At 48.0% G+C, this 115343-nt stretch carries 96 protein-coding genes and 3 pseudogenes (2 of these 99 running past the window's edge); 43 read left to right on the top strand and 56 right to left on the bottom strand.

Features of this window, described 5'->3' with window-relative positions:
- Together JOY44_RS15000 and JOY44_RS14995 are read right to left on the bottom strand one after the other, a co-directional pair.
- Positions 1-1672 carry the 5' portion of a right-handed parallel beta-helix repeat-containing protein gene (locus JOY44_RS15000; protein WP_171574461.1) on the bottom strand. Its footprint begins 1382 nt before the window's first position, so 1672 of the gene's 3054 nt are visible here — the first part of the coding sequence; it begins with the start codon at positions 1670-1672; its stop codon lies off the left edge, out of view.
- A 130-nt stretch (positions 1673-1802) separates the two neighbouring features.
- The gene (locus JOY44_RS14995) at positions 1803-2501 is read right to left on the bottom strand and encodes a dienelactone hydrolase family protein (protein ID WP_171574460.1); all 699 of its coding nucleotides are present in this window, start codon (positions 2499-2501) and stop codon (positions 1803-1805) included.
- A gap of 206 nt (positions 2502-2707) precedes the next feature.
- On the opposite strand from JOY44_RS14995, the gene JOY44_RS14990 reads away from it, so the two are divergent.
- The gene (locus JOY44_RS14990) at positions 2708-3667 is read left to right on the top strand and encodes an aldo/keto reductase (protein WP_171574459.1); all 960 of its coding nucleotides are present in this window, start codon (positions 2708-2710) and stop codon (positions 3665-3667) included.
- A 6-nt stretch (positions 3668-3673) separates the two neighbouring features.
- Complete coding sequence (locus tag JOY44_RS14985; RefSeq protein WP_171574458.1) at positions 3674-4570, top strand: DMT family transporter; 897 nt, start codon at positions 3674-3676, stop codon at positions 4568-4570.
- A 67-nt stretch (positions 4571-4637) separates the two neighbouring features.
- Here the strand turns inward: JOY44_RS14985 and JOY44_RS14980 are convergent, their stop codons facing one another.
- Positions 4638-4961, bottom strand: coding sequence for a YnfA family protein (locus JOY44_RS14980; RefSeq protein ID WP_171574457.1), 324 nt, complete (start codon positions 4959-4961; stop codon positions 4638-4640).
- A gap of 136 nt (positions 4962-5097) precedes the next feature.
- On the opposite strand from JOY44_RS14980, the gene JOY44_RS14975 reads away from it, so the two are divergent.
- Positions 5098-7401, top strand: a complete 2304-nt coding sequence (locus tag JOY44_RS14975; RefSeq protein ID WP_171574456.1) for a glycosyltransferase — start codon at positions 5098-5100, stop codon at positions 7399-7401.
- Between the two features lie 191 nt (positions 7402-7592).
- Positions 7593-9494 (top strand): ABC transporter ATP-binding protein, encoded by a 1902-nt coding sequence (locus JOY44_RS14970; protein ID WP_171574455.1) that lies wholly within the window; start codon positions 7593-7595, stop codon positions 9492-9494.
- Between the two features lie 245 nt (positions 9495-9739).
- Here the strand turns inward: JOY44_RS14970 and JOY44_RS32855 are convergent, their stop codons facing one another.
- The 3 genes from JOY44_RS32855 to JOY44_RS14955 form a co-directional block, all read right to left on the bottom strand.
- The gene (locus JOY44_RS32855) at positions 9740-10024 is read right to left on the bottom strand and encodes a PIN domain-containing protein (RefSeq protein WP_197985422.1); all 285 of its coding nucleotides are present in this window, start codon (positions 10022-10024) and stop codon (positions 9740-9742) included.
- A protein-coding gene (locus tag JOY44_RS14960; protein ID WP_415881100.1) for an IS5 family transposase occupies positions 10002-10831 on the bottom strand; the annotation gives its coding sequence in 2 pieces (ribosomal slippage) (positions 10002-10441 and positions 10441-10831; 831 coding nt in all). The genes JOY44_RS32855 and JOY44_RS14960 overlap by 23 nt, the downstream gene beginning before the upstream one ends.
- 130 nt (positions 10832-10961) lie before the next feature.
- Entirely contained in the window at positions 10962-11186 is a 225-nt protein-coding gene (locus tag JOY44_RS14955; RefSeq protein WP_171574453.1) for a hypothetical protein, read from the bottom strand.
- A 188-nt stretch (positions 11187-11374) separates the two neighbouring features.
- Between JOY44_RS14955 and JOY44_RS14950 the strand changes: the two genes are divergently transcribed.
- Complete coding sequence (locus tag JOY44_RS14950) at positions 11375-12310, top strand: YihY/virulence factor BrkB family protein (protein ID WP_197985415.1); 936 nt, start codon at positions 11375-11377, stop codon at positions 12308-12310.
- On the opposite strand, the gene JOY44_RS14945 is transcribed toward JOY44_RS14950, so the two are convergent.
- The 12 genes from JOY44_RS14945 to JOY44_RS14890 all read right to left on the bottom strand — a co-directional run bounded on the left by JOY44_RS14945 (position 12305) and on the right by JOY44_RS14890 (position 34020).
- On the bottom strand, positions 12305-13843 hold the full coding sequence (locus tag JOY44_RS14945) for a trehalase family glycosidase (RefSeq protein ID WP_171574452.1): 1539 nt from the start codon (positions 13841-13843) through the stop codon (positions 12305-12307). The two genes, JOY44_RS14950 and JOY44_RS14945, sit on opposite strands and share 6 nt — an antisense overlap.
- Before the next feature lie 11 nt (positions 13844-13854).
- Complete coding sequence (gene treY, locus JOY44_RS14940) at positions 13855-16650, bottom strand: malto-oligosyltrehalose synthase (protein WP_171574451.1); 2796 nt, start codon at positions 16648-16650, stop codon at positions 13855-13857.
- Between the two features lie 26 nt (positions 16651-16676).
- Positions 16677-18521, bottom strand: coding sequence for a malto-oligosyltrehalose trehalohydrolase (gene treZ, locus JOY44_RS14935; protein ID WP_171574450.1), 1845 nt, complete (start codon positions 18519-18521; stop codon positions 16677-16679).
- 237 nt (positions 18522-18758) lie between these two features.
- Positions 18759-19307: a hypothetical protein gene (locus JOY44_RS14930; protein ID WP_171574449.1), complete on the bottom strand. Its 549-nt coding sequence runs from the start codon at positions 19305-19307 to the stop codon at positions 18759-18761.
- Positions 19308-19594: 287 nt separating this feature from the next.
- The gene (locus JOY44_RS14925) at positions 19595-21817 is read right to left on the bottom strand and encodes a CHASE2 domain-containing protein (protein WP_171574448.1); all 2223 of its coding nucleotides are present in this window, start codon (positions 21815-21817) and stop codon (positions 19595-19597) included.
- 99 nt (positions 21818-21916) lie between these two features.
- Positions 21917-22693 (bottom strand): DUF928 domain-containing protein, encoded by a 777-nt coding sequence (locus JOY44_RS14920; RefSeq protein ID WP_197985413.1) that lies wholly within the window; start codon positions 22691-22693, stop codon positions 21917-21919.
- A 242-nt stretch (positions 22694-22935) separates the two neighbouring features.
- Complete coding sequence (locus tag JOY44_RS14915; protein ID WP_171574446.1) at positions 22936-25041, bottom strand: FAD-dependent oxidoreductase; 2106 nt, start codon at positions 25039-25041, stop codon at positions 22936-22938.
- Positions 25042-25167: 126 nt separating this feature from the next.
- Positions 25168-26253 (bottom strand): phosphotransacetylase family protein, encoded by a 1086-nt coding sequence (locus tag JOY44_RS14910; RefSeq protein WP_171574445.1) that lies wholly within the window; start codon positions 26251-26253, stop codon positions 25168-25170.
- 216 nt (positions 26254-26469) lie between these two features.
- Complete coding sequence (locus JOY44_RS14905) at positions 26470-27933, bottom strand: iron uptake porin (RefSeq protein WP_242541787.1); 1464 nt, start codon at positions 27931-27933, stop codon at positions 26470-26472.
- 137 nt (positions 27934-28070) lie between these two features.
- Positions 28071-28715 carry a COP23 domain-containing protein gene (locus tag JOY44_RS14900; RefSeq protein ID WP_242541786.1) on the bottom strand — a complete coding sequence of 215 codons (645 nt, stop codon included), beginning with the start codon at positions 28713-28715 and terminating at the stop codon, positions 28071-28073.
- Positions 28712-30856 carry a hypothetical protein gene (locus JOY44_RS14895; RefSeq protein ID WP_171574442.1) on the bottom strand — a complete coding sequence of 715 codons (2145 nt, stop codon included), beginning with the start codon at positions 30854-30856 and terminating at the stop codon, positions 28712-28714. The genes JOY44_RS14900 and JOY44_RS14895 overlap by 4 nt, the downstream gene beginning before the upstream one ends.
- 86 nt (positions 30857-30942) lie before the next feature.
- Positions 30943-34020: a caspase family protein gene (locus JOY44_RS14890; protein WP_171574441.1), complete on the bottom strand. Its 3078-nt coding sequence runs from the start codon at positions 34018-34020 to the stop codon at positions 30943-30945.
- Between the two features lie 211 nt (positions 34021-34231).
- Here JOY44_RS14890 and JOY44_RS14885 point away from each other — a divergent pair, with 211 nt between their 5' ends.
- Entirely contained in the window at positions 34232-34582 is a 351-nt protein-coding gene (locus tag JOY44_RS14885; protein ID WP_171574440.1) for a CU044_2847 family protein, read from the top strand.
- Positions 34583-34735: 153 nt separating this feature from the next.
- On the opposite strand, the gene JOY44_RS14880 is transcribed toward JOY44_RS14885, so the two are convergent.
- The 4 genes from JOY44_RS14880 to JOY44_RS14865 all read right to left on the bottom strand — a co-directional run bounded on the left by JOY44_RS14880 (position 34736) and on the right by JOY44_RS14865 (position 38654).
- Entirely contained in the window at positions 34736-35725 is a 990-nt protein-coding gene (locus tag JOY44_RS14880; RefSeq protein ID WP_171574439.1) for a glycosyltransferase family 2 protein, read from the bottom strand.
- Positions 35726-35988: 263 nt separating this feature from the next.
- Positions 35989-37317 (bottom strand): pentapeptide repeat-containing protein, encoded by a 1329-nt coding sequence (locus tag JOY44_RS14875; RefSeq protein WP_171574438.1) that lies wholly within the window; start codon positions 37315-37317, stop codon positions 35989-35991.
- A 56-nt stretch (positions 37318-37373) separates the two neighbouring features.
- Entirely contained in the window at positions 37374-38330 is a 957-nt protein-coding gene (locus tag JOY44_RS14870) for a ribose-phosphate pyrophosphokinase (protein WP_197985748.1), read from the bottom strand.
- Positions 38331-38402: 72 nt separating this feature from the next.
- Positions 38403-38654, bottom strand: a complete 252-nt coding sequence (locus JOY44_RS14865) for a hypothetical protein (protein WP_171574436.1) — start codon at positions 38652-38654, stop codon at positions 38403-38405.
- Here JOY44_RS14865 and JOY44_RS14860 point away from each other — a divergent pair.
- The 3 genes from JOY44_RS14860 to bioD all read left to right on the top strand — a co-directional run bounded on the left by JOY44_RS14860 (position 38653) and on the right by bioD (position 42010).
- Entirely contained in the window at positions 38653-39111 is a 459-nt protein-coding gene (locus tag JOY44_RS14860; protein WP_171574435.1) for a GatB/YqeY domain-containing protein, read from the top strand. The genes JOY44_RS14865 and JOY44_RS14860 overlap by 2 nt on opposite strands.
- Positions 39112-39299: 188 nt before the next feature.
- Entirely contained in the window at positions 39300-41291 is a 1992-nt protein-coding gene (locus JOY44_RS14855; protein WP_171574434.1) for a serine/threonine-protein kinase, read from the top strand.
- Positions 41292-41302: 11 nt separating this feature from the next.
- Positions 41303-42010, top strand: coding sequence for a dethiobiotin synthase (bioD, locus tag JOY44_RS14850; protein ID WP_171574433.1), 708 nt, complete (start codon positions 41303-41305; stop codon positions 42008-42010).
- Between the two features lie 3 nt (positions 42011-42013).
- Here bioD and JOY44_RS14845 read toward each other — a convergent pair whose 3' ends face one another.
- Positions 42014-42565, bottom strand: a complete 552-nt coding sequence (locus JOY44_RS14845) for a phycobiliprotein lyase (protein WP_171574432.1) — start codon at positions 42563-42565, stop codon at positions 42014-42016.
- A gap of 222 nt (positions 42566-42787) precedes the next feature.
- Here JOY44_RS14845 and JOY44_RS14840 point away from each other — a divergent pair, with 222 nt between their 5' ends.
- The 3 genes from JOY44_RS14840 to ruvC all read left to right on the top strand — a co-directional run bounded on the left by JOY44_RS14840 (position 42788) and on the right by ruvC (position 46435).
- Entirely contained in the window at positions 42788-45160 is a 2373-nt protein-coding gene (locus JOY44_RS14840; protein ID WP_171574431.1) for a PAS domain S-box protein, read from the top strand.
- A gap of 197 nt (positions 45161-45357) precedes the next feature.
- Entirely contained in the window at positions 45358-45936 is a 579-nt protein-coding gene (locus JOY44_RS14835) for a TIGR02281 family clan AA aspartic protease (protein ID WP_197985411.1), read from the top strand.
- 1 nt (position 45937) lies between these two features.
- A complete protein-coding gene (gene ruvC, locus JOY44_RS14830; protein WP_171574430.1) occupies positions 45938-46435 on the top strand; it encodes a crossover junction endodeoxyribonuclease RuvC in 498 nt (165 codons plus the stop codon).
- Between the two features lie 12 nt (positions 46436-46447).
- On the opposite strand, the gene JOY44_RS14825 is transcribed toward ruvC, so the two are convergent.
- From JOY44_RS14825 to hisF, 3 genes are all read right to left on the bottom strand, one after another.
- Complete coding sequence (locus JOY44_RS14825; protein ID WP_171574429.1) at positions 46448-47395, bottom strand: response regulator; 948 nt, start codon at positions 47393-47395, stop codon at positions 46448-46450.
- A gap of 145 nt (positions 47396-47540) precedes the next feature.
- Positions 47541-47810, bottom strand: a complete 270-nt coding sequence (locus tag JOY44_RS14820; protein WP_197985410.1) for a hypothetical protein — start codon at positions 47808-47810, stop codon at positions 47541-47543.
- A 79-nt stretch (positions 47811-47889) separates the two neighbouring features.
- Complete coding sequence (gene hisF, locus JOY44_RS14815; RefSeq protein ID WP_171574428.1) at positions 47890-48660, bottom strand: imidazole glycerol phosphate synthase subunit HisF; 771 nt, start codon at positions 48658-48660, stop codon at positions 47890-47892.
- 89 nt (positions 48661-48749) lie between these two features.
- Between hisF and JOY44_RS14810 the strand changes: the two genes are divergently transcribed.
- From JOY44_RS14810 to JOY44_RS14795, 4 genes are all read left to right on the top strand, one after another.
- On the top strand, positions 48750-48974 hold the full coding sequence (locus JOY44_RS14810) for a DUF2862 domain-containing protein (protein ID WP_197985409.1): 225 nt from the start codon (positions 48750-48752) through the stop codon (positions 48972-48974).
- Between the two features lie 33 nt (positions 48975-49007).
- Positions 49008-50105 carry an ArsA family ATPase gene (locus JOY44_RS14805; RefSeq protein WP_171574427.1) on the top strand — a complete coding sequence of 366 codons (1098 nt, stop codon included), beginning with the start codon at positions 49008-49010 and terminating at the stop codon, positions 50103-50105.
- A 55-nt stretch (positions 50106-50160) separates the two neighbouring features.
- Positions 50161-51216, top strand: a complete 1056-nt coding sequence (chlG, locus tag JOY44_RS14800; RefSeq protein WP_197985408.1) for a chlorophyll synthase ChlG — start codon at positions 50161-50163, stop codon at positions 51214-51216.
- A gap of 76 nt (positions 51217-51292) precedes the next feature.
- Positions 51293-53695 (top strand): transglycosylase domain-containing protein, encoded by a 2403-nt coding sequence (locus JOY44_RS14795; RefSeq protein ID WP_171574426.1) that lies wholly within the window; start codon positions 51293-51295, stop codon positions 53693-53695.
- Positions 53696-53701: 6 nt separating this feature from the next.
- Here the strand turns inward: JOY44_RS14795 and JOY44_RS14790 are convergent, their stop codons facing one another.
- The 3 genes from JOY44_RS14790 to JOY44_RS14780 all read right to left on the bottom strand — a co-directional run bounded on the left by JOY44_RS14790 (position 53702) and on the right by JOY44_RS14780 (position 58903).
- Positions 53702-56224, bottom strand: a complete 2523-nt coding sequence (locus JOY44_RS14790) for an endonuclease MutS2 (protein ID WP_171574425.1) — start codon at positions 56222-56224, stop codon at positions 53702-53704.
- 307 nt (positions 56225-56531) lie between these two features.
- Complete coding sequence (locus JOY44_RS14785; protein ID WP_171574424.1) at positions 56532-57029, bottom strand: SRPBCC family protein; 498 nt, start codon at positions 57027-57029, stop codon at positions 56532-56534.
- Between the two features lie 281 nt (positions 57030-57310).
- Positions 57311-58903, bottom strand: a complete 1593-nt coding sequence (locus JOY44_RS14780; protein WP_171574423.1) for a DEAD/DEAH box helicase — start codon at positions 58901-58903, stop codon at positions 57311-57313.
- 294 nt (positions 58904-59197) lie between these two features.
- Here JOY44_RS14780 and JOY44_RS14775 point away from each other — a divergent pair, with 294 nt between their 5' ends.
- From JOY44_RS14775 to JOY44_RS14755, 5 genes are all read left to right on the top strand, one after another.
- Positions 59198-59968, top strand: coding sequence for a cysteine hydrolase family protein (locus JOY44_RS14775; RefSeq protein ID WP_171574422.1), 771 nt, complete (start codon positions 59198-59200; stop codon positions 59966-59968).
- A gap of 52 nt (positions 59969-60020) precedes the next feature.
- Complete coding sequence (locus tag JOY44_RS14770) at positions 60021-60476, top strand: cupin domain-containing protein (RefSeq protein ID WP_171574421.1); 456 nt, start codon at positions 60021-60023, stop codon at positions 60474-60476.
- 107 nt (positions 60477-60583) lie between these two features.
- The gene (locus tag JOY44_RS14765) at positions 60584-61093 is read left to right on the top strand and encodes a GNAT family N-acetyltransferase (protein WP_171574420.1); all 510 of its coding nucleotides are present in this window, start codon (positions 60584-60586) and stop codon (positions 61091-61093) included.
- Positions 61094-61144: 51 nt separating this feature from the next.
- On the top strand, positions 61145-62722 hold the full coding sequence (locus JOY44_RS14760; protein WP_171574419.1) for an AAA family ATPase: 1578 nt from the start codon (positions 61145-61147) through the stop codon (positions 62720-62722).
- Positions 62723-62810: 88 nt separating this feature from the next.
- Positions 62811-63155, top strand: coding sequence for a hypothetical protein (locus JOY44_RS14755; RefSeq protein ID WP_171574418.1), 345 nt, complete (start codon positions 62811-62813; stop codon positions 63153-63155).
- Between the two features lie 15 nt (positions 63156-63170).
- Here the strand turns inward: JOY44_RS14755 and JOY44_RS14750 are convergent, their stop codons facing one another.
- Positions 63171-63314 (bottom strand): hypothetical protein, encoded by a 144-nt coding sequence (locus JOY44_RS14750; protein ID WP_171574417.1) that lies wholly within the window; start codon positions 63312-63314, stop codon positions 63171-63173.
- 6 nt (positions 63315-63320) lie between these two features.
- The gene (locus JOY44_RS14745) at positions 63321-63809 is read right to left on the bottom strand and encodes an IS630 family transposase (RefSeq protein ID WP_171574416.1); all 489 of its coding nucleotides are present in this window, start codon (positions 63807-63809) and stop codon (positions 63321-63323) included.
- Between the two features lie 21 nt (positions 63810-63830).
- Here JOY44_RS14745 and JOY44_RS14740 point away from each other — a divergent pair, with 21 nt between their 5' ends.
- On the top strand, positions 63831-64904 hold the full coding sequence (locus JOY44_RS14740; protein WP_171574415.1) for an IS630 family transposase: 1074 nt from the start codon (positions 63831-63833) through the stop codon (positions 64902-64904).
- Positions 64905-65058: 154 nt separating this feature from the next.
- Here JOY44_RS14740 and JOY44_RS14735 read toward each other — a convergent pair whose 3' ends face one another.
- From JOY44_RS14735 to JOY44_RS14715, 5 genes and pseudogenes are all read right to left on the bottom strand, one after another.
- The gene (locus tag JOY44_RS14735; RefSeq protein WP_171573907.1) at positions 65059-65562 is read right to left on the bottom strand and encodes a helix-turn-helix domain-containing protein; all 504 of its coding nucleotides are present in this window, start codon (positions 65560-65562) and stop codon (positions 65059-65061) included.
- A gap of 54 nt (positions 65563-65616) precedes the next feature.
- Positions 65617-66204, bottom strand: a complete 588-nt coding sequence (locus JOY44_RS14730) for a hypothetical protein (protein WP_171574414.1) — start codon at positions 66202-66204, stop codon at positions 65617-65619.
- A 62-nt stretch (positions 66205-66266) separates the two neighbouring features.
- Entirely contained in the window at positions 66267-66836 is a 570-nt protein-coding gene (locus JOY44_RS14725; RefSeq protein ID WP_171572047.1) for an IS630 family transposase, read from the bottom strand.
- Positions 66830-67162 carry a winged helix-turn-helix domain-containing protein gene (locus JOY44_RS14720; protein WP_197985405.1) on the bottom strand — a complete coding sequence of 111 codons (333 nt, stop codon included), beginning with the start codon at positions 67160-67162 and terminating at the stop codon, positions 66830-66832. Before JOY44_RS14720 ends, JOY44_RS14725 begins: the two co-directional genes overlap by 7 nt.
- A gap of 45 nt (positions 67163-67207) precedes the next feature.
- Positions 67208-67366 (bottom strand): annotated as a pseudogene (locus JOY44_RS14715) (transposase); the annotation flags it as partial.
- Positions 67367-67433: 67 nt separating this feature from the next.
- On the opposite strand from JOY44_RS14715, the gene JOY44_RS14710 reads away from it, so the two are divergent.
- Together JOY44_RS14710 and JOY44_RS14705 are read left to right on the top strand one after the other, a co-directional pair.
- Positions 67434-67949 carry a helix-turn-helix domain-containing protein gene (locus tag JOY44_RS14710; RefSeq protein WP_171573477.1) on the top strand — a complete coding sequence of 172 codons (516 nt, stop codon included), beginning with the start codon at positions 67434-67436 and terminating at the stop codon, positions 67947-67949.
- On the top strand, positions 67946-68512 hold the full coding sequence (locus tag JOY44_RS14705; RefSeq protein WP_171571904.1) for an IS630 family transposase: 567 nt from the start codon (positions 67946-67948) through the stop codon (positions 68510-68512). The genes JOY44_RS14710 and JOY44_RS14705 overlap by 4 nt, the downstream gene beginning before the upstream one ends.
- Before the next feature lie 156 nt (positions 68513-68668).
- Here JOY44_RS14705 and JOY44_RS14700 read toward each other — a convergent pair whose 3' ends face one another.
- The 7 genes from JOY44_RS14700 to clpB form a co-directional block, all read right to left on the bottom strand.
- On the bottom strand, positions 68669-70273 hold the full coding sequence (locus tag JOY44_RS14700; RefSeq protein WP_171574413.1) for a right-handed parallel beta-helix repeat-containing protein: 1605 nt from the start codon (positions 70271-70273) through the stop codon (positions 68669-68671).
- 94 nt (positions 70274-70367) lie between these two features.
- Entirely contained in the window at positions 70368-71663 is a 1296-nt protein-coding gene (ltrA, locus tag JOY44_RS14695) for a group II intron reverse transcriptase/maturase (protein ID WP_171574412.1), read from the bottom strand.
- 520 nt (positions 71664-72183) lie between these two features.
- Positions 72184-72934 (bottom strand): IS1 family transposase gene (locus tag JOY44_RS32850; RefSeq protein ID WP_415881111.1). Its coding sequence is split into 2 segments (ribosomal slippage): positions 72184-72675 and positions 72677-72934, totalling 750 coding nucleotides; the frame shifts between segments, so codons are not numbered across the junction.
- Positions 72935-72985: 51 nt separating this feature from the next.
- Positions 72986-73282 carry a hypothetical protein gene (locus JOY44_RS14680; RefSeq protein ID WP_171574411.1) on the bottom strand — a complete coding sequence of 99 codons (297 nt, stop codon included), beginning with the start codon at positions 73280-73282 and terminating at the stop codon, positions 72986-72988.
- Positions 73283-73456: 174 nt separating this feature from the next.
- Positions 73457-74340 (bottom strand): IS630 family transposase gene (locus tag JOY44_RS14675; protein WP_197985024.1). Its coding sequence is split into 2 segments (ribosomal slippage): positions 73457-74011 and positions 74014-74340, totalling 882 coding nucleotides; the frame shifts between segments, so codons are not numbered across the junction.
- Between the two features lie 58 nt (positions 74341-74398).
- Positions 74399-74623 (bottom strand): hypothetical protein, encoded by a 225-nt coding sequence (locus tag JOY44_RS14670; protein ID WP_171574410.1) that lies wholly within the window; start codon positions 74621-74623, stop codon positions 74399-74401.
- Positions 74624-74772: 149 nt separating this feature from the next.
- Positions 74773-77427 (bottom strand): ATP-dependent chaperone ClpB, encoded by a 2655-nt coding sequence (clpB, locus tag JOY44_RS14665; protein ID WP_171574409.1) that lies wholly within the window; start codon positions 77425-77427, stop codon positions 74773-74775.
- 391 nt (positions 77428-77818) lie between these two features.
- On the opposite strand from clpB, the pseudogene JOY44_RS14660 reads away from it, so the two are divergent.
- Positions 77819-78879: pseudogene (locus JOY44_RS14660) on the top strand (IS630 family transposase).
- 10 nt (positions 78880-78889) lie between these two features.
- Here the strand turns inward: JOY44_RS14660 and JOY44_RS14655 are convergent.
- From JOY44_RS14655 to aroA, 3 genes are all read right to left on the bottom strand, one after another.
- Positions 78890-79357, bottom strand: a complete 468-nt coding sequence (locus JOY44_RS14655) for a hypothetical protein (protein WP_171574408.1) — start codon at positions 79355-79357, stop codon at positions 78890-78892.
- A 206-nt stretch (positions 79358-79563) separates the two neighbouring features.
- Positions 79564-79935, bottom strand: coding sequence for a hypothetical protein (locus JOY44_RS14650; RefSeq protein ID WP_171574407.1), 372 nt, complete (start codon positions 79933-79935; stop codon positions 79564-79566).
- A 183-nt stretch (positions 79936-80118) separates the two neighbouring features.
- Complete coding sequence (gene aroA, locus JOY44_RS14645) at positions 80119-81486, bottom strand: 3-phosphoshikimate 1-carboxyvinyltransferase (RefSeq protein ID WP_171574406.1); 1368 nt, start codon at positions 81484-81486, stop codon at positions 80119-80121.
- Between the two features lie 56 nt (positions 81487-81542).
- On the opposite strand from aroA, the gene JOY44_RS14640 reads away from it, so the two are divergent.
- The 3 genes from JOY44_RS14640 to JOY44_RS14630 all read left to right on the top strand — a co-directional run bounded on the left by JOY44_RS14640 (position 81543) and on the right by JOY44_RS14630 (position 83175).
- A complete protein-coding gene (locus JOY44_RS14640; protein ID WP_171574405.1) occupies positions 81543-82049 on the top strand; it encodes a hypothetical protein in 507 nt (168 codons plus the stop codon).
- A gap of 155 nt (positions 82050-82204) precedes the next feature.
- Positions 82205-82621 carry a helix-turn-helix domain-containing protein gene (locus tag JOY44_RS14635; protein WP_171571820.1) on the top strand — a complete coding sequence of 139 codons (417 nt, stop codon included), beginning with the start codon at positions 82205-82207 and terminating at the stop codon, positions 82619-82621.
- Positions 82534-83175, top strand: a complete 642-nt coding sequence (locus JOY44_RS14630; protein WP_171571819.1) for an IS630 family transposase — start codon at positions 82534-82536, stop codon at positions 83173-83175. The genes JOY44_RS14635 and JOY44_RS14630 overlap by 88 nt, the downstream gene beginning before the upstream one ends.
- A 17-nt stretch (positions 83176-83192) precedes the next feature.
- Here the strand turns inward: JOY44_RS14630 and JOY44_RS14625 are convergent, their stop codons facing one another.
- The 6 genes from JOY44_RS14625 to ltrA (JOY44_RS14600) form a co-directional block, all read right to left on the bottom strand.
- Positions 83193-83882, bottom strand: a complete 690-nt coding sequence (locus JOY44_RS14625) for a hypothetical protein (RefSeq protein ID WP_171574404.1) — start codon at positions 83880-83882, stop codon at positions 83193-83195.
- A 356-nt stretch (positions 83883-84238) separates the two neighbouring features.
- On the bottom strand, positions 84239-85411 hold the full coding sequence (locus JOY44_RS14620; protein ID WP_171574403.1) for a low temperature requirement protein A: 1173 nt from the start codon (positions 85409-85411) through the stop codon (positions 84239-84241).
- A gap of 270 nt (positions 85412-85681) precedes the next feature.
- Positions 85682-86536 (bottom strand): class I SAM-dependent methyltransferase, encoded by an 855-nt coding sequence (locus tag JOY44_RS14615; protein ID WP_197985403.1) that lies wholly within the window; start codon positions 86534-86536, stop codon positions 85682-85684.
- Positions 86537-86643: 107 nt separating this feature from the next.
- Positions 86644-87129, bottom strand: coding sequence for an EVE domain-containing protein (locus JOY44_RS14610; RefSeq protein WP_197985400.1), 486 nt, complete (start codon positions 87127-87129; stop codon positions 86644-86646).
- Between the two features lie 17 nt (positions 87130-87146).
- The gene (locus JOY44_RS14605) at positions 87147-88124 is read right to left on the bottom strand and encodes a cation diffusion facilitator family transporter (protein WP_171574402.1); all 978 of its coding nucleotides are present in this window, start codon (positions 88122-88124) and stop codon (positions 87147-87149) included.
- A gap of 336 nt (positions 88125-88460) precedes the next feature.
- Positions 88461-89756 (bottom strand): group II intron reverse transcriptase/maturase, encoded by a 1296-nt coding sequence (ltrA, locus tag JOY44_RS14600; protein ID WP_171574401.1) that lies wholly within the window; start codon positions 89754-89756, stop codon positions 88461-88463.
- Between the two features lie 557 nt (positions 89757-90313).
- Between ltrA (JOY44_RS14600) and JOY44_RS32845 the strand changes: the two genes are divergently transcribed.
- The 5 genes from JOY44_RS32845 (at position 90314) to JOY44_RS14570 (ending at position 95440) form a co-directional block, all read left to right on the top strand.
- A protein-coding gene (locus JOY44_RS32845) for an IS1 family transposase (RefSeq protein ID WP_415881111.1) occupies positions 90314-91064 on the top strand; the annotation gives its coding sequence in 2 pieces (ribosomal slippage) (positions 90314-90571 and positions 90573-91064; 750 coding nt in all).
- Between the two features lie 133 nt (positions 91065-91197).
- Positions 91198-92706, top strand: coding sequence for a cryptochrome/photolyase family protein (locus JOY44_RS14585; RefSeq protein WP_171574400.1), 1509 nt, complete (start codon positions 91198-91200; stop codon positions 92704-92706).
- A gap of 560 nt (positions 92707-93266) precedes the next feature.
- Positions 93267-93488, top strand: coding sequence for a DUF2811 domain-containing protein (locus JOY44_RS14580; RefSeq protein WP_171574399.1), 222 nt, complete (start codon positions 93267-93269; stop codon positions 93486-93488).
- Between the two features lie 168 nt (positions 93489-93656).
- Complete coding sequence (gene hemJ, locus JOY44_RS14575; RefSeq protein ID WP_171574398.1) at positions 93657-94244, top strand: protoporphyrinogen oxidase HemJ; 588 nt, start codon at positions 93657-93659, stop codon at positions 94242-94244.
- Positions 94245-94372: 128 nt separating this feature from the next.
- Positions 94373-95440 carry a TIGR03790 family protein gene (locus JOY44_RS14570; RefSeq protein ID WP_171574397.1) on the top strand — a complete coding sequence of 356 codons (1068 nt, stop codon included), beginning with the start codon at positions 94373-94375 and terminating at the stop codon, positions 95438-95440.
- A 96-nt stretch (positions 95441-95536) separates the two neighbouring features.
- Here the strand turns inward: JOY44_RS14570 and tatC are convergent, their stop codons facing one another.
- Positions 95537-96370 (bottom strand): twin-arginine translocase subunit TatC, encoded by an 834-nt coding sequence (gene tatC, locus JOY44_RS14565; RefSeq protein ID WP_171574396.1) that lies wholly within the window; start codon positions 96368-96370, stop codon positions 95537-95539.
- A 123-nt stretch (positions 96371-96493) separates the two neighbouring features.
- Here tatC and JOY44_RS14560 point away from each other — a divergent pair, with 123 nt between their 5' ends.
- The 5 genes from JOY44_RS14560 (at position 96494) to JOY44_RS14540 (ending at position 104891) form a co-directional block, all read left to right on the top strand.
- On the top strand, positions 96494-96973 hold the full coding sequence (locus tag JOY44_RS14560; protein ID WP_171574395.1) for a hypothetical protein: 480 nt from the start codon (positions 96494-96496) through the stop codon (positions 96971-96973).
- 80 nt (positions 96974-97053) lie between these two features.
- Entirely contained in the window at positions 97054-99957 is a 2904-nt protein-coding gene (locus JOY44_RS14555) for a PAS domain S-box protein (protein ID WP_171574394.1), read from the top strand.
- Positions 99958-101454, top strand: a complete 1497-nt coding sequence (locus JOY44_RS14550) for an ATP-binding protein (RefSeq protein ID WP_171574393.1) — start codon at positions 99958-99960, stop codon at positions 101452-101454. It abuts the gene before it with no gap.
- 118 nt (positions 101455-101572) lie between these two features.
- Positions 101573-103648 (top strand): biosynthetic arginine decarboxylase, encoded by a 2076-nt coding sequence (speA, locus tag JOY44_RS14545; RefSeq protein ID WP_197985391.1) that lies wholly within the window; start codon positions 101573-101575, stop codon positions 103646-103648.
- A gap of 553 nt (positions 103649-104201) precedes the next feature.
- Complete coding sequence (locus JOY44_RS14540; protein WP_171574392.1) at positions 104202-104891, top strand: FHA domain-containing protein; 690 nt, start codon at positions 104202-104204, stop codon at positions 104889-104891.
- 61 nt (positions 104892-104952) lie between these two features.
- Here JOY44_RS14540 and JOY44_RS14535 read toward each other — a convergent pair whose 3' ends face one another.
- Positions 104953-105792, bottom strand: coding sequence for a Tab2/Atab2 family RNA-binding protein (locus JOY44_RS14535; protein ID WP_171574391.1), 840 nt, complete (start codon positions 105790-105792; stop codon positions 104953-104955).
- A 165-nt stretch (positions 105793-105957) separates the two neighbouring features.
- Between JOY44_RS14535 and rimM the strand changes: the two genes are divergently transcribed.
- The 3 genes from rimM to JOY44_RS14520 all read left to right on the top strand — a co-directional run bounded on the left by rimM (position 105958) and on the right by JOY44_RS14520 (position 110771).
- A complete protein-coding gene (rimM, locus tag JOY44_RS14530) occupies positions 105958-106557 on the top strand; it encodes a ribosome maturation factor RimM (protein ID WP_171574390.1) in 600 nt (199 codons plus the stop codon).
- 274 nt (positions 106558-106831) lie between these two features.
- Complete coding sequence (locus JOY44_RS14525; protein ID WP_171574389.1) at positions 106832-109075, top strand: RelA/SpoT family protein; 2244 nt, start codon at positions 106832-106834, stop codon at positions 109073-109075.
- Between the two features lie 406 nt (positions 109076-109481).
- A complete protein-coding gene (locus JOY44_RS14520; protein ID WP_171574388.1) occupies positions 109482-110771 on the top strand; it encodes a hypothetical protein in 1290 nt (429 codons plus the stop codon).
- A gap of 244 nt (positions 110772-111015) precedes the next feature.
- Here the strand turns inward: JOY44_RS14520 and ltrA (JOY44_RS14515) are convergent, their stop codons facing one another.
- Positions 111016-112311, bottom strand: coding sequence for a group II intron reverse transcriptase/maturase (gene ltrA / locus JOY44_RS14515; protein ID WP_171574387.1), 1296 nt, complete (start codon positions 112309-112311; stop codon positions 111016-111018).
- Positions 112312-112700: 389 nt separating this feature from the next.
- Here ltrA (JOY44_RS14515) and JOY44_RS14510 point away from each other — a divergent pair.
- Positions 112701-113530 (top strand): IS1 family transposase gene (locus JOY44_RS14510; RefSeq protein WP_171572708.1). Its coding sequence is split into 2 segments (ribosomal slippage): positions 112701-113042 and positions 113045-113530, totalling 828 coding nucleotides; the frame shifts between segments, so codons are not numbered across the junction.
- Positions 113531-113539: 9 nt separating this feature from the next.
- Here the strand turns inward: JOY44_RS14510 and JOY44_RS32840 are convergent.
- Positions 113540-114047, bottom strand: a pseudogene (locus tag JOY44_RS32840) (IS1 family transposase); the annotation flags it as partial.
- Between the two features lie 1120 nt (positions 114048-115167).
- Here JOY44_RS32840 and JOY44_RS14500 point away from each other — a divergent pair.
- Positions 115168-115343, top strand: partial view of a CHAD domain-containing protein gene (locus JOY44_RS14500; protein ID WP_171574385.1) — the beginning only. 874 nt of this gene lie beyond the right edge of the window; only the first 176 of its 1050 coding nucleotides appear in the window; its start codon is at positions 115168-115170; its stop codon lies beyond the right edge, outside the window.

Genomic DNA, 115343 nt, shown 5'->3' with positions numbered 1-115343 from the left:
TGCCCTGACCGCTGGGGAGGGGAATAATGCTACCAGGATTGGGAATGGTAATCCCCCCGATCGCAATATCGCCAGTAATCGGATTGGCGATGGTCGTAGTGCCTGCAAGAGTATTGGCAACAGTGTTGTCCGTTATATTGGCGATGCCAACATTTTGCAGATAAATGCCCTGGTTCCGAGCCGATGTGATCTGGTTGCGAAAAATATTGGCGATCGCCACGCCATTGCCCAAAATTCCAGCATCGGCGGTGTTCTGAATGACATTATCTCGAATTTCAACACGGTTGATGTTGTTAAAGGTAACTCCCGCGCCAGTGGTGCTAGTGATATTGAAGCCAGACAGCACTGTATCGCTGCCCATCGTAATTGTGCCGTTCACAGTGGGACGAATGGCACCAATTCCCGATAAATCCAAGCGCACATCAGGAATTCGTTGTCCTTGAAAGGCGGCAGGAATGATTTGGGTTGGGAAAGTAGAAAGTACTTGGACGCGATCGCGAACAGTAAATGCGGGAATACCAGAATTGGTGCCTGCTTGTACATACACAATGGAATTGCCATCCGATCGCGTCGCTGCTAGAGCAGAATCGATCACACCAAACGGATTTTCAATGGTGCCATCGCCGCCGCTTCGCCCTACAATCACATGCTGAAAGAAATAGGGCTGTCCAGTCGTCGGATTATCTATTGTCAAATCGCTGACGGGGACAGTGATGCTGGTGGTTTCACGCTGATGATCGATCGCGATCGTACCAATGCGTGTCGGAGATTCTGCCATGCGTGCCAGCAGCGATTTAGGAGCCGCTCCTTTGGGGCGAACTCCCGGCAACGTCAGGGCGATCGTCCCAAAAACATTGGTGCCAAACAAACCATCATGCTGCACAGCAACGCCCAGCAGCAGATTATCAGTGACCCGTGCTTCCAACCTGCCGCGCACACCCACCACACTGGGGCTACCCGCTGCACTCAGGTAATATAAACCGCCATAGCCCCGCAGATCGCCGCCATCATCAGGAAACTTGACCAGTCTGCCGCCCACTTCGGCATCAAACCCCGCCATTGCCGCTTCTAAATCGCGGATAGTCAACTGTTGCCGGGTGCCAGATACCACCAACTGATTGGCTTGAAAGCGCGTACTGTCAACCAAGTAAGAATTGGATGCGATCGTGTTTTCTCGTACGGTTTGACGAGTGTTGCCAGCGGGAATATAGCCATTCACCCGCGCATCCCAACCTTCGCCCAGGGTTTCCAACCCCAGCCCCACCTGAGAAAATACGTTGGAGCCAGTGTCGCGGTTATCGTAGGCAAGATATGCGCCATAAATTCGATTCGCGGCTGTTTGATAGGCGCGATAGCCCAAAACCAAGCTGCCACCGGGATTCGCATCATTATCCAGCAGAAACCGCCCTTCTAAAAACAGCAAGTTTTTGCCGGGAGTTTGCTTGAGGGGAATGAATCCCTGAATGTTGGCAAAACCGTCGTAGCCACCGCCAGGAGTGGTATAGCCGACTCCAACACGAGGCGTAATCACCAGATCAGAGGCTTTAACACTGGGTGTGGTACTAGGAGGTGCTTGGTTATTCGATTGTCCAATGATCTGGGCAGCAGCCGGATGAGAGATCGCGATCGTTAGCAGCAAAACACCCCAGACGTATGGCAATCGTCCCTTCATTCCTAATCCTCACAAAACACACTTCCCGCAGTTTTATCCGAAACAGGCTGGCAGTGTCAATGTCAATTTATTTAGAGGGTGCGGTCAAGTAGGAATGGCTCCTGAGAATGCGGCTTCGATTTTCTTGTCTCTAGCTCAAGTGCTGCTGCAAAAATGCCAGGGTGCGATCGCTTGCCAGTTCTGCGGCTTCTGCCCGATAAGCCGCACTGTCTACCCGACCAAAGGCATGGCTGACCCCGGCATAACTGTAAATCGTGATGAGTGAATTCTCCTTCAGGGTTTGCTGAATCGTTGCCTGCGCTTCGGTTGAAGAAAATTCGTCATTTTCGGCAAGATGCAAAATCAGCGGCCTTTGAATGGTTGTGGCTTCTGCCAAACTGCTTTCGATCGCCACGCCGTAATAGCTGACGTTGCAGTCGGCATCGGTGCGAGTTGCCATCAGATATGCCAGTTTGCCGCCCAAACAAAACCCGATGCTGCCAACCTTCCCGTTACAGCCGGGATAGTGCCGCAGGAAGTTGAGGGATGCCTGTAGATCTTCCATGCCTTTATCCACATCAAAGCGCTGATACAAATCAAAGGCTTTAGCGAGTTGATCTTCATATTGCGGATCAAGCTCTATGTTGGGTTCCAGCCGCCAAAACAAATCGGGCACCAAAGCAAAATAACCTGCTTCCGCGTAAGAATCAGCGATTTGCCGCATGACTGAGTTTACCCCGAAAATCTCTTGGATTAGCAGAATCCCTGCACCTGTGGGGGAGTCTGGAGTCGCTAAATATCCGCTAAAACTACCAGCGATCACGGAAATCACTACATTTTGAGCCGTCATAAAAATCTTTCTGCTAAATAAATGAACCTGTGTAGCCTACGCAAGGACGACTACAAGACAGCCACAGCAAATTTAGCGTAAAACAAAACATCAGACTCTATCTCAAGAGATATTTTTTTAGAAATTGTTTCTTCCCCTGCGGCTTACCACTACAGTAAAAGGGGCTTTCGACCCTTCCACCAAAGGATTCCTAAAGGACGAGCGGCATGGAGACAAGAGAATTAGGACTATCTGGAATTCGGATTACGCCCATTATCACAGGCACCTGGCAAGCAGGTAAAAATATGTGGGTTGGCGTGGAAGATGCTGAAACGATTCAGGCAATTCGGGCGGCATTTGATGCTGGCATTACCACGGTTGATACTGCTGAAGTTTATGGGAAGGGGCACTCCGAGCAAATCGTGGCGGAAGCCTTGGCTGAGGTGCGTTCCCAGGCGGTTTACATGACCAAGGTGTTCGCCAATCATTTGAAATATGAGCAAGTGCTTGCTGCCTGTGACAGTTCTCTCAAAAATTTGAAAACCGATCATATTGATCTCTATCAAATTCATTGGCCTGCGGGAGCGTTTGGCAGCGAAATAGTGCCGATCTCAGAAACCATGCGCGCCTTAAATGATTTGAAACAGCAGGGCAAAATTCGGGCAATTGGCGTGTCTAATTTTTCGCGGGTTCAGCTAGAAGAGGCTGCCCAATATGGACGAATTGATAGCTTACAGCCTGCCTATTCTTTGTTTTGGCGATCAGTGGAAAAAGACGCAATGCCCTACTGCATCGCCAATCAAATTTCTATCCTTGCCTACTCACCCATGGCACAAGGATTGCTGACCGGAAAATTTTCAGCCAATCACCAGTTTGATCCCGCCGATAATCGGGCGAAGAATAAACTGTTTCAAGGCGACAATTTTGTTCGGGCACAGGAGGCACTGGCGAAACTACGACCCATCGCCGATCGCTACCAAACCAGTCTTGCCAATTTGTCCTTAGCATGGCTGATTGCCCAACCCCAAACCCAGGCAATTACAGGAGTTCGTCATGCTGACCAGGCGATCGCCAATGCCACTGCTGCCGATGTGAAATTGTCTCCAGACGATTTGGCAGAAATCAGCGCGATCGGGCAAATTGTTACTGATCATCTGGATGACAATCCCGTGATGTGGAACTGGTGATCGTGGATGCTAGCTGATTTCCGGGGAGAAATAGCGGCGCTTAGTGCCGCGTTTATTTGGGCGGCTGCGTCTGTCGTTTATACCGGAGTGGGACGGCAACTACCGCCATTAGTGCTGAATCTCGTCAAGGGGCTGATTGCGATCGCGCTGTTGCTCTTAACTCTGCTATTTTTCGGCAAGCTTCTACCCAGCGTGAGCTTAGTACCATTACTGCTGCTCCTCCTCAGCGGCGTAATTGGCATTGGCATCGGCGATACAGCCTATTTTGCAGCCCTAAATTCCTTGGGAGCAAGCCGAGCCTTAGTGCTGGAATCGCTGTCACCCCCTTTGGGTGCCTTGCTAGCGCTGATTTTTTTGCAGGAACAACTGGCACCCTTGGCATGGCTGGGAATTGGGCTAACGATCGCCGGGGTGACTTGGGTCGTGCTAGAGCGATCTCCCCACTCGAATGGAACGCTGGCTCATCCACCCTTGCGAGGCATCGTTGCAGGTCTGGTAGCAGCCGTAGGACAGGCGCTCGGTGCAGTCTTGTCAAGAGCCGCCTTAGCTGAAACCGATATCGATCCGTTGTGGAGTACCTTAATTCGGCTGCTGGCGGGAATCTTAATGTTATTGATAGGGTTTGTAATCCAGAAGCATCCGATTCAAAAACTGGCACCGCTGCGATCGCGCCGACTCTGGGGAATCGTCATCATGGCGGCGTTTGCTAGCACTTACTTAGGCATTTGGTTGCAGCAAATTGCTTTGAAGTATGCACCCACCGGGATCGCCCAATCTCTGAGCGCCACTAGCCCTCTATTTGTTATCCCTTTTGCGATCGCTACGGGTGAAGAAGTTAGCATCAGGGCCGTTTTTGGTGTCTTGATCACCTTGTCTGGTGTTTGGCTCCTATTTATTCGGTGATGCGATCGTGAGTGATCCAATGGTAGACGAGCAACGTATATCTCAATAAGCCCAAGAAATAACGGCTCTACTGTCTAGGAACATACATGATAATGAAAACGCCTATCAGCGCGATTCCGCCTCCCAGCACATCAAACTTATCGGGAATGATGCGATCGACCATCCATCCCCAGAGAATAGCAAGCACAACAAAAACTCCACCGTAAGCGGCGTAAACTCTGCCAAAATTGGCAGCTTGCAGTGTGGGAAGAACTGCGTATAGGCCCAACAGTATTATGCCCATGGCAGCAAACCAGAGACTTTTTCCATCACGTAACCAGAGCCAAACCAAGTATCCGCCGCTGATTTCACACAGGCCAGCGAGAATAAACAGCATCAGAGATTGAATCATTTAGATCACATTGGTATTAAATGTTCAGTAATTTTTAGAACACCTGGAGTAGACTCAGCAAGCGACCCTGATCACGTTGAGTTTTTAAAGAATAGTTCACAATCAACTCAGTTCTCGATCAGATGGAGAAGCATTGATGGCGATTTCTCAGGCTGTACGTCGAAGATTGAAAAATCGGGGACGACGGATAGTGCGTCCTCAAGCGGCTACCCTCGTTTTGGTGAGCGTTGTTGGCTTGTCAGCGGCGATTTGTGCCGCCTGGTTTGCCGGAGAAGGATTGATTCCTCGGCTTTTTGAACAACTCAATACGCTGCAAAAAGTTCCACCCTGGTGGTTGCAAGTTCCAATGATGGCAGGGAACTACATTTTCGTTCCAACAGTGTTGCTGCTAATCATCGCATTAGGGGTGATGTGGATTTCTCCTCAACCGCGAGGATGGGCGCGAATCGTGGTTGTGAGCGTTCTTTTAGCGTTGACGGTGCGCTACATTTTGTGGCGATCGATCTCTACCTTGAACCTTGCCGATCCCACCAACGGCGTTTTTAGCCTGGGATTATTTTTTCTAGAAATGTTGATGATGGGAAGTAGCACGATTCAGCTTTTGTTGATGCTGCGAGTGCGCGATCGCCAAGAGGAAGCAGACCAAAACGCGATCGCTGTGATAAGCGGGCAGTTTACGCCGTCCGTCGATGTCTTCATTCCCACCTACAACGAGCCAGAATTTGTGCTGCGCCGCACCATCATCGGCTGTCAGGCAATGGACTACGACAACAAACAGATTTATCTGCTGGATGACACTCACCGTCCAGAAATTCGCAGCCTTGCCGCCGAATTAGGCTGCGAATACATGACCCGCCCCGATAACCGTCATGCTAAAGCGGGCAACCTCAACTATGCCTTTGCCCAAACCCACAGCGATTTGATTGTCGTATTTGATGCTGATTTCATTCCCACCCGCAATTTTTTGACCCGCACCATTGGCTTCTTCCAAGCCGAACAGGTGGCACTGGTACAAACACCGCAAAGCTTTTATAACCCTGACCCGATCGCTCGTAACCTGGGGCTAGAAAATGTACTCACTTCCGAAGAAGAAGTGTTTTATCGCCAAATTCAGCCCATTCGCGATGCAGCAGGCAGCGTCATTTGTTCGGGCACCTCTTTTGTCGTGCGCCGTACTGCCTTGGAAGCCACGGGCGGCTTTGTCACCGAATCCCTTAGCGAAGATTACTTTACTGGAATTCGCCTATCCGCCCAAGGCTATCAACTGGTCTACCTGGATGAGAAGCTGAGCGCCGGGTTGGCGGCAGATAATATGGCTGCCCATGCCACTCAACGATTGCGCTGGGCACGGGGAACGTTGCAAGCCTTTTTTATTGAATCCAATCCCCTGACTATTCGGGGACTCACGCCCTTGCAGCGGTTGGCGCACCTGGAAGGCTTACTCCACTGGTTTACGAGCCTATCGCGCGTGGGCTTTCTGGTGATGCCCCTTGCGTATTCGTTTCTCAGCGTGATTCCAGTACGAGCCACAGAAGAGCAACTGCTGTATTTCTTTTTGCCCTACTACGTGGTGCAGTTGTCGGTGTTTTCGTGGCTGAACTACCGTTCTCGTTCAGCGCTTCTGTCCGATATTTACTCGCTGGTGTTGGCAGTACCGCTTGCGTGGACGGTGATTCAAGTGATGCTAAACCCGTTTTCCAGAGGGTTCAACGTCACGCCCAAGGGCACCTCTAGCGATCGCTATTCCTATAACTGGAACCTGGCCATTCCCCTGCTTGCGTTTTTCATCATCACTGCCATCAGCCTGTGGCGAAACTTAGGTATGTGCATGATCAAAGGAGGATGGGCTGCCGCTCCGATTGACCCCATAGAAGCCCTAGCTCGCTCTGAATCGATTAAGGGTCTAGGCATTGGTTGGCTTTGGAGCAGCTATAACCTGATGATGCTGAGCATTGCCCTGCTGATTTTGATGGATGTGCCACGTCCCGATCCCTATGACTGGTTTGATCTGCGGCGCACGGTGCAAATCACCCCTCACACTTCACACCTGCCACATCCTACCTTTTGGGGCGTGACCACGATGGTTTCGGAAGGAGGCGTAGAAGTTGCCTTGACTCAAACCGGGTTTCCATTGTTGGATTCAAATGAAATTCCTGTAACAGTCAACATTTTAGAGGAAGCGCTACAACTCACGGGCACCGCAATTCGGACGGACATACAGGATGAATTTGTTACCGTCCGCATCCAATTTGATGCCATCCCTGGAACTGACCACCGAAGATTAGTGGAAATGCTGTTTTGTCGCCCAGGGCAATGGAAACGGCGCAATAGTCCTGGAGAATTTCGATCGCTGCTGCTCTTGTTAGGTATTGTATTGAAACCCCGAATTTTGTTTGACCAAGGAGTGGATGTCCGGGCGATCGCCGTTGCTAAAGGATAAGTGGTTATACAAAAATAAGTGGTTATACAAAATTGCCATCGGGTTTCCAACTACGCTCAACTCTCACCAGTCTCTGCGTTTGCCTGAACGCTCATGTTGAAGGCTTAACTGGAAACCCGTAACCTAAAACCTAGCGCCCCACAACGTTAAGAGACTGTTAAAATCCAAGAAACTTTTTGTTCCTGTCCCCAATGAATGACACCGTTTTGCAAGTGAATAACCTGGAAGTGCAGTTCCAGAGCGATGGAAAAACTGTTGAAGCCGTAAGGGGAATTTCCTTTGAGGTGAAAAGAGGGCAAACCTTGGGAATTGTGGGCGAATCAGGTTCGGGCAAGTCGGTCACTTCGCTGGCAGTGATGGGATTGGTGCCTACGCCAGGAAAAGTGACGAATGGGGAGATTTTGTTTTGGGGCAGAGGCGACCAAACACAACCCGTCGATTTAGCAAAACTATCCGATCGCCGATTAGAAGACTATCGCGGCAGCGAAATTTCCATGATTTTTCAGGAGCCGATGACTTCTTTGAATCCGGTTTATACGATTGGGTTTCAATTAGTGGAAGCGATTCGACTACACAAGCGGCTTTCTAAGGAAGAAGCGGCCCAAGAAGCGATCGCCCGGTTGCAAGAAGTTCGCCTGCTGCCCAGCAATGAGCAACTGGATCAGCAGTTTAATGGCAACCGCCGAGAGCGCGATCGCTTGACTTCTGCCTTTCTTAACCGCTACCCCCATGAGCTATCCGGCGGACAAATGCAGCGGGTCATGATCGCGATGGCAATTTCCTGCGATCCAGCGTTGCTAATTGCCGACGAACCCACTACCGCCCTAGATGTGACGGTTCAAGCAACAATTCTGGATTTATTGCGCGATCTGCGAGATGCTCAAGCAGAACAGATCGGCGATCGACGCGGCATGTCGATCATGTTCATTACCCATGATTTGGGCATCATTGCCGAAATTGCTGACCAAGTTGCCGTCATGTATCAAGGCAAAATTGTTGAAGCGGGACCCGTCTGGCAGATCTTTTCTAATCCGCAGCATCCTTATACAAGAGGCTTGCTTGCCTGTCGTCCCCAACTCGATCGCCGCCTGCGAAAACTCCCCACCGTCTCCGATTTCATGCAGGTCAGCACTGGCAAAGATGGCAACATGATCATTGAAGAGCGCGAAACCGACATTAATCGGGCGTTTCAGATGGCACAGGAAGTTAGTCCCGAGGAAATGACCCAACGGCTTGCCGATTTAGAGAAAAAAACGCCGCTGCTTTCCGTCAAAAATCTGCGGGTTGGCTTTCCGATTCGCAGTATTTTTGGGCAAACCAAACGCTACTTTATGGCGGTGAATGATGTCAGTTTCGATGTGTATCCCGGCGAAACCTTGGGATTAGTTGGCGAATCGGGCTGCGGCAAATCCACCTTGGCGCGCAGTATTTTACAACTGATCAAGCCAATGGAAGGGCAAATTATCTTCGACGGGCAAGACATTACTCAGTTACCGCCTAAAGCACTCCGCCGCGTACGACAAGATCTGCAAATTGTGTTTCAAAATCCGTTTAGCTCTCTTGACTCCCGCATGACGGTAGGGGCAGCGATCATGGAACCGATGCAGATCCACAGCAAGCCAAAAGATCGGGAGCAACAGCGCCGCCGTGCCCAAGAACTGTTAGAACGGGTTGGACTGACTGCCGATGCCTTAAATCGCTATCCACACGAGTTTTCTGGAGGACAACGTCAGCGGGTTTGCATTGCCCGTGCATTGGCGTTGAACCCCAAGTTCATTATTTGCGATGAGTCGGTATCTGCACTGGATGTATCGGTGCAGGCGCAAGTACTCAATTTGCTAAAGGAATTACAAAATCAGCCCGACCTTGACCTAACCTATATTTTCATTTCCCACGATTTGAGCGTAGTGAAGTTCATGAGCGATCGCATCATGGTGATGAACAAAGGCGCGATCGAAGAAATTGGTTCCTCTGAAACCGTCTATCGTCAGCCTCAGCAAGACTATACTCGCCAACTCATTTCTGCCATTCCCCTGGGTAGCCTAGAGCGCATTCAAGCCCGTCAAATGCAGCGCGGTATTTCAGCCAGTTGATTCAAACGATAATCTTTGCGATGAATGTATTAGTCACTAAAATTCAGAAGGCGAGTAAGCTCTTCAAAAAATTCTTGACAGAATACTAGGGTTCAAATGGGTTCAAAATTGTTAAATCCGCAATGCGCTGAAAATCTTGAACATTTCGCGTCACTATAGCGTTTTCGGTTCCCGTAAGGTACAAACTAGAGGCTTAAACCCTTACCCTGTGTCGTCTTATCTGTACCTCATCCGACGAAGAACCACTATAATATACCGTCAACTTCCATTGAACATGCTGCAATCAAAGCATCTGGTACAGCGATTCGGTAGTCTCGCCGGATTTTAGCTGTGTGATCAAGAACTCTTTCAGTGATTGGAACCCAAGTGAGCGATCGTAGAAAGTCCCGAATTTGATTAGCTTCTGATTCTGTCAGTGCAGGGTAACACAGCAACTCTGACCAGCTAATTGGACAATAGAACCCACTGGCATCGCCTGCCAAAATTTCAGTAGAACTCTTGCGTGAATCAAGAAGAGAGCGAAAGTTCACAGTTGATGATCGCCGCAATCAGGTTGAAGCGCAACCCGAAGCGCTTGCGTCGATTTCGATACCGTTCAGCCAGAATCCGAAAAATCTTGAGCTTGCGGTTGACATGCTCAGCGACTACTCGCAATCGGGCTAGATTTCGGTTGTGCTGCCGCTCAGCTTTGCTCAATTTGCCTTTACGGGGCTTTTTGGTTGGAGTGCAACTACAGGGATGTAGCTTTGCCATACCCTGATAGCCTCTGTCCGCTAAACACAACTGCTCCGGCAGCATCGGCAGGCGATGGAGCTTGAACAAGCGAAAGTCATGGACTCGCCCTTTGCCAAAGGCTGTGCAGATAATCTGTCCAGTCGCTTGATTGACTACCACTTGAGCTTTTAGGGTATGCCGCTTTTTCTTGCCGCTGTAGTAGCCTCGCTGTTTTTTTGGGGACGCTCAATGGGGCTTTCAGTCACATCCACTGCCACTACGCTCCAAGTACTGGCATTCTGGTAGAGTTGCTTTTTGCCGGGTAGCCGAAACTGGTCTGAATTGGTCAATAATCCTTCCACCTTTTGAATCAATCGACATACGGCTGACTCGCTCATCCCCCACGTGGTGGCGATATGAAACTGTGTCCGGTATTCTCGCCAGTATTCAAGTACGACCAACAATTGGTCTTCTACGCTTAATTTGCACTGTCCACCCCGTTTTCCCCTGCGGTCAAGATCGGGACGCAATATTGCTACCATCTGCTCAAACGTTTCAAGGTGAACCCCACATCGACGTTTGAAAGCTCCGGGTTTAAGTTGGCTAAGTTGCTCGTAGGTCATAATATCCTCCTCCTTGACCTAGTTCTAGCTGCTTACATACATTCACGCAAGAGGTCTAGTAAACAGGGGTTGAACCATTGGTTCGCCATTGAAGTAGTAAATGAAGATGTTGGTATCGAGCAGATACCGACTATCTGTTCCATTCATTTCTTAATGCCTGTTGGAACTGGAGCGGATCGATGCGAAGTGGCAAGAAACCAAACAGATTTGAGATTTGAATCGGAGTAGGCGGAAGCTGCTGCAAGGGTTGAAGCACAACAACAATCTCAACCAATCCGGGTTGAATATCATCTGGTAGGGTGAGTTCCAATTTGCGATCGCCTTTGACTTGAACAATTTGCCGAATGGTTTCCATTGTGGTGAAGGCAATAAAATACCTTCAATAGTACGTGATCTCTATTTTCTATCAGGCATTATCGCCAAATTCAATTGTCTGACATTGAGGCGATTTGGCAAGGACAGTAGCGTTGCCTTGGCAGAGAAGTGTCTTACTTCTGAAGTCAGCCTTGCGATAGATGCACAATGGGCAAAGTGTTATCAATTATGGTGCTTAGAAGTGTTGGGTTAAAAAACATGCGGTTTAAGGATGGTGCGCGATTAATCAAAGGAACGATCGCAGAATGGAAAGAAGACAATGTGCCTGTATTAGCCGCTGCACTGGCATATTACACCGTGTTTTCCCTGGCTCCACTGTTGCTGATTGCGATCGCGATCGCGGGTGCGGTATTTGGGGAAGAAGCGGCACGTGGAGAGCTGGTTCGCCAAATCCAGGGATTAGTTGGCAAAGACGGGGCAGAAGCCATTCAAGCAATGATTCAGAATGCGGATAAACCGGGGTCTGGAGGCGCGATCGCCACCATTATTGGCGTTGTCTTGCTGATGTTTGGAGCATCAGGAGTCTTTGGTCAACTTCAAGCAGCGCTCAACACCATCTGGGAAGTCAAACCAAAACCAGGGCAAGGAATTCGTGGCTTTTTAGTCTCTCGATTTTTGTCCTTTGCCATGGTTTTGGTCATTGGTTTTTTGCTGTTAGTTTCTTTATTACTGTCTACCGTTCTAGCAACGGTTAGTTACTTTTTTAACAATTTAATGCCGGGTATTCCCATCTTGGGCCAAGTGATTAACTTTGCAATTTCGTTTGGCGTAATCACTGTTTTGTTTGCCTCCATTTACAAGTTTTTGCCGGATGTCGAAATTCCTTGGAAGAACCTCTGGGTAGGTGCAGCCGTCACTGCCATACTGTTTAATATTGGCAAGTTAGCCATTGGGTTATATCTCGGAAACAGCAGCGTTGGCTCAGCCTATGGAGCCGCTGGTTCACTGGTGGTACTGCTAATTTGGGTGTTCTATTCTGCTCAAATTTTGTTGATTGGTGCAGAGTTTACTCAGGTATATTCCAAATATCGCGGAACACCTTTAAGACCGTCTAAACATGCAGTTCCTATTGATGAAAAAATGAGCGATCGCTCAAAATCATGAGTTACTTTTATCTAGTAAATGTAAGAACTCTAGCACCGTGGCATTCGTCCAACCAAAGCCTATCTCATTGGAACTGTAACCAAAAAGAATCTCATCGGAAACATTGGCGGAGCATCGGCAAACATCATACTTTTCAACAATTGTTCCAGTTTTCTCAAACTCTTGAGCAACCATGGAAACAAACTTTTTAGCAATCCGCTCCGCATCTTGTTTATAGCCATAACTCAACAACCCTTGCACGGCAATCAAATTCAACGGTGCCCAACCAAAAGGGGCATCCCATTGATTGCCGCTGACATGGGTGCTAGTGAGCAACCCGCCCGCAGCCTCAAACTTTTCGAGCGATCGCGCCACAGCGGCAGCCTGGGACTCCGAAGCAATGCCTGCCCACAGGGGATAGAACGTGGTGGCAAACTCATAGCGACACTGAGCGTTAGTTTGGAAGTTGTAGTCGTAATACAATCCATCCGCTTCGTTCCAGAGGAATTGGTCGATCCGCTGATGGCGATCGCTGGCGCGATGATGCCATTGTTGAGCCATATCAGCATGGTCTAAAAGCGTGTAGATTTGAGCAATATCTTGTTCCATTTTGTAGAGCAAAACATTCAGGCAAACTGGCGCATAGTGAATAACATCAACACTAAACGGACCGAAGCGGTTAGAGATATCAAAGCCGGATTCGCGCATAGAGCGATCGCCTTTGTAAAATAAATCGGTCAAAATATCCTGTTCGCGATCGTAGTAGAGGTTCACATCATAGGCATCAACATCAAATTGGCAGTAGTATTCCCGCACGCGATCGTAGTGCGTCTTACCCTCCTCATCTATTTCCGATGCCAGCACTTCTGGCGCAGGACCCTCTCCCAGTGCAAAGTAGCGAGACAATCCAGTTGCTTGATTAAGATGCGGTGGCACCGTCCAGTAATAGTAATAACGCTCGACAACGGATAGCACCTGTCGCAGCCACTCGTAATCCTGAGTGTGCTGAAATAAGGCGAGAACCATCGGGGTTAATATCGGCGGCTGCGATCGCGACAGCATGTAGGTACGATTAGCATTCAAAATGGTGCCATAATGCTCAATTTCATAGAGCAATTGCTCAACCATATATTTTGCCAGCTCCAGTTCTCCATCTCGCAGTAAACCAAGCTGAATGAAGTAACTATCCCAGCCATACATTTCGTTGAAACGCCCGCCTGGAACGACATAGGGATGTGGCAAATAGAGCAACCCATGCTCTTTGATTTGGTCTACTTCCGATGGCAGAACGCGTAATTCAATCTGGTTCCATTCACTTTCAGAAACCGCCTTTTGCAATGCTTGTTCAATTTCGGCTTGGTTTTCTTGAGGCGAAATATAAACAATCCAGGGAGTGCCAGGGATATGATCAAGTTTAGAATCACGAGCAGCTTCCAAGATATGCTCATGCGATCGATAAAGGGTTTTCCAAGATTGCTTAATATAGGTTCTTAGACGGTGAATTTGCGCATCCGACGGGAAGTCTAACGATGTTTCGATAAGTTGATTGACCACCGTTAGTCCTCCTAATTTTGGCTAATGAATAAAGCAACCGGAAAATGTTTCAACGCTTCGCCTAATTGAATTTCAGTCTTACCGGATAAAGATTGCTGAGTGATTGCGTTGATCCAATTTTTCGGCATTGGTGATGGCAGATCAATCTGAGTATTTTGCCAAATCGCGTGATCTAAGGGGAGTTGATTAAGCTGAATAACCTGAGTGAGAAATCGGGGAGCTAGGGCGATCGCCACCTGATCTTCAAAAGTTCTTGCAAAGGCAACCACATGATCAGCAAATATGCCTGAAACCTCCAAAGGTTGATAGTTACCCTGCTGAAAAAGCGACTGATATTTTTGTCTAGCTTGCAATACTTGATAGGTCAAAAACAGCTTGACTCGACCATCTTCTTTGGTTGCTAGCAAATCTTTCATCAAGTTTAAACAATCCGACGCGATGCCTGCTTGAATCTCTTGCAAGTAGGTTTGTCGTTGGGCATAATCCACCGGACGGCGGTTATCTGGATCGACCAAGCTGAAATCCCACAATTCACAGCCCTGATATAGATCAGGGACTCCCGGAGTCGTGTTTTTTAGCAGCACTTGAGACAGCGAGTTGAAAATACCGTAGTTAGCGATTTGCTGTTGAAAGGGGCGAAAAGCCTGCAAAAACTCATTCTCAGCTTGAAAGTCCAAAAGTTTATCAATAAAGTCTAGATAGCCGTTTTCATAGGTTTCATCGGGTCGTATCCACGTCGTATGGACTTTTGCTTCTCGAATAGCTTTGATGATGTAATCTTTGATGCGATCGCGAAACTCTGAACAGTCAGCCTCAGCAAAAGGAAAAGACCCTACTAGAGTTTGATACAAGAAATACTCATCGTTGCGATCGGGAGTCGATTTACCTTTGGTATGCGACTTCTTATCGCGGTTGATCTTAGCCCAGTGTTGCACCTGTTCTTCCCAGTCTGCCGGCAGTTCTGACAGCACATTTAACCGAGCACGCACATCTTCCCCACGCTTTGTGTCATGGGTGGCAGAGGCGTTCATGGCATACATCCAGCGGTCGCACTTTTTGCGATTAAAGTCATGAAACTGCTCTAGGGCGATGCCGAAATGACTGGGATTGCCGCCGACTTCGTTCAACGACAGCAAACGGTTGTAAATATACAGCGTGGTATCTTCAACCCCTTTTGCCATTAACGGTCCAGTCAACTGTTGAAACTTCATGACAAAATGCAGTCGCTCTTCTTTTTGTGACTCCGTTAGTAGATCTTCATCTTGCCGCAACAGAATCTTTTCGATGTAGTCGAGTTCGTTGACGAGCCGTGGAATCTGCTCTTTCGCTTGGGCGATCGCGGTTTGAATGTAACCTCGATCTGCATCCGTGACCTGAGCCGAATCAATATAGGTGCGATAGACCGGAAATGACGCCAAAACTTCACTCAGCGATCGCTTCAAACCATAAGCAGTAAAGTCAGCTCCTTGACGAGTTTGACCAGATAGGGATTTTAGCCGTTGCGCCAAATTATCCACATCGCCACCCAAATTCTTATCGATAATCAGGTGTTTATTTTTAGTAACCAATTGCTCGTAAGAAGCATAGGTTCCGGTAAAGCGGGTGTAAACATTTTGGAACTCCGACTCGTGCTCAGACTGACAAAAAACTCCATTCAGATAGTTGAGAAACTCGTAACCGCTAGTCCCTTGAGTTTTCCAGTCATGCGGCATTTCTTCTTGTAACTCAAGAATCTTTTCAACCGTAACGTAAACGTCGCCAACTTTCTCTTGCAATCGTTCTAGATATTCAGCCGGATGATACAGTCCATCAATATGATCGACTCGTAAGCCCGTCACTTTTCCATCTTTGATCCATTGCTCTATCAATGCATGAGTTTTGTGAAAAACCTTGATTGTTTCAACCTTGACTGAAATCAGTTCATTCACCGTAAAAAATCGTCTGTAGTTGATTTCTTCGACACCCACCTTCCAGGAAGAAAGCCGATAAAACTGCTCTGACAACAAATTATCCAACAGATTAAAACTTTCCGGATCATTGGGTATGCCATTAAAACTAACCACATTGGCATCAAAAAAGTTTTTAATTTCAGCGTTCTGACTATATAACTCCCACAGTAATCCTTTAACAAACCCAATCTGGTCAGATCGCTCTCTGCCTTTCGTTTCAGCGGGAATACTTTTAATCAAATACAAACTGCCTAGCAGCTTAATAAAATCAGGATGTTGCCGACCTAACGCTTTTGTTAATTGCCCAAGATAAGTGGTAATAAAACGCGCATAGGATTCAATTCGCACGGGCAATTTAAGACTGTTGTAGTTAACACTCAATCCAGTTGCATCGTAGGTGAGTTGAATTTCGCCCTTCTCTAAACAGTTCCCATACAAATCGCCCAGCAAGGGAGCCAGAACTCTGCCTTTAAAGCTTTCGTAGGCATGATTCCATTCAATATCAAAGAACTCGATCGCCTCAGAATCGGGTCCATTCTCCAAAATATCCATTAAGTAATGATTCTCGCTGTCGTATGCCATGTGGTTAGGCACGATATCTTGCAGCCAGCCGATTTGATGCTGCTGAAGCGTGTTGACTAAAGCATCAAACTGCTTTGGAGTGCCAATCTCTGGGTTAATCTGATTTGGATCAACCACATCATATCCATGAGAGCTACCTACTTTAGCTTTAAAGATAGGGGAGGCGTAGAGATCAGAAATTCCTAACGCTGCTAGATAGTTGGAGATCGCGTGAGCGGCCTCAAAGTTAAACCCGGCATGAAACTGAAGCCGATAAGTGGCAATAGGAATTTTCATAAGATATAGATTTAAGCTGAATGAATTTAGGTTTGATAAAGAGTAAAGCTTTTCGCCGGAGCCATCAGCGGTTGATCAGCAAGTAATTTTTCAGGCAGAGTTGCACCCGATCCATGCCACTTTCTGTCTGCGGTGTCGAGTATTTTCTGCCAACTGCCATCGGGTATTTCACCATTCAGCTCGACTGGGCGATCGCTAAAATTCATCACTGCTAACACTTGCTCTTGATCACTCCAGCGGCGCATGACTAACAGGCGATCCGCTTCATTTACCTTCACCTCTAAGCTTTGTTTATCCAGTTTCTTTAATGCTGGGTGCGATCGCCGAAGCTGAATCAGCAGTTGATAAAACTGCCAAAGCACTTGATGTTTTCCTTCGTGCTGCAATTTCCAATTGAGCTTACACCGCTCAAATATCTCAGGTGAGTGCGAATCCAACGACTTGCCCTCGTATCCTACTTGCTTAAATTCTTTATCTTTTGATTGCTGAATTGCAGCCACCAGTTCGCGATCCGAATGACTAATAAAGTACAAAAACGGTGCGGGTTCCCCATATTCTTCGCCCATAAATAGCAATGGAATGTAGGGAGACAATAACACCGCACTGGCAGCTAATTTCAGTCCTTCAAAGCTGGTCAGTTGAGTTAACCGTTCGCCTAAAATTCGATTTCCAATTTGGTCATGATTTTGAGAACATACGAGGAATTGCTGAGCGGGTTCGGCGATCGATGAGTTGCCATGACATCGATGGCGATCGAGGGAATATTGTCCTGAGTAAATAAAGCCTTCTCGTAACGATTTTGCGAGATCTTCAACCCGCCCAAAGTCTTGGTAGTAGCCGTTTTTCTCACCCGTGATTAGGGTATGTAAAGCATGATGAAAATCATCGCACCATTGAGTATCAACCCCATAGCCACCCATCGATTGAGGACGAAGCACTCGCACATCGTTTAGATCGCTTTCTGCCATCAGATAACGCTTCCTACCTCCCTGTTGAGAGTCAGCGACTTTCTCGGCAAGCTCTTCCAAAAAATGTTTTGCACTGAGATCATAAATGCCCTGAATAGCATCCAGTCTCAAGGCATCAATGTGAAAGGTTTCCAACCAATAAAGCGCATTTCTCAAAAAATAATTGCGAACCCCATCGCAATAGGCATCGTCAAAATTAATTGCCTCACCCCAAACAGGGCGAAACTTAGACGTAAAGTAGGGCGCAAACTCTCCTAGGTAATTGCCTTCAGGACCAAGATGGTTGTAAACCACATCTAGCACTACCGCAATGCCCTGCTGGTGACAGGCATTCACCAGTTGCTTTAGACCCTGCACTCCACCATAAGAGTTCTGCACGGCATAAGGATACGCGCCATCGTACCCCCAGTTACGATAATTTTCTTCAGATTTGCCATCTTTTTCGCCTGGAACCTGAGCAACGGGCATGATTTCAACGGCTGTGATTCCTAATTCCTTCAGACGAGGCAACCGAGAAATAATCGCTTCAAACGTGCCTTGCGGTGTAAACGTGCCGACATGAACTTCGTAGAGAATCATGTCTTCTAGGGCAAATCCAGACCAGTCATTATCCGACCAGTGAAAGGCTTGCTCAACAACTTGAGAGGGTCCATGCACTCCTTGGGGCTGCGATCGCGATGCTGGATCAGGACGATTTATCTCTCCATTAAGTTGATAGAAATAGCAAGCTCCGGGTTGCACCGCCTCAGCGATAACGCTCCAGTAGCCCTGCCCATCCTGCTGCATGGATATAATTCGCGGTTCAGAATCAACAATTTTGACTGAGACCTGTTTAAGCAAAGGTGCCCAAACCACAAATTTACAGCGGCTGTTTCCCAGGTAAAAAGCACCAACCTCAGGCATACATATTAAGTAATGTCTACGCCCTCAAAATACTGCTTGCAAAGGAAATCAGAAACCTATCATAGGGATGATTCTTGTTCTCCGTATCTGTGAAAACGCAGATAAACACTCCTACAAGCTATTTACAAACCAAAGGGGAAACAAATGTAATTGTTTTCCCCTTCGCTTGAAACACCCAAATTGTCTGGTCAGCTTACTATGAACGCGATCGCACTCCGCGTGACGAAGTTGTTCGTGCTACAGTCTCCGGGTGTTGCCATCTGTAGTTGAATTATTGCGGTTTCCATCTGGAGCCGCGTTCTCAACCCGATGCCAAGCATCCTTTGCCGCATACTTTGCTTTTTCCCAATCTAAGCCAGTACCGCCTCTGCTCTTTTCATATTCGCTTCTGAGATCTGGCTCGGCATCTTCATAGGTTCTGCCAGTAGTGCCATACCGACCATATCCTTCGTATCCAGCCCGGTATGCAGGCTGATAAGCATTGTAATCGTGCTGCTTATCAAAGTAGGGCTGAGAAGCATGATTGTTCCGCCAATACTCATCTTCCACGGTTGGATTGACGTTTTCGGCAGCATTCTTACCAGCCAAACCGCCTACCACTGAACCTACTACTGCACCGACAGCCGCTCCGATAGGTCCACCAACGGCACCGCCGACTGCGGTGCCAACTGCGCCAGCACTGGCGGCACCAATACCTGTACCGACTGGATGCGCACCCGGTTCACCAGTAATCGGGTCTAAGTTTGCATCATTGTCATTATCAAATTTCTTATTATCGTTACTCATGAAGGTATCTCCTTTCTGATTAACTCAACATCAATATCTTTTTAATTTAATTGAAACTCTGTTTCTAAACCTCTGTTGAAAGAGTGAAACTTCGAGTGATAAGTTTACTCACAATTATGTTTACTAGATGACATTCTCTATGCCTTTAGATATATCTAAAACAGATTTTGTGTGCTTGCTGTGGGCCAAAACTGCTAAAGCAATCCAAAATTTAATACATTATGCAAGCTTTGCAAAAGCAGTTTGCGCCATACTAATGAACCAACTTCAAAAAATAAGTCGAGGCGTTATGCGGGTTGGCGTAGAGATGCCAAGACTGCGGCAATTTCCGGTGGGATAGAAGTAAAGCGAATCAGAAAATGATCCTCTTGATCAGCAACTTTTTTCAGCACTTTGGCATACAAATCACCCGGCACGGGAGCGCGATCGCGTCCAGTATGTATATGAAGTTTCAGATTACTCAGTAAATCTAATGGATGTTCTGTTTGCAGTTCAGCACTCGAATCAGATAAGCGGATCAAACTGCCCTGAAACAAATTGCCGACAGCATGTTTTCCTTCTAGAACGGTGTAATCCAAAGATATGGCTTGCTTGAGGGATAACAAAACATCGGTTGCTTGAGGAAGCTCAAGTTCATAGGGGACACCGATGCCACCTACTTCATACAGCGTGATTGGAACGCGAATACCTTTTGGTTCAACTTGAAGTTGTCCATCAATCCGCACCTCACAGTTGGCATCCTTAAGCGTGTCCTCAGAAATCAAAATTTGCCCACCAACGGTGTAAGACTCAATCCGGGCGGCTAAGTTTACGTGGTTGCCAATAACGGTATATTTGGCACGTTTTTGAGAGCCAACGTTGCCAACAACCACCTCTCCGGTGTGGATGCCAATACCCATTTCGATCGCGGGTAGTCCAACCTGTTGGTTTTGCTCATTCACTGTTGCCATTGCACACTGCATTGCCACGGCACAAGCGATCGCCCGTTGAGCATCATCCGCACGACTCACGGGCGCACCAAACATGACAAAAATACCATCTCCAATAAATTCATTAATAGTACCTTTATACTTATCTACCACCTCTGCCATCGCACCAAAGTACAGGTTGAGCAGCATCACTACTTTTTCGGGCGGCAACCATTCCGAGACGGCAGAAAATCCCCGCAGGTCAGACATTAGCACCGTCACCTTACGCCTTTCACCGCCCAACTGCAAGCCAGAAGGAGTTTCAAGCAAGTTAGATACGACTTCATCGGTGAGATAGCGCCCAAAGGTTTTCCGCATTTCTCCGGCACTGTGAGCAAGGTAACCTGTGACAGAAACCGCCGACCCTACTAGCCCCATCAAAGCAGGTACCAGGGGTATCCACCAGCCCAACAAAAAGGCACCATAAACACTGAGTAGTAGCACTCCGCCAGCGATCACTAGCCGGAAGCGCTTGAAAAATAGGAGTTGTGTACTGCCGCTATTCAGGCGTTGCTGCCAGCAAAGCACTCCACCGATCGCTGTCCACACCACAATCCACGAATATTCTGCCCAATCTGGCAACGTTTGAATTGGGCGACGCTGATCCAATGCTGCATCCAAAATATGGCTAATTAAATTGGCATGGATCGCTACTCCTGGTGTGCGTTCAGGAGTACCCAGCCGACCGCTAAAGGGAGTATAAAACAGGTCTTTATGGCTTTCAGCAATGTTGCCAATCAGCACAATGCGATCGCGCACCAACTCAGGTGCAACGCGATTTTCTAGCACATCCATAACCCCGACTCGTTGAAAGCGATCAATGCCGCCGCGATAATTGATCAACACTTGATATCCCCCCGCCCCCGCCCGAACATAGCCGCCATCATTTTCTTCAAACGGTTGGAAAATAGCCGATCCGGCATAGATGCGACCATCGGGGGTCAGGTCACTCGCCACGCCCTTGCGCTCCAAATATTGATAGGCCAGTTTGTAGCCAAAGCTAAAGATAGAATCGCCTGCTTCAGTGTCGGCATATAAAAGCCCGCGGCGCACCTTGCCATCAGCATCCAATGGCAGATCGTTTAATCCTGTCTGACCGCGCTGCTGTAAGGCGGGAGGCGGCGGAACGGGTGAACTATCTGAGGTAAGATCAATTTTTTGCAGTCCAATTAGGTTGGGGGTAGTGCTAAAAATCTTGAGAAGTTCTTGATGTCCTGGTGGCTGGGGCAGATTGCGGTAAATATCGAGCCCGATCGCCGTGGGAGTATGCCGCTTCAAATTGTTCAATAGTCGCGCTAATACCGCATCCGATATAGGATACTGCTGAAATTTTTGGATATCGGCTTCATCAACGGTGACAATTAGAATCCGTGAGTCAATCGCTTCCTGTGGACGCAGAAGAAATAACTGATCCAAGGATGCTAGTTCTAGCATTTGCAGGAATCCAGCAATCCGCAGCAGCATAATCACACCTGCAACCGTGGGTACTGCAATCAGTACCGCTCGCCACCGCCAAAGATTTTGTTTAAACGCTGGTAACATGCATAAGGCTATTTTTGAGCTGTTAGTGTTAAATCTTGAGGATTGCTCATTCAATATTTAACACTCGCCACTTTTCTGGCTTTCCTAGAGCAATCCGGATTACTTTTTCATCGGGTTTTGGCTGACGGTTAGATCCAACAGAGGTTCTGTGGCGATCGCGCTCAAACCCACCGATTTCAGCAATTCGTTCCAGCCTTCGCTCGCGCTTACATCTTGGGGATTGGTGCGTCGAAGTGCACCGAGAGTGGTAACAGACTCATGCCAGATCCCATTGCCAGCATAAAGAGATGCACGCGTTTTTAAGTCAGCCTTTTCTAACTGCCTCAAAAAAACAACATCTGGGGCAACACGTTCTGTCCAGCCTTCTGTGATCGGGTTGCCTCCCGGGTCTGCGGGATTACAGTCTAATGTCAAAAACCAGTGGTACCGTTTGCCGATTTCCAGGGGCGGGGCGTTTTTGGGCAGAGTATAGCTAATAATTCCTGATTTTGCAGGCAGCGGAATGCTGGCTTCGTATACCACGTCTACATCATCGCCTGTCAGGATCAAAAATTTAGCCTCTTTCGCAGGGGACGAAGGGATATGCCAATAAAAAGTAGGTTTGGCGCTGTAGGTCAGCCCTAAGCGATCTTTGGGAACTAGGGAAATGGGTTGTTTATTATTAGGAACGCAAGAATTGCCGCGAGTTGCGCCCCCTGCCGATGGCGGCGGAGTGCCTCGACTGGGTGGTTTGAAGCTTTGACTAAGCTGGAAAGTGCCCCGATTTTGTAAAATTGAGGCTGGTTGCGACTGGGGGGCAGGGGTCGCACTAGCAGAAAAGGGGGCTAGTGCTAGCGCGATCGCGGCACTAGAACACACTACCCAGTGTTGTGTCATATTCCTGGTCATACCGCTATATCTCTCGGTTGGATTGCGTAAATAACAAAATTTGATCGCCGTTGACTTGTTGATGCACCGAGATAACTACAGGAATAAAATCCTTATTCCAGTTTTCTACCCTTTAGTATTCCCTTGGATGCAACAAGACAGTGTGATCTGACGCAAAAATTTGTGTGTGCGATCGCATATCGTTCACGGCTTCATCAATTCTTCATCAACCTATCTCCAGCCCATCTCCATCATTTCCATTCCTCCCAGTTCAAATTAAAAATAGAGGTATTTGGAAAAGCAGTTGGATTACTATTTGCCTCAAGCCGCGATCGCAGTTTTTCCAGCAGTGGCTCTCGTCGAGGCAAATCATCAACCAGTTGGTAGGGCAGTATGCTTTCCCTTAAGGCAAAATCTGCTGTGACAGCAGCAGCAGCTCCCACCGACCACTCAAACGGATGCACTCGATAAGCGGCAGCGGCGATCGTGCTGTTAGCAATACTTTTTCCGCCAATAATTAAATTATCGATTTTTTGAGGAATCATAGCGCGCAGGGCAATTTGTCCCGGATAAGCCGGTCCGTGAGCTTGGCGAACACCGGGACGCTCCTCATTGCCCAGCTTTTCGGGCGGTGCCTCTGCCATGCAAGGGTGAAAATCCATCGCATACTGAGCGATACCGACGGAATCGGGATAAATCGTTGATCGTGTGCGCCGAGGAATTTGATCAGGATCAACATCAGCGGGCAGTTTCAAAAATTCCAGACCCGCCAAAGATTTACGCAGTTTGCGATACATTTCTGGCGGGAGAGTTTGCTTGTAATGCGCCTCGTCGCCATAGTTCGTTTGCGACACATCAATTTCGTGCATCGCAAACCCATTTGGATAGGTGAAAGTAGGGCGACCAATGATGCGACGGGCTTCGCGGATATAAGGATATTTGGACAGTCCGTGGGCGGTGCCAATGGGCGATGCCAATCCCATGACATAACGATGATTTGGAGCGGATTGCTTCACTCCATCCCCCAATTGCGAGTCGGTGGTGCCTGCCACGAGCCAATAGTAATAGGCGATCGCATTTTCCTCGCCTCGCCGCAGGGTTTCTGTCCTTAATCCACCCATCCAGCGACCCGGACTCAGTTCTCCGCGCTGCTGCAACTGTTCGCGGCTGTAAATTAAATTGTCTTGCTCCGTTCCCGGACGATAATCGTTACCCCAAGTCCAATTCTGCATAGAAAGATCCCCTGGCAAAACTGCTGCTACTCCAAACCGGGTTGCCTTGGGGCGCTTTTGAAAATCGGGACTCCAAATGCGCCGATAGGTAAAGACCGCATCAATGCCAACGTTGTTCGAGTTTTCGTAGCTGAAGTAAGGCGCATATTGTGGGTAGAAGGGTGGCTCTGACTGGGTTTGCGGAGTCGCTGTCCGCTCCATCACAAAGGTATAGGTGAAGCCCTGCGTGCAATAGGCATCATTGTTTTTGACAGGAGAAGATGGGTCGATGTGAGACACCGGATCTAGCCCAAGGCGATAGGGCACATCAGCAAGGGCAATGATTTCACCCGTTTCGGTGGCTTCCATGATGTACCAGCGTGCAGGAGGTGGGCTGATGCCAGGAGTGAGATCGGTGACCTTAGCGGAGCCGTCAGCCGCAAGAGTGCGGGATATAGAAGGTGGAGTAAAGCGAATTTGCTGCTTCTTTAGGCGATCTGAGTCTTCAGGGCGGTAGATGTCTTCGAGGAGTTGAGACAACGGCTCGGTGTTGAGGGGCGGAGTGTTGGGGGCAGGGGTATGTTGTAGGGCGATCGCGCTGCTGATCTGCCGTCCATCGGGGCTATATTCCAACTCTTTAATAACGGTGTTTGGAAACCACTTGAGTGTACCTTTGCCTTTTTTAGCGGCATCTTGCAGCATTGTCCATAAAATTTGATGTCCATCGCTGGGCAAAAAACAGGAGACGCTGACCCAGCAGTTGCCAGAACTGAGACTGCCGTATTTTTTGACAATGCGATCGCGAAATTCATTGTAGCCGCGTGGAAAAAAGCGCTGTTCTCGCATCCGTTTTGCTTCATCCAACGCCGAAGTGCCCTGAGACGAAACTTGCCCACCCACCCAATCCGTAATGTCGGTTAGACAAACTGTGCGTCCAGCCAATAGCCCTTCATGGGCAGCAGCAGTGCCAGCAAAGCCAGCTCCTACAATTAACAGTTCACAATCAGCCGTTGGTTCTGACGTTTGCTGAAGCGATCGCGGCTGAGCATTTACTAAATCTGGTGTTCCAATTACAAAGAGGGTAGCAAGGGCATTGAGCAACAAAGCACGATGCCAAAATTGGCATGAGACGGCGAAATTCAGCATAGCTTCAGTCAAACGGTTCCCGTAACACAGCCGCGATCGCTTCGATTATAGGAGGCGATCGCGGCTGGTGTGTTGGTGCTTACCTGACAACTGTGCTAGTTGAGAGCAATCGCTTTAAGCGATCGCTCAGCCGACCAGGGTTGGCAACCCTAACTCTAGATCTGCCATTAGGCGATCGAAGTCAAAGCATTCAGACATCATTTGGTAAAGGCATTTGATTTTAATCGGGTCGTGAATCCGCACTTGTCCAATTGCCCGATCAACGATTTCCACAGTGGCTAGCGTATCTAAATCTACAGACAGTATTGGAATTTCTAAATCTTCAGCGCGGCTGAGAACATCCGCATGGGGACGCATTTGTCCGGTTAAGACCAAACATTGAGTTGAGGTTTCTAGGGCGGCAAGCTGAATATCCGTGCGATCGCCCCCCGTAATCACTGCCATATTGCGCCCTTTGCGAAGATAGCGCAGCGCCGAGTTGACATTCATTGCGCCGATCGCCAGACTTTCTACCATTAAATCTAAGCGATCGCTGCGACAAAGCACCTCTGCCTGCAATTGTTCTACCAAATCGCCAACGCTTACACTCCGCAATAAATCATTTCGCGGCATTAATCCAAATACCTGAATATTGTGATTTTCTAAGTAGGGCTTAACGGTTGCCTGCACTTCTTCAATGCGGTCGGGGGGAATATCGTTGATGAATACTCCTAGCAAGCGATCGCCTAATCGACGCTTTGCAGATATCAACGCCCCTACAATCAGCAGCGAATTAAACCGCGCTACTAGCAGCACCCCCGCATCCACAATTTCAGCCACTTGCTGCAAGGACACATCAAATAAGCTGCCTTCTTCCAAATTAGAAGGACCTTCTAGCACAATCAAATCAGCCCCCTGCATCTGTAAATATTGGGTCAGCAGCTTGGGGTAATTGGTTGTATTCTCACCTCGAATCCGCTTTTGAATCGTGGAGTCGGTTAGAGGTAATATGGTAGGTAACACATGGCTAGAGGGCAACTCAAGGGTTTGTGCCACAAACTGAACATCTTCCTCAAGGGGTTCGCCCGACGAAGTATAAAACGTGCCAAGAGGCTTGCCATAGGCAATATCTAGACCTCGTTCTTTCAACTGATGAGCAATGCCCAAAGCAGTCGCTGATTTGCCGCTATAGGCTTCGGTTGAACCGATCAATAGATACTTAGACTTTGACACGCCTCTACTCCTGGTTTCAGACTCTAACGAACAATGCAAAACTTCCGTCAGTCCATTGTACGGTACCCATTTGTCTGGCACATTCCTTAACAAGGTTCCCTGACGAGAAGAGATAAGGGTGGCTAAGCTGAATATTACGTTTGCCAACCCTGTGCAGTGCAGGTTCTAAATGGCGTTCGTAATTTGTGTAGCTCAATCTAAAAAATCCTAGAAATATTAGAACCTGAAGGTAACCCGGACAGTTCCAAGTACGATGTCATCATTGCGATCGCTTTGATTCGGAGCCGTGATCCAAATCAATCCAGGTGTGATTGAAATATAGTCATTCACTTGATATCGATAAAAAGCTTCAATATGCCAGGAGCGATCGCTGGGTATGGAACGGCTACTGCTGCCTAAATAAGGTTCTGCACCAAACACCAGCCCACCCAAATTCCCTTTTTTGAATAAATCAGGAAATGCCAGATTCCCCCCGTAATACCAAACGTCTTGTTTTTTTCTGCGTAGATTGACAATGCTACCGCCTTCAGGAATCACGCCTGTATAGCCGAAAAAGCCACTGATAGCAAAGCCGGGAGTGATTTTCAAAGATGCTTGAGCGCCGTAGGAATTGGTTGAGATCGCTCGATTCCCAAAGAAACGATTGGCTAAGGCAGTGCCAGTGAATGCTTGCGTTGTTCCTAAATTAAAAAGTGGTGTTTCTCCAGAGTTATAGCTATGCACATAGGTCAGCCCAAGTTGAAATTGGTCGGATGGAGAAATGGTGAGTTGCCCCAAAGCGGCATAATTCCCATCAAATATCCCATTTTTTTGAGCTGGGGAAAACGCATCTGGACCGGCTAAATACCCTGCGCTGATTGCCAGCGTTTTACCGAGTTGATAGGTTAACCCACCGCCTGCACCTCCGCCAATTCGATAAATCGGGCTTTCTTGACCAAAGGCAGACAGCGCCCCATTGCCACCGTCATAATCTTCCAGGTAAGGATTGAAAGTACTCCAAACATAATCACTGTGGATTCCACCTGTGGCGGCGACATAACCATGCAGACGATCGCCCACAGGAAACAGGTACGACAACCAGTCCACTTGAACGCTGTTTCTAGTATTCCCGCGAATATTAAACTGCTGTGTGCCTTCAGCAGTATTGTCTGGAGTGACGAACCGTTGAGTATTTGCAGCCGCCAGTCGCACATGCAAGACATCTTTACCTACAAAGCTGGTTTCTAAATTCAGCCGCACCCGATTTTGAAACACAGGCTGATTACGACTGTTCTGTCTAAATTCATCAGTAAGGGCAAAGATTACTTCTCCAAACAGTTTGGTCGTAGTTGAAAACTGTTGTTTTTCCAAAGTCGCTGTACGAACTTCTAAGGCTTCTACGGTGCCTCGAAGCAGCGCTAATTCAGGTGTAAACTCTTCAATTAAACGTTTAATCGGCTCTAGATCTTCTCGTTTTGCAAGATCAACAGTGCTAGCTGCAAGGAGTTCCTGAATTTTGTCGAGGCAGGCATTGAAGCCCGCTGCAAATTCGTAGCGAGTGAGTGCGCGATTTCCTTTAAAGGGGAGATCGGGATACCCAACGATACAACCGTATCGCTCTACCAAGGATTGCAATGCCCCGTATGCCCAATCGGTTGGTTGAACATCCGAGAGTTGGGATACTGAGGTAATTTGCTGCATTGGGTGTCTAGAATCTTCTGCTATTGCAACAAGGGTAGAAGCATGGATCAATGCACCCAAACAAAACATCCTAGACAGTAGGCAATTCCAACTGTTTGTTGTCATCCTTAGCATTCCTCATACCTTGTGAATGTTTGTTATTGGTTATCCGACAATGGCTCCGGAAAATTGCCTAGCCGCAGATCATTCAGCTTTTCCTCAATCTGACCTGCTTCAATGCCGGGTTCAAACATTAATAGCAGTAGTTTTCCATTTGTCGGCTTTAACGCAGTGCACAAATCCTGCGTTGCTAATTGATCTCCCGATGCCAATTTCACCTCTGCAAAAATAGCCGGATAGGTTTTGCCAGTTCGAGCATCCGTAGCATCGCCTTTCAAAAGATTGTCAAGAATTCCACAGTTATGGAAGTGCTGAAATCGAGTAGCAATCTTTTGGCACCGCTTCTGAGGAGTGTAGCCTGATTGCCTAAAATAGTTGGAAGTAAGCCGCATCAGAGGAATGCGACATCGGTTATGAGCGTTAGGAGCTTTAGTAGCAACCGATAGTATTTCTACCCCATTTTCATTAGTGCCCGAGCTGCATTCAAATACAACTGCACTCGTTCTTCCAACTCGGTTAGTCCAATTAATTCGTTCGTCGTCATTGATAGCTAGACAGCTATTCTCAGGAGTGGATTGATTACTGATATTTGTTTGGCTAAGCGCTGGCAATTTAAACAAAAGCAGACTACAAAAGGCAAAAGTTAGACCTTTCACTATCGGCTTTAGCAATGTAAGGATCATGTTCCACTTCCTCCAACTTGATAAGGTTTCACAATGCGGAAAGATTCAAGGACTTTGGTATATACGCTGTTACTCGTGAAGAGTTTGTCTCGTTCCTGAGTGGTAATGAAATCCAGCTTAAATAGTTGGTTTTGCCGATTAATGAAGTAGGAGGTTTGAATTAAGGTAACGGGTTTCCCATCCGTTCCCTCAACGAATACCGTACGTCCGGCACCGATTGCAGGCTCCTTTTTGTATCCTCTTTTGGGCGCACCATAAGAACCTTGCAAATTGACCTGCACTTTTACTTCCCAAATCTTGAAGTTTCCAACAGCAAATGATTTATCTGAGACATATCTAACAAGGCTACTTCGGGTCCTTCTCAGATTTTTCACATAGTTTTTGGTAACAGTTTCAAACGAAATGGAGTCACTGAGGGATTTCTGCTCTGCCTGGACACTTGCAACACTCTGAACATCAACAGCAAGCAGGCGACGGTCTATTTTAGGGTTGAGGTAGCTGGTGATCTCTCCCCGAAAAGTAGATGCCAACTCAGGATCTCTGCGTTCAAGTCGTGTAAGCGCACCATCCACATAACTCAACGCCAAGGGCGGTTCTTTCTGCTGAATGTAGCCAAGAACGGTTTTCAACTCATCGGGTTCAGTAACAGCTTTCCACTCAGATGGGAAATCTAAACCAGACGGAAAATTTAGATAAAATCCTAAGTCTTTCCAGGGATTAATCCGTTTTCCGCTAATGGTCAGAATGCCGATCGTATCTTCCGGACTAAATATTGTCGGGTCTCGTGGTAGTAAATTGACTGGCTCTTGGCTTTTGATCTGGTCTATTTCAGATGCTGAAACAGGCTTAAAGACATATTCATCATGTTCATCTTTCTCACACTCTCTATCATTTTCTTCGCAGAAAAAGTACTTGTTGTGATGAGGCACGATCTCTGGTGTTGCGCGTCCTTCCGTCTTGACAAGTTTCTCAATAGGAATAACTCCAGCAGACCCATTAACTGTCACGAATTCCACTTTTTTCCCTGATCCATCAGCTTCAATCTTCACAGATCCTTCCTTGGGTTGTGCAGGACTGACAAGTAATGAACCAGAAACGTTGGGGTAAATATTAAAAATGCATGATCGCGCACCATCATCACGAGCCTTTTTCTTGAAGTTTTTGATTAACGCTTCGTCGATTTTGGCTGCCTGAGTTTCATATGGAATAACCCTTCTAGAAAATGGCTTTTCCTTATCTCCACTACAGTCGAGTGTCAGGATTACATCTGAATCATCTAATGGCTGCAAACCAATACCATCAGAGGAAATAGAACAAGTTGTACCTAGTTTGGGGTTCTTTACATTCCTCAAGTTTTGATTGGCTGTTTCACACTCCTGAAGTGCCTTTCCGCAAGGATCATTCTGCGAAAACAGATCCCATCCTCGATCTGAAATTCCAATTCCCCAAGCCTTGCCGTATTCTGACTCGTAGGGTGGTTTTTCTCGCATCGGGGTCTTTGGAATGACGCTAAAGTCTGAAATAGCACTGCAATAACGAAGTTCACCTGCACTTTTTTGACCTGGAATTGAGATTTGCGGCAAATCGGTAGTTGCTTGAGCCACAAGATTAGTAGGAAAGTTGGAGCTACCAGATCTTTGTGGACTTTTCTTCGGAGTTACAGGCATTATCAGGATTGAATTCTTATCACCCGCTACATTAAATAGACCTGTTTGTGCAGCTTTCCATGAGCCGACAAATTTTTCAGCCTGAGCAATTTTCGGAAACCAATACTTACTGGGCTTCTGATTGCCACCGAGAGACGCTTCAAAGTTCCATTGTGGAAAACTGAGAACCACCCAACATTTGAAGGTCTGGAGTAGATCGTTGTTAGGTTGCATCTTCTGGTTGACGATATTTGTAATTCTGCGCCCATCTCTCATTGAAGCGCTGGGCTTCCGTAACTCAGGCAATATTCTGCAAGATGGAGTGCTTTTATCTTCATAAATTTTTGTGATAGTGGCACTAGGAAATACTGTTTTGGGTGCAGGTTGACTATAGCTATATAAGGTTGTAGAAAGAAGATAAATGATGATTAAAGTCGCTGAAATAATGAGAAGAAAACGGTTAGAAAACCAGTGAAAAGGTCGTTTTTTCTTCATGGATTTTTCTATTGATTAGAAAGACAACTGTGAAACTACAGAAAAGTACTCGATATGAGATAGCTATTTTTTTAGGCGCTTCTGAATTAAGACTTACATTGATTTTGATACCGATACAGTAAATACTGAAAACTTACTGGATCGAAAAGTGCTGTACCCAATGAGACTCCCTTTAATTCTGCTTCTTGACAATCAGGAGCCGCTCCATAATCAGTATTACTGCCAACCCAACCACAGGTTTGTTTTGTATGATTCCGCCACAGCTTTTCAATTGCTAAAAGGATGTCACAAGGCATTTTCTCAACTTCCTTTTCATCAATCTCTCCATTAGTAGGATTTAAATCTGTACCCGTATAAATCATGACAATCTTGTAAGTTTCTCTTAGAGCGCCCTCTGTAAATCTTTTGTCTGGATCTGATTTAGTTTCATCGATGATTTTTTCTCCTATTTTAGAATCTTTTAGATATTTCTCAAGAACTGGCATTTTGTATGTCTTGACTAAATCAACTATTTCATTTTTAGCAGCACCATCAAAAAACTCAAACTCTGTTTCATTCCCTATAGATTTTCTGATTTCACCATATAATTCCAAAGCGGAATCAATGTTTCCTCTTTGTGCATTTTCTTTCGCTATTTTAAGAGTGTCTTGCAAATTTTTTGGAGTTAAGTCTTTCGCTTTAATAAGCCCCAACATTGCCCTTGAAACAGTCAATTCATTTTCCCAGAGTTGCTGCTGGAAGAACCCAAAACTTACAAGAGCAGCGATCGCCAATCCAGCGGCAATTTTTGCATTTCGAGTTTTCTTTTTCTCTTCTTCTTTTGCTATCCTCTCCGCTTTTTCTCTAGCTTCCGCTTCCACTTGTGCCTTATTAGAAGCTTTTCGTGCTTCTGCTTCTGCGGATGCTTTCTCTTCTTGTTCTTGGAGTAATCGATTTAGAGTATCTTTCTCGCGCTGGTGACGTTCTTTTTCTTGCTGTTCAAGGCGATCGCCTTCTGCTTGGCTCACCCGAACAAACTCTTGTGCCAATACTTGCAACGGTAAGTCATCACCGTAAGTGTCAATAAATTCTTCTGCCTCCGCCAGTTTGGTACCTTGAAGTAGATAAGCCAACTCAAGCGGCTTGCCACTCTCCTTCCATTCCTGCGCTCGTTTCTCGATTCTTAAGCGTGTGCGAAGTGCATCCTGGTTGTCATACAACCACTGACGCAGTTTCGACCAGTAACGAATTAAGGCTTCATGGGCAACTTCAACCGTTGGGATCTGTTCAGATTCAGATTCAGCCCCTTTTGTCGATAATGCACTGGTAACAATTAGTTTTTCATCAACTAACTTTTGAAGGACTCGATCCACAATCGCTGCTGACTCTGGTGAGGTTATCAAACTTTGTTTATTAACCTGACGGCGAGTCGGCTCTGTGTCTTCTCCAGGCTGAGTCAGTTGCAGAAAAATCCGTTGAGCGATCTGCTGTTCATTAGAGGTGAGAGCATCGTAAACCTGATTGGCTCGTTTCTCCAATGCTTGCTGAATGCCGCCTAAGTCCAGATAGTCAGCAAATGTTAGACGGTTGTCTCCCTGATTCTGAGATCGATACCATAACTCCGTTAGGGTATATTGCACCAGTGGCAGACTCGCTGCCGAATCTGCCACGTCTATTTTCATCTGCTTAATGAGCCTGGGTTCAACGTCTACCCCCATCTGTTTAGCTGGCTCAACAATTGCTTCTTGCAACTCTTCCTCTGTCATCGGAGCCACCGTTTCCAGAGAGGCACCCTCCATTCTGATGGCAAGCCCAGTATAGTCTTGCTCCATACAGGAACTGATAAAGTCTGACCGCATCACTAATACCAGACAAAGCTTAGCCGAATTATTAATTGCCTCTAGCAAACAACTAATGAAGCTTCGCCGTTCGGTTTCATCAATCAGTGAACTAAAAATTTCCTCAAATTGATCGACAACTAGTAGGACTCGCGAAACACTTGACTCATCTACTAATCGTCCCAGCCCTTTTCCGCCATGCTCCTCAAGCAGTTTTTCTATGCTGCCCCGTTCCTCGGCACGCTTAACTTTGGACAGATTGTCATTGACGAAAGCCCTTGCCAGGTTCTTCAACGGAGATTCACTACGCCGTGGGGAAGTACCTGGTCTAAGGATATGAATCTTCCACTGATTTGTCCCCGATCGCCGTAAACCCTGATTCAGTTGATAGATTAGCCCTGCTCTCACAACGGAGGATTTGCCACTACCGGACGCCCCAGTCACGACGAGAAAGTTGCCTTCAGATACTCGTTGTAGGAGTTTGTCAGTCAGGGCTGTTCGTCCAAAGAAATATTTAGGATCGTCTCCTTCATAGTCAAAAAAATTAAGTCCTTTGTAGGGGCAGATTGACTCTGTACTGCCAGAATGAGGCAGATTTGGATTGGGCTGGTTACGTAGCGGAATTAAATCAATAGAACCGCCCAAATTGGCAAAGATGGGGCGTTGAGGAGTATTTCTTAGTTTTGGATTGGTTTGCAGTTCTTGATCCAAAAACTCAGCAAGAAATAAGTTAGTAATGCGCCCACCTAGATAAGAACTGGGGGTAAGGGCTTTTAGTAAAATGGATGTGAGAAAACTATGGGTATCATCACTCGCTAAATAGGCTTCTTGATACGCAGCAGCAATAAAGCAAAGATCACGCCCTCTTCCTCTATAACCAGGGTCAGCTTCACTGAGGTCAAGCAGGCTTCCACTATGACAGCAATCTAGCCAAATAATCTTTTGTTTTACAGGGCTGCCTTCTAGGAGTTGCCGCAGGTCTTGTAGTGCATAGCCATTTTCCACATCTGGATCAGTCTCGCTAGTGACCAGTTGGCTTTCCTGCCAACTCCCCTTGTTTATCTGAATGCCGTGCCCACTAAAGTAAAAAAGAGCCGTATCGGGGATTTCCTTTTCATTGGCAGGGTTAAACAGTTGTTGGAGTTCTTTCCTCAACTCTTTCCTAAATACAGGGGTTGTCTGTCCAATCTTGATTGCCTCCGAGGGTTGAACATCAGGCAATCGTTTCACTGTGAAATTACCACTTTGCTCAAGGCGATGGGCGATCGCCTCAGCATCGTTAGCTGGCGTTGATAAATGCCCTAGGTTGGAGTAAGTATTAACACCGACAACTAGGGCACGCCTCACTGTTGCGACCTCTTAAAGGATTTGCTTAGAATGTTTTAACGACAAAATTACGAAGATTCTACCAGCTTTACGTAATTTGTTGGGTATAAAGGTAAACAAATATGTTTCTCTTGAGTGCAATTACTGGGAAGCCATTAGCTCAAGATTCTACACCTCATGTAGGATTACAGAATCGGATTTACATTAATTTCTATAGAGGAATTTCAATAAAATGACTCAGTTAACCCCCATTCATCTAGACAATGGAAGAGTTATCTACATTGAAGCAACAGAAAATGTAGATGCTCCTGAGCTTGAAACAGGTTTGGAGCGAAGACCCATTACGAAAGATGGGAAAAAACTGGTTCAAGCGTTTGACACAGTTAAAGAAACCATTGGTGCATATACAACCTACACACTTGATGCATTTAAGGAGGTCGCAAATGCAAATATAAACAAAGTGACATTGGAGTTTGGCATCAAAATTACTGGAGAGGCAGGAATTCCCTACGTTACAAAGGGAACGGCGGAAAGCAATCTCAAAATTACTGTTGAATGTACTTTTCCAAACAAAACAGAGTAAAAGCAAGGTTCGTTGCCATACGGTGAAGCTACACCAAGTGTTGGATAGTTCCAGTACTGGTAATGTTTCACAGTATTGGTGCTTTTGGTCAAGTGGTTCACCTTAAAGCTTTTCTAAATTTAAACCAACCTGTCTAAAATACGACTGCCCCTTTTATCTTTCCTGAGTCACTTCTTGCCGACTTAAATAAGTTTGTGTAGGTTGCAACGCTTTGAAGCCTGCAACTTCTGACAGAGTATAAAGCGGACGATTTTTCACTTCTTCGTAAATCCGCCCAATGTATTCGCCGAGGATGCCAATGCTGAAAAGCTGTACAGCTCCTAGAAAAAATACGGCAGCAGCGACGATTGCGTGTCCGGTGATGGGTGACTCTGGATGAGCTAATCGCCAATAAAGAACTAAAAATGCCATCGCCAGCGCCATTATGGCTGAGAAGAAACCCAGGTAGGTAGAGAGGCGTAGGGGCACTGTGGAGAAGGATACAAGCCCATTAATAGCTAAAGCTAGCGATTTACGAAAGGTGTATTTCACTGTTCCGGCATAGCGGGGGTCGCGTTCAAATAACACAGCAGTCTGACGAAATCCAATCCACGATCGCAGCCCTCGAATGTAACGATTGCGCTCTGGCATGGCGTTTAGCACATCTACCACTTGGCGATCGAGCAGGCAAAAATCACCGGTATCAGTTGGAATATCGACATCTGCCAGTTGTTTAAGAATGCGATAAAACCCGTAAGCAGTAAGTCGCTTAAACCAGCTTTCACGGTGGCGTTGGGTACGTTGAGCGTAAACCACATCGAAGCCTTGCTTCCACTGTTCAATCATGCTGGGAATCAGTTCGGGGGGGTCTTGCAAATCTGCATCTAAGATGACAACGACCTGTCCACGGGAAAAATTCAATCCAGCAGTAACGGCAGTTTGATGCCCAAAGTTACGGGCAAGGCTAATGTAGCAAACGTGCGGGTCTTGGTCGTGTAGCTCGCGCATTATGGCTAAAGAGCGATCGCGGCTCCCATCATTGACCAAAATTAGCTCAACGGTTCCATCCATTTGCTTCATCACTATTTTGAGGCGACGATAAAGTTCTGGAAGCGTTTCCTCTTCGTTAAAAATCGGGACAATAAAAGAATATTTAAAGGACATGGATATGAAAATGGGTGAAAGATTAAAAAGGAATTAGTTCAGGCGATTTCCAGACAGCAAATTACCCATGAGAGCAAACTTTGTTTTGTACTAAGTTGCTGGCATTGTTAAATCTTGCTAAACCTGCGTCAAAAACAGTAATATCTCTTCTTTCAAAAATCTTCTGAAACCTAGCTAAATTGCATAAGTAGCTTGGATTGTGATTTTGGTTTCTATTTTTGTGCATTCTGTCCTCTCTGACCTCTGAAACCTCTTTTATCTCTTTACCGACCCAACTTATTTGGAATCCCTTCACATCCGCCCGGAATTGTGTCTCGTGTTTTAGAGCCGCCCCAAGCACAGCAATAGTAACGTTGCTCTCCAGATAGCTGCATTGCATCGGTGAAGTCCGCGTTTTCAACCACAGCTCCAGTATGTTTCCCCGTTCGATAATTGGGTGGTTCCAAACGGCTTCGAGGACTGGCATCTTCAGCTTTGCCATAGAAAAAGCGGGTTCCATTTAGGTCGGCTCCGCACAGTTTGGTATCGCAGAGGATAGTGCGAGCAAGGTTGGTTTTAACTAAATCACAAAAGCTGAGATCGCCTCGAATCAGGTTCGCTTCACTTAAATCAGTCCAACGCAAATCGGTTTTTGCTAAATTCGCGCCTGCTAACATTACGCCTAAGTCAATCACACGAATGCCGTTAGTCAAATCTTCTTGATAGCCACCCGCACCATCTAAAATAGCGCGACCCAAGCGACGATCGCGCCGGAGGGGAGTGAGCAACCGTGCCCGGCTGAGAAAGCGAATGATTTTGGCTTTGCCGCCTGCATCTACACTGCTGAGAATTGCAGCAGTCCGCCCTTCTGCGATCGCCCGCTCTTGAGGCCAATCTTCCAGCAGTCCTTCCTCATCCAGCACAAGTTCCGAAACGCCTTGAAAGTAACTATCAATAGTTTGCTGCTGAGTAATTAAATTTTGCTGAATTGTTAAATCACGAGAGATGATGTATTGTCGCCATGCAATATAAACGGCGAGGATGGCAATCAAAATCTGTCCGATTGCACCCAACACTTCGCCTGTCGCACCCACTGCATCCCAACCGATCGCCGATAGGGATGCACCCAAACGGTTAAAAAAGCCACTTAATTTGAGCAGTCCCAGCAGCGCAATGCTACCAAACACGCTGCCTAACAAAATGGTGCGTTCTTGTTCGGGAATAAACTCTACAAATAAATGGCGTAAGGGCTTCCAAAGAATTTGTAGAGAAATTGCTAGGGAAACCAACGAGCCAGATAGCCCAATCCAGACATTATCAATTAGCAGACCTACCACCATGATGGCGATCGCTAAAAACAAAATTAGAGTTTTTGAATTTTGGTTGCCACCATCTGAACTGTTGGGGCGATCGAATGTTTGCTTCGTTCCCTTGGCACCATTGCGGCTAAATCCATTCCCGATCACCTTTGATGTTTCCAAAGTTGACTGGGTTAAGCTACCTTCATAGGCTGCCGGGGAACTATTTCTAGTCAAATGTACATCAGCTAATAAATCAGGCTGAGGGGGAGGAGCGACAGTATCGGAATTGGGCAAGTTTGGATCGGGGGTCATGTCTACCGTCGCATCAACGACTGAACATCTGCCCTATACTACCCTAGTCGCTCAAATCAGCGGAACATGCTGCTCACTGAACTATCTTCATGAATCCGCCAAATCGCTTCTCCTAGCAAATTGGCAACCGACAGAATTGTTAACTCAGGAAAGCGATCTTCCTCAGCAATGGGAATTGTGTTGGTCACAATCACTTCTTCAAAAATGCCGCTCGATAAACGCTCGATCGCCGGAGGAGACAACACCGGATGCGTGACACAGGCATAGACTTGACGCGCTCCTTCTTTCCTCAGCAAGCGTGCCCCTTCCGTAATAGTGCCCGCAGTATCAATCATGTCATCGACCAGCACGGCTGTTTTACCGCGCACGTCGCCAATCACATTCATAACTTCAGCCACATTATGAGCTTGGCGGCGCTTATCAATAATTGCGAGGGGAGCATCCCCCAACTTTTTGGCAAAGGCTCTTGCCCGTGCTACACCGCCCACATCTGGCGAAACCACCACGATGTCTGACAACTCTTTGCTATGGAGATAGTCCAGCAATACAGGGGACCCATAGACATGATCCATGGGAATATCAAAATATCCTTGAATCTGAGCGGAGTGCAAATCCATTGCTAGGATTCGGCTAGCTCCCGCTTTGGTGATCAAGTTGGCAACAAGTTTAGCCGTAATGGATTCTCGTCCAGCAGTTTTGCGATCGGCTCTCGCGTAGCCATAATAAGGAATCACTGCTGTAATTTGCCGTGCCGATGCTCGCCGACAGGCATCAATCATGGTTAGCAATTCCATGAGATGGTCATTGACAGGGCGACAGGTCGGCTGGAGCAGATAAACATCGCAGCCTCGAATCGATTCCTGGATTTGAATATACAGTTCGCCATCTGCAAACTGTTTGCGTACCATAGGTCCTAAATCGATTCCAAGGTATCGCGAAACTTCGTTGGAAAGCTCCATGTTTGCTGAACCAGACAGCAATCTCAAGCGATTATTGTCGTTAAACGATGGCAAAGTGAGTTGAGGAGTCGGCAATGCGGATCGAATCACGTCATATCCTTGAACACAATCATGGAAATCTTATCACTAGCTCTTGGATTCATCTCCAGCATTTTCTCGGAAAGATGCTGTCGAATTGCAACAATCGCGGATAACAACAGCATAAATCATGATGATTGTTGTGCGATCGCCCACAATACCCTGTGATTTTAGCTTGAAGTTCGATAAAGTAGCGTACTGAATTACAGTAATTTGTGCAGGTCTGACTGCATATAAGATCATCACCATTGCATCTAATGCAACAATCTGCGATCGCAACCACTGAAAGAGGCACCCCATGGGTTTAAAAGAGCGTATCGGCGACGACATCAAATCAGCTATGAAAGCCCAAGACAAGATACGGCTAGAAACCGTTCGCAACATCAAAAAAGTGATTTTGGAAAAAGAGTCAGCTATTCGCCCATCGGGACAAGAAAGCCTCACAGAAGAGCAAGAAGTCGAGATTGTGGTGCAGCTTGCCAAACAGCGTCGAGATTCGATCGCCCAATACCAGCAAGCAGGACGTACTGAACTTGCAAATCAAGAGGCTCAGGAATTGACCATTTTGGAAGAGTATCTACCCAAACAACTCTCCGACGATGAAATTAGCCAAGTGATCGAAACTATTATTTCCCAAGTTGGGGCAACCTCTGCTAAAGATATGGGCAAAGCCATGGGAGCGGCCATGCAGCAACTCAAGGGTAAAGCCGATGGCAAAAAAGTCCAAGAAATGGTGAAAGCTAAACTAGGGAGTTAGGTTCAGAGTTCAGGATTTGGGGTTCGGAGTTCGGGGTTCGGGGTTCAGATGATTCCCTACCTAAGCACTTCTTACAATTCAAAATCCGCAACCCTAACTCAAAACTTTACTCCGCACTCCGTACTCCAAACTCCGCACTCCGTAACTCATCCACTCCAAACTCCGCACTTCGTAACTCATCCACTCCTATGCGCCCGTCTCTGCCCGTTGGAACCATTTTGCAAAATCGCTACCGCATTCTCAGTATTCTGGGTCAAGGTGGTTTTGGTCGCACCTATTTAGCAGAAGATCAGGGACGATTTAACGAACATTGCGCTCTGAAGGAATTGACTCCCGCCCAAGGCGGAGACTATGCGTTGGACAAGTCTAAGGAGTTGTTTCAGCGAGAAGCTCAGATCTTGTATCAGATTCAGCATCCTCAAATTCCTCAATTTCGAGCGACGTTCGAGCAAGATCAACGCCTGTTCTTGGTGCAGGATTATGTGGAAGGACAGACTTATCGAGCGTTGCTGGATCAGCGAAAATCCCAAGGGATTGCCTTTTCCGAAGGAGAAGTGGTGCAATTCATGCGGCAGTTGTTGCCGGTGATGGCCCATATTCACACCAAAGGTGTTATTCATCGCGATATTGCGCCTGATAACGTGATTTTGCGGCAGCAAGATAGCAAACCCGTTCTAATCGACTTTGGCGTGGTGAAGGAACTGGCAACTCGCTTTCAAACAATGACAACGGGTGTTGTGCAGGCAACTGCGGTAGGCAAACCGGGCTATGCCCCGATCGAGCAAATGCAAACAGGTAAAGCATATCCCAGTAGCGATCTCTATTCGCTAGCGGTGACGGCGGTAGTGCTGCTCAGTGGAAGAGAACCTCAAGAGTTGTTTGATGATTCCACAATGACCTGGTATTGGCAGCGCTGGGTGACGGTGAATCCGGGGTTTGCCCAAGTACTGAATCGAATGTTGAGCTACCGTCCCGGCGATCGCTATCAATCGGTCAGCGAAGTCGTTCAGGCATTACAGGCGGCATTCAATCCTGTGGCTCCAGTGCAACAGCCATTGGTGCAAGTGCCCATGCAGCCACCACCTCCGGCACCACCACAAGCAGTTTATCCCGCTGAAGCGCCTGTCTCCCTAACGTCTCAACCACCGCCAGCCCAGTCTCACATGCGGACAATGGCAGTGGGACAGCGACAACAGCCCGAATCGATGCCAGATCCGCGACGATCTCAGCCCATCATCGAAGAACCACGTAGTTCATTATGGGATGACCCATTGGCAATAATTGCCCTGGGTATTGGACTAGTAGTGCTAACGGGTTTAGGCTCCTGGCTCATTATGCAAACTATTCTCAAAAATCAAGATTCGTCTAACCCTCTACCCACGCCCATAGTGACCCCGACTTTTACCCCTACACCCACCATTACCCCCACGCTCATCCCTACGCCCACGCCCATAGTGACCCCGACTCCACAACTGCCCGACCCGGTGAACTATACGAAACGGCTCACCATCGATCCAGATACAACCGTGACGCAGCAGGGCGTACTGAAGAGCAACGAAACCATTACTTACATTGTTTCTGGCTCCCAAGATCAAACCCTGGAAACAGTCATCAGCGGAGAAGGCGTGTTGATGAGCATTATTGGACCCGACGGTAGAGTTGTGGACAGTCGCGCCCAACGTGTGTCTTATTGGCAAGGCTCATTGCCCTTTAATGGCGATTACTTTGTTGAACTCAGCCCAGTCAAAGGGGTCAATAACGGTCGATATGACTTAAATGTCACCCTGAGGAGTGCATCTCGACCCGATCCGGTGCCGACTCCGACTCCGACTCCGACTCCCTCCCCTTCGCCGAATCCTGAACCCAGAATCAATGAAATTCCAGTCGAGTTTCCACCGGGCGATACGTCTCAATCGTTTAGCGATCGCACCAGACGCAATGTCATCAACCGCTATGTAACATCCGCACCACAGGGTTCTCAATTGACAGCCCAGATGTATGGAGGAACAACGCTGCGAGTTTATAATTCAGCAGGTCAAGTTGTCAGTTCGGATGGAGCGACCTATTGGCAAGCAATCATTGATTACGATGGACAGTACAAACCTGGGGTGTATCGTATCGATGCATTGGGAGCAAAAGGAGAGAATTACACGTTAGATTTAAGCCTTGTGAATCGCTAAAGGAGCGCACAGTGAACGCCTTACTAGTTGCCGGGACGGATACAGATGTGGGGAAAACCATCGTCATGAGTGCCCTGGCTGCCTACTGGCAAACCTATTGGTCAAAACAACGGCTAGGAATTTTGAAGCCGATTCAGTCTGGAGAGGGCGACTGCGAACGGTATAGCAAACTGTTTGGGTTAGATCCGGCGGAAGTTACTCCTGTTAGACTTCAATCTCCCTTAGCTCCTCCCATTGCCGCTGAACGAGAAGGCAGTAAAGTTGCGGTGGAACGGGCATGGCAAGCCTTTGGGCAATTACGCCATAGTCGAGATTTTGTTTTGGTAGAGGGTTTAGGCGGGCTGGGTTCTCCCGTGACTCGCGAAACCACCGTGGCCGATCTAGCCTGGGACTGGCGCTTACCGACAGTACTGGTAGTGCCTGTAAAATTGGGGGCGATCGGGCAAGCGGTTGCCAATGTCGCTTTAGCGCGTCAATCGCGAATTCACCTAAAGGGTATTATCCTTAACTGTGCGCATCCCCAATCTGAGCAAAAAATTGCAGACTTCGCTCCAGCGAAATTGATCGAGTCATTGACTAATATTCCGGTGTTGGGCACTTTACCGCATATCTCAGACTTGATGAATGTTGCTCAGTTGGCTCAAGCAGCCTCTCAGCTTGATTTAGAGCGGCTGTTTCCGGGCAATCTTTGGATGTTTTCTGATCAAGCGGCAGGATAAGCATTATGCCTGGGATGGCGTAGTTTCTGCTGGTTTGGAAACGCCCATCCGAATCTCTGAGCAAAATGAGGCCATACTGAATCCACCCGATCGCTTCAAAACGCTGGTGCGTAAGCGCAAGTTAGGGCTAGCAAACCACAATCGCTCTTCGGCATACATGGTTTCGTCTTCTGTAATCAGGGTTAATGCTTCGTCGCTGCCCACCACGTAACGCCCTGCAACAGGGGATTTTTCAGAGGCACTCAATTCACGCAACAGCTTGCCCTCATTTTGCTTTTGGGGATCGGCAACAGGGACTAGCATCGTTGATCCTGCATATTTTTTTCCACCCTGTTCCATCGATCCGCTCCAAGTAGCCCGTGCGCCACAAAGTGCCAATGCAGGGTCAATGCTGTATTGCTTGCAGAGTTGCGCAACCTCTGGATCTGCCTTGTCAACCATTTCAATTACCAGGTCAGATTTTCCTGCTTCTGACTGCTCGACATTAAAATGATGACTTGTTCGCTGAGAGAACCATTTACCACTACTCAGTTCAAAAAACTCGACTATATTCATTGCTTACAACAATCCCGCAATCTGCATCCTCAGTCATTCCAATTATTGCAAGTTTCTGGAACACTGACATCTACTAGAAATTGAAATTCGTTACGTTAGCCGTGCTTTGCCCTTGGGCAACCTAAGCCATGCTCACTTGAAATATGATTGCTGTGCGCACTGAGCAGCTATTGATAGGTACCTCACTATAAGTTGAAGGTTGGTTTAGGTTTCTGACTGACTATGAATGATCAGATGCAAATTCGAGAATTAGAGCAGGAAAATTTGGCTCTCCGCAAGCAACTAGAGCAGGCTGAAGGGGCCCGCTCGCAGTTAGATAGCCTGATAAAAAAACGCACCGCAGAGCTAAATCGGGTAGTTAGCCAGTTGGAACAGGAAATCTGCGATCGCAAACAGTCAGAGGAACAACTGCGTCATTCCCAACAAAAACTCTCGTTACTCTTTCAACAAACGCCCTTAGCCATTATTGAATGGAATACGGATCAGGAAGTCCAGGAATGGAACCCTGCCGCCGAACGCATTTTTGGGTATCAACGTCAGGAGGCGATCGGTCTTTCCTTTGGCTTTTTGGTGCCTGAAACGATTAGAAAAGATGTTAGTCAAATTTTGGCTGCAATTAATCAGCAGCAATTTCATCACTCTATTAATGAAAACCTGACCAAAGATGGCAAAACGATTATTTGCGAGTGGTATAATGTGCCGCTGATTGCATCAGATGGACAAACGGTTGGCACAGCATCCGTAGCACTAGATATTTCTGACCGTAAGCAAACCGAAGCCAAGCTAAAAGAGCGAGAAGAATTCCTGCGCAGCATTTTTGATGGCGTGCAGCAAGAAATTTTTGTGGTGAATGTGACGGAAACCGAAGACTTGCAGTTTGGCGGGTGGAACTGGTATTCCGACAAAATGATTGGAATGAAAAGCGCTGATGCGGTTGGCAAAACTCCAGAAGAAGTATTTGGTATGCAGGTAGGAAGCGAGGTGCGACAGCGGTTTTCACAGTGCTTAAAGGTGCGAAGGAAAGTTACCTATGAGGAACATTTAACGCTTGAGAATCAATCAGTATGGTTGTTAACAACCCTTAACCCACAATTTGACGAAGCAGGTAAGCTTTATAAAATTGTGGGGACAGCGCTGGATATTGGCGATCGCAAACAGGCAGAAGCCAAGCTAGAAAAGCAAGAGCAATTCCTTCGCAGCATTTTTGACGGTATTCAAGAGCAAATCTTCGTAATTGACGTACTTCCAATGGGAGAGTTTCACTATGCAGGCTGGAACTGGTTTGCAGAAGTAGTCACTAATGTCACCAGTTCCCAAGCCATGGGCAAAACGCCAGAAGAGGTATTTGGTGAAATCGACGCAATGGCAGTGCGCCAACGGTATAGGCAATGTGTAGAAGCGAACGGGACGGTGTCTTATGAAGAGTGCCTATTATTTCGTGACGAACCTCGGTGGTGGTTAACGACACTGAATCCACTGAAAGACCAAACTGGAAGGATCTATCGCATTGTTGGAACAGCGTTAGATATTAACGATCGCAAGCAGGCTGAAGCGTTGCTCCATGAGAAAAACCGTGACTTAGAGCAAACCTTAGCTGAGTTGCAGCAGGCTCAAACCCAACTAATACAGAGTGAAAAAATGTCCAGTTTGGGGCAATTGGTTGCAGGCGTTGCTCACGAAATTAATAATCCAGTTAACTTTATTCACGGCAATCTCAGTCATGCCCATGACTACACTCAGGATCTAATCGGCTTGGTGAAACTGTATCAAACTCATGTGCCCAATCCACCTTCCATCGTTCAAGCTGCAATGAACACCATTGACCTAGACTTTTTGAAGGAAGATTTGCCCAAAGTTCTCAGCTCGATGAGGCTCGGCTCGGAACGAATTCGAGAAATTGTGCTGTCGCTCCGTAGCTTCTCGCGACTAGATGAAGCTGAATTTAAAGCGGTGGATATTCACGAAGGCATTGATAGCACACTAATGATTTTGCAAAGTCGTCTGAAAGCAAAATCCAACAGTCCTAGCATTCAAATTCTCAAAGATTACGGCACGTTGCCTTTAGTCGATTGCTATCCCGGTCAGCTTAACCAGGTGTTGATGAATATTCTCAGCAATGCGATCGATGCCTTAGAAGAGAGTTTTCAACTACCCATATCAAATCCTAAGTTAACTTCTGAATTAAAAGATTCTGACCTCAACATTAAAACTCAAAATATCTCCTGCGGAAATGCTGCGCAAACAAAACTTAGGGTATTTCCTACGGAAACGCTGAGTACACAGCCCATACGCGAACGCGAACAAAACTCCTCCGCCTTGCCCCTTATTAGGATTCGCACCCGCGTCTCCTCAGATCGCATCGCAATTCAGATTGCTGATAATGGCTCTGGAATGAATGAGGAGGTGCGATCGCGCTTGTTTGATCCTTTTTTCACCACGAAAACAGTGGGCAAAGGAACTGGATTAGGACTTTCTATTAGCTACCAAATCGTGACGGAAAAACACAAAGGTCGGCTCGTTTGCCAATCTGCGCCAGGGAAAGGAGCCAAATTCATTATCGAGATTCCCATTCATCAAACCAGCAACAAGGGATAATCAAAGTTAGCTATGTCTAAAGATGAGCTAATCCAACTGCTTGTCCAAGCTTGCACAATGGAAGTAGCAATTCTGCAAAGTCTTGAAGTCAAACCAATTGATATTCAAACAAGACAGAGGATTTTCTGAAAGTACTTACAGGCATTTGTTTCAGAACTAAGGACTCAAAATTGCATCATCATATAGGAGAGCGCTTGGTGAAACATCATTTAGTTTGGTTAACCGCGATTTATAAAACGATTCCTATGGGAATCGCCACCATTGCCTGGTTAATACCCGCTATAACAAGTCAGCTCAGTGCCTCCGCTCAGGATGAGTCCTGCTATATGGTGAACTCTGCCGGACGGCGCATTAACCTTGGAAAACTGTGTGGCGTAGGCAAACCCAAGCCCAATGCTAGTTCCACCAAAGATCTTTACTCGGTTCCCATTAAACGCCGTGATGGTGGCACTCCGGTGATTGATGTCACTTTTAATGGCAGCCAGAAGTTTGAAATGCTGCTAGATACGGGAGCCAGCGGCACTTTGATTACCCGCTCTATGGCACGCGCCTTGCAAATTCCAATTGTTGGTGCAGGACAGTTCACCATGGCAGATGGCAGAACTATTGTCATGCCCTTAGGTCGGCTCAATTCTATGTCAATTGAAGGGGCGCAGGTGAATAATGTGAATGTGGCGATCGCCAGCGATGCTAGCGATGGTTTACTGGGTCACGATTTTCTGGGGAACTACGACATTAAAATTAAGCGCGATGTCATAGAGTTCTACCCTCGATAGTATGGAGCAGCGCATTTTAGGGATCGATCCAGGATTGGCGACCTTAGGCTTTGGTGCAATCCAGTGTTCGACTCCGGATGTGGACAACCCTTGTGCCGCTGAGCAAGTGATTATATTGGATTTTGGCGTCATTCAAACTCCAGCGGGAACCGACATGGGCGATCGCCTCCAGATGATTTATGACGATTTGCATACTGTGTTAAGTCAGGTGCAACCCGATCTGATTTCCCTTGAAAAACTGTTCTTTTACCGCATGGGAAATACAATCGCCATTGCGCAAGCCCGTGGCGTGATCATGCTAGTTCTCGCACAACACAAAATGCCATTAGTCGAGTTTACTCCCGCCCAAATTAAGCAAGCCCTGACCGGCTATGGCAACGCAGAGAAATATCAGGTACAAGAAGCTGTTGCCCGCGAACTCAATTTAGAAAAAATTCCAAAGCCAGATGATGCAGCAGATGCCCTTGCTGTCGCTCTCACCGCCTGGTATCAAAACTAATTCCAATTCACATTAATGAACATGCATACACGCTAATGCCAGTGCCACCTGCTGCGCGGATAAATGCAATAAGACAAGTTCATCTTCTCGCAGCGTGCAAGGGTGTTTCCACTGCACCGAGAGAACTGCATTCACTTTGTTACGGTAGACGGCAGGTACAATTAAATGAGCCTGAATGCCAGAAGCGGCGTAATGTTCAGCCGCAGCCAGATTGCTATCAGCGGGAATATTGAGGGCAACTTGCATCTTTTGGCTGGAGATCGCCTCTTTTGCTAAAACATCCTTGTCTAACCAATTTTCTAAGCGATCGCCGTCGCCCGTATACATGCCGCTCAGAGTAGCTAAGGCTCCATCCTGCACCAATTGCAAAATGCAACCGTCGGCATGAAATGTTTTGCCAAAAGCATCAGCAATGGGGGACAAGCAAGAGTCTAAATCGGCAGCGTCCTGAGCGGTGCGAACAATTGCTGAAAGCAAAGCCATTTGCGATTGCGATCGCTGTAATTCTTCCGTGCGCTGCTTTAGCAATTCATAGGTTTCGGCAGCTCGTTGCACCACTGCTTTCAACTCATCCGGGTTCCAAGGCTTAGTGATGTACTTGTAAACCTGTCCGGAGTTAATCGCTTCCACCAAATCTTCGACATCAGTGAAGCCTGTTAGAATGATCCGCATTGTATCGGGAAACTGAGGCACCGTGCGGCTCAAGAACTCAGTTCCTTTCATTTCGGGCATGCGCTGATCCGAAATAATGACTGCAACCTCGCCTTCCGCTTCTAGCACTTGTAAAGCCTGAATGCCACTTTCTGCCTTCAGCACTGTAAAGTCTCTGCGAAAGGTGCGGTAGAGCAGATCCAGATTATCTGGCTCGTCATCGACCACTAGCATTTTTGCCTTCTTCGGTCGCTCTACGCTCATCAACTGGCGACTGATTGTATCTAACTCAGGAATGGTATAAGTCATAGGTCTAACAATTCTCCAGCAAAACCAAAAGGCAGCATTCACCAAGGGGGCAAGTGAAGCATAGTCTTAGTGTTACCAAATTGCATCCGTTTGTAACGTAAGCGCAAGTGAAATCTAAAAGCTAGTGTGGTTGGTAAATCTACTGTTAGGGATGTAGTGATTCAGGAGATGGAGTTGAAACGACAAGTTGAGCGTCGTAAGCTGAAAAATCGTATACAGGCTGATGAGTCATTTGGGTTAAGTAGCCAACATAATTATTCATCAAAAAATAAACCACAACCAGAGCAGCCGCAGAAAACGCGACGAGGGTGCCTGCCAACATTAACGAAAACTCTTGGCGATCGAGCGCTTCTTGCATCAGATGCAAGGACCAAGCGACTAGCGCGATCGCAATAATAAGAAGAATAATTAGCATATGTTACACATCGTAACAGCTACTCAGGAAATGGCATAGGCGATTCGTGAAACGTTAGCGCAGCTTTCCACAAAACGTCCTATGGGAATCGCATAGGGATATTGCGTTCAATCAAAAAGGACTTAATTTGTTCGACGCTAAGCTGCCCATAGTGCAACAGAGAAGCCAGTAAAGCGGCCTCGGCTTTACCTTCAGTGAGTGCTTCAAAAATATGTTGGCAGTTACCTGCTCCACCAGAGGCAATTACCGGAATTTCTACCTGCTCTGCAATAGCACGAGTTAGCTCTAAGTCATAGCCAGCCTGGGTTCCATCCGCATCCATGCTGGTCACCAACAGTTCACCTGCGCCCCGTTTTGCCAGTTCCACAGCCCACGAGATCGCATCTAAACCAGTGTTTTCCCGTCCGCCTCTGATGAACACATCCCAGCCGGGATGGGTGGAATCGGTGCGTCGTCGGGCATCAATCGCGACCACAATGCACTGATTACCAAAGCGATCGCTCGCACGGTTAATCAAGCTAGGGTCTCGCACGGCAGCAGAGTTGATGCTGACTTTATCAGCACCCGCTCTTAACAATTGTTTAATGGTTTCTAAGGATTGGATGCCGCCACCCACCGTTAGCGGAATGAAAACTTGTTCGGCGGTGCGATAGACCACATCAAAAATGATGTTTCGGTCTTCGTGGGTTGCGGTAATATCCAAAAAAACTAGCTCATCGGCTCCTGCCTGATTGTAAAGCTGGGCAAGTTCTACCGGATCACCTGCATCCCGCAGATCTACAAAGTTAACCCCTTTAACCACACGTCCTGCTTTCACATCCAAACAGGGCAAAATTCGTTTTGCTAGCATGACCGCGCCCGTAGAAATAAAGTCCCCTGAATTTTAGCGGTAATTGGTGATTTGCCTGGCTAAATCAAACGCAAGACGCTGATAGACTGATGTTTGGTTTATCCTTCGGAGTCGGAGTCGAAATGGAAGTCGGTCAAAAAGTTCGTGTGCGTCGATTGCGCGATCGCGTCAATGGCGAAATTATTAATAAACTTGGTCAAATTGGTACGATTCAAGACCACAAGATGACAGATGGTAGCGGCGTTGGCTGGTTGGTTCGATTTGATGATAAGTTTTCTACCTGGTTTTTTGAAGATGAAATTGAGCTAGCCTAGTGGTTGCTTTATCTTTTGTGAGCTAAAGAATCGATGGCTTTGATCTTGACGTTTTTAGGGAAGGGTGGCGTAGGGCGGACGACGATCGCGATCGCGGCGGCTAAGCGTCTGGCAGGGCAAGGCAAGCGAGTATTGTTTGCGACCCAAGATGCCGGACCTGCCGCTGGACTGTTAATCGGTTCAGCTTTAGACGCAGAGGCATCGACGCTGGAACCCAATTTAGACGCAGTGCAGCTTCAGGCAGCGGCTTTGCTGGAACGCAGTTGGGAAGAAATCAAAAAGCTGGAAGCTCAATACCTGCGAACTCCATTCTTTAAAGAAGTCTACGGACAGGAACTTAGCGTCTTGCCAGGAATGGATGGGGCCTTGATGCTCAATGCCATCCGCGAATATGATGCCAGTGGCAAATACGACGTGATTGTGTTTGATGGCGCGGGTGATCAAGCAACTTTACGCTTGTTAGGAATGCCCGAAAGCTTAAGTTGGTATACACGGCGCTTCCGGCAAGTGTTTGCCAATTCTGATCTGGGTCGCACAGTGTCGCCCTTTTTGCAGCCGATCGCCGCTGCCGTATTAAATGTCAGTTGGTCCGGAGATTTATTTGATCAACCTGCGACGCAGCAAATGAATAATTTGTTTGACCAGGGAACAGCCGCTTTAGCTGATCCTAACCGCGTTGCGGCATATTTAGTCACTACGCCCGATGAGGCTGCTGTTGTCACTGCAAAGTATCTCTGGGGTGCTGCCCAGCAAGCGGGAGTGACCGTGGGCGGGGTAATTGTGAACCGAGCCGAAGATAGCAGCGCGATTTTAGCCCAGTTTGAGCCACTGCCCGTCACTTCCGTTTCTGACCAACCTATTCAAAGCTGGCAGCCTTTAATTGAGGCCTTGCCTGATTTTGATCAGGCAACCCAAGCTCCGCGCCCCATTGCCGTAAATGTCGCAGAACGTAAAGTGAGTCTATTCCTGCCGGGATTTGATCGCAAGCAGGTTAAGCTAACCCAGTACGGTCCTGAAATCACAATCGAAGCAGGTGATCAGCGTCGCAATATATTTTTGCCACCCGAACTCAGCGGCAAGCCCGTCGTCGGTGCTAAGTTTCAGGATGGCTTCTTAATTATTTCGTTTTAGCCAGTCTTTACTTCTCGTTCAATTTCTAGTGCAACCTAGCAAAACCTAAATCAGTATGGCTGACTCGAATCCATCCCCATCCCCTATAGATCCTTCGATTCCTGTTGTTGAGAGTGAAACTAATTTGAGCGGCGATTCCGGTACGGATCGTTCTACGAATCGCACCAGCAAAGCCCGTCAGCTTTTGGGCATGAAAGGCGCGCAGGCGGGAGAAACCTCAATTTGGAAGATCCGTTTACAGCTGATGAAACCCATCACCTGGATTCCCTTAATTTGGGGCGTGGTTTGTGGAGCGGCTTCTTCGGGTAATTACTACTGGTCACTAGAAAATGTCTTGATTGCTGCCGCCTGTATGCTGATGTCGGGTCCGCTGTTGGCTGGCTATACCCAAACCATGAACGATTTCTACGATCGCGACATCGATGCGATTAATGAACCCTACCGCCCCATTCCCTCCGGTGCGATTTCCATTCCTCAAGTAGTCACCCAAATCTTGGTTCTGTTAGCAGCCGGGATTGGGGTTGCCTATGCCCTCGATTTGTGGGCAGGACATACCTTCCCAATCATGACAGTGCTGGCACTGGGAGGCTCTTTTTTGTCCTACATCTACTCTGCACCACCGCTCAAGCTGAAAAAAAATGGCTGGTTGGGCAACTATGCTTTGGGTGCCAGCTATATTGCGCTGCCGTGGTGGGCGGGACAAGCACTGTTTGGGCAACTGACCCCAACAATTATGGTTCTAACCTTGTTTTATAGTTTGGCAGGGTTGGGAATTGCAGTCGTCAATGACTTTAAAAGCGTGGAGGGCGATCGCCAGCTGGGGTTAAAATCACTGCCCGTCATGTTTGGCATTGACACCGCCGCCTGGATTTGTGTATTGATGATTGATCTCTTTCAGGCAGGTATTGCCGCCTACCTGATTTATATTCATCAAAATTTATATGCTGCTATTTTGCTGTTGCTGATTATTCCCCAAATCACATTCCAGGATATGTACTTTCTCCGCAATCCTTTGGAAAATGATGTTAAATATCAAGCAAGCGCTCAGCCGTTTCTTGTTTTAGGAATGCTGGTTGCTGCACTTGCCCTGGGTCATTCAATTAATGGATAGATGCTTAATTTTTGCTATCATCAAGTCCGTTGAATAAACGATATTCGAACAGCCGTTCCGTGGTGGTGAGGTTTTAGTGGGCAATTTCATCTCAAAGCTGAAAAGCTTGTCGGATAAGAGCGGCAACACTCAAGCGCAAAAAAGCGACGTTTCAACGGATGGCGTGCCGCCCACCAATGGTGCTCAGCAGGATGATGAGCTTAAATCGGCTCCACCTCCTGCAAACCGTTCACCTTTACAAAAACTCTCATCAACTCTCAGACTGCCGCAGATAGCTGATAGAGCAGCAGCAGTCGCCAATCTTTCCTACAAAGGTCGTTCAATTTACCGCTACAAACGCCTTTGGTTAGCTCTTTTTGGGTTGGCGGCTGGCGGCGGCTTTGCATGGGGCTATTGGTCTTTAGACCGCACTTTACCCAGTACGGCTGATATTCCAAAGTTTGTACGGCGTGGCACTTTGACAATTAAAGCGGCGGATGGCACTATCTTGCAGCAAAGAGGACCCGCAACCCGCGACAAGCTAGCTTATAAAAAACTTCCTGAAAAGCTGGTGCAAGCGTTTGTGGCATCAGAAGATCACCGCTTTTATCAGCACAGCGGCATTGATTTTCAGTCGATTGGACGGGCGATCGCCAAAAATGTGGTGGCACGAGACGTGGTAGAAGGTGCTAGCACCATTACTCAGCAGTTAGCTCGTATTGTTTACTTAAACCAAGAGCAGAGTCTCAAGCGCAAAGTGCAAGAAGCCATGATGGCTCAAAAAATCAACCGGGAATTATCTAAAGAAATGATCCTGGAGCGCTATCTAAACCTGGTTTACTTAGGCTCAGGTGCCTATGGCGTGGGAGATGCTGCCTGGGTGTTTTTTGGCAAGTCGGTCAATCAATTAACCCTGTCCGAAACTGCCACGATCGCCGGATTGCCTCCTGCGCCCAGTGCATACTCGCCTCTAGTCGATCTGCAAGCAGCCCAAGTGCGCCGCGACATTGTGCTAGCCCGCATGGTACAAGCTGGCTATATTAGCGAAGCCGAAGCAAGTGCCGCTAAAGCAGAAAAGTTAAAAATTAAACCCAGCACGCCGAAAAAGATTTACAGCGATACGCCCTACTTCACAACCTATGTTCAGCAGCAGTTGCCCAAGTATGTATCCAAAGAGGTTTTGGAGGAAGGGGGCTTAACAGTAGATACGACCCTCAATCCGAAGTGGCAAAAGAAAGCCGATAGCGTGATCCTGGGCGCAATTAGAAACATTGGTCCTTACGAAGGATTTGGACAGGCGGCCATGGTGGTGATCGATCCTAAAACAGGAGAAATCCGAGCGATGGTTGGCGGCGATGATTATAAAAAGAGTCAATTTAATCGAGCGACTCAGGCTCAACGTCAGCCCGGTTCTTCTTTTAAGACCATTGTTTACACGACTGCTTTAGCCGCAGGTTTTTCGCCGTATGACGGCTACTTAGATGCCACCTACATGGTGGATGGATATAAACCTAAAAACGCCAATCGTAAATACTCTGGTTGGATGTCGATGCGGGATGCGATCGCTCAATCAGTCAACGTCATTGCAGTTAAAGTGCTGATCGATGTTGGATTTGAACCCACTATCAAAATGGCAAAGGCAATGGGGATTAAATCCAAGCTGTTGCCTGCCTATTCCTTAGCGTTAGGCTCCTCAGAAGTGAACTTGCTAGAAATGACTAATGCTTATGCAACTTTAGCGAACAAAGGAAAATTTATTGAAGCTCACGCTATCCGACGTATTTTTGATCGCAAAGGTCGAGTCATTTATGATGCCAAATTTAAGGCTAAACAAGCCGTTGACATCGGCAGCGTGGCCATCATCACCTGGATGCTACGAGGCGTAATCAGCAGTGGCACCGGGCAACCTGCCGCGCTAGACCGCCCAGTTGCCGGAAAAACCGGAACTTCTGAAAACGCTCGGGATCTCTGGTTCATTGGATATATTCCCCAGTTGGTTGCAGGAGTTTGGTTGGGCAATGACGATAACCAGCCCACAGGAAGCGCAAGTGCTACAGCCGCAGAACTTTGGCACAACTTTATGGTGTCTGCAACGAAAGGAATGAAGGTTGAGAAGTTTCCAGAGTTGCCAACCATAGACGGCAGAAAAGGCACCATCAAAGCGAAGCCTGTTCAAACCAACTCAACAAGCTCAGGTTTTTACGATCCAGAAGATACCTCTGGTAGCTCATCCGGTTACGATGGCTCCAACCCCAACAGCTCTGGCTCTGGTGGCTCATCGGATTCCTATAATTCAGGGTCCTATTCTAACGACAATTCTGGGTCTTCCCAATACTATGAACCTGAGCCTTCTGCCCCAAGCTATCAGGCTCCCGCTGCTGCTCCTGCTCCCGCACCACCTGTAAATGAGGCTCCAGCACCGCCTCCGGTTGTAGAGCCTGCTCCAGAACCGGCAGAGCCAGAGCCGCCACCACCGCCAGCCACCGCTCCGGTTAATTAGACATTGCTACCGTAAATAGGCAACGGTCACACCTGCTCCACCATCTTCGCGGCTAGCAATTTCATAGTGATCGACTAAGGGATGCTGTTGTAAAAAGGCCTGAACTCCCTGACGCAATTTTCCAGTGCCGTGACCATGAATAATCCACAGAGTTGCTTGAGATCCAGAAAGCGCTTTGTCGATAGCAGGTTCAGCGTCGGCGACTCGACTCCCGCGAATATCAAGCGTGTTGTGAGACGTGCGAATCACAGGAGAAGGTTCGGGGTTCGGAGTAACTCCTTCGGAGACGCTACGCGAACGGGGTTCGGGCTTGTTTTTGCTGCCTTCTTGACCTTTCGCGGCGGCTTTCTGTTCCTGAATAGGTTTCTCGCCATCTAAGGATTCAATGTCAGCCAGAGAAACGGTCATCTTCATGAGACCGAAGCGAACGGCTAACTCGTTAGCATCGTTAGGAGCCGTCAGCACTTCAGCTGTTTGCCCTAAGCGCGGAATGCGGATGCGATCGCCCATTTTTGGCTGAAAACCTGCTTTCGGCTGAGGTTTTACTGGGCGGACAGGCAAATGCTGCTGACCCAGTTGATTGAGTGAATCAGTTGCTTGCTGGGCTGCTTGCGCTGTCGGTCCTTTTTGCAGATGACGAATCACTTGGGCGACCTCGCGTTTTGCCTCCGAGATCGCGGCTTGCACGGCTTGTTCTTGGGCAACTTGCAGCGATCGCTCCCGCTCTTGTAGTAATGCTGCCTTCTGAGAGACTTCTCCGTAGAGCCGCTCTGCCTGTTTCAACAATTGCTCGGCTTCCTGAGATTTCGTTTCCTGCCGCCGCCGTTGAGCTTCTAACCCGGCAATCACATCATTGATTTCTTGGGACGTTCCGCCTACATAGGTCTTTGCCTGCTCAATAATTTCGCTGCCCAATCCTAGCCGTTGGGCAATGGTCAACGCATTCGATCGCCCTGGAATTCCCCACAGCAAGCGATAGGTAGGCGACAGGGAGACATCATCAAACTCCACGGACGCATTTTCAAATCGCTCGTCTTGGTATTTGAGTGCCTTCAATTCCCCAAAGTGAGTTGTAGCGACCGTTAACGCCGCATGGTCTGCCAAATATTGAAGCAGCGCGATCGCCAACGCACTGCCCTCAGACGGATCGGTTCCAGCACCCACCTCATCCAGTAAGACCAGAGAGAGTGGCGAGTGGCGTTCGCGTATCTCCGTAGAGGATATGGCGAGTGGCGAGTGAAGTTGATTAGACTCTTGTTCCTCTGCCCCGGCTTCTTGCCCCTTGACCTCTGTCTCTTCTTTCAATGCTGCCAAAATGCGACTGATGCGTCGAATGTGACCGGAAAAGGTTGAAAGGCTTTGCTGCAAAGATTGTTCATCGCCAATATCTGCCAGAATTTGATCAAACCAGGGAAGCTCCACGGGTTCACGGGCAGGCACAAACAGTCCAACTTTTGCCATCAGCATTGCCATGCCAATAGTTTTTAAGGTCACGGTTTTGCCACCTGTATTCGGTCCTGTAATGGCAATCACTCGTAGATGAGGCTGCATCACTAAATCAATGGGCACTACGGGATTGCCTTGCTCGTGTTGCTGCTGCCAAATCAGCAAAGGATGACGGAGATTGCGAAGGGTAATAGATTCGGAGGTCGCAATAAATCGGGGTGGATTGGCACCCAGCCATAGGCTATAACGGGCACGAGCGGAAGCCAAATCCAGGGTTGTAGCGATCGCCAATAATCGTTCCAAATCTGGCTTCACAGCAGCAACTTTTTCGGTCAGCGATCGCCGAATGGCTTCTTCTTCGGTTTCTTCTTGGCGATGAAGCTGGCGCAATTGGTTATTTAAATTCACCGTTTGGTGCGGCTCAATGTAGAGGGTCGCGCCACTGGTAGAAGCATCATGCACAATCCCAGGAATGGCATCTTTTTGAGGCGCTTTGACGGGGATGACAAAGCGTCCACCTCGTTGGGTAATGACCGATTCCTGAATCGCGCCCGCTTTGCGCTGCAAAAGATTGTGCAGCATACTATAAACGCGATCGCGCACCTGACGGAGTTGCTCTCGAATTCCTGCTAACTTCTGGCTTGCCCGATCCATTACCTCCCCGTGATCATCAATGCAATGATGAATGTCTTGCTCGATTTCGGGATAGGTTCGCAAATCTTGCACCAGTGCATTTAAGACCGCAAGTTCGGGATAGTGATCAATCACCCGACGCAAGTTTCGCGCCCCGGAAAGAGTTGTGGCGATCGTCAGCAGTTCTTTACCCGCCAAACTTCCTTGCAGGGCTGCTCGTTCTAACGCATCCCCAATATCCCCAATTCCTTCAAAATTGAGTCCACTGCTGCGGCTTTCTAGGTCATAGACTTCGCGCGTTTGTGCCTGTAACGTCAGCGCTTCTTCTAAACGAGTCGGAATCTTTAACTGTCGTGCCACGATCGCGCCCAGTTTTGTAGCAGCAAACGTTGAAAGGTGCTGACAAAGCCGCGACCATTCCAACAACTCAAGCGTCTCTGTTTGAATCAATTTCCCAGGATGTGGAGTGCTTCTCTATTGTAAAGCGGTAAAGCGGTGGAGGGGAGCCAGAAAGGACGTTTCTTGAACGCCTATTTCACGGCGATCGCAAGTAGCTACTTCAACAAAAATTTCACTAGGTAACATCAAAGGCATAATCGCATTGCACTTAGAAAGTGTATTCTGCCGTTCATAAGATTAAGCTCAAAAACTTTCGGAAGTTTGCTTAATTACAAATTTTTCAAAATGAGGATTGCTAACCCGTGCAGGAAAGTTCTCAGTTAAAAAATGTGTGTGAAATCACGAGAGCAAACGGTTGTTAGCCTATGTGCTGCATATCGCTACCACTTTCAAAATGCCTCTTTACGTTTTCAAGACAAATCTCTTGAGCTTTTTGAAAGGGTCGTTTCACTATTAGGAGAAAGATACAATATGTAAAAAGATTGGGAGTATCAAACTTAAATTCCCACGTAATCTTTGTTCTTGCGTCTATAGCTTCGTATAACCACTGCCCCGATGCAGCACGTACCAGCCAGGAAAATGGGGGCTTAAAGCCTTTGACTAATTTATACTCCTGTATATCAGGTCGTTGCAGTGAGACGATAATTTCTTCAATAGATGAGCCATCACTGTTATCAACAATTCGTATGCTGCCTTCCTGTAAGGGCAGCCCATCCGTAGTTCTTGCGCTGACAATTGCAGGAATTGCTTTATAACCGATGAAAAACTTTGGCAGATTCTGGCAATCCGTTGATGCATCAAAAACGCTTTCAGCATCTGCATTTATGATGATTTGTGCATTAGTCTGAATCTCCATATCAGAACACTACCTAGAAAACACTGTAATCCAATATATCTGCAACTCATTGAATGAAACAGACTAACAGTCTATTACATGGAATTTTTTCATGTGGTATCGCTGCTGAGGAAAATCAAGTTAATGCACTGACTATCTTGCCGACTTAATGTGATTATTTTGCGTAAACGACAAATTATGAACTGGTGTTTTCCTCAGCCTAGCTTTGTGATCTAACTGCACTCAACTACGCTAATTTTATAGCGTGCCGCGATCGCTGGCATGACTGTCAGTTTGCAACCTTAGCGCGATCGCGGGAACAAGTTTTGCCAATCGCCAGCGCCAAATTCTTTTTGAAACTCGCTTAGCATCCACGATCGCGATTTGCCTTTGCGTTGAGCAATAGTGACGAGATAGCGTTGGTAAAGTCGCTGCTCATCTACAGAGGGATAGTTGCCAAAGGTGGAATTTAGGCACCAGGCATCTTCGGGCATCAGGCCATGCTTGTCATAAAATAGCCGCAACGCAAAATCGGGAGCCAATCCTTCTCGAAAACACTTTTGCCGCAAGCGATGGAAGAAAGCGATTAACTCGGCGCGATCGGGCAATTCCAGCAGTTCGCGAGACTCATTCACCACCTCCACCAATTCATGGGTTTGAATCTCTTCTTCCCTTTCTAGCCAGCGATGTCCACATTCTGGGCAGACCATCACCGATGCCCAGACAATGCGACCGCACGCCGGACACTGCTTTTTAGGAGCCACACCGGGTTCATCGGGTTCTGTGCTGGTGGGCAACCGATAGCCGTAGATGTCTTCGGGGAAGCCTAGCCGCTGAAGATTTCCCGCCTGATCTAAAATGATACCGTGGGTTTTTCCGGTTTTGGGCGAGATTCGCATAACGCGACCAATTTGCTGCTGATGCAGAGCGCGAGATTGGGTCGGACGCAGCAACAGCCCCACTTCAACACTGGGTTCATCAAAGCCAATACTGATTACATTACAGGAAGTCAACACTGTCAAACTACCGTCTCGCAGGCTTTTGTAGAGCTTGTGCCGCTGTTTAATCGGCGTGTTGCCGTCTACAGTATCGGCGGGAATATGGTTGGCACGAAAGGTTTCGGCGACGTGCTGGGCGTGTTCCACATCTACGCAAAAGGCAATCGTGCGGCGATCGGGGGTAAGGCGATGCCATTCTTTGACTACGCGTTCGACCAATTCGGGGCGATCGCAGGCATGTTTTAGATCTCGTTCATCAAAATCTCCGGCGATCGTTCGCACTCCAGCTAGGTTAATTGGGTCGGGCATTCCGTAATATTTCATCGCTGCCAGAAAGCCCATCCGCTGCAGTTCTGAGGGAATGGGGGAAGCCACCAGGGTTTCCATATGGTCGCCCAATTGCTCTTTACCCAACCGATAGGGAGTCGCTGTTAACGCCAGATGTACCGCCTTGCGATGGGTTTCATACAGCAATTGCTGCCCCACCTGACTAAAAATTGTGGTGTGCCCTTCGTCATACAAAATCACGTCGGCGTGCCAGGTTTGCCACCAAGGTCGCTTCAGCATGGTTTGCACACTGGCAATCTGAATCGGTGCAGTCGGATCTTCTTTCCAACCTGCTTTGATAAAGCCGCACTCTAGTCCAAAGTCGCGCATTTTGTCGTAGGTTTGTCCGACTAAGACGTCCAGATGCACCAGAAACAGCAGCCGAAATCCTCTGGCGCGGGTATGGGCGCAAATTTGCCCCGCAATCACGGTTTTTCCGGCTCCCGTTCCTGCCACGATCGCCACCCGTCGATAGCCTTGACTCAGCTTTTCGTAAACCTCTTTAACAACCTTTAGCTGGTAGGGGCGCAGTATCGGCAGTTTGGACGCTTTATCAGAAACAGGCAACATCAACAGCGATTATTCTAGACGACAAACCATCGCGATCGTCTGCTGAAACGGTGAGCGATCGCTATTCGATAGTTTATCTGTTCCATACCCTCTTTGTAGAATAAACCGCCTTAAATACTTTCAGTGAATGGATAGGAGCAAGATTGGCGGTTTTTTCAAAAACATCACCGAGTGCGAGGCAGACATTTGAACCTGAAGTCATCGGGGGTACAGTCCCTCCTGGGCTTTGCATGTATTAATGAGACAAATCGCTCTATTGCTTTCGTTGTTTCAAGCTATTTCAACAAACCCATCATGACTGCACCACTTCGTTCCTTAGGAGTTCCGCCCAATGCCTGGATGGTGGATGCGGCGATCGCCGACATCACGCGATCGCCCTTGGAATCCCGCCCCATCACTGTGCCGACAGAGACTAAAACCCTACGGTTAGATCTGGCAAAAACTGCCATTTTGATCATCGATATGCAAAATGATTTTTGCCATGCTGATGGTTGGCTGTCGCACATCGGCGTAGATGTAACCCCAACCCAAACGGCGATCGCACCCCTGCAAAAATTATTGCCCGTGCTGCGGCAGGTTCGAGTGCCCATTGTTTGGGTGAACTGGGGCAACCGTCCTGATTTATTGAATATTAGTGCAGCAGCTTTGCATGTCTACAACCCCACAGGCGATGGAGTTGGGCTAGGCGATCCTCTTCCCGCCAACGGCGCGCCCGTGCTGATGAAAGGGAGTTGGGCAGCCGCCGTAGTAGACGAACTAGAGCAAAAGCCCGAAGATATTTGCGTAGATAAGTACCGTATGAGCGGATTTTGGGATACTCCGCTCGATAGTATTTTGAAGAACTTGGGTCGAACGACACTGCTGTTTGCGGGAGTGAATGTCGATCAATGTGTAATGGCAACCCTGCAAGATGCAAACTTTTTAGGGTATGACTGCATTTTGTTGAAAGACTGCTCTGCGACGACATCACCAGACTATTGCTGGTCAGCAACGCTCTACAACGTGAAACAATGCTTTGGCTTTGTGACAAATTCAACTGAAATTTTGCAGGTAATTGGTAAATAGTTTTGAGTGAAGCACTCAAAGTTTATAACTTTCAATTTTTAGGAGAATTTCTATGAGTGCTGCAAGCTGTGTGATTCCAATTATCAAGTCGCCTGGTGACTATCAAGCGTTTCGGATTAGTCCGCAGGATACGAACCGATTGGCGATCGTGTTTGATCCGCAAATTGCCAACATGTCCCTGACTTTTTGCGTTGAGATTTTTGATGAAGGCGGCAAAACGCCGCCGAACCGTCATCAACTTGCAGTAGAAATGTTTTTTGTGCTGAAGGGAGAAGGCACGGCAACCTGTGATGGTAAGTTGATTCCACTGCGAGCGGGGGATAGCATTTTGGTGCCGCCCACAGGCATTCATGAGATTTGCAATACGGGTGCTGGACGGCTATATGCGCTCTGCATTATGATTCCCAATGAAGATTTTGCTGAACTGATTCGCAGTGGTGTTCCCGCAGAACTGGATGAGGAAGATATTGCAGTGTTGCGGAGATCGCCCACCCATTCATTTCTGTAATTGCGCTTGATCAAGCACCCCAGATGGGTCAAATCACCTCAATGTTAACTTCAACCTTTTTGGGAATGTCATACTTCAAAAACAAGGGGTAGTTAATTCAGCACTTTATGCATATTCGACCGTATGTCGTGCAAGACACAGCCGCGATCACGACCCTATTTCATGACACCATTCATCACATCAATAGCCGCGATTACACCCCAAATCAAATCAATGCTTGGGCACCGCCCGATCTCAACATTGATTTTTGGGTGAAGCGCCTGAGTCAATCCATCACCTATGTTGCTGAACAGGATTACATTGTTGGGTTTGGAAATCTGGAATCGAACGGTCATTTAGACTGCTTTTACTGTCACAAAGATTTTCAGGGAATGGGTGTGGGTAGCCGATTACTCGCAACCCTTGAAGCCGTAGCGCGATCGCAGGGAATTCAAACTCTGACGACAGAAGCCAGCATCACAGCGCGATCGTTTTTTGAGGCGAAAGGATTTCGCCTGATCACTCCCCAAACCGTTGAACGCCGAGGACAATCTTTCCTGAATTTCGTCATGGAAAAGAACTTGATAGACAATAAAAATGATTTTGAACATAGCAAGGTTTACCAACGTCCGGGTTGAACGACGTGGTATGTTAGCGGTTGCCAACTTTACTGCTTTTGCATCTCTGGAATGACTGAAACCGCTCTCCCTGCTTTGATTCAACAAATGCTGCAATCGGGGTTTTATCCTCACCCGGTGACAGAACCGATTCAACTGGTGCAAACCCATGTCTCCTACATTTTGCTGACTGGAGACTACGCTTATAAGGTAAAGAAGCCGGTTAACTATGGCTTTCTGGATTTTTCCACCTTGGACAAGCGAGAGCATTTTTGCCATGAAGAAATTCGGTTGAATCAGCGCGGTGCCGCAGAACTGTACTTGGAGGTGCTGCCCATTACCGAAACAGCAGGACAGTTTCGCCTGGGAGGAGCCGCCGAAGCAGTAGAGTTTACCGTGCGCATGGAGCAATTTCCAGAGGGCACGTTGTTCACCGATTTGTTTGCTCAGGGCAATCTGACCGCAGAATTGCTGGTGAGATTGGCAAAAGAATTAGTCAACTTTCACAACAAAGGCGCAATCACCGACTACATTCGCAGTTTCGGAGATGTAGCACAGATTCGGCAGGCGATCGACGAGAATTACGAGCAAACCGTTGGATACATTGGGCGATCGCAGACTCAGCAACAGTTTGATCAGACTCGTCACTATACTGATCGCCTGTTTGCCGAACAAGCCGACCTGCTTGCCAGCCGTGTGCAGCGCAACTGGATTCGTGAGTGCCATGGCGATGTGCATTTGCGAAACATTGCTTTGTGGAACGACAAAATTCTGCTGTTCGACTGCATCGAGTTTAACGAGCCATTTCGCTTTGTCGATATCATGTTCGACATCGCCTATATCATCATGGATTTGGATGCGCGAGATCGCCCGGATTTAAGCAACATATTCTTGAATGCGTATATTGAAGAAATGGGCGATTGGGAAGGATTGCAGGTGCTGCCGCTCTACCTGAGTCGTCAATCCTATGTGCGCGCCAAAGTTACCTCCTTTTTGCTAGATGATCCCACCATTCCCGATGCGGTGAAGCAAGAGGCAACGGAAACCGCTAAACGCTATTTCCGTTTGGCAGGGGACTACACGCGATCACCTCTGGGCACGGCCAGCGAAGAGCACCGTGGACAGATTTTTCTCATCAGTGGACTGTCCGGATCGGGCAAAAGCACTGTCGCTCGACTGTTAGCACAAAAAATTGGAGCTGTATACATTCGCTCTGATGCTGTACGGAAGCATTTAGCAGGTTTGCCCCTGATGGATCACGGCGACGCTGACCTATACACGTCAGAAATGACCCAACAAACCTACGATCGCCTGCTGCACTTGGGCATTACCCTGGCAAAGCAAGGCTATCCCGTAATTTTGGATGCCAAGTATGATCGCCAGGTGCTTCGCCAAGCGGTGATGCATGCCGTTGAAGCTGCCAATGTAGAAGATTCCACCCATCCCCTTTCCCTGAAAATCCTCCACTGTACCGCCCCCTTAGATATTCGCCAAAACTGGCTGCACCAGCGTCAGGGTGATGTTTCTGATGCCACCGCCGATTTACTGCCTACACAGAAGATGGAACCCTTCACGGATACCGAGCAAGCGATCGTCCAAACTCTCGATACAACCCAAGATTTGGAGGCACAATTAAAGGATTACAAGTAACGAAAGACGAGTTGCAATCTAAGTTTTATTAGCGTCAGTGGAGCTGTGCGCTTTTACGTTTTTTCTATTCCCTGACTCCTGTTTTTCCATGGCATCTCAACCAGACGCTTCTGCGAGAACGACGACCGGCGCACGCCTGTTTATATTCGCGCTGTTGAGCTTTTATTTTTTAGGATACACACCGTTTTTGAGCATTAGCTTAGGGGCGATCGCGGGCGTGTGTGGCGGCTTTATTGCCTCCTGGTGGAATGCCAAAGAAGATTACATAACCGATGAATCAGCCCAGCCTTTAACGGCAGAAGAAAGCGCTGCGATTACGGTAGCCCAGCCACGCTCAAGGCGGTATGGCATGGGCGTAAAACTCGCAAGACAATCTCAAGCAGCCCGTGCTAAAAGGCGATTTGGCTGGCTTTTTCGTCGTAATCGCTCTTAGGTTAAGAACTGAGGGCTAAGGAATAGTGCAACCGCCGGGTGTGGCAGCATTGAACGTGGCTTCAGTAATGTTGGTCACGGTTCCGGCTCCAGTAGTGGCGACTGCTACTCCGCCGTTGTTTGCGCTGAGGGCAGCGCTATTGACAATGCGATAGGTCATACCAAATCAAAAAATGCCTGCGACAGATAGTGCATCTACAATAAAGCTAAAGCCAGTCAGAGAAGCAACGGTTTTGGTCGTTAAATCGGCAATCAATTTGTCCACTTTCGTTTGTAGTTGAGTTAGGTTCTTGAACAGTGCCCAGCGCAAATCCTTCTTCAAGTGCTGCCACAACCGCTCAATGGGATTCAACTCAGGGCAGTAAGGCGGTTGAAACAGCAGCATGATATTGTCTGGAATCACCAGGTCTTTGGCTTTATGAAAGGCTCCGTTATCGACTTGGAGGATGTTGAGGCTATCTGGATAGGCTTGCGAAAATTGGTCGAGGAAAAGCTGATAGCATTCACTATCGACATGGGTAAATTGCAAAAAGAACTGCTCTCCGGTGGTCGGTTCCACCGCACCATAGATCCAAAAGGCTTTGAACTGCCATTGCCAACTGCCTAGTGGTTTGACTCCTAATACGGAATTGAGTAGGGGAGTATCATTTAGCAAGATGAAAAAGGTACTCTGTCCATGCCTCGACCCCGCACTCAAATTAGCCCTCATCTAGACTACGCAGATCTAACTCAGCGGTATGTTCAGTGCCAAGATGCTGGCGAGAAAAACCGTTGGTTGGTGATTCGATTGCTCAGTCATCCAAAGACTCCGATGAGCATCGAACAAACCGCTGAGATTTGTGGACTCAGTTGTAGTGGAGTGCGGAAAATTGCCCGTCGCTACAACGCCGAGGGTGCGGTCGGACTAGTCAATCGGCAACGCTTGAACCCTGGGGGCAATCGGTTGGCTTTAAGTGATGAACAGCAACGGCTATTGCGGCAACGCTTACAGAGTGCCCCGGATGATGGCGGACTCTGGAGTGGACCGAAAGTTGGGGAGTATATCGAAACCTACTTTGGCATTTGCTTACACCCCTCAACAGCCTGGAAGTATCTACGACGTTTGGGGTTGAGCTTGCAGGTGCCGCGTCCGGTGCATCATCAAAGCGCAACCCTTGAGCAGCAAGCAGAGTTCAAAGCAGGATTAGCAGGTCATGTGGCGTGGTTGCGCTCGTTGTTTCCCAATCGGGAGATTGTAATTTGGGCGGAAGACGAAGCTCGATTAGGCTTGCAACCCATTGTCAGGCGGGTTTGGGCACCCATAGGAGAACGCCCATCAGCGCATCATTCTCGCCGCTATCAATGGGTCTACACCTATGGTTTTGTCCATCCTGCCACTGGAGCGAGCTACTTCCTTTTATTGCCCCGTGCCAATGTCTCCATGATGCAGATGGCGTTAGAGCTATTTGCGGCTCAGGTCAATCCCCATCGTCAGCAGTTGATCATTCTATTGGTTGATCAGGCCGCGTGGCATATGAGCCAAAAACTTCAGGTGCCCCCCGGCATTTTCTTCTACCCGCTATTGCCCTATACCCCCCAACTGCAACCCACTGAATGTGTCTGGTCTTTGCTGCGCGAAGCAATCGCTAATCAAGTGTTTGACAATCTTGATGCTTTAGAGGATGTCTTAGTCAAGCGGTGCCAATGGTTGATGCAGCATCCTGTGATAGTTCAAGGCAAAGTGGGCTTTGATTGGATTCAAGCAATTTAATCTGGTCAAAAAGTACTGCCTTCCGCAATTCCGTATAAGCTCGTGATCAATCGTCCAACTGTCGTTTTCAACCCAAATCGACTTTCATCCTGAGCGAAGTAGCGAATCCGTTCAAACTCCGGTTTTACTAGCGTTGCATACTGTTTGAGCAGAATCAGGTCGTCGCTGAGGTTTGCTTAAAGGCCTCAAGGGCTTCTGGGTTCTGCTTGGCATGAACCGGACGGGCGGCTTTCAACTTCGCACCCAAGCGGTAGCGCACCAGATGATGCACGGTGGCATACTCGGCTTCTACGTTCAAGGTCTCTGATAACCATTGCTGCACTTGTGTGTAGCTGCCAAAGCCTGTTTCAGGGTCATCCAATCGTCGTTGCAGGCTCTTGAGCGCCCACCCTGGAATCACCTGCGGTCGTCCTGAACTTTGGCGAGTTTCGAGCAATCCGTTCAGTCCCGCTTCCCGATACTGGCTCAACCAGCGTTGCACACTCCCCCGGTGCCGCCCGACCACTTTTGCAATCGCACTAATACTCCTGGCATCCGCTAACTTCAGCAAGTACAACACTTGCAACCGCTCTTTCCGGTTTGGATTTGATTGCTGTTGAATCAGAGCTTCTAGTTCTGCCACTGTTTCCTGGATTTTGATGCGAGTGACACCCACCATTGCTGTTGTTCTCCACACGGTAGAACTTAGTCTCCCATTTGTTACTCCCTTTTTTCAATTTGGTATCACACCCGCATCATCAGGGCGCAGGGTGAAGCCGCTACCGGAAACCTGGGTATTTTGGAAAATGTTGGCGCACAGCCGAGAGGTATCGTCGGCGCGGGCTTCCAGGCTGCGGACGGTCGGGTTTCCTTGAGTCAAGCGATTATTGTTGATGGTGGTTGTTAAGGTTGCCGCATTTTCAGAGCGTACCCGAATTGACTCTCCTGCGCTGGCGGCTGTGGTGCTAATAGTGTTGTTGCTGATGGTGAGTTGGAGTTGGGCGTTGTTGTTAGCATCGATTTCAATTGGGCGATCGCTAATCTGCAAAATCTGATTGTTGGCAATTGTCACCACGGCTTTCGCAGGATTTAGAGCAGTGGTGGTAAATTCCAGGTCGATGCCATCATTACCACCCACTGCAACTGACTGCACATCTTGAATGGTGTTATTTGTAATATTCATCGTCACTGCACCACCCGAATTGGATTCCAGCGTGATGGCATCATCGTTGAAGATCCGGCGGATTGTGTTGTTGGTTAGGTTGAGCGTGGCAGTGGGGCGAGATACTGGGTTGGCGATACTGACAATATCAAAGGTCATACCAAATTAAATTGGAGTAGTTACAGATCAGATAAACTGAGGAATGTAGAGGTGATACCAATTTAAACAGTATTCAAGGCAGATAGGGCATCCAGGATAAAGGAATAACCTGTGAGAGAAGCAATTACTTGTGGTGTTAACTCAGCCAGGAGTTGATCGATTTTGACTTGTAGTTGGTCGAGCGTTTTGAACGCAGCCCACTTCAAACTTGCCTTGAGATGTTCCCACAACCTCTCAATAGGATTTAGCTCAGGGCAGTAAGGCGGTTGGAATAACAAGATGATGTTCTCTGGCACCACCAACGCTTTACCCTTGTGAAACCGCCCGTTATCCACTTGCAAGACGTTCAGACTATCCGGATAAGCGTTGGAAAATTCATTCAAGAATCGTTGATAACACTCGGTATCAACATGAGAAAATTGCAGAAAAAAGGACTCTCCCGTGGCAGGTTCAACCGCCCCGTAGAGCCAGAACGCTTTGAACAACCACTGCCACTGCCCAATCGGTTTGATGCCACACGCCGTGATCAATCGTCCCATCAGAGTATGCAGTCCAAAACGACTCTCATCCTGAGCAAAATAGCGAATGGGACGTTCATCCTGCCCCCGGTGGCGAGCATACTGACTCAGCAAGCTGAGGTCGCCCTTGAGGTTTGCTTAAAAGCAGATCGCTGTTCACTATCCTGCTGGCAATTTTGAGGACGAGCAACCTTTAGCTTGGCTTTGAGCCGATAGCGGGTCATTTGGTAGACCGCGTGATACTCCGCTTCTACTCCCAAGGTTTCTGCCAACCACTGTTGTACTGCTCCATAACTTTGAAAGCCGTGTCTCTGTCGTAACCGCTTTGCCAAAGCATCCTCTGCCCATTGGGGTATCACTCGCACTCCCCCCGGCGATTTCTTGATTTCTAGCATCGCCCCCACTCCTCCAGTGCGATACATCAATAGCCAGCTTTGCACCGTGTTTCGATGTTTCCCGACCGCTTTGGCAATCGCACTATAGCACTACGAAAGTACGTTAGGACAGTTCTTAAACGCGGCATCGACACAATCCCGAAAGTTGTCAAATTCATCCCACCGTTGCCGCATCCAGTTTTTGAGCACAAACCACCAACGCTCAATCTTGTTCAAGTCAGGAGAATAGGTCGGCAGATACCAGATCTCATACCAAATTAAATTGGAGTAGTTACAGATCAGATAAACTGAGGAATGTAGAGGTGAGAGTCTAATCATGGCTGGTGTCAGCGCAATCGTAATTAAAGAAAGTCTCGAGGAGTTAGGCACCCGCTTGCGAACGGTTGAACAGCCGATAGTTAAAGAACGATTGCAAGTGTTGTACTGGCTCAAACGAGCGCAAGCACCGAGCATCAGCCAGATCGCGGTTGCAATTGGCAGGCATCGAGGCACGGTGCAAAAGTGGTTAGCGCTGTATCGAGCACAAGGATTAGAGGCATTGCTGGTGGTCAAGCCAACGCCAGGAGGAGGCAACCGGATGATTCCAATGTGGGCAGAAGTTGCCTTAGCAAAGCGATTGCAGGAACCGGACAATGGGTTTGACAGCTATGGGGAGGTGCAGCAGTGGCTCTTGGAGAGTTTAGGAATAGAAGCCCAGTATCATGCGGTCTACCAGATGACCCGTTATCGGCTCAAAGCCAAGCTAAAAGTGGCTCGTCCCCAACACCTCAAGCAGAACCGAGCACAACGAGAGGCATTTAAGCAAACCTTGCAGACGACCTCGATTTGTTGAGCCAATACGCTCGGCAAGTGCGCCAGGATAAACGACCTATTCGCTATTTTGCTGGGGATGAGAGCCGCTTTGGGCTGCATACCATTATCGGGCGTTTGATTACAGCCTTTGGAGTGAAACCCATTGGCTCATGGCAACGGGTGTTCAAAGCATTCTGGCTCTATGGCGCTGTGGAACCTGCCACCGGAGAATCCTTTTTCTGGCAGTTCTCCCATGTCGATACCGAGTGCTACCAATGCTTCTTGGATGAGTTCTCCAAGGCTTACCCCGATAGTCTCAATATCCTGCAAGTGGATAACGGACGGTTCCACAAAGGCAAAGCGTTGATTGTGCCACAGAACATTATCCTGGTGTTCCAACCGCCTTACTGTCCGGAGTTAAATCCAATTGAGAGGCTATGGGAATATCTCAAGGCGGATCTCAAGTGGGTTTCGTTCAAAACGCTTGACCAACTGCAATCCAGAGTAGATCAACTCTTATCCCAGTTAACCCCTCAAGTGATTGCTTCTCTCACGGGCTACCCCTTTATCCTCAATGCACTATCTGTCATTGAAACCATTTAAATTGGTATGACTCCCGCATCGGCGATATCTTCGACCAGGTTGCGATCAATCGTCGCAGTCAGGGTCGCCCCATCGCCCAGATTGAAGTCGATGCCATCACTGCCATCCGTGCCTGTTCCAATTCGGCGGACGATGTTATAGCTGTCGCCGGGTGTGTTAGGACAGATTGGTGATGAACATCAACACCCGTGAGCTTTGTGAATTGACCCTTGTCCTAAGTCTTCCGTCCGTTGCTATACTAGATACGTTAACCGTCATGCTGGCGGGTGCCGCACAGGTGCCAAAGGCGTTATCGGTGAAGCGATCGACGACTGCAAAACTATCGCCCCGGCACAAGTTCACCTCAATGCCATCTACTCGGTTGCCCGATTGCAGGTTATCTTCCGTGACGTTGTTAGAAATGGTGATATTGGCATCACCGCGATTATTCCGAATGAAAATGCCCGATTCCAGGTTTGTATCCGTAGATGTTTGTGTCACATTCCGTACAGTATTGCCATCAATCAGTACGGTACCCAGCGCATTATCCAGCCCAATCCCTTCACCTACCGCTCCGGTAACGATATTGCTGGTAATCCGGGCGTTGGTCGATTCGGTTAAGCTCATCCCACGAGAAGTGGAATTGATCACCGTGTTATTTGCAATGATGGGATTGCTCACCAATTGCAGCAAGATTCCAGTGGTTGCCGTGCTGATTGTATTGTTTCGCAGCGTCGGGTTGGCAATATTAGTGCCTTGAATTCCAGCGGCGTTAGTAGGTGTAATGTTGAAGCCGCTAACGGTGTTGTTATTTGCCAGGATGACCGTTCCTCGAATGGTGGGAGAAGGAGCAGACGGAGTTAGGGCTGGCAGGGTAACTAGTCCAAAGGTGGTGTTCACTGACTGGTTAGTGGTAGCAGAAAAGAGTTGCACGCCATCCACTAAGGTGACATTGCCGCTATTGGCGAATTGGGTAAAGCCGCCACTCTGGTTGGTAACTCCCACGAATACTAGGCTGTTTGGTGAAAACCCAAGGGTTGTCAAATCGGAGGAACTACCTGCACCTGTGTTGATTAAGAAGACTTGATAAGGCTGCCCGGTGCTGGGGTTGATGGCGGTTATGGTATCAGTGATGGTTTCTTCTGTGACTACGATCGCAACTTGACGCTCAATCGGGTGGCTAATCCGCGCTGCCAGTTCAACTGAGTTATCTTCTCGCCGAGTGGGGGGCAATCCGGGGAAGGTGAGACCTACACCCACCCAAGCGCGAGTACCAAATTCACTATCCGATTGCACGGTAAGGTTTACTTCCACGTTTTTTTGGGGACGAGCCACCAAGCGCCCGCGACCTCCCGCAAACCCAGAGAAGTTGTCCCCTGCATAGTAATAGGCTCCCAAATAGCCCCAAACATGTCCGTCTCCCACGGCAAACAGGCGCGTGCCTGCTTCTGCATCTAATCCACGCAGGGCAACTTCAAAATCCTGTTGGCGATCGATGCCCAAGGTGTTCCCTACAATTTTGGCGGTGTTGCCAAGGCGCGAATCGACGACAGAACGAGTGGTGCCGATGGGAAAATAGGCATTGAGGCCTAAGTCTAAATTTGCGGTGAGGCGTTCAATACCAAAACCGATTTGGTCAAAGTTTGATTTGCTAGTGTTGCGGCGATCGTAGGCAAGGTAGCCACCAAAAATTTGGTGGGTCGAGTAGAGAGGGTTCCTCCAATGTTTAGGCTTGCTTTGTATTCCCCGTTGCTCTCCCCTTTCGGAATACGAGAGTGTCACACGATTTAGCCTTGCATCGTTGGAAACCTCCCCCTCACAGAAGCCTGCCTGCGGTTTTCCCGCACAAGCCTCTTCATTGAGCCATTCACCTGCTCTAATAAAGCGACACTAAGCGACCAGGTCTGGGGAGAGGATGCCACGCCAGATAGCGTAGAAAGCTCTCCCAGCGAAAGCTACGTCGTTGACTCCGTCGATTCAGCCATTTGAAGACCAGCTTGTGAACTGCGTCTTCAAAGTGGTAGAGCGCATGACCGTTGTCGGTGACCCCAAAGTAGTTGAAGTGTCCGCGCAGCTTTTGCCCGATTGCTTGCCATAGCTGAGGCAGCTTATGAGCATTGCGTTTTTGCTGCAACCATTGATTGAGGGTGACTAACGCACGGCGAAATCGTTTCTTTGAAGTCTTGCGCTTTAATCGGGCTTTTCCGTTGCGACTCTTGCCCCAGTAATGGGTGAACCCCAGAAAATCAAAGCTGGGGAATTTTCTCCCGTACTTGAGGGCTAGACCCGCTTGCCGCTTGCCGCAGGGAAGAAGTTGGGTTTTCTCCTCATTGAGGCGCAAGCCGAACTTCTCCAATCGCTTGGGCAGAACCCGCATGAATCGTCGAGCATCGTCCTCGAACTCAAACAAGGCAATGCTATCGTCCGCATACCGGATCAGAGCGCAGTAGCCTCGGCAGTGCTGGCGCACAATGGTGGTAAACCACTGATCTAGCACAAAATCCAAGAACACATTTGCAATGACGGGGGAGACTATCGAGCCTTGCGGGCTACCCAATTCATCCTGTACTACGCCGCCTAGGGTTTGGACTCCGGCTTTGAGCATTCGCGCAATCACCTGTAGGAATCTTCTATCCCGAATCCGCAGGGCTAATACCTTGAGGATTTCCTGGTGCGGCATGGTGTCGAAGAATTGAGCCAGGTCTAGGTCTGCAATCCACCCAACGGGTTGCCCCATGACCTCCTGATGCAGTTGCCGCAGGGCATCATGACATCCTTTATGGGGTCGAAACCCATAGGAGTTACTGAGGAATACCGGTTCGTAAATTGATTCTAAGACCCGACGAGTCATCTCCTGAACGATTTTGTCTTCAACGCAACTAATTCCCAGAGGGCGCAAGCTGCCATCTTCTTTGGGAATCTCGACTCGTCGTACCGCTTGGGGTCGATACGACATCTGGTTCAGTTTCCGGTGCAACCCCTGTAGATTTTCCTCCAGGTTCTGTCCGTACTCCGTTTTCGTCACTCCATCGATTCCAGGCGCTTTGTTGTCTAGCGACTGAAAGCAGGCTCGCAGATTCTCCACACTATAGTGGTGTATCAGGGCACTGAAGACAGTCCCTGGTTCTCTGTGAGCCCGTTCGGCTATCCGCTCGATTCCTGTTGTCACCATACTTCCACCTCTGAGTGTGGTTGATGTTGCCTTCGAGTGTTCGACCCAATGTGTCCCCCTTCGCTCCGTGGGCGTTACCCCACTTCTTCACTACTATGGGGACATCCGACTTCCCATGAATCGTTGAGCGTTCTTCCGGTTTGCCGGTTGTGCGGCTCTACCCCCCGATGGAGGAGTTCATGGGACCTCCCGAGTTCCCGACTCTACCTTGATGACGTGCTACGGTCTCCGACCCCGGTGGACCCTCCAGAACCCTGGCAGTTGGCTCTGTTGGTTTTGCCTTCCACAACACGAACTGTGTCGGCATCCACGTGTATGTCTAATTTCGGGGCTCAATCCCTTCACGCTTTCGCATTGCAGCCCATCATCTCCCTGTGTACGCTTCACTGTCCTCGTTGCCGATGACAGCGCAACACTCGGTACTTGGTGCCTTGCCAAGGCTTCCCTGACCAGGTTCTTCCCCTGGTTGGCAGAGCCGAGCTTCGCTCGGCGCACTCGTCTTCTAGACCTGTGGATAGCTCTAAACCAGCAAGCCAAATTCATAGCGATTGATGAACAGTCCAATGACTACATCGTGCAACCAGATGGACTTAGAAAAGCAAATAGTTTTGCGAGCTAATCGCTTGATCCGAGTCCGTAAAGTCAAATGCTTACGCTCAATCGTCTGAGTATTGTGTTTACCAACGGTATGAAACGCTGGCTCCAGATGTCGCTCATAAGCACCCCAGCCGTCCGTATAGAACTGCATAATCCCAAATGGCTCCAACAATGACTTGAGTTCGAGAAAAGCCGTGTCTTGATGGTTCGACAAGACATATGCCAATACTTCGCCTGTTGCATGATCAATGGCGTGCCACAACCAACGTTGCTGTTGCTTGGAGTGGACAAAACGACCCATCTCATCCACTTCTGCCTCTACATCCTCCCATTGGCACAGCTTGACGATGGTTTGAGTCGGTTCAAGCTGGGCTAGACGAGCTTCATTGACTGCTTTGAGATGTCGATCTTTTTTTTAACTCTTCAATCACCGTAGTCGGACTAATCTTCAACACTCGTGCAGTATCTCGGATGCCACTCCCGTTGACTGCCATATCAACAATCTGCTGTTTGACTTCGGGCAAGTAGCCTCGGTAAGCATAGTCTCGAATGAAGGTGCTGCGAGCGCATTCCGAATTACGACATTTATAACGTTGCTTGCTCTCCTCAGAGCGACCGTGCTTGACCACGTTATTGCTTCCACAATCAGGACAAAGAACAGGTTCTAAAACCATGCTGTAAGTTCACGGGTAAACGCCTGTCTGTATTCTCGCATTTCCACAGGTCTAGAACATTACCCGATGCGCCAAAACGACATTGCCGCTGAAGGTGCCGTTGTCGGTGGAAAGCAGTAAGCGTCCATCTAAAAAGGTCAGGTTCCTTCCAGGCTGTTGGTCTAGGGGAAGAAATCCTTCAAAGTGAACGTAGGGATCAAAGCCAGCACCGTCAGACGTGTAACGTAGAGAACCACGCGGTTGAACCCGCAGTAAACTTGCAGCAGATTTTTCTTGAGCCTGGAGCGCTTCGTCCGCTCCTAACCATACTGCTCCAGCTAATACCAGCAGGGAAAAAATTGTTCTCATGACACCACTTCTTAACACACCACATGGAGAGCACAGTGCTAATTCCACCCTGTTGGAGGATGTGGTTTTAGCACGCCTTCTCACGGTCTAATGGTATGAGGTTCAGGTTAAGGCTAGTTAAAGTAAACCTTAAAGGCTTTGCTAAGGGGGATGCGATCGCGCTGGATTATAGCACTACGAAAGTACGTTAGGACAGTTCTTAAACGCGGCATCGACACAATCCCGAAAGTTGTCAAATTCATCCCACCGTTGCCGCATCCAGTTTTTGAGCACAAACCACCAACGCTCAATCTTGTTCAAGTCAGGAGAATAGGTCGGCAGATACCAGATCTCACATCCTGCTTCAGCCACCAGTTCAGTGATGTATTGAGAGCGATGAAAACTGGCATTGTCAATCACAATGACATCACCGGGTTGCAATTGAGGTAACAGACATTGCTCTAACCAGATTTCGAATAAGTCTCGGTTGCACGAACCTTCAAAGGTTAGTGGAGCAATCAGCTTTCCTTGACAGAGTGCGGCAATCCAACTGACGCGCTCAGTTCGTTTACCCGATTTGAGCGCGTGGAAGCGTTGCCCAACCTTGCAGTAGCCGTAGGCATAGTCCTCTCGGTTATCAATGCCTGCTTCATCAACGTACACCACTTGAGCCGTTGGTTTTGTCTTCAAGCGTTCCTCAAACTCTTGACGCTTGAGGTCATCGCGTTCTTGATAGCCGTAGGTCTTTTTTTTCGACTTAATCCAAGTTTACCTAACGCATCACTGATGTTTTGCTGACTCACCCCGTCTCCCCACAACTTCGCCATTTCCCCTTGGCTCTTGCCGCCATGCTCTCGGACAAACTCACGAAACCGTTGCCAATCTGTGATTTTATGTCTACATCCCTGCTGATAGTGAGTAATCGCTCGGCACTCTCCTGTTTGCTCTTTTCGCTTCAGCCACAGGTCGAGGGTGTTACGACTGATGTTGAACATCTGACTCACATGACTTTTGCCTTCTCCGCGCTCAACTGCCGCGATCGCTTTTTGGCGAAGGTCATCGCTGTAGGGTCCTGGCATGGGCAATTTCTCTATGCACTCTCATCCCTATGATATGTCCTAGCACTGATTTGTAGCGCTATATTCGCCAGTTTCTAGTCTTTGGGAATGGATTACGTTTCACTGCGATCGCAGTCACCCAAAAGGTTGCAGACCGACTTAATCGCGCATTTGCTATCAGGCTCACACCAATGTACAAGTAGCCAATCACATATTCGGGTGGGGTGACAAACTCCAAAATCAGCGCGATTGCAAATAGATCGCCAATCAAGCCATACGTTGAGCGCAATCCAAATAGGAGCATAAGTCAATTGCTGAGTCCTCTAGTCAGAGTTAGCAACAGATTTTTACTGGCTAAACCGCCGCATGAATGGTTGGCGACGAGGGAATATCAGTCATTCCAGGTTCCCGCCAAATAGAGGTTATTGGTCCATACTTGGACACACAACTACCTTAGTTAACGGATGAAAGCTGGTTGCTAACCACCATTGTCTTTTGATCAAACACCAGTTTGCCGTCCGCCACATCAATCATGATGGTGTCACCTTCGGCAAACGTATTTTCCAAAATTTTGGTGGCGATCGGGTTTTGCAGTTCGCGCTGAATCGCCCGTTTGAGTGGACGAGCGCCATAGGTTGGGTCGTATCCAGCAGCAGCAATGTGGTCTTGAGCGGCGGGTGTAATTTCCAGCTTCAGTTTTTGATCCGACAGCATTGCCTGAATTTTGAGGATTTGTAGCCCCACAATCTGACTCAGCTCGCCGCGACCCAAGGCATGGAAGATGATCAGATCATCAATCCGGTTAAGAAATTCTGGGCGGAAATGTTTCCGTAGGGCAGCATTGACGCGCTTTTGCATTTCCTCATAGCGATCGTCATCGCCCGATACATCCAGGATGAATTCGCTGCCAATATTACTAGTCATGACAATGACGGTATTGCAGAAATCTGCTGTACGCCCCAGTCCATCTGTAATTCGACCATCATCCAACATTTGCAGAAATATATTGAATACGTCAGGATGGGCTTTCTCAATTTCATCCAATAGCACTACAGAGTAGGGTTTGCGACGAACCGCCTCAGTCAGTTGTCCGCCTCTTTCCGAATCTACATACCCTGGAGGAGAACCCACGACCCGCATGACAGAGTTCTTCTCCATGTATTCCGACATATCCAGCCGAATCAAGGCGTCGTCCGAGTCAAACAGAAATTGGGCGAGGGCACGCGCTAGCTCAGTCTTGCCTACGCCAGTAGGTCCCATAAATAAGAAAGAACCAATGGGACGACCCAGATCTTTCATGCCTGCACGGGCGCGACGAATGGCGGCAGACACGGCTTCCACCGCTTCGTTTTGACCAATCACACGCTCATGCAGATGCGTTTCTAACTGCAACAACTTTTGCCGCTCCGATTCCAACAAGCGATTTACAGGGATGCCTGTCCAGCGGGCAACGATTTCAGCAATGTCAGCCTCGGTGACCTGTTCTCGTAGCAATGCCGAGCCGCGAGCCTGAACTTCTAAGAGTTTTGCTTCTTGGGCTTCGCGATCGCGCTGCACTTTTTCTAACATGCCGTACTTTAGTTGGGCAGCAATATTTAGGTCATAGGCGCGTTCTGCTTGCTCAATTTGCACCCGCAGTTTATCTTCTTCTTCTTTGAGCTTTTTGATTTCTTCAAGTACGTGCTTTTCGCCTTGCCACTGGGTGCTGAGGATTTCTTGCTTGATTTGCAGATCCAAAATCTCTTGCTCAATTCGATCCAGCCGCTCTTTGGAGGCGCGTGTGGAAGCCAACATTCCCAGTTGTCCTTCCCCTTCCAGGGAAAGCTTTTCCATTTCTAGCTGCATTAAGCGGCGATCAATGGTTTCCAGTTCTACAGGCTTGGAGGTAATCTCCATTTTCAGCTTGGCAGCCGCTTCGTCTACCAGATCGATCGCTTTGTCAGGCAAAAAGCGATCGGCAATGTAACGTGATGACAAAGTGGCAGCAGCAACGAGAGAAGAATCAGTAATCTTAACCCCGTGATGCACTTCATAACGTTCTTTCAAACCGCGCAGGATGGAAATGGTGTCTTCCACGCTGGGTTCTTTCACCAACACCTGCTGAAACCGGCGCTCCAAAGCGGCATCTTTTTCAATGTATTTGCGGTATTCATCGATGGTGGTTGCGCCAATACAGCGGAGTTCACCCCTTGCCAGCATGGGTTTCAGCAGATTTCCGGCATCCATTGCGCCTTGGGTAGAACCCGTGCCGATGACAGTATGCAATTCGTCGATGAACAGAACAATTTGCCCATCAGAACTCATGACTTCTTTGAGCACCGATCGCAGCCGATCTTCAAAGTCACCGCGATATTTAGCTCCGGCAATTAATGAACCCATATCCAGCGCAATCAGCTTGCGGTTTTTCAGCGATTCGGGCACATCGCCATTGATGATCCGCTGTGCCAATCCCTCGGCGATCGCGGTTTTGCCAACTCCTGGTTCACCAATCAACACCGGGTTATTCTTCGTCCGGCGAGACAACACCTGCACCACGCGGCGAATTTCTTCATCACGCCCAATCACGGGATCTATCTTGCCTGCTTTTGCCTGTTCAGTCAGGTCACGCCCATACTTCTCCAATGCACCATAGCGAGATTCGGGGTTTTGATCCACGACTTTCTGGCTACCACGCACCTCTTTGATAATCACCTCTAGCTTTTTAGGGTCAAGCTCGTAGGTCCGCATCAATCGCATCCCCAAACGGGGATCAACCACAAACCCCAGCAGCATGTGTTCCACCGAGATGAACTCATCCTGAAACTTAGCGCGGGCTTCTTCGGCGCGATCGAGCAGCACATCCAAATTGCGCCCTAAATACAACTGCTCACTGCTGGCTACTTTGGGCTGCCGCTTAGTGAAATCGTCGATCTGCTGGAACAAGCGCTGCGTTTCCGCTCCCGCTTTACTCAAAATCTTTGCCGCCAGCCCATCTTTTTGCTCTAGCAAAGCAACCATTAAATGTTCAACTTCAAGCTGCTGATGTTTGTATCGGCGGACTACATCCTGTGCTTGAACGATCGCTTCCCAAGCTTTGTCAGTAAACTTATTCGGGTCGGTGGGCTGCATTTTGAATAAAGATTTGAGTAGAAATACAAATAATCTGGACTTTCAGTATAGCCGAGCCGCGGATGACAGATGCCGCCGCTCAACTTTCTATCAGCTAATTTACAAAAGAAGCCATTAATAGCAAATCAGTGATGTTTCCCAGTGGATTGATACTTTTGGTTAGTCAATCTTCATGAGGGAGAACAGTAGACAAACTATCAATTTCTGTGCAGCAACCCTCAAAACAATCAAAGGACTTTCTCACAGATCATCTTATGAAAACAAAATAGTCCTGCTATCAACGCTGGCAATTTTCTATAAACATCCGCTTCATACGAAAATCAATCGCTTTTGATAGTTGATATGAAATCCGGGTGTAAACTTACTGCATAAAGTTAGCCTAGAAAGTCCTATGCCCAAACGCCTAACCCTTGAGCCTCATCTCAGTTGTGAAGAATTGGAGGAGCGGTATCGTCAAGCGAAAGAGGGGATCGAACGTAGTCAGTACCAAATTCTGTGGCTACTGGCGAAGGACAAGCGGACGGCAGAGGTGCGCGAGGTAACGGGGTATTCGTTGCGCTGGATACGGGTGATAGCCAATCGCTACAATCGAAAGGGAGAAGCAAGTGTGGGGGATGGTCGGCAGCACAATTGTGGAGCCGAACCTTTACTCGATGAAGTTCAACAAGCCCAACTCCTGCAAGCGATTGCAACGCCTACGACTGAAAACGGCTTGTGGAATGGACGCAAGGTTGCCGATTGGATGAGTCGAGTGCTCGAGCGTCCAGTGTCGCCTCAGCGAGGGTGGGAATACCTCAAGCAGATGGAGTTTCGCCTGCGAGTGCCGCGCCCTGAGCATCAGCAGCAAGACCCGCAAGAACAGGAAGCCTGGAAAAAAAACTGCCCGTGCGAGTAGAGCAGTTGCGTCAGCAGTATCCTCAGGCAGAGATTCAACTCTGGGCAATGGATGAACATCGAATCGGTCTCAAGCCCGTGCTGCGGCGCATCTGGGTGCCTTGGTGGGAAAACCCAATTGCTAAAGTGCAGTGGCGTTATGAGTGGGTCTGGGTCTACGGTTTTGTTCATCCTGCCTCCGGCGAGACGTACTGGTGGATCATGCCCAAAGTCAACATCGACTTGTTCAATCGAGTCTTAGCAGATTTTGCTCAGCATTTTGGATTGGGTCAGCACAAACATGTTTTATTGAGCGTTGACCAAGCGGGTTGGCACACGAGTGACAAGGTAGTATTACCCGAAGGTTTGCACCTGGAATTTCTCCCCCCCTATTCACCTGAGTTACAGCCCGCAGAACGCCTGTGGTCAATTTTGGATGAACCGATTGTAAATCGTATCTTTGAGAAGATTGAAGACCTTGAACAAGTACTCTGTGACCGCTGCTGTGCACTGCTTAAACAGCACGAATTTATTCGAGGTCTGACTCATTTTCACTGGTGGCAGGAAGCTAATGCTTAACGATAACTACTTAGCCGGATTTCATATGAGTACTGAAAGTTTCAGTGATCTGCTGGCGCTGAGTTTCAGCCTTACTTGCTGACCAAGCCTCAACAGGCTGAAGCGCCATCTGCATAATTGAAACATATTCTGACCGCAGCGAAATAATTGATGGATCGTTAATAGTTGCTGATTGAAGTTGATCGAGATCTTGCTTAATCTCAGTGAGCTTGCGCTCTATTTGCGGATTCCTATCTGAATTTGATAGGAACAACCCAAGCATTTGTGCATCGGAACTGGCATTCGTTGCCAGCTTATAGATGTGTTGGCATTCTGTGTCTGAACCTTCTTTAGTTGTTGAAATATTAATGTCGGCTGACCCAGAAACATATACGCCAGAATTAGCATATGATTCAACTTTGACTTTTTCTCCACAACTCATTAGAGCCAGACTGAATACAGTCATACAGCTTAAAGTTGAGAATTGATTGATCTTCATTTCCTATATCCCTAGAGCACTCGCCCAGTTGGGTTAAAGACATACCTTGCCCAGGCGATGCTAAGAGCTAACTTTTGTAGTCGTCTGCTGTTAGTAATCTTCGCACTGTACAAGATTAGCGAATAGTAAGAAGTCAACTTAAAAACCATGAAAAAGCCCGGTTTGACCGGGCTTTTTCCGAGTTAATTTCGTAAGTGATTGCTAGCTTACTTGACTTCACAGGTTAGTGGGCAAGCTGCATAGACTGAATAATTTTGGGGATTAGACTGACCACTTAGCCAGGGTAACCAGGTGACATCACTCGGATGAGTTCCCTTCAAGGTCAGCATCGCTGCCACAATCATTACCCCAATTAGCTGGACGGTGGTGAAGCTGCCTACAATCATCACAAGACTGCTTCCTGGCAAGATTTCATGCAGCACCATTGCCAGCAATGAACCAACCGTGACGATCAATATTCCAATTGGAAACCCGGCGATTAGCAAGCATACAGTCAAAATTCCAGTCCATAATAAAAAGCTTTTTAACATCAAGCCATAGTTTGATTGGCTGATAGTTTGACTCTGGGGAACTGCCATGCTGGACTCCTTAAATTAAAAAAATTAACTAAATTTGAACAAAAAACAGAATGCTGTGCAAATACCACCCGATAAATTTGGATGGCTTCATGAATTCATATCAGTTTATAGAAGGATGATTGAAAGCTGAGATTTTCCCGAAAAAGATCACATGTTTTAGCAAAACTTAATCAATGCTTTTTTTTACTGTTGCACCACTTGTTTCAAGGTGGCTACAAACGATGGATAGGAAATTGCGGCTGCTTCTGCCCGATGTATTGTGGTTGTTCCTTTGGCAGTGAGGGCGGCGATCGCAAGGCTCATAGCAATTCGATGATCGGTGTGGCTATCTACTTCAGTTCCAGTTAGGGGTGTTCCACCTGTAATCTCCATGCCGTCGGGGAGTTCGGTAATGTTGGCTCCCATTTGGTTGAGCTGAGTTGCCATTACCGTAATGCGATCGCTCTCCTTGACTCGTAATTCTGCTGCATCTCGAATGATGGTTGTGCCATTTGCAAACGTCGCCGCCACCGCCAAAATTGGCACTTCGTCAATTAATTTAGGAATCAAATCACCGTTAATCGTGCAAGCTTGCAGTGGCGCACCTTGCCCTTGTCGATAGCGTACTCGTAGATCTGCCACTGGTTCTCCAGCTACTTCACGCGGATTTTCCTGAGTAATATCTGCGCCCATCAGTGCCAAAGCTTCTAAAATGCCCGTGCGGGTTGGATTCACGCCAACATTTTCAATAGTGAGATCTGATCCTGGAATGATTGCTCCGGCAACGAGCCAAAACGCTGCCGAGCTAATATCCCCCGGCACGACAACAGTTTGCCCCCGGAGGGTTGCTGGTCCAATCACCGTGGCGCTACAGGTCTCTGGATCAATGACGATTTCAGCACCAAAAGCCCTCAACATCCGTTCGCTATGATCCCGCGAGAGTGCAGGTTCTGTTACGGTCATTTTGCCCTCTACCATAAGCCCTGCCAATAGGATGCAGGATTTTACTTGAGCAGACGCAATTGGCGATTGATAGTGAATCGGGCGTAGGGTTTGCCCTCGCACGGACAAGGGTGCGAGTGAACTATCCTTACGTCCCCAAATTTCTCCCCCCATTTGCTGCAATGGCTTAACGACCCGCGACATCGGGCGCGATCGCAGCGATCCATCTCCTGTAACCGTAAAAAAACGCCCCGGATGAGCAGCTAAAATGCCTAACATCAATCGCAGCGTCGTTCCAGAATTACCTGCGTTCAGCACATCCACCGGTTCTACGAGTTTCCCCAACCCAATTCCGCCCACGCGGACTTCATCACTATTCAGTGCAGAAATTTCTGCTCCCATTGCCTGAAAGCAACTCGCTGTGCTGCGGGGATCTTCCCCTAGCAGTAAGCCGTGAATCACCGTTTCGCCCTCTGCAAGTGCCCCTAGCATTAGGGCTCGATGGGAAATGGATTTATCTCCTGGCACTTGAATCCGCCCTCGCAGCGAAAGCCCCGAAACCGGGGGAATAATTGTCAGGTGATGATGATATTCCGATTGATTAAGGGTAATTACCTGGGTAACTGCCATGGGGATCGGCTAGACTGCCATCTGAACTGCGATAGTAATCCTACCGCTTAATTACCATGCTGACTCAACTTCGCCGACCAATTCATTTATCATTTAGCTCTGCTGATGGCTTACTGACCTCCAAGATTGAGACGGTTGGTACGCTTTATCAGAAAGATGACAATCGCTATCATCTTGTACTCATAGAGCCGCTGGTGATGGATTTGGGCACACGAGCTCATGCGTTAGAAGCGTCTGCCGTCAGCACGCTTACAACCACCGCAGTTCCTACCCCTCGCCTATTGTGGATCGAGTTTTCTCCTTACCGCGTCTCGATCACCATGCAGGGTAACGGTCAGTTTAGCTACCGCCATCTGTTTGAACCGGGGGTGCTGGGGCTAAGCCGATATTTCTTACAAGATGATTCGCTGTATCCCAATCGTGAGCTGCGGTTACGCAACTTTACCCGAAATCTACATGTGAAAGGGAATCTGTTGCCCTCCTACTTATTGCTAGAGTACGAGCTTCGCTGCGATCGCCTCCAGCTTGGGCAGTACACTTTGAGCCTAGAAATCCACCACTAAAAGTGACTACACCAAACTAAATATTTTTTGAAGAAGGGCGTGAATGCCAAGGTGTTCTCACAAAAAATTAGGGGCAGATTTGACATCCACCCCTTAGCAAACTCTGAGAATTGTAGGCTTTTAAGTTACAGCGGATTGCAGTCAGATAGAGGACAATGAAGGATTACAACGTTGGGTCAAAAATGAAGCCGTATTCCATAGACTTTCGAGAGAAGATTGTAAGTGCTATGGAGAAGGGTGATAGCTCGATCCGAAAAGTTGCTGCCCGCTTTGCTGTCAGCAAGAGTTGCGTCGAGAGATGGATGATTCAGAAGCGCACAGAAGGTCACGTCGTTCCCCATAAGCAGGGTGGTTCGGTGAGTCCTGTGATGGAGCACAAAGACCAGTTAGTGGCGATCTTCGAGAACCAGCGCGATGCGACCTTAGCGGAATATTGTGAGCTACTCTTTGATGAGACTGGGCTATGGGTTAGCCAAAGTACTATGTGCCGAACCTTTCAGAGACTCAATTTACCGCGCAAAAAAAAACGCTCCGCTCCAGCCAAGCCACCAGCGAACGAGTCCAACTCCTGAGACAGGAGTACTGGGCACAGGTGACGAGTATAGAACTCAAAGATTTAGTGTTTCTCGATGAGATGGGTGTTCTACTGGGACTCATGCGAACCCATGCCCGTGCTGCACCTGGGGAACGAGCGTATGACTTCAAACCTTTTTATCGGGGCAAGAAGGTGAGTGTCATGGGCGCGATTACCGTCTCAAAGGTGCTGGCTGTGATGACGATAGATCAGTCGATGGACGCGGTTGTCTTTGAGGTGTACGTCTCAAAGTGTCTTGTGCCTCAACTGTGGAAAGGGGCTGTCGTGGTCATGGATAACCTGCCTGCTCACAAGGTAAAAGCCATTGCACCTTTAATTGAGGCGGTTGGAGCGAAGGTTCTGTATCTGTCTCCTTACTCTCCCGAATTTAATCCGATTGAGCATTGGTGGTCACAGTTAAAGGCTTTCCTAAGACAGTTCTCGCCGACAACCTCGAAAAGGGTAGATACCCTCATTGCCACAGCGATGGATTTGATAGATCCTCAACATTTGCACAACTGGTTTGCACACTGCTGTTACTGTCCCTCTTAACACTGCAATCCGCCGTATTACTCGGTTGGCGACTGCAACTCATCGATCGCGCAGCGGGCGATCGCAAGGCTAAGCCGTGCCTTTTGAATCTCTGATAGCTGTGACCATTCTGTTTGGGGAATTTGAGTGAGCAAATTATCTACAGCAGTTTCCAATCCACCATTTCGCATCGGTTCCAGCAGCCGTGCCTGAACATAAAGGTCTTCTTGACCTAAATTAATTGCAACTTCTTGAATACACTGCACTAGTTGATCTGCCAAGGACAAAGATTCTGCAACCGCCTTGCGGGATTCTGCTACCAGCTTTTGAGCCTGTGCCGCGATGGATGCCAGTAACTCGCGAGGAATCCGAGTTGAAAACCGTTGAGCCAAGGAGGTTTGCAAGTTAGTAGACGACCATTGCCGATCAATCTGAGCAAAAAAGCTGTTAGCGCGAGTGGCAATCTCTGACTCTTGCCAGCCATCTAGGAAAGAGGCTTGCTCCAACTCAACATAAAATCCTTCCGATTCGGGATCGCAGGGATTCCAGGGATAGGAAATTTTGGCACCCGGTAGGTCTTCTACCTGAACGGCATCTTCGGTGAAGGGCTGATCAGCCGTCCCAGTACAATGAATCCCCTCGGCATGAAAGAGAGCGCTGAGTAAATCGCGATCGCCCTGTTCATTCTTGTCATTTCCCGAATCACCGGAACACATATGCTTTTCCATCACGGACTCCTGCATGCACTAACTAATGATCTGGTTTAGCACGATTACCAAACTCTGTACCAACGTACCTACATGGCGACCTCAGTTCGTTTCGGAACTCCAGGTAAGAATATCCGCAATCTGACTAAACATACGTCATTTGGCATAGAAAACTCTTAGGTACGGAGTTCGGAGTTTTGAGTTCGGAGTTTTGAGTTCGGAGTTTTGAGTTCGGAGTTTTGAGTTCGGAGTAGAAGGAAATTAATCCTGTCGAAATATTTTAGTGATGCAAGATCAAGGGCAACTAGCAGAATAACCTGCTGGTCTAATTCTCAACTTCTAACCCTGTACTCCGCACTCTGTACTCCGCACTTCCTCTAGATGCTTTGCGGCGTTGTCACCGAGCGACCCTGATAAAGGTCAAGTCCAACTTCGATCGCGCACACGGTGGCAGTAATGGCGATGATGACTACAGGCGGCAGATTGGCACCCGCGATCGCCACTATGAATAAGATTCCAGCCGCTGATAATCGATGTTTTGTCCGGGCTTTGCATTTAAAGATAATTCCGGTACGGTGCAGCACTGCCAGCGACAGAAAGCACAGCGCTACCGAGCCGCAGATCAGCCAGCGCTCTGGATCAGTTAGAAACGCTCCATCTTTGGTCAAAATCACATGCTCTACGCCAATGCCTGTAGCTGCCAACCCAATAACCAAAGGCAGATGAGAATAGAACCAGAATTGAAACACACGCAGGCGACCAGACGCTTTTTGCGCTCGAATAGCTGAGCCATCCACGTTGTCAAAATAAATCCACCAAAGACCAAAAGCAACGATAAAGCCGCACACCGCACTGAAGGCACTAATGCTACTCCATTTCATTTCAGAAACGCCCCGCACTACTGCAATGATGGCTTCCCCTAATACGATGATGGTAAACAGACCAAACCGCTCTGGGAGATGTTCTAAATGGGGAGGAACGTTCGCTTGGTGTCGTTGAGCCGTCAGCGGTGTGGCAAAGTCAACCGCTAACCCTACGGCCCAAAAAGCAAACCGCAGCGGTAAAGGAACAAGGGCGGAAATAATCCAGAAAATTGCCGCGATCGCAAACCCAATTGAATAATGGGTCGTTAGCCCTCGTGCAGAGGGAATGCACCAGCCAGCCCACAAATATTCCAGCACCAACACGATTCGCGCCATTGCGTAGGATAGGGCAAAGCCGGAGGACGAGTCATCTAAGCCGTGATGAACATTGATCGCCAGTGCCGCGATCGCCAGCATTTGCACTCCCATCAGCAAGCGCCGAATCACGGTATCCGTATCAAATCGATTGGCATAGAGCGTGGTGCCAATCCACGCCCACCACAGCGGCACAAACAACGCCACAAAGCCCACAAAGCCCGTAAGGGAAACATCTTTACTCAAGTTATGGGCAACTTGCGACACCGCCACAACAAACACCAGATCATAGAATAGCTCTAGCCAAGTAACGCGGCGGGTTTCGTCTTCTTCGCCACCCCGAAGCCGAGGCGGTTGTATCCAGCTAGTCATAGGTCGTTGATTAAAATGCTAATAAGATCATCAGGCAGTCACTGTTTAGTTTTACCATTTGCCATCTATCCATGAATTTAGATAGTGCAGCTTTGTTTTAGCGGGGCGTTGATTTATTTGAACTGCGGGATTGGATCGCTTTCAGGCATTGCTCAAGAATTATCGGCAGCCATCCTAACGTGCTGAGTGGGAAAGAGGAGGATAAATGAGTTTTGAGTTTGTCAATTGCCCTATTTTCTACGGAAACGCTTCGCGATCGCCATGCACCTGTTAGGAAAGTGTTAAGGCAAAAATAGAAGTTCCTGCGAGCAGGGGTTTGATGCTATTGGGGGAAATGCCCAAACGCTTTAGCGATGAGAGTTGATCCAGCAGCTCTGTGAAGGCAAAGGATTGGAGTTGAAACCCTTGATCGGCAACAAATTGCTGCATATGTTCTAAATTTTCAAAACTGTTATCGAGAGTAGATCTGCCTGTGTTTTGAGCGATCGCCTGCAAAATCCGTTCCATTGCGGGATGGTAGTTTCGTAGCTGACTGCGCCGCTGTTTTGTGGTCAGATCTGGCGTGATCCACACTCCGCCATAGGGTTGCAACATCTGCCGCACATTAGCAAACACTTGCTGTTTTTCATGCAGAGTCAGGTATTGTAGTAAGCCTTCACAAGCGATCGCGATCGGCTCTCCTCGACGCAAATAATCAGCATTCACCGGAAACTGGCTAGGATTCGCCGTGACATCGATCGCGGCAAAGTGCAGATTTGCGCGATTTTCCACCAGGCGATCGACCACTGCCCGTTTCTGCTCAATCATTAACGGCAAATCACTTTCCACAAACGTAATTGCTGGATCTTCAGACATCACCATGCCGCGCGGCAATAATCCTGATGCCAGTTCCACAATTTGCCGACAGTCAAACGTTGCCAATATCCAATTCAGCGCCTTATATCGTGCCTCCATGACTGGCGCAAAATACTTTAATTCTTCAACACCGTTCGTTGCATACTGCTCAACCACAGACTGAGCCTTCACCAATTCCGAAATCTCCATCGCATACGGAATATCACTAAACTGTCGTGCGTAGGTGACCAGTGAAGCTGTTGGACTGATTTTGTCAAAGGACGTGGGCATGGGAAGCAGGGGCTAGAAGTATGAATCACAGAACGGAGGGTATGGCAGGTCGCACTGAGCAAGCTGCCATGAATCATATTTCATCTATCGCAGCTGATAAATCCTTTTTACCCAAGCTCTCTCGCTTTTTTCAAAATTCTCATTGCCACATCTTCCGGCACTGGCATGACGGAAAGACGGTTACCTGGACGCACGACCCACAGTTCATCGGGGGTAAAAATTTGGCGCAGAGCATCTAAAGTCAGCATCATGGGAAAGGTTTCGACAAATTCCACGATCGCAGTGTGCCAGCGGGGATTTTCTAGGGTGGATTTTGGATCGTAATACTTACTGCTGGAATCAAATTGGGTCGGATCAATCACAGTGGATTGAGCGATTTTCACTAAGCCCACAATGCCCAGTGGCGTAGTGTTTGAGTGGTAAAAAAATGCCAGATCTCCCGACTGCATAGATTTAAGAAAGTTGCGGGCTTGGTAGTTCCGCACACCATCCCAAATTGTTTCGCGATCGCGTTCCAAATCCGCAATGCCATACACATCCGGTTCAGATTTCATTAGCCAGTAGTTCATGGGCAAGGCAGAAGATGCAGTCAACGTGTTCACTATATAGATCAAACAACGTGGTCAGGTGCTAGGTGGCAGAGGTTGGTTGAGTCACCTAATTCAATTTGAATCGTGGCGTGATCAATGCCAAATTGACTACGCAATTCCTGACAAAGGTGCGCCAGAAAGCGATCGCCGGGGTGCCCCTCTGGAATCACCAAATGAGCCGTAAGGGCTGTTTCCGTGGTACTCATCCCCCAAATATGTAAATCGTGAACTTGGCTTACGCCAGACTGTTCAGCCAGATAAGCGCGCACAATCCGCTCATCCACACCCGCAGGCACGGCATCCATTGCCAAGCTGAGTGAATCTTTCAGTAACTGCCACGTGCCCACAACGATGATGGCATTGACCACCAAGCTAAAGGCAGGATCTACCCACAGCCATTGGGTAAACAAGATGGTGACTCCAGCCAAAACCACCCCCAACGAAACGATCGCATCCGATGCCATGTGTAGAAACGCAGCGCGAATGTTGAGATCGGTTTTGCGACCCGACATAAACAACAGCGCGGTGATCGTGTTGATCACAATGCCGATCGCTGCCACAACAATGACAGTGCCCCCTGCCACAGGTGCCGGATCGCGAAAACGCTGCAACGCCTCCCAAGAAAGCCCACCCACGGCAACAAGCAGAAACATTGCATTGAACAGGGCTGCCAAGATAGACGACCTGCGCCAGCCATAGGTATAGCGACCCGAAGGCTGCCGACGAGACAAGATACTGGCAACCCAAGCCACGACCAAACCCAAAACATCGCTGAGGTTGTGCCCTGCATCAGCTAACAGCGAGATAGAATGCGCCGCCCAACCATAGCCCGCTTCAACAATGACAAAGCCTAAGTTAAGAATTAGCCCAATAGCAAACGCTCGACTAAAGTTTTTTGGAGCATGATGGTGATGCCCATGACTGTGATCATGATGGTTGTGCGCCGAATGCTCGACACTTTGATGACGATGTGTGGAATGGTGATGCTGGTTTGCCATAGGGCGATTGTGGAGTTTTGGCCTAGGAATAGCAGCATTCTAGTACAAACTTTACATAGCTGAATGAGCGCTCACATAAAAACAAACTCTTCTTTCGCTGATGAGAAGATGCTTTGGGACAAGCTAAAAAGGGTTTTGAGGCAACCCGTTTTTTGATGGGTCGAGTAGAGAGGGTTCCTCCAATGTTTAGGCTTGCTTTGTATTCCCCGTTGCTCTCCCCTTTCGGAATACGAGAGTGTCACACGATTTAGCCTTGCATCGTTGGAAACCTCCCCCTCACAGAAGCCTGCCTGCGGTTTTCCCGCACAAGCCTCTTCATTGAGCCATTCACCTGCTCTAATAAAGCGACACTAAGCGACCAGGTCTGGGGAGAGGATGCCACGCCAGATAGCGTAGAAAGCTCTCCCAGCGAAAGCTACGTCGTTGACTCCGTCGATTCAGCCATTTGAAGACCAGCTTGTGAACTGCGTCTTCAAAGTGGTAGAGCGCATGACCGTTGTCGGTGACCCCAAAGTAGTTGAAGTGTCCGCGCAGCTTTTGCCCGATTGCTTGCCATAGCTGAGGCAGCTTATGAGCATTGCGTTTTTGCTGCAACCATTGATTGAGGGTGACTAACGCACGGCGAAATCGTTTCTTTGAAGTCTTGCGCTTTAATCGGGCTTTTCCGTTGCGACTCTTGCCCCAGTAATGGGTGAACCCCAGAAAATCAAAGCTGGGGAATTTTCTCCCGTACTTGAGGGCTAGACCCGCTTGCCGCTTGCCGCAGGGAAGAAGTTGGGTTTTCTCCTCATTGAGGCGCAAGCCGAACTTCTCCAATCGCTTGGGCAGAACCCGCATGAATCGTCGAGCATCGTCCTCGAACTCAAACAAGGCAATGCTATCGTCCGCATACCGGATCAGAGCGCAGTAGCCTCGGCAGTGCTGGCGCACAATGGTGGTAAACCACTGATCTAGCACAAAATCCAAGAACACATTTGCAATGACGGGGGAGACTATCGAGCCTTGCGGGCTACCCAATTCATCCTGTACTACGCCGCCTAGGGTTTGGACTCCGGCTTTGAGCATTCGCGCAATCACCTGTAGGAATCTTCTATCCCGAATCCGCAGGGCTAATACCTTGAGGATTTCCTGGTGCGGCATGGTGTCGAAGAATTGAGCCAGGTCTAGGTCTGCAATCCACCCAACGGGTTGCCCCATGACCTCCTGATGCAGTTGCCGCAGGGCATCATGACATCCTTTATGGGGTCGAAACCCATAGGAGTTACTGAGGAATACCGGTTCGTAAATTGATTCTAAGACCCGACGAGTCATCTCCTGAACGATTTTGTCTTCAACGCAACTAATTCCCAGAGGGCGCAAGCTGCCATCTTCTTTGGGAATCTCGACTCGTCGTACCGCTTGGGGTCGATACGACATCTGGTTCAGTTTCCGGTGCAACCCCTGTAGATTTTCCTCCAGGTTCTGTCCGTACTCCGTTTTCGTCACTCCATCGATTCCAGGCGCTTTGTTGTCTAGCGACTGAAAGCAGGCTCGCAGATTCTCCACACTATAGTGGTGCATCAGGGCACTGAAGACAGTCTCTGGTTCTCTGTGAGCCCGTTCGGCTATCCGCTCGATTCCTGTTGTCACCATACTTCCACCTCTGAGTGTGGTTGATGTTGCCTTCGAGTGTTCGACCCAATGTGTCCCCCTTCGCTCCGTGGGCGTTACCCCACTTCTTCACTACTATGGGGACATCCGACTTCCCATGAATCGTTGAGCGTTCTTCCGGTTTGCCGGTTGTGCGGCTCTACCCCCCGATGGAGGAGTTCATGGGACCTCCCAAGTTCCCGACTCTACCTTGATGACGTGCTACGGTCTCCGACCCCGGTGGACCCTCCAGAACCCTGGCAGTTGGCTCTGTTGGTTTTGCCTTCCACAACACGAACTGTGTCGGCATCCACGTGTATGTCTAATTTCGGGGCTCAATCCCTTCACGCTTTCGCATTGCAGCCCATCATCTCCCTGTGTACGCTTCACTGTCCTCGTTGCCGATGACAGCGCAACACTCGGTACTTGGTGCCTTGCCAAGGCTTCCCTGACCAGGTTCTTCCCCTGGTTGGCAGAGCCGAGCTTCGCTCGGCGCACTCGTCTTCTAGACCTGTGGAAATGCGAGAATACAGACAGGCGTTTACCCGTGAACTTACAGCATGGTTTTAGAACCTGTTCTTTGTCCTGATTGTGGAAGCAATAACGTGGTCAAGCACGGTCGCTCTGAGGAGAGCAAGCAACGTTATAAATGTCGTAATTCGGAATGCGCTCGCAGCACCTTCATTCGAGACTATGCTTACCGAGGCTACTTGCCCGAAGTCAAACAGCAGATTGTTGATATGGCAGTCAACGGGAGTGGCATCCGAGATACTGCACGAGTGTTGAAGATTAGTCCGACTACGGTGATTGAAGAGTTAAAAAAAAGATCGACATCTCAAAGCAGTCAATGAAGCTCGTCTAGCCCAGCTTGAACCGACTCAAACCATCGTCAAGCTGTGCCAATGGGAGGATGTAGAGGCAGAAGTGGATGAGATGGGTCGTTTTGTCCACTCCAAGCAACAGCAACGTTGGTTGTGGCACGCCATTGATCATGCAACAGGCGAAGTATTGGCATATGTCTTGTCGAACCATCAAGACACGGCTTTTCTCGAACTCAAGTCATTGTTGGAGCCATTTGGGATTATGCAGTTCTATACGGACGGCTGGGGTGCTTATGAGCGACATCTGGAGCCAGCGTTTCATACCGTTGGTAAACACAATACTCAGACGATTGAGCGTAAGCATTTGACTTTACGGACTCGGATCAAGCGATTAGCTCGCAAAACTATTTGCTTTTCTAAGTCCATCTGGTTGCACGATGTAGTCATTGGACTGTTCATCAATCGCTATGAATTTGGCTTGCTGGTTTAGAGCTATCCACAGGTCTAGAACATGACCTCCGGATCGATCGCGAGAAAACTGAACCAGACCCAGCGATCGCACCTCGATACATTGCAGGATCTACTTCTACAATTACTGCAATGTCTCACCTCATCTTTTCTTTATGACTATCGGCATTTGGATACTGGGCGATCAACTGTGGGCAGGTCAAGCAGCGCTTAAGAGTTGTGTGGAACAAAAGGCGCAAACTCCAGTAATTTTGATCGAATCGTTGCAGTATGTGCAGCAGCGCCCCTATCACAAGCAAAAGCTGGTGCTGGTGTGGTCGGCAATGCGCCACTTTGCCAAAGAGTTAGAGCAAGATGGCTGGTCGGTGGGTTATTACGAACTAGCTCAAGATTTTGAGGCACCTCTACGCGAATGGGTGACAGAGTATCAGATCACTGAACTGCGAGTGATGGAGCCGAGCGATCGCCCCTTCGCTAACCTGTTGCGATCGCTCGATTTGCCTTGTCAAATCACCCTCATACCTAACAATCGCTTCCTGTGGCAAACAAGTGACTTTGACCAATGGGCAAAAAACCGCAAACGCCTCGTAATGGAAGACTTTTACCGAGAAGGTCGTCGTCGCTTTGAAATTTTGATGGAGGGCGATCGCCCTATTGGTGGCACCTGGAACTTTGACAAAGAAAACCGTCAACCGCCCAAAGGCAACCTTCATACGCCACCGCCCCTTTGGTTTGAACCGGATGAAATTACCCAAACCGTAATCCAGCAAGTTGAGCAACTCACCGTTCCCACCTATGGTCATGCAAAACCCTTTCGCTGGGGCACCACCCGCGAACAAGCCCTGCAAGTGCTTGATCATTTCATCCAAACGCGGCTGCCCAACTTTGGACCGTACCAAGATGCCATGGTGACCGACGAAGAAACGATGTGGCACGCGCTCCTGTCGCCCTATCTAAACACGGGCTTGCTTCATCCAGCCGAGTTGGTTAGTGCCGCTGAAAAAGCCTTTCATGAAAACAACCTCAGCCTCAACAGCGTTGAAGGCTTCATTCGGCAAGTGTGCGGTTGGCGAGAATACATGCACGCGCTATACCGTCACGTCAGCGATGACTACTTTGCCAAAAACTGGTTTAACCATACCCATACCCTGCCAGAGTTTTTTTGGGATGCAGCCAAAACGGACATGAATTGTTTGCAGCAGACCCTAAAGCAAGTCGAGCAGATCGGCTATGCCCATCACATTCAACGGCTGATGATTTTAAGCAACTTTTGCCTAATTTCTGGGTTGTCACCTCAAGCGGTTGAAGATTGGTTCCACTCCGCTTTTATTGATGCTTATGACTGGGTGATGCAAACCAATGTGATTGGGATGGGATTGTTTGCCGATGGCGGCATGTTGGCATCCAAGCCCTATGCGGCCTCTGCCAACTACATCAATAAAATGAGTGATTATTGCGGCAAGTGCGTCTACAACCCCAAGGCGCGTGTGGGTGAAAATGCCTGTCCGTATAACTTTTTTTACTGGAACTTTCTCGATCGCCACCACGAAAAACTCAAATCTCAAGGTCGTATGAGTTTCATCCTGGCAAACCTCAACAAAATGCCAGCGGCAGAACTAGAAGAAATCCGGCAGCAGGCAAGACAATGGCATGAGAAGAGTTAGTTTGTACAGAAATTTTTGGATTTTCCCTACTTTTTTTCACTGTTTGCAATTCTTATCGTTCACGATAGTTTTCCTCAACGATTCCACAGGCTTTCCACAAGTTTTCCACAGACAAACCTGAGGTTTTCCACAGGGGAAATGAGGTTTTCCACAGGGGGAACCGTATCACTGGGATTGTGGGCTATTTGTGAACAATCGAAACATAGAGGCACCTTGAGTTCATCAAGCTGCAAAATCATGAAGAACTGTAACGGGGATCAGGCTCAAATGCCGATTCTTTCGTAAAGAGCTTTTTTCTTTAATTAGGGACTGGGGTTTCTATCCGATTGACAACTCGTTTAAGGGTATACACAATGAGGCGAACTACTTTATGGATGCTTTGCCGATAAACGGGTCAATGATTGGGTTTTAGGCATTGGGCAATCCAGAGGGCGGCAACAACTTGTGAGCTTTTGCAGGTTATGAGCTTTGTAGCAGTTTCTTCTATATTTTTGGGTGCAACGTAAGGTTTATCGCTTCTTCTATTTCACCTGACTCAGCACAATGAGGATTTCGTAAACATGACTGTAAGTATTTTGGCGGAGATTCCTGAGGAGTTGCACGGAGTGATCTCGTGCTATTTGGAAAACCACGCCAATTGGGATCAGGATCGGCTATTTGCGGCGGCTTTGTCTCTGTTTTTGCTGCAAAATAATGAAGAGGGCAACAGTGTGAGTGCTAATTTGTCATCTCAGCAAGCTGCACAAGTTTACTTAGATTCGGTGTTTCAGTACCCAGTTTAGGGATTGTGGAATTTGATTTCAAATTATGTGCAATTTCAACTCTGCGATCCAAAATCTGAAATTCTAGAAAAGGTTGCATAGAAGCGATAGATTGAGGATCTAGATTTTGACTGATGGGCAGACCTAAGTCTACGATCGCCCAATCTGAAGTTCTAAAAAGGATTTAAGATGGCATATTTTTGGTTCAAAGCATTTCACATCGTTGGCATTGTTTGCTGGTTTGCAGGCATGTTTTATTTGCCTCGGCTATTTGTGTATCACGCAGAAGCCTATGAGCAGCCGGAACCAGCGCGCGGCATTTTAACAACCCAATATCAGGTGATGGAAAAGCGGCTGTATAGCATCATCATGACTCCGGCAATGCTGCTGACGATCGCCATGGCGATTGGGCTAGTCACCACTGAACCAGACGTGATGAAAGAGCCGTGGATGCACATCAAGTTGTTTTTTGTGCTGCTGCTGGTTGGCTATCATCACTACTGCAAGCGGATTATGAAAAAGCTAGCGGCGAACGAGTGCAAAATGACCGGGCAGCAGTTTCGTTGGTTTAATGAAATTCCTACGGTGTTTTTTGTCATCGTCGTCATGCTGGCAGTCTTCAAAAATAGTCTGCCCCTGGATGCGACTACCTGGCTTATTGCGGCCATGGTGATTGGCATGGTAGCGGCAATTCAACTCTATGCCCGCAAGCGCCGGCTTGCTAGTGAACAGGTAGACTCTACGACCGCGATCGGCAGTCCCGAAGGATCTGTTTAGCCTTTTCTGATTGATAGCTGAATTAATTAGCTGCATAGTAAGTAATCGTTTTTAGGGCGTAGCAATACGCCTTTTTAATGCGTTTAAATTGGGAAAACTGGATGGCTAGGAAGACAGTGTTTACTTGCATGAGCGTAAGTGTTCTTCGGCGATCGCCCAAGGATTCAATTCCTTGGCTGCTGGCAGGTCTGTTGTTCCTAAATTTGCAAAGCTGTGGAAAGGTTCCAGACTTCATGCCACTTCGCACCACAGCCTCTTCTCCCTTTGCCAAAGAGTTAGCAGTGATTGTGAATGAGGCAGATCCGCTGAGCGTGGAGATTGCTCGATATTATCAGCAGGCACGAGGCATTCCTGCCCAGAACATGATCGTAGTGTCTTTCAATCCTCAGCAGCGATCGCTCTCCCCGGAAGACTTTAAAGCGCTCAAAGCAGCAGTGGATGCCAAAACTCCAGAAATAGTTCAAGGGTTTGCTTTAACCTGGGCAGAACCCTATCAAGTTGGCTGCATGTCCATTACAGCGGCGCTCACCTTTGGGTATGATCAGCGATTTTGTGCCAAGGGCTGCGAGCTAACTCAGCCCAGTCCTTACTTTAATCAAGACAGTACCAAGCCCTACACCGATTTTCGGATGCGCCCAACTATGGCGATTGCGGCAACCAATTTTGAACAGGCAAAAGCCTTAATTGATCGCGGCATTGCCGCCGATGGCACCAATCCCAAGGGCACCGCCTATCTGCTCAGCACCAGCGACAAAACCCGCAACCGCCGTGCCCCCGGCTATCAATTTGTCACCCAGCAGATCGCGCCGTTATTTAATAGCGTGGTGATCAAGAGTGATGCCTTGGAAAACAAGCGAAATGTGATGTTTTATTTCACAGGTGTAATCCAGGTGAAAAAACTGGAAACCAATCAATTTCGACCCGGCGCGATCGCCGACCATCTCACATCCTTTGGCGGTGCCTTAACCAACAGCTCTCAAATGAGCAGTCTCCGCTGGTTAGAAGCAGGCGCAACGGGCAGCTATGGAACTGTGGTGGAGCCGTGCAATTTCCCTCAAAAGTTTCCCTTCCCCGCGATCGCCATGCACTACTACCTGCAAGGAAATACCCTGCTGCAAGCCTACTGGAAAAGTGTTGCCCAACCCGGACAAGGCATCTTCATTGGCGAACCCTTAGCAAGACCGTTCGGGAAATAGGGCTTATTGCCACAGCCACGATAGGTTACTGTTCATCATCAGGTCGATCACCGGGTTGAAATTGATGGTGTATGCCGTCATTGCGTTCTTTTTCCGCTATTTACCCAACAGTTTAACAATGCCAATTCCACCAAAATAAAGCGCCGTGATGGCTCCACCGAGTAAGCTCTGTGTGAGTGGGTCGGTGGAAGGGGTTAACACCGCGCCAATCACTGCCGCACCCACCAACACAAACCGCCACCCCGACAGCATTTGCTGCGAAGAGACAATTCCCAGCAAGCCTAGCAATGCTTGAATAATCGGCACTTGAAACGCCAATCCTGTACTAAACAGCAGCAGCAGCACAAATTCAAAATATTTTTCGATCGACCAGCTTTGCTCCACCACATCCGCGCCGTAAGTGATGAAGAAGTTAAGCGCAGCGGGAATCAATGCAACGTAGGCAAACGCCAATCCTGCCACAAACAAAATGCTGGAGCCAAACACAATCGGAGCCAACAGCCGCCTCTCTTTTCGAGTCAGACCGGGGACAACAAATGCCACGATTTGATACAAAATCACTGGACTTGCCACCAAAATGCCGCAATACCCCGCTACTTTGATCGAAACGAAAAAATACTCCCCTGGGGCAAGCTGAAGAAATTTCACACCCTGCGCCGGAATTTCGAGCAGTTGCACAATATATTTAACCCCAGCAAAGCAGGCGATCGCGCCGACTCCCACCGCAATTAGCGCATAAAAGATCCGCTGCCGCAGTTCTTCTAAATGATCAAACAAAGACATCTCTTTTTCGTCGGGCAGGTCATCATCTAAATTTGCATCTAGATCTGCCGAGTCATGAGCAAAATCAGCTTGATGGGTAATCTCAGAGATTGCATCATCCTGGGCTAAATCCTGATTGAAGGTTTCTAGGTCTGAAGGCGCTGTCATGGGCTGAAACACTTATGCAAAAAGCTGTTCATTTATTGTATCCAGGTGAGTCATCAATCTTGACCGAGAGACGGTAGGTTTAAAAGTGCTATTGTGTGTAGAAATTTTGAGAAGGAAAACAGCATGGATCGGCTTAAAACTCAAGCGGGCAAGCTATGGCAGCTTATTTCTAACCCGTCAACGGCTGCAACCTATCAGCAAACCCTGGGCACGACCTGGGCAATTATTAAAGAAACGGGATTAGTGCTCTGGCTGGTCGTGTGTCTGGTTCTCGTGTTAGGCGATTGGTTTTGGAAGGCATCTTATGCAACGGGTCAAAAAACTCGCACCTGGATAGAGACGATGCAAACAAGTGCCCAAGATCCCGCAGAAGCAGGCAGCAGCGATCTGTTAGGTAAAACAGGGCAATCGTTACTAACAGTGGGACAAACGAGCTTGGCAGCAGCACTGGCAGCAGCCAAAGGGCAACTGGGCATCGATACCGAAACGCCAGCCTCCCAACCCATAGCATTAATATCGCCCGCTCCCGAAGAAGTCGCTCCTGCGCCCACCGTGCCTGTCGCATCTCCAGCGCCCGAAATCTCTTCTGACGATATCCTCTGAAACACACAAAATGTGTCAGGGATTGCATCAGACAATGGGGCACCCTAGAGAAACTGTCATGGCTTGCCAATATATCGATTATGGAAAACGAGCCTTTATCGATTGCAGACATTGCTCCAGAAGATTGGAATTCTACGCCAGAGACGGTGAAGCAATTAGTGGAGGCATTGCTGGCAAAGGTCAAGCAGCGTGAAGTTTTACTAAAGCATAAAAGCCGTCTCACACAGTTTTTGGATGCAACTCCGATTGGCATTGCAGTCTATGAATCTACTGGGCAGTTAGCCTACATTAACCATATTGGGCAAGAGCTGCTGGGCATCGATCGCCATTCTGAAGCCCAAGCCAATCTACGGCCTGAAACCTTTCAGGTCTATCGCACCTCCAGCCAACTGCTTTATCCCATTGAGGAGCTACCCACCACTCTGGCACTCGCTGGGAAAGCAGCCCAAGTGGACGATTTGGAAATTCATCGTGCGGATCAAGTAGTGCCGCTAGAGGTGTGGGCAACCCCGATTCTTGACGATCGCGGACAGGTTGAATACGCGATCGCCGCCTTTCAAGATATTACGGAGCGCGTCCGTAGCGAGGCTAAACGACAACAAGTTGAACAGGCGTTGTCTGCCAGTGAACACCGCTATCGGCAGGTGGTGCAAGCCCAAAGCGACTTTATTTTGCGATCGCTGCCCGATACCACCATCACCTTTGCCAATGATGCCATGTGCGACGCCTTGGGTTATCCGTTAGAACAGGTAACTGGACAAAAATGGTGTGATTTTGCCCATGCCGATGAATTACCCACCATTCTCCAAAAGATTGCTGCCCTCACACCTCACAACCCCAGGTTTTTCGCAGAAAATCGCGATCGCCGTGCGAATGATCAGGTGGGCTGGACGCAATGGCTCAACGAGGGAATTTTTAACGACCAGGGGCACTTGGTTGAGTTGCAATCGGTTGGTCGAGATATCACCGCATTGAAGCAAGCTGAAGCAGCGCGACGTAAGAGCGAGGAGCGCTACCGTCAGGTGGTTGAAACCATGCTCGAAGGAATTTGGATTATTGATGTTGCCAGCCGCACCACTTACGCAAATCCCCGCATGGCAGAAATGCTGGGCTATACGGCGGATGAAATGATAGGGAAGGATTTATTCCACTTCATGGATGAGTCAGGACAAGCGATCTCTAACCAAAACTTGGAACGTCGCAGGCAAGGGATCAAAGAACAGCATGACTTTCGGTTTAAGACGAAAACAGGACAGGATCTATGGGCTTTGCTTTCGACCAATCCCTTATATGACGATGTCGGCAACTATATTGGGGCGCTGGCAACGGTCACCGACATTACCCAGCGTAAACAAGCACAAACAGCCTTAGAGGAGAGCGAACAGCGATTTCGCAACTTGTTTGAGTCCATCCCTAAAATTGCGGTTCAGGGATACAATCGCCACCGCCAGGTCATTTACTGGAATGATGCTAGCGAAAAACTCTATGGCTACAGCAAAACAGAAGCTCTGGGCCAGCAGTTGGAGGATCTGATTATTCCCCCAGAGATGCGGCAGGCGTTGATTGCAGAGGTTGAAAGGTGTATCACGGAAAAACAACCTATTCCGGCAGGCGAATTGAGTTTAATGCATCAAGATGGCTCCAGAGTTACGGTCTATTCCAGTCACACCATGTTGGTTAATCCTAGTGGTGAAATGGAAATGTACTGTGTAGATATCGACTTAAGCGATCGCAAACGCGCAGAAGCTTTGCTATACCAAAGCGAACAAGCGCTGCGTCAGCGGATAGACCAAGAGCAAGCCCTGAGTCGAGTGGTGAAAGCAATCCGCCAGTCTTTAGAATTGGACGACATTTTTACGACTGCAACGGTTGAAATTGCCCATTTGCTGCAAGCCGATCGCTCTGCTGTGGTTCAATATTTATCAGAGCGTCAGTGCTGGAAGCATGTTTCTGAATATCGGCATAGCTCAGAAATCTCAAATACCTTGGGGACAGAAATACCCGATCAAGGAAACCCCCTTGCCGACCAACTGAAACAATTTAAAGTAGTTCGGATTGACAATCCAGTCACCCTTGAAGATGAGATCAATCAAGAATTTGCCAAAACCTTTCCCGGTTCTTGGCTCTTAGTGCCCCTGATTGTTGATCAAAAACTTTGGGGGAGTTTTAGTATGGTTCGATTGCAATCCACTTCTCCTTGGACGGAGGAAGAAGCGAATCTGGTGCAAACGATTGGCGACCAATTGGCGATCGCCATTCAGCAAGCGCAAGCATTCGAGCGCGCTCAAACCGAAATAACACAACGGCAACAAGCAGAAGCCTACCTCAGAGCCGCCCTTGCCGAGAAAGAAGTATTGCTAAAAGAAATTCATCATCGAGTGAAAAACAACTTACAGATTGTTTCTGGGTTGCTGCAACTGCAAGCCCACAGCCTGCAAGATTCCCCCGCTATCAACGCGCTTAGAGAAAGCCAAAATCGGGTCGAGTCTATGTCCTTGATCCACAAAAAGATATATATTGCATCAGACCTTGAACAAATTGATGCGGCTGATTACATTCAAAGCTTAGCCACCAGCCTGCTAACCACCTACAAAGTCTCGCTTGGGGCGATCGCCCTGCAAGTGGATGTGGAACCAGTGATTTTAAGTGTCGACCAAGGAATTCCCTGTGGATTAATCATCAACGAATTAGTCTCCAATGCTCTCAAGTATGCGTTTCCAGAAAACCAACCCGGAGAAATTCGGATTCAGTTACGGCAGGTTGGTCACGAGCTTGAGTTGATCATTCAAGACAATGGTATTGGAATTCCAGACCATTTAGATTTAAGCACCATCAACTCCCTGGGGCTTTCGCTGGTACACGCGTTGTCAACTGAGCAACTAGAAGGCAGCCTTGCGGTCGATCGCAGTCAAGGAACAATGTTCACGATAAAATTTCCACGTTTGCATCACGAAAACAGACTACACCACGAAAGTAGAGGTTGAATGGCTAGCACGAAGATTTTGGTTGTTGAAGATGAAGTAATCGTCGCTAAAACAATTACCAGTCAACTAAACCAGTTGGGATACATCGTGACAGGCACTGCTTCATCGGGTGAAATGGCGATCGCCAAAGTCATTGAAACTCAGCCCGATCTCATCCTCATGGATATTGTCTTAAAAGGCTCTATGGATGGGATTACAACCGCTGGTCAGATTCGAGAACAGGTTGATATTCCAATTATCTACCTGACCGCCTATGCCGACGACAGCACCCTCCAACGAGCAAAGGCAACTCAACCCTTTGGCTATATTGTGAAACCCTTTACCGCCGACGATTTACGCGTTGCCGTTGAGGTCGGTCTATTCAAACATCAAGTTGCCCGCGAACTGCAAGACAATCGAGACCAACTGGCAACGTTGCTACATTCCATGAGTGATGCCGTGATTGCCACGGATGCTGAGGGCGTAATCACATTTATGAACCCCGCCGCCGAAATGTTAACGGAATGGCAACAAGACGAAGCCCTAGGGCAATCGGTGACGAATGTATTTCAGCTAATCAATGAAGTGACTGAAACGCCTGCCGAAAACCCGATCTCCAAAGTATTAAAATCTCAACAGGTCGCGTATCTAGACCACTTCACTGCGTTGGTCACCAAAACTGGAAGCCTAATCCCTATTGGCGACAGCGCCTCTCCGCTCAAGCGACTCTCCGGCGAAATACTGGGAGCTGTCGTCGTGTTTTGGAATATCAGCGATCGCCGCCAGACCGAACTGCTATCTCAAGCATTAGAAAAAGAAAAAGAACTCAATCGGCTAAAATCTCAGTTTGTCTCCACTGTTTCTCACGAATTTCGCAACCCCTTAGCCATCGTTCGTACCGCCACAGAGCTATTAGAAGTCAGACAGAATCTGACAGAAACTCAAAAACACGCTTACCTACAACGAATTAAAATCTCTGTTCGCTCCATGAACCAATTGATGGAAGACGTATTATTTATGGGGCAAGCCGAAGCAGATCGGCTGGTTTATCAGCCTGCTCCGCTTCACCTGGAACAATTCTGTCAAGATCTAGCTGAAGAGTTTTTAATGTTTGACGGTCGTTCTCACAATATTGTCTTTAATAGTCAAGGAGATAGCCAAAATGCCTGGATAGATGAAAGGCTCTTGCGCTACATTTTGACCAACCTATTATCCAATGCAATTAAATATTCTCCACCTGGCACTACGGTGCAACTGACTCTCAGGATTGACGCATCCAACCGGATTGCAACGCTTTCAGTGCAGGATCAAGGCATTGGAATTTCCGAAGCGGATCAACCCCGATTGTTTGAGTCCTTTTTTCGGGCTGCTAATGTCACGTCGATTCAAGGTACGGGGCTGGGATTGGCGATCGTCAAGCGCTGTGTAGAGGCTCATTCCGGTCAAATTAATCTCACCAGCCAAGTGGGAGTAGGCACAACCGTCAGCGTCACCTTACCCCTCGATTTAGACCCTTAAAGTTTGACTCCACTACCTTTTACTTTTTTCCATACCGTATCCTGCCCGACGCGCAGTTCTTCAATGATTGCGCTAGACTATCAAGTCTGATAAGCCGTAACAATCATAGGAAAAAAGAATGGGAAGACGCTTAACTGCGACGAATGCTGATGCTGAAGAGTCATTGGATCAGCCAAAGACAGCAAAGAATCAGTCTAAGGCAGTTGAAGCGCCTCAGGAGGCGGGACTTGAAATGAAGCGCGATCGCGAAAAGCGTACAAATCGGCACCAATCAGCGACCGCTCAGACTCCCGTCACTTCCTCAACCTGGACAATTGAAAATAGCGAAGAACTGTACCGGATCAACGGCTGGGGTGAACCTTACTTTTCCATCAATGCCGCAGGACATGTGACTGTTTCTCCCCAAGGCGATCGCGGCGGTTCCCTAGATTTGTATGAACTGGTCAATTCCCTCAAGCTACGAAACCTAAACCTTCCCCTCCTGATTCGCTTCTCAGATATTTTAGAAGACCGGATTGAGCGGCTGAACGCAGCATTTGCCAAAGCGATTGCCCGTTATAACTATGAAGGTGCCTATCGCGGCGTATTTCCGGTGAAATGTAACCAGCAGCGCCACTTGGTCGAGTCGCTCGTCAAATTTGGCAAACCTTACCAATTTGGACTAGAAGCGGGTTCCAAGCCCGAACTAATGATTGCTCTGGCAAACCTAAAAACGCCGGGGGCTTTGCTGATATGCAACGGCTACAAAGACCGAGAATATGTTGAGATGGCAATTTTGGCGCAGCAGTTGGGCAAAATTGCCATCATCGTGCTGGAGCAGATTGAAGAAGTTCCGATGGTGATTGCCGCTAGCCGCAAATTGGGGATTTCTCCAGTCGTCGGTGTACGAGTGAAGCTGAGCAGTAAGGGAATTGGGCGTTGGGGAACTTCAGCAGGCGATCGTGCTAAGTTTGGCTTGACCATTCCCGAAATCCTTCAGACCGTCGATATGCTGCGGGAAGCGGATTTGCTCGATTCACTTCAGCTTTTGCACTATCACATCGGCTCCCAAATTTCGGCAATCTCTGTCGTCAAAGATGCCATCCGAGAAGCCAGTCAGGTTTACGTAGAACTGGCAAAGTTGGGCGCTGGAATGCGCTACCTGGATGTGGGTGGCGGATTAGGTGTAGATTATGACGGCTCCAAAACTAACTTCTACGCCTCTAAAAACTACAACGTACAAAACTACGCCAACGACATTGTGGCGGAGGTTAAAGAAGCTTGCGTTGAACGGGGTATCCCCATGCCAACGCTGATCAGCGAAAGCGGACGGGCGATCGCGTCTCATCAATCGGTGCTAGTCTTCAACATATTAAGTACGAGCGATGTGCCCACAGGCGCACCAGAACCTGTGCGGGAAGAAGAGCACTTGATTATCCGCAATCTTTGGGAAACCTACGACTCCCTCACGATGGATAACTATCAGGAGGCCTACCATGATGCGGCTCAGTTTAAAGAAGAAGCCGTCAGCTTGTTTAACTTTGGCTACGTCAGCCTGACAGAGCGTGCCCGTGCTGAACGGCTATTTTGGGCGTGCTGCCAAAAGATTTTAGAGATTGCCCGTCAGCAAGACTATGTGCCCGATGATTTGGAAGATCTGGAAAAAATCATGGCATCGATCTATTACATCAACCTGTCGGTGTTCCAGTCTGCACCGGACAGTTGGGCGATCGATCAGCTTTTTCCGATCATGCCTATCCATCGACTAGACGAAGAGCCAACCAAACGAGCAACCCTGGCAGATCTTACCTGCGATAGCGATGGCAAAATCGATCAGTTCATCGACCTGCGCGACGTGAAGCATGTGTTAGAGCTGCACCCACTCCACGCGGATCAACCCTACTATTTAGCAATGTTTTTGGGCGGTGCCTACCAAGAAATCATGGGCAACCTGCATAACCTGTTTGGCGATACGAATGCCGTCCACATCACTCTTACACCCAACAAGGGCTATCAAATTGACCATGTAGTCAAAGGTGACACCATGACGGAGGTACTGGGCTATGTTCAGTACGACTCAGAAGATCTAGTCGAAAGCATTCGTCAGCAAACCGAACAGGCCCTGCAAGAAAAGCGGATTAGTCTGCAAGACTCTCAACTGCTCCTGCAAAACTATGAACGGAGCCTGAGTCGCTATACCTACTTATCGTCGTGATATTTCCTGACGACCCGATAGGCTAAAGCGCAAACTTCCCAAGATGGCTCTTGATTCCTGCTTCTCATCGCGAAAGGTCTGGCAAACCGCTCAATTATTGCGGGAAGTCCATGTTATCTGGGCGCTTTAGTTTACCTGTGCAGCAGGAGTATCGTTACAATACGGGACTCGTAGCTTTCCTGACCCCTCATTAGTTAAAGTTGTTGTATGTGGTTGCTTTCAGGGAACTCTAAGCAAGTAATTTACATCGCACCAAAGTTTGAAACGTTGTCACGTATACAACCTAGTACTTCAAAGCAGTGATTCTAGATGGCTTCGTTGCCTACGTGTTGTTAAATAACAATATGTTGTTTTTGGGCTATTTTTGGAAGGACTGAGGCAAGGATTCATCCACCACCAGCCAAAATCCCAAACGATGCCTACCTATGTTGCCGTTAAGAAAAGTTGTGTTGCCAAGAGCCAAAAGAATTCCAATAGCTCCTTTCCTATCGGTTCTTTTGATCACAGTTAGAAGTTTATCGTCAGAAATTATGTCATGTCCGGGGAGTACTGAATGAGTCCTGAGCCGTCCTTAAATAAAAGTTCCATTCATGGGACATCTGAGCGAGCAACAGCAGAAGCTTCTCAGGTCATTTTGCCAAAAACCTTTGAGACTTCTTCAGTGATGGATGGAGATGGAGAGGATATCGCGTTTGCCAAAGCTCCAACGCTAATGATTGATTTGGAGGAAACTCCTAGCAGTGAAGGGGCTGAAAGTTTTGGTGTACCTCCTGAAATGCCTTTGAAGCATTACATTCAGGGGGTTATTCAGGGTCAACAATCGTATCTGATCACTAATTTGCTGGGTGAATCGCTCACTCTATTCCAACCCCAAATGGTATGGACTATTGGACGAAATCGGGGAGCTGCATTACCCTTGCGCGATCGCCTCTTGTCTCGTCGTCATGCCGTTATCATGTTTGTTTTGCAAGAAGGTTTTCACCTGGTTGATCTCAACAGCATGAACGGCTCATATTTGAACGGCACCCGTCTTCAACAACGACAGCTACTAAAAGATGGCGATCGCATCCGTTTGGGCACTGTGGAATTCAACTTTTTTATTAGCCAGATCAGTCGTACCATCGAGCCAATTCATCCCGAAGTACTCGCCCGATTTACCAGCTCAAAATCCTGTCAAGAAGGATTTATGGAATATTCTGCCTTGGAGGAACCAGAAATCTTGTTTACAGACCTACCAACGTGATTTAGGTGCAATAGGATTCACCGTTGGACATGTGCTATCCAACTTTGAGAGTCTCCCCACTTCACTCCTGTTTCAGCAACCAAAGCGCAGTGTAGGTCATCCCCGAATCATCTGGTTGAATTAGCAAAAAATGAAGTCCCTTTCCTAATTGCTTTCTTACTTCGTAGGTTTGAGCGGCGATCGCCATTTCTGCATCATCAAAAGTTGCCATCACCCAACGATCAACTAAACCTGCCTCTAAAATCAAGCCATCCGGTGTACCGGGTATATAGCTCAACGAGACGGGGCAAATCTTTTCTAGCCAACGAGCTAGCTGCATAGAACGTCGCCCCCCATCAATTACCACGCCTGAGATTAATACCGTGGATGCCAACCCCAAGCTAAGCGGCAAAATCTCAGGCGGCATATTGAGAATGGGAATCAAACGGTCTGAAAATGCTGGGATCAAGTCGCCCGCTGGTAAGGATGCAAAACGCCACTGAACGCCCAAGAGATTTTCAGAAACGGGTAGGGGTGGGGGTTTATCTAGGGCAACTGGCTGATACGGTTGGCTTGTGTAGTAAGGATAAGTAGGATAAACCAGCGATCGCTCCTCTAGCAAGCGCTTTAACGTGGGGGTGTGCCGAGTCGGCTCCACCTCAATCCCTAAAGGCTGAGCGGCAGTTTCTAGCAAAGAAAAAGATTGAGGACGAAAAACGCAAATCCGCTCTGGCTTAGGGTGTCCATCTGTTAAGAGCTGCTGTAGCTGCTGTCTGAGCCAGTCTGCTGTTGCTTGCGACTGAGCGCAAAAAAACGAGTGCTGAAGGTTGCCTTGGCGATCGCAAATCAGCAGTTCCCACAAAGCGTTTCCTGCCTCGTCTTGAAGCGGGCGACGATAAAAATCAAGTTCCCAAATAGACATACTCTAAAATCAAAAATATGGATCTATGTGCAAACAGCATCTAGTGCAAGTACTCTGATGGCTTGTACATCTCTGTACTATTTTGCGTTCAAAGTGCAAAACTCATAATACGATCGCCATCACGCTAATACGATCACCATCCTGCTCTCTTTATGACTTGTCACCATGACCGATCGCTTTATTGAAATTGGCAAAATTGTTTCAACGCAAGGGCTGAAAGGTGAAGTTCGAGTGTATCCCAATACCGATTTTCCTGAGCGCTTTTTGGAACCCGGTAAACGCTGGCTGCTAAGACCCGGAGGTAAAGATCCGCAGCCAACCCAACTGCTTCGTGGGCGTTATTTAGATGGCAAGGGTTTATACGTTGTCCAGCTAGAGGGAATTAATACAATCACCGATGCTGAAGGTCTACGCGATTCTAAACTGATGGTGCCTGAAGGCGATCGCCCTGCATTAGAAGAAGGCGAATTTCATATTCCAGACTTGATTGGTCTAGAAGTGTTTGATCAAGCAACACAAACCTTGGTAGGCACAGTTGTCAGCTTGATCCCTGCTGGAAATCACCTTTTGGAAGTGCAACGTCCCGACCCAGAAGCAAGCACTGTATTAATTCCTTTTGTAATGGCGATCGTGCCCATCGTTGATTTACACCGCCGCCGCCTCGAAATTACTCCTCCTGCGGGGTTAATTCCTGATGAGTCAATTGATAATTTACTCATCCCTTCGGCTGAAGGTGAGGGGGAAGAATCTACCCAGAGTTTATAGATTTGCCGTGGGAATTTTTACTTGTGTTGCTAAGATGTGTTAAAAGGCATTCTAAAATTTCATATCTTCAACCATTGCTTAGATAAAGCGTTAAAGTCTTTATTTTTAGCCCTTTTTTATACAATTGGCTGCATAATCCAAGGATACTTCTAACGCGATTGATTAAGATATTGCTTCTTCGCAGTTTCTTGCATAGCTAGCTAATCCTTCAAGCTAGATTAGTAGAGATATCTATTCATTTGTTTGAGCTTTTTACCACCATTCGCTCGATCTCATGAACCTTACCGCTCCGGCATCTTTCTCTGAGTTTACCGTCCCCGAATGGCTACAAGCGTGCTTAACCACCCGCCAAGTAGCCGCTGATTGTAGTGAGGCGCAAACGACTCGAACTGATGCTGATCTAGTCTGTCGCGCTTTTGAGTTCGCCTATCGCCTTCATCAAGGACAATATCGGGCTTCGGGAGAACCATACATCATGCATCCGATTGCTGTAGCAGGGCTACTGCGCGATTTGGGTGGTGGCAGTGCCATGATTGCGGCAGGATTTCTGCATGATGTGGTAGAAGATACTGAAATTACCTCTGATGAGTTGGAAGCGCAATTTGGTAAGGAGGTTCGCCTGTTAGTAGAAGGGGTGACCAAGCTTTCTAAGTTCAACTTTTCTAGTAAAACTGAGCGTCAAGCAGAAAACTTTCGCCGCATGTTCTTGGCAATGGCGCAAGACATCCGGGTGATTGTGGTAAAGCTAGCAGACCGCTTACACAACATGCGAACGCTAGAGCATTTATCGGATGCAAAACGATGTCAAATTGCTCTGGAAACGCGAGAAATTTTTGCTCCTTTGGCGAACCGCTTGGGGATTGGGCGATTAAAGTGGGAATTGGAGGATCTCTCGTTTAAATATTTAGAGCCAGATGCTTACCGAAGTATCCAAGAATTAGTTGCAGAAAAACGGATTGATCGCGAAACGCAGCTTAATGAACTAGCAAATAATCTGCGCGATCGCCTAGAACATATCGGTATTCGGGTGTTTGATCTCAGCGGACGACCCAAGCATCTGTATGGCATTTATCAAAAGATGCAGCAGCAACAAAAGGGCTATGACGAAATTTATGATGTTGCTGCGGTTCGCATCATTGTAGAAGCGAACGAAGACTGCTACAGGGCATTAGCGATCGTCCATGATATGTTTCGTCCTATTCCCGGACGATTTAAAGACTATATTGGCTTACCCAAACCCAACCGCTATCAATCCTTGCATACGGTTGTAGTTGGTACTACAGGTAGACCCTTAGAAGTGCAAATTCGCACTTTAGAAATGCACCATATTGCTGAGTATGGAATTGCCGCCCACTGGAAATATAAAGAGGCAGGCAATTCCAACGGGAATATGACAGGGACGGATGAAAAATTTACCTGGCTCCGGCAACTATTAGATTGGCAAAGTGATCTGAAAGATGCTCAAGAGTATTTAGAAAGCATCAGAGAGGATCTATTTGATGGGGAAGTGTATGTGTTCACACCCCAAAGCGATGTCGTGTCATTAGGACGTGGCGCAACGGCGGTAGATTTTGCCTATCGGATTCATACCGAGGTGGGAAACCACTGCGCCGGAACCCGCATCAATGGTCGGATGATGACCTTAGACACTCCTTTAAAGAATGGAGACATTATTGAAATTCTGACGAACAAAAGTTCTCATCCAAGCTTAGACTGGTTGAATTTTGTGGTTACGACGAGTGCCCGTAACCGGATTCGACAGTGGTATAAGCGATCGCACCGCGATGAAAACTTAGCTCGTGGGCGAGAAATGCTAGAGCGTGAGCTAGGGAAAAACGGGTTTGAAGCATTGCTCAAATCAGCACCTATGCTGGCAACTGTAGAACGATGTAATTATCACAGCGTAGATGATCTACTAGCAGCCATAGGGTATGGAGAAATCACCTTAAACCACGTAGTCAATCGCCTGCGAGAAACGGTTAAAGCACAACAACCGATCGCCACTGTTCCCCAATTATTACTGCCTTCAACAACACCCAAGGCACTCCCTTCGCCTTGCAAATCTCCAATTATTGGCGTAGAAGGGCTACTGTATCACTTAGCAGGCTGCTGCACTCCTGTTCCTGGGGAACCCATTATTGGTGTAGTGACCAGAAGCAACCGAGGTATCTCCATTCATCGACAAGGGTGTTCAAATGTTGAGCAGGTGCCGGGCGATCGCCTAGTTCCAGTTAGCTGGAATTCTACTCAAGAAGGAGAGCGCCCACAAACCTATCCTATTGATATACAAATTACAGTTATTGACCGGGTTGGCGTACTCAAAGACATTCTATCTCGTCTGACTGATAATAATATCAATGTTCGTAATGCCCAAGTCAGAACCTTTCCTGACCAGACGGCAGTAATTGACTTAGGTATCGATGTCCGCAATCATGACCAGCTTGAACGTACTTTTGCTCAGGTCAAAAAGCTCAGTGATGTTCTAAACCTCCACCGCCTGAGCCAGAGCGAAGATTAAGTATTGTGTGAAGGAATAATGATCACATTCAAATCTTTATGCAGTCTGTGCGAAGTTTCACTTTGAGGAGCCAGTGTGACGAGGAAGCTTTGAGGTCGTGCATTAGAATTAGTTCTTGAAGCTTTTCTTCCAAAAACTTCATCGTCAGATAAAGTATCCGTAGTGGACGCTTTTCAAAGTGACTTTCGATACTGATATAGACCGTTTTATTTCAGTATCATCCATTAAATAGCTGGCTAGAAGTATTTTTTAGCTTGAAGGGTACCTTGTCTGTGCCCCCAAATTTGTTTAGTCGTCACTTTATAATGCGGCGACTTCCGACTAGAATTAAACCCATAGTTCCAGTTGAATCGTCCAAACGGGTTGAGCTTATTTCTTTTCCATTCCTGAATTTGGGTCTGCTACCGTGAATACTTGGACAACCCGACATACGAGACACGCTGAACAAGATGAACAGCGTTTGTACGACCATTTTTTGCGCCTTGTGCAATCGGAACTACCCAGTGATCTAGTACAGCGCTTTCGATTGCTGTTTATTGATGGAACAGATTACCCTGATGTAGAGGTTAGTGCGGCACTTGAAAGATTTGCAGCTAATAAATCTACAGATCAAGAATTTCGGTTTGTATTAAACCGTTGCTGCCATATTTTAATTAATCGCTGGCAAGCTCGTCCTCAATATCAAACGTACATTCCTGAATTAATAGAGGTTTTTGAGTCATTACCTGGTCGTCCAATCCGGGAACATGCGAAATCGCGCGCTGCCCGTCGGTTACGGGAGCTTGTTAAAGACTTTGTGGATAGTGATCAATATCTGGCGCTGCGACGTTTAGCTCAAGTTACTAGCCAAAATACTGAAGCCAATCCTTTCGGAGTTCCCTTAGGCAAACTGATTCATCGGTATCCTTATTTATATGAGCATTGCTTAGTAGCCGAGGGTAGTACTCTTGAGCAACAGCAAACTATTCGTCATTTAAAGGCTAGGGCAGAGCGCCAATATGAGCTTGATCTATCTCAATTTGTCACCTACCAAGTGCGGCGATCGCAGATGAGCCGCAGCAATCTCCCTGATGTTGCCAGTCGAGTTTTACAGCCTGCCAAGAACCCAACATTATTGAGCGATGAAGCCCTTTGTATAGCAGTGAAGCATTTTGCAGGCAAATCGCAGGGATCTGACACCTATCGAGATTCAGCACAACGTTTTTTAACTCACAGTTCCCAAACGCCTTCCTTTCATTCCTTTAAAGATGATCTCTACCAATACATTACTGCCTCAGTAGATCCAGAATATGGAAATCGTCAGTTTAATAACCAACTTTATGCTCAACTGAATGCAACTCTGCCAGAGAGCAATGTTCATCGCGTAAATGATTTTCTCATCGTTAGAACCTGTAGCCAACTGCTCAATTTTTTGGTTGTTGAAAGTTCTCAAAAACCGAGCCACTTTGTGTTTGTTGATTTGCTTTCAAATCTTGGACCGGCCATAGCAACAGGCTTATTACTCAAAATTGCCCTAATTTGTCGCAAGGTTAAACCAAACTTAGAAAAACGCTTTTCTATTTTGTTTAGCCACTATGAATCTAGCAAACAAGAAAACGTACAATGGCTTGTTCAAGCAATGGAACATCTTAACTTGGCGCTGAGTACCAATTTCAGCACATTAGACCTATCTTTTATTAACCAATGGTCATTCTGAATAGTTCTTCGACAATACTCTGAACAGGATTAAGCGGCAAAGATTTTAGGTGAGCAGAGGTTTTCGGGTCGAGTAGAGAGGGTTCCTCCAATGTTTAGGCTTGCTTTGTATTCCCCGTTGCTCTCCCCTTTCGGAATACGAGAGTGTCACACGATTTAGCCTTGCATCGTTGGAAACCTCCCCCTCACAGAAGCCTGCCTGCGGTTTTCCCGCACAAGCCTCTTCATTGAGCCATTCACCTGCTCTAATAAAGCGACACTAAGCGACCAGGTCTGGGGAGAGGATGCCACGCCAGATAGCGTAGAAAGCTCTCCCAGCGAAAGCTACGTCGTTGACTCCGTCGATTCAGCCATTTGAAGACCAGCTTGTGAACTGCGTCTTCAAAGTGGTAGAGCGCATGACCGTTGTCGGTGACCCCAAAGTAGTTGAAGTGTCCGCGCAGCTTTTGCCCGATTGCTTGCCATAGCTGAGGCAGCTTATGAGCATTGCGTTTTTGCTGCAACCATTGATTGAGGGTGACTAACGCACGGCGAAATCGTTTCTTTGAAGTCTTGCGCTTTAATCGGGCTTTTCCGTTGCGACTCTTGCCCCAGTAATGGGTGAACCCCAGAAAATCAAAGCTGGGGAATTTTCTCCCGTACTTGAGGGCTAGACCCGCTTGCCGCTTGCCGCAGGGAAGAAGTTGGGTTTTCTCCTCATTGAGGCGCAAGCCGAACTTCTCCAATCGCTTGGGCAGAACCCGCATGAATCGTCGAGCATCGTCCTCGAACTCAAACAAGGCAATGCTATCGTCCGCATACCGGATCAGAGCGCAGTAGCCTCGGCAGTGCTGGCGCACAATGGTGGTAAACCACTGATCTAGCACAAAATCCAAGAACACATTTGCAATGACGGGGGAGACTATCGAGCCTTGCGGGCTACCCAATTCATCCTGTACTACGCCGCCTAGGGTTTGGACTCCGGCTTTGAGCATTCGCGCAATCACCTGTAGGAATCTTCTATCCCGAATCCGCAGGGCTAATACCTTGAGGATTTCCTGGTGCGGCATGGTGTCGAAGAATTGAGCCAGGTCTAGGTCTGCAATCCACCCAACGGGTTGCCCCATGACCTCCTGATGCAGTTGCCGCAGGGCATCATGACATCCTTTATGGGGTCGAAACCCATAGGAGTTACTGAGGAATACCGGTTCGTAAATTGATTCTAAGACCCGACGAGTCATCTCCTGAACGATTTTGTCTTCAACGCAACTAATTCCCAGAGGGCGCAAGCTGCCATCTTCTTTGGGAATCTCGACTCGTCGTACCGCTTGGGGTCGATACGACATCTGGTTCAGTTTCCGGTGCAACCCCTGTAGATTTTCCTCCAGGTTCTGTCCGTACTCCGTTTTCGTCACTCCATCGATTCCAGGCGCTTTGTTGTCTAGCGACTGAAAGCAGGCTCGCAGATTCTCCACACTATAGTGGTGCATCAGGGCACTGAAGACAGTCCCTGGTTCTCTGTGAGCCCGTTCGGCTATCCGCTCGATTCCTGTTGTCACCATACTTCCACCTCTGAGTGTGGTTGATGTTGCCTTCGAGTGTTCGACCCAATGTGTCCCCCTTCGCTCCGTGGGCGTTACCCCACTTCTTCACTACTATGGGGACATCCGACTTCCCATGAATCGTTGAGCGTTCTTCCGGTTTGCCGGTTGTGCGGCTCTACCCCCCGATGGAGGAGTTCATGGGACCTCCCAAGTTCCCGACTCTACCTTGATGACGTGCTACGGTCTCCGACCCCGGTGGACCCTCCAGAACCCTGGCAGTTGGCTCTGTTGGTTTTGCCTTCCACAACACGAACTGTGTCGGCATCCACGTGTATGTCTAATTTGATTGTGCGTTAAAGGATTGTGGGCTTGGTAAAGTAGGATCAATTCTTTCCCCTCAAGAAGCTATGGAATGCCGACTTTGTGGTCATCCTAAGTGTCATAAGCATGGCAAGCTGCCCAATGGACACCAACGCTATTTCTGCCCTCACTGCCAGCAAACCTTCTGTGAGAGCTTTGACACGCTGTACTACTGGCGACGAGTGAGTCCGGAACAAGTTCAGCAGGTGCTACAAGCTCATAGTGAGGGCAGCAGCTTACGAGGGATTAGCCGAATTACAGGCTTGGCATACAACACCGTGGTCAGTATTGTTCGGGCATCGAGTGCCAAGGCTCAGCTAATTCATAACGACCAGGTCAAGCAAGTGGCAACCGCAGAGGGGAGTGCGGATGAGATGTGGTCTTTCGTGCAAAAAAACAGAAGCAATGTCTTTCCAATGAATTAGAAGTGGGAGACTGCTGGATAGGTCTGAGTTTAGCGGACTCCAGTGGACTGATTTTAGCGGCACGAGTGGGCAAGCATACAGACGAACTTATTGAGGAATTGGTAATTAGTACACAGGGAAAAACGGCTTGCAAACAGTGGAACAGTGATGACTGGGGAGGCTATGAACGAGTCCTTCCGCCTGAAATTCTGCACTATGTTGGCAAAGACAAAACGCAGCGCTTAGAGCGAACCAACGGCATCGTCCGACAACAAACTGCTCGATGGCACCGCAGGCAAAACAAGTTCGGCAAACGGTGGGAGCAAACGAAAGTGACAACACGCTTAGTAGTCAGCTATTTCAATTGGATTTGGCGGCATAGTCGATTCAAAACAACTGCGGCTCAACGAGCAAAACTGGCTGAGCAGCCTTGGACCTGGCAGGATGTCGTTACCTACCCCACAATCCTTTAGTGCACTACCCAACAATGACTTGAGTTCGAGAAAAGCCGTGTCTTGATGGTTCGACAAGACATATGCCAATACTTCGCCTGTTGCATGATCAATGGCGTGCCACAACCAACGTTGCTGTTGCTTGGAGTGGACAAAACGACCCATCTCATCCACTTCTGCCTCTACATCCTCCCATTGGCACAGCTTGACGATGGTTTGAGTCGGTTCAAGCTGGGCTAGACGAGCTTCATTGACTGCTTTGAGATGTCGATCTTTTTTTTAACTCTTCAATCACCGTAGTCGGACTAATCTTCAACACTCGTGCAGTATCTCGGATGCCACTCCCGTTGACTGCCATATCAACAATCTGCTGTTTGACTTCGGGCAAGTAGCCTCGGTAAGCATAGTCTCGAATGAAGGTGCTGCGAGCGCATTCCGAATTACGACATTTATAACGTTGCTTGCTCTCCTCAGAGCGACCGTGCTTGACCACGTTATTGCTTCCACAATCAGGACAAAGAACAGGTTCTAAAACCATGCTGTAAGTTCACGGGTAAACGCCTGTCTGTATTCTCGCATTTCCACAGGTCTAGAACATTACCCGGTGAGCAGAGGTTTTCATAGTTTGAATAAAATCCAAATTTGCTGGATTTTATTCAACTCACAACAATTGTTTTAAGAAATAGGTGCTGACTGGGTTGCTCTGAACCGAAACCAATGACTCGCAAATTAGGAACAGATTGCCTGGAAAGTTTAATTGCCTTTGAAGTAATATCAGTTCTCCTACTTTTTAATAAGCGATAGTTAAAGCCAATAGTCGGGTTGGGCTGCTTGCCACAAGAAGGAGCATAGAAAAGATCAAAGTCAACAGCGTTAGGAATAAGAGTTCGGGGCATATTGCCACAGTGTTCTGTGATCAGAGTACTGAGTCATTGAGCAATGGTGATGATGTGCAGCGGCAACGACCAAGTAGAAACAACTTGTTCTAATTCTTGACCAGGTGCTCCATAATCCTGCATAAATTAAGCTTTGGCACTCTTGCTTGGAGATAGGTGAGCAACCCAGGTAGCGGTTTCCCACCAGGTTGCAACCACCACATCTGCATCGGACCCATCTGCATCGGTGATGAGGCGGTAGCGCTATAACGCTTGAAGCGGCACAACGCCGTTGTCAAAATGTGAGAGTTCATCATCTTTGTAGGGAATTCAGCCCTTTCCTTTAACTACTGATTTTGCCTGTTGTTTGAAAGTAGATCGAGGTTATGGTGCAGAGACAATAAGTACATCATGTCCACGCTTTTTAAGGTGCTCTGCATATATTGCAATTACTTGAATTCCACAAGACAGATAAGCATGGGGGAGGGTGAATGTAATCTTCATAAATCGGATAGTTTAATGTGGACTATCAAAGGTTTGAACAGAACTTTCTGAAACTTCTGGGACTGTATTAACTCAGTTTTCTTACTTGAGTGGTTCAGTAATTACTCGTATTTAGTTCAGTGGACTAATTTTTTATCAGTGGAATGTATCAGGGCAGGCGATCGCATAATTTAGCGTTTGGGATCTCTAAGTTTAAGTAAAGAGTTTAAGTAAAGGTTAATATATATCCCTAATCCAACGTTTATACTGTATGACTCTCACTTGATCAATTCAGATTTTATGAAAACTGCACAAAAAACACTGCCTCAGATTGCATCAACGACTGATCATGTACTAACGCTAGGCGACTATGCCCACTCTGTACTCAGTGAGCAATATCGCAGCATATTTAAACACGAAAAGAAAGTTTTAGCCGACAACGATCCAGAAGATTTGCATCACATGCGGGTGGGGAC

The organism is Leptolyngbya sp. Cla-17 (assembly GCF_016807185.1).
GTDB lineage: Bacteria > Cyanobacteriota > Cyanobacteriia > Leptolyngbyales > Leptolyngbyaceae > ULC077BIN1.
Note: the sequence above shows the minus strand (reverse complement) of the source record. Positions and strands in the feature narration are given on the sequence as shown.

What these genes read in the sequence shown, in the direction of transcription:
- ruvC (WP_171574430.1), top strand. Translation starts at nt 45,938, where the DNA reads ATGGAGCAGCGCATTTTAGGGATCGATCCAGGATTGGCGACCTTAGGC.
- JOY44_RS14760 (WP_171574419.1), top strand. Translation starts at nt 61,145, where the DNA reads ATGACTGAAACCGCTCTCCCTGCTTTGATTCAACAAATGCTGCAATCG.
- JOY44_RS14920 (WP_197985413.1), bottom strand. Translation starts at nt 22,693, where the DNA reads ATGACACAACACTGGGTAGTGTGTTCTAGTGCCGCGATCGCGCTAGCA.
- JOY44_RS14585 (WP_171574400.1), top strand. Translation starts at nt 91,198, where the DNA reads ATGACTATCGGCATTTGGATACTGGGCGATCAACTGTGGGCAGGTCAA.
- JOY44_RS14895 (WP_171574442.1), bottom strand. Translation starts at nt 30,856, where the DNA reads ATGAAGAAAAAACGACCTTTTCACTGGTTTTCTAACCGTTTTCTTCTC.
- JOY44_RS14680 (WP_171574411.1), bottom strand. Translation starts at nt 73,282, where the DNA reads ATGAGAACAATTTTTTCCCTGCTGGTATTAGCTGGAGCAGTATGGTTA.
- JOY44_RS14885 (WP_171574440.1), top strand. Translation starts at nt 34,232, where the DNA reads ATGACTCAGTTAACCCCCATTCATCTAGACAATGGAAGAGTTATCTAC.
- JOY44_RS14970 (WP_171574455.1), top strand. Translation starts at nt 7,593, where the DNA reads ATGAATGACACCGTTTTGCAAGTGAATAACCTGGAAGTGCAGTTCCAG.
- JOY44_RS14670 (WP_171574410.1), bottom strand. Translation starts at nt 74,623, where the DNA reads ATGCTCCTATTTGGATTGCGCTCAACGTATGGCTTGATTGGCGATCTA.
- JOY44_RS14950 (WP_197985415.1), top strand. Translation starts at nt 11,375, where the DNA reads ATGGTGCTTAGAAGTGTTGGGTTAAAAAACATGCGGTTTAAGGATGGT.
- JOY44_RS14640 (WP_171574405.1), top strand. Translation starts at nt 81,543, where the DNA reads ATGCTGACTCAACTTCGCCGACCAATTCATTTATCATTTAGCTCTGCT.
- clpB (WP_171574409.1), bottom strand. Translation starts at nt 77,427, where the DNA reads ATGCAGCCCACCGACCCGAATAAGTTTACTGACAAAGCTTGGGAAGCG.
- chlG (WP_197985408.1), top strand. Translation starts at nt 50,161, where the DNA reads ATGGCTGACTCGAATCCATCCCCATCCCCTATAGATCCTTCGATTCCT.
- JOY44_RS14525 (WP_171574389.1), top strand. Translation starts at nt 106,832, where the DNA reads ATGAACCTTACCGCTCCGGCATCTTTCTCTGAGTTTACCGTCCCCGAA.
- rimM (WP_171574390.1), top strand. Translation starts at nt 105,958, where the DNA reads ATGACCGATCGCTTTATTGAAATTGGCAAAATTGTTTCAACGCAAGGG.
- JOY44_RS14765 (WP_171574420.1), top strand. Translation starts at nt 60,584, where the DNA reads ATGCATATTCGACCGTATGTCGTGCAAGACACAGCCGCGATCACGACC.
- JOY44_RS14740 (WP_171574415.1), top strand. Translation starts at nt 63,831, where the DNA reads ATGCCTCGACCCCGCACTCAAATTAGCCCTCATCTAGACTACGCAGAT.
- JOY44_RS14750 (WP_171574417.1), bottom strand. Translation starts at nt 63,314, where the DNA reads ATGACCTATCGCATTGTCAATAGCGCTGCCCTCAGCGCAAACAACGGC.
- JOY44_RS14615 (WP_197985403.1), bottom strand. Translation starts at nt 86,536, where the DNA reads ATGCCCACGTCCTTTGACAAAATCAGTCCAACAGCTTCACTGGTCACC.
- JOY44_RS14730 (WP_171574414.1), bottom strand. Translation starts at nt 66,204, where the DNA reads ATGACCTTTGATATTGTCAGTATCGCCAACCCAGTATCTCGCCCCACT.
- JOY44_RS14580 (WP_171574399.1), top strand. Translation starts at nt 93,267, where the DNA reads ATGACTGTAAGTATTTTGGCGGAGATTCCTGAGGAGTTGCACGGAGTG.
- JOY44_RS14865 (WP_171574436.1), bottom strand. Translation starts at nt 38,654, where the DNA reads ATGGGGTGCCTCTTTCAGTGGTTGCGATCGCAGATTGTTGCATTAGAT.
- JOY44_RS14980 (WP_171574457.1), bottom strand. Translation starts at nt 4,961, where the DNA reads ATGATTCAATCTCTGATGCTGTTTATTCTCGCTGGCCTGTGTGAAATC.
- treZ (WP_171574450.1), bottom strand. Translation starts at nt 18,521, where the DNA reads ATGCCTGAGGTTGGTGCTTTTTACCTGGGAAACAGCCGCTGTAAATTT.
- tatC (WP_171574396.1), bottom strand. Translation starts at nt 96,370, where the DNA reads ATGACAGCGCCTTCAGACCTAGAAACCTTCAATCAGGATTTAGCCCAG.
- JOY44_RS14805 (WP_171574427.1), top strand. Translation starts at nt 49,008, where the DNA reads ATGGCTTTGATCTTGACGTTTTTAGGGAAGGGTGGCGTAGGGCGGACG.
- hemJ (WP_171574398.1), top strand. Translation starts at nt 93,657, where the DNA reads ATGGCATATTTTTGGTTCAAAGCATTTCACATCGTTGGCATTGTTTGC.
- JOY44_RS14650 (WP_171574407.1), bottom strand. Translation starts at nt 79,935, where the DNA reads ATGGCAGTTCCCCAGAGTCAAACTATCAGCCAATCAAACTATGGCTTG.
- JOY44_RS14810 (WP_197985409.1), top strand. Translation starts at nt 48,750, where the DNA reads ATGTTTGGTTTATCCTTCGGAGTCGGAGTCGAAATGGAAGTCGGTCAA.
- JOY44_RS14775 (WP_171574422.1), top strand. Translation starts at nt 59,198, where the DNA reads ATGACTGCACCACTTCGTTCCTTAGGAGTTCCGCCCAATGCCTGGATG.
- hisF (WP_171574428.1), bottom strand. Translation starts at nt 48,660, where the DNA reads ATGCTAGCAAAACGAATTTTGCCCTGTTTGGATGTGAAAGCAGGACGT.
- JOY44_RS14605 (WP_171574402.1), bottom strand. Translation starts at nt 88,124, where the DNA reads ATGGCAAACCAGCATCACCATTCCACACATCGTCATCAAAGTGTCGAG.
- JOY44_RS14755 (WP_171574418.1), top strand. Translation starts at nt 62,811, where the DNA reads ATGGCATCTCAACCAGACGCTTCTGCGAGAACGACGACCGGCGCACGC.
- JOY44_RS14925 (WP_171574448.1), bottom strand. Translation starts at nt 21,817, where the DNA reads ATGTTACCAGCGTTTAAACAAAATCTTTGGCGGTGGCGAGCGGTACTG.
- JOY44_RS14855 (WP_171574434.1), top strand. Translation starts at nt 39,300, where the DNA reads ATGCGCCCGTCTCTGCCCGTTGGAACCATTTTGCAAAATCGCTACCGC.
- JOY44_RS14710 (WP_171573477.1), top strand. Translation starts at nt 67,434, where the DNA reads ATGGCTGGTGTCAGCGCAATCGTAATTAAAGAAAGTCTCGAGGAGTTA.
- JOY44_RS14845 (WP_171574432.1), bottom strand. Translation starts at nt 42,565, where the DNA reads ATGAATATAGTCGAGTTTTTTGAACTGAGTAGTGGTAAATGGTTCTCT.
- JOY44_RS14785 (WP_171574424.1), bottom strand. Translation starts at nt 57,029, where the DNA reads ATGGAGATTCAGACTAATGCACAAATCATCATAAATGCAGATGCTGAA.
- JOY44_RS14540 (WP_171574392.1), top strand. Translation starts at nt 104,202, where the DNA reads ATGAGTCCTGAGCCGTCCTTAAATAAAAGTTCCATTCATGGGACATCT.
- JOY44_RS14635 (WP_171571820.1), top strand. Translation starts at nt 82,205, where the DNA reads ATGAAGGATTACAACGTTGGGTCAAAAATGAAGCCGTATTCCATAGAC.
- ltrA (WP_171574401.1), bottom strand. Translation starts at nt 89,756, where the DNA reads ATGGTGACAACAGGAATCGAGCGGATAGCCGAACGGGCTCACAGAGAA.
- speA (WP_197985391.1), top strand. Translation starts at nt 101,573, where the DNA reads ATGGGAAGACGCTTAACTGCGACGAATGCTGATGCTGAAGAGTCATTG.
- aroA (WP_171574406.1), bottom strand. Translation starts at nt 81,486, where the DNA reads ATGGCAGTTACCCAGGTAATTACCCTTAATCAATCGGAATATCATCAT.
- JOY44_RS14860 (WP_171574435.1), top strand. Translation starts at nt 38,653, where the DNA reads ATGGGTTTAAAAGAGCGTATCGGCGACGACATCAAATCAGCTATGAAA.
- ltrA (WP_171574412.1), bottom strand. Translation starts at nt 71,663, where the DNA reads ATGGTGACAACAGGAATCGAGCGGATAGCCGAACGGGCTCACAGAGAA.
- JOY44_RS14975 (WP_171574456.1), top strand. Translation starts at nt 5,098, where the DNA reads ATGGCGATTTCTCAGGCTGTACGTCGAAGATTGAAAAATCGGGGACGA.
- JOY44_RS14985 (WP_171574458.1), top strand. Translation starts at nt 3,674, where the DNA reads ATGCTAGCTGATTTCCGGGGAGAAATAGCGGCGCTTAGTGCCGCGTTT.
- JOY44_RS14915 (WP_171574446.1), bottom strand. Translation starts at nt 25,041, where the DNA reads ATGCTGAATTTCGCCGTCTCATGCCAATTTTGGCATCGTGCTTTGTTG.
- JOY44_RS14930 (WP_171574449.1), bottom strand. Translation starts at nt 19,307, where the DNA reads ATGAGTAACGATAATAAGAAATTTGATAATGACAATGATGCAAACTTA.
- JOY44_RS14535 (WP_171574391.1), bottom strand. Translation starts at nt 105,792, where the DNA reads ATGTCTATTTGGGAACTTGATTTTTATCGTCGCCCGCTTCAAGACGAG.
- JOY44_RS14995 (WP_171574460.1), bottom strand. Translation starts at nt 2,501, where the DNA reads ATGACGGCTCAAAATGTAGTGATTTCCGTGATCGCTGGTAGTTTTAGC.
- JOY44_RS14820 (WP_197985410.1), bottom strand. Translation starts at nt 47,810, where the DNA reads ATGCTAATTATTCTTCTTATTATTGCGATCGCGCTAGTCGCTTGGTCC.
- JOY44_RS14560 (WP_171574395.1), top strand. Translation starts at nt 96,494, where the DNA reads ATGGATCGGCTTAAAACTCAAGCGGGCAAGCTATGGCAGCTTATTTCT.
- treY (WP_171574451.1), bottom strand. Translation starts at nt 16,650, where the DNA reads ATGAAAATTCCTATTGCCACTTATCGGCTTCAGTTTCATGCCGGGTTT.
- JOY44_RS14655 (WP_171574408.1), bottom strand. Translation starts at nt 79,357, where the DNA reads ATGAAGATCAATCAATTCTCAACTTTAAGCTGTATGACTGTATTCAGT.
- JOY44_RS14735 (WP_171573907.1), bottom strand. Translation starts at nt 65,562, where the DNA reads ATGGTGGGTGTCACTCGCATCAAAATCCAGGAAACAGTGGCAGAACTA.
- JOY44_RS14875 (WP_171574438.1), bottom strand. Translation starts at nt 37,317, where the DNA reads ATGACCCCCGATCCAAACTTGCCCAATTCCGATACTGTCGCTCCTCCC.
- JOY44_RS14570 (WP_171574397.1), top strand. Translation starts at nt 94,373, where the DNA reads ATGAGCGTAAGTGTTCTTCGGCGATCGCCCAAGGATTCAATTCCTTGG.
- JOY44_RS14990 (WP_171574459.1), top strand. Translation starts at nt 2,708, where the DNA reads ATGGAGACAAGAGAATTAGGACTATCTGGAATTCGGATTACGCCCATT.
- JOY44_RS14620 (WP_171574403.1), bottom strand. Translation starts at nt 85,411, where the DNA reads ATGACTAGCTGGATACAACCGCCTCGGCTTCGGGGTGGCGAAGAAGAC.
- JOY44_RS14825 (WP_171574429.1), bottom strand. Translation starts at nt 47,395, where the DNA reads ATGACTTATACCATTCCTGAGTTAGATACAATCAGTCGCCAGTTGATG.
- JOY44_RS14840 (WP_171574431.1), top strand. Translation starts at nt 42,788, where the DNA reads ATGAATGATCAGATGCAAATTCGAGAATTAGAGCAGGAAAATTTGGCT.
- JOY44_RS14780 (WP_171574423.1), bottom strand. Translation starts at nt 58,903, where the DNA reads ATGTTGCCTGTTTCTGATAAAGCGTCCAAACTGCCGATACTGCGCCCC.
- JOY44_RS14625 (WP_171574404.1), bottom strand. Translation starts at nt 83,882, where the DNA reads ATGGAAAAGCATATGTGTTCCGGTGATTCGGGAAATGACAAGAATGAA.
- JOY44_RS14880 (WP_171574439.1), bottom strand. Translation starts at nt 35,725, where the DNA reads ATGTCCTTTAAATATTCTTTTATTGTCCCGATTTTTAACGAAGAGGAA.
- JOY44_RS14770 (WP_171574421.1), top strand. Translation starts at nt 60,021, where the DNA reads ATGAGTGCTGCAAGCTGTGTGATTCCAATTATCAAGTCGCCTGGTGAC.
- JOY44_RS14550 (WP_171574393.1), top strand. Translation starts at nt 99,958, where the DNA reads ATGGCTAGCACGAAGATTTTGGTTGTTGAAGATGAAGTAATCGTCGCT.
- JOY44_RS14900 (WP_242541786.1), bottom strand. Translation starts at nt 28,715, where the DNA reads ATGATCCTTACATTGCTAAAGCCGATAGTGAAAGGTCTAACTTTTGCC.
- JOY44_RS14555 (WP_171574394.1), top strand. Translation starts at nt 97,054, where the DNA reads ATGGAAAACGAGCCTTTATCGATTGCAGACATTGCTCCAGAAGATTGG.
- JOY44_RS14955 (WP_171574453.1), bottom strand. Translation starts at nt 11,186, where the DNA reads ATGGAAACCATTCGGCAAATTGTTCAAGTCAAAGGCGATCGCAAATTG.
- ltrA (WP_171574387.1), bottom strand. Translation starts at nt 112,311, where the DNA reads ATGGTGACAACAGGAATCGAGCGGATAGCCGAACGGGCTCACAGAGAA.
- JOY44_RS14905 (WP_242541787.1), bottom strand. Translation starts at nt 27,933, where the DNA reads ATGCAGCAAATTACCTCAGTATCCCAACTCTCGGATGTTCAACCAACC.